Annotated in this window: 93 protein-coding genes and 2 pseudogenes (2 of these 95 only partly in view); 41 read left to right on the forward strand and 54 right to left on the reverse strand. The window is 67.1% G+C overall.

Annotation, left to right across the window (positions count from 1 at the left end):
• From ACUVWL_RS16875 to glnA, 7 genes are all read right to left on the reverse strand, one after another.
• Positions 1-275 carry the start of an N-acetylmuramoyl-L-alanine amidase gene (locus ACUVWL_RS16875; RefSeq protein WP_032959392.1) on the reverse strand. 472 nt of this gene lie to the left of the window's left edge, so the window shows 275 of its 747 coding nt (coding positions 1-275); it begins with the start codon at positions 273-275; its stop codon lies off the left edge, out of view.
• A gap of 463 nt (positions 276-738) precedes the next feature.
• Positions 739-1,206 (reverse strand): hypothetical protein, encoded by a 468-nt coding sequence (locus tag ACUVWL_RS16880; protein WP_445978585.1) that lies wholly within the window; start codon positions 1,204-1,206, stop codon positions 739-741.
• Positions 1,203-1,580: a VENN motif pre-toxin domain-containing protein gene (locus ACUVWL_RS16885; protein WP_032959340.1), complete on the reverse strand. Its 378-nt coding sequence runs from the start codon at positions 1,578-1,580 to the stop codon at positions 1,203-1,205. The genes ACUVWL_RS16880 and ACUVWL_RS16885 overlap by 4 nt, the downstream gene beginning before the upstream one ends.
• A gap of 563 nt (positions 1,581-2,143) precedes the next feature.
• The gene (locus ACUVWL_RS16890) at positions 2,144-2,722 is read right to left on the reverse strand and encodes a hypothetical protein (RefSeq protein ID WP_227864437.1); all 579 of its coding nucleotides are present in this window, start codon (positions 2,720-2,722) and stop codon (positions 2,144-2,146) included.
• A gap of 200 nt (positions 2,723-2,922) precedes the next feature.
• Positions 2,923-4,353, reverse strand: a complete 1,431-nt coding sequence (gene amt, locus ACUVWL_RS16895) for an ammonium transporter (RefSeq protein ID WP_014645492.1) — start codon at positions 4,351-4,353, stop codon at positions 2,923-2,925.
• Positions 4,354-4,375: 22 nt separating this feature from the next.
• Positions 4,376-4,714 (reverse strand): P-II family nitrogen regulator, encoded by a 339-nt coding sequence (locus tag ACUVWL_RS16900; protein WP_004134334.1) that lies wholly within the window; start codon positions 4,712-4,714, stop codon positions 4,376-4,378.
• Positions 4,715-5,035: 321 nt separating this feature from the next.
• Positions 5,036-6,445 carry a type I glutamate--ammonia ligase gene (gene glnA / locus ACUVWL_RS16905; protein ID WP_014645491.1) on the reverse strand — a complete coding sequence of 470 codons (1,410 nt, stop codon included), beginning with the start codon at positions 6,443-6,445 and terminating at the stop codon, positions 5,036-5,038.
• A gap of 222 nt (positions 6,446-6,667) precedes the next feature.
• On the opposite strand from glnA, the gene ACUVWL_RS16910 reads away from it, so the two are divergent.
• The 3 genes from ACUVWL_RS16910 to ACUVWL_RS16920 all read left to right on the forward strand — a co-directional run bounded on the left by ACUVWL_RS16910 (position 6,668) and on the right by ACUVWL_RS16920 (position 8,976).
• Positions 6,668-7,462, forward strand: coding sequence for an undecaprenyl-diphosphate phosphatase (locus ACUVWL_RS16910; RefSeq protein ID WP_014645490.1), 795 nt, complete (start codon positions 6,668-6,670; stop codon positions 7,460-7,462).
• 73 nt (positions 7,463-7,535) lie between these two features.
• Positions 7,536-8,363 (forward strand): META and DUF4377 domain-containing protein, encoded by an 828-nt coding sequence (locus ACUVWL_RS16915; protein ID WP_049420290.1) that lies wholly within the window; start codon positions 7,536-7,538, stop codon positions 8,361-8,363.
• 79 nt (positions 8,364-8,442) lie between these two features.
• Complete coding sequence (locus ACUVWL_RS16920; RefSeq protein ID WP_046427768.1) at positions 8,443-8,976, forward strand: NADPH-dependent FMN reductase; 534 nt, start codon at positions 8,443-8,445, stop codon at positions 8,974-8,976.
• A gap of 101 nt (positions 8,977-9,077) precedes the next feature.
• On the opposite strand, the gene ACUVWL_RS16925 is transcribed toward ACUVWL_RS16920, so the two are convergent.
• From ACUVWL_RS16925 to ACUVWL_RS16965, 9 genes are all read right to left on the reverse strand, one after another.
• Positions 9,078-9,689: a YbhB/YbcL family Raf kinase inhibitor-like protein gene (locus ACUVWL_RS16925; protein WP_032961630.1), complete on the reverse strand. Its 612-nt coding sequence runs from the start codon at positions 9,687-9,689 to the stop codon at positions 9,078-9,080.
• Between the two features lie 10 nt (positions 9,690-9,699).
• The gene (locus ACUVWL_RS16930) at positions 9,700-11,769 is read right to left on the reverse strand and encodes a tetratricopeptide repeat protein (RefSeq protein WP_445978586.1); all 2,070 of its coding nucleotides are present in this window, start codon (positions 11,767-11,769) and stop codon (positions 9,700-9,702) included.
• 56 nt (positions 11,770-11,825) lie between these two features.
• On the reverse strand, positions 11,826-12,815 hold the full coding sequence (locus ACUVWL_RS16935; protein ID WP_445979173.1) for a YheT family hydrolase: 990 nt from the start codon (positions 12,813-12,815) through the stop codon (positions 11,826-11,828).
• 52 nt (positions 12,816-12,867) lie between these two features.
• Positions 12,868-13,659, reverse strand: a complete 792-nt coding sequence (locus ACUVWL_RS16940) for a lysophospholipid acyltransferase family protein (RefSeq protein WP_049441701.1) — start codon at positions 13,657-13,659, stop codon at positions 12,868-12,870.
• Positions 13,660-13,777: 118 nt separating this feature from the next.
• The gene (locus ACUVWL_RS16945; protein ID WP_014035502.1) at positions 13,778-14,212 is read right to left on the reverse strand and encodes a hotdog fold thioesterase; all 435 of its coding nucleotides are present in this window, start codon (positions 14,210-14,212) and stop codon (positions 13,778-13,780) included.
• Between the two features lie 10 nt (positions 14,213-14,222).
• A complete protein-coding gene (locus tag ACUVWL_RS16950) occupies positions 14,223-16,280 on the reverse strand; it encodes a phospholipase D family protein (protein ID WP_049408351.1) in 2,058 nt (685 codons plus the stop codon).
• Positions 16,277-16,894, reverse strand: coding sequence for a YceI family protein (locus ACUVWL_RS16955; RefSeq protein WP_014645483.1), 618 nt, complete (start codon positions 16,892-16,894; stop codon positions 16,277-16,279). The genes ACUVWL_RS16950 and ACUVWL_RS16955 overlap by 4 nt, the downstream gene beginning before the upstream one ends.
• 4 nt (positions 16,895-16,898) lie before the next feature.
• Positions 16,899-17,375, reverse strand: coding sequence for a SixA phosphatase family protein (locus ACUVWL_RS16960; RefSeq protein ID WP_014035499.1), 477 nt, complete (start codon positions 17,373-17,375; stop codon positions 16,899-16,901).
• Between the two features lie 49 nt (positions 17,376-17,424).
• Positions 17,425-18,054: a ParA family protein gene (locus ACUVWL_RS16965; RefSeq protein ID WP_005420986.1), complete on the reverse strand. Its 630-nt coding sequence runs from the start codon at positions 18,052-18,054 to the stop codon at positions 17,425-17,427.
• A gap of 123 nt (positions 18,055-18,177) precedes the next feature.
• Between ACUVWL_RS16965 and ACUVWL_RS16970 the strand changes: the two genes are divergently transcribed.
• Complete coding sequence (locus tag ACUVWL_RS16970; RefSeq protein ID WP_014645482.1) at positions 18,178-19,662, forward strand: AAA family ATPase; 1,485 nt, start codon at positions 18,178-18,180, stop codon at positions 19,660-19,662.
• Between the two features lie 386 nt (positions 19,663-20,048).
• Here ACUVWL_RS16970 and ACUVWL_RS16975 read toward each other — a convergent pair whose 3' ends face one another.
• Complete coding sequence (locus tag ACUVWL_RS16975) at positions 20,049-20,684, reverse strand: tetratricopeptide repeat protein (RefSeq protein ID WP_046427754.1); 636 nt, start codon at positions 20,682-20,684, stop codon at positions 20,049-20,051.
• Between the two features lie 169 nt (positions 20,685-20,853).
• Here ACUVWL_RS16975 and ACUVWL_RS16980 point away from each other — a divergent pair, with 169 nt between their 5' ends.
• Positions 20,854-24,540: an indolepyruvate ferredoxin oxidoreductase family protein gene (locus tag ACUVWL_RS16980; protein WP_445978587.1), complete on the forward strand. Its 3,687-nt coding sequence runs from the start codon at positions 20,854-20,856 to the stop codon at positions 24,538-24,540.
• A 73-nt stretch (positions 24,541-24,613) separates the two neighbouring features.
• Here ACUVWL_RS16980 and ACUVWL_RS16985 read toward each other — a convergent pair whose 3' ends face one another.
• Positions 24,614-25,228, reverse strand: coding sequence for a DUF938 domain-containing protein (locus tag ACUVWL_RS16985; RefSeq protein WP_111205516.1), 615 nt, complete (start codon positions 25,226-25,228; stop codon positions 24,614-24,616).
• A gap of 766 nt (positions 25,229-25,994) precedes the next feature.
• Here ACUVWL_RS16985 and ACUVWL_RS16990 point away from each other — a divergent pair.
• From ACUVWL_RS16990 to ACUVWL_RS17030, 9 genes are read left to right on the forward strand one after another with little or no spacing between them, the layout of a single operon-like run.
• On the forward strand, positions 25,995-27,626 hold the full coding sequence (locus ACUVWL_RS16990; protein ID WP_032957606.1) for a TldD/PmbA family protein: 1,632 nt from the start codon (positions 25,995-25,997) through the stop codon (positions 27,624-27,626).
• A 30-nt stretch (positions 27,627-27,656) separates the two neighbouring features.
• Positions 27,657-29,291, forward strand: coding sequence for a TldD/PmbA family protein (locus ACUVWL_RS16995; protein WP_329768355.1), 1,635 nt, complete (start codon positions 27,657-27,659; stop codon positions 29,289-29,291).
• A gap of 21 nt (positions 29,292-29,312) precedes the next feature.
• Entirely contained in the window at positions 29,313-30,647 is a 1,335-nt protein-coding gene (locus ACUVWL_RS17000) for a TldD/PmbA family protein (protein WP_014645476.1), read from the forward strand.
• Positions 30,647-31,354 carry a DUF4159 domain-containing protein gene (locus tag ACUVWL_RS17005; RefSeq protein ID WP_032957605.1) on the forward strand — a complete coding sequence of 236 codons (708 nt, stop codon included), beginning with the start codon at positions 30,647-30,649 and terminating at the stop codon, positions 31,352-31,354. The genes ACUVWL_RS17000 and ACUVWL_RS17005 overlap by 1 nt, the downstream gene beginning before the upstream one ends.
• Before the next feature lie 16 nt (positions 31,355-31,370).
• Positions 31,371-32,354 carry an AAA family ATPase gene (locus tag ACUVWL_RS17010; protein ID WP_014645475.1) on the forward strand — a complete coding sequence of 328 codons (984 nt, stop codon included), beginning with the start codon at positions 31,371-31,373 and terminating at the stop codon, positions 32,352-32,354.
• Between the two features lie 7 nt (positions 32,355-32,361).
• Complete coding sequence (locus ACUVWL_RS17015; RefSeq protein WP_032957604.1) at positions 32,362-33,258, forward strand: DUF58 domain-containing protein; 897 nt, start codon at positions 32,362-32,364, stop codon at positions 33,256-33,258.
• On the forward strand, positions 33,255-34,376 hold the full coding sequence (locus ACUVWL_RS17020; RefSeq protein ID WP_445978588.1) for a BatA domain-containing protein: 1,122 nt from the start codon (positions 33,255-33,257) through the stop codon (positions 34,374-34,376). The genes ACUVWL_RS17015 and ACUVWL_RS17020 overlap by 4 nt, the downstream gene beginning before the upstream one ends.
• The gene (locus ACUVWL_RS17025; protein WP_445978589.1) at positions 34,373-36,541 is read left to right on the forward strand and encodes a hypothetical protein; all 2,169 of its coding nucleotides are present in this window, start codon (positions 34,373-34,375) and stop codon (positions 36,539-36,541) included. The genes ACUVWL_RS17020 and ACUVWL_RS17025 overlap by 4 nt, the downstream gene beginning before the upstream one ends.
• Positions 36,538-38,346: a hypothetical protein gene (locus tag ACUVWL_RS17030; RefSeq protein WP_111206347.1), complete on the forward strand. Its 1,809-nt coding sequence runs from the start codon at positions 36,538-36,540 to the stop codon at positions 38,344-38,346. The genes ACUVWL_RS17025 and ACUVWL_RS17030 overlap by 4 nt, the downstream gene beginning before the upstream one ends.
• 58 nt (positions 38,347-38,404) lie before the next feature.
• On the opposite strand, the gene ACUVWL_RS17035 is transcribed toward ACUVWL_RS17030, so the two are convergent.
• The gene (locus ACUVWL_RS17035) at positions 38,405-39,079 is read right to left on the reverse strand and encodes a hypothetical protein (protein WP_014645470.1); all 675 of its coding nucleotides are present in this window, start codon (positions 39,077-39,079) and stop codon (positions 38,405-38,407) included.
• Positions 39,080-39,119: 40 nt separating this feature from the next.
• Positions 39,120-39,638, reverse strand: coding sequence for a hypothetical protein (locus tag ACUVWL_RS17040; RefSeq protein ID WP_032957598.1), 519 nt, complete (start codon positions 39,636-39,638; stop codon positions 39,120-39,122).
• 212 nt (positions 39,639-39,850) lie between these two features.
• Between ACUVWL_RS17040 and ACUVWL_RS17045 the strand changes: the two genes are divergently transcribed.
• From ACUVWL_RS17045 to ACUVWL_RS17055, 3 genes are all read left to right on the forward strand, one after another.
• Positions 39,851-42,340: a DEAD/DEAH box helicase gene (locus ACUVWL_RS17045; protein ID WP_401727957.1), complete on the forward strand. Its 2,490-nt coding sequence runs from the start codon at positions 39,851-39,853 to the stop codon at positions 42,338-42,340.
• Positions 42,337-43,359 carry a ribonuclease H-like domain-containing protein gene (locus tag ACUVWL_RS17050; protein WP_445978590.1) on the forward strand — a complete coding sequence of 341 codons (1,023 nt, stop codon included), beginning with the start codon at positions 42,337-42,339 and terminating at the stop codon, positions 43,357-43,359. The genes ACUVWL_RS17045 and ACUVWL_RS17050 overlap by 4 nt, the downstream gene beginning before the upstream one ends.
• 78 nt (positions 43,360-43,437) lie before the next feature.
• Positions 43,438-43,752, forward strand: coding sequence for an I78 family peptidase inhibitor (locus ACUVWL_RS17055; RefSeq protein ID WP_014645466.1), 315 nt, complete (start codon positions 43,438-43,440; stop codon positions 43,750-43,752).
• A gap of 66 nt (positions 43,753-43,818) precedes the next feature.
• Here ACUVWL_RS17055 and ACUVWL_RS17060 read toward each other — a convergent pair whose 3' ends face one another.
• Together ACUVWL_RS17060 and ACUVWL_RS17065 are read right to left on the reverse strand one after the other, a co-directional pair.
• The gene (locus ACUVWL_RS17060; RefSeq protein WP_111206353.1) at positions 43,819-45,819 is read right to left on the reverse strand and encodes a M56 family metallopeptidase; all 2,001 of its coding nucleotides are present in this window, start codon (positions 45,817-45,819) and stop codon (positions 43,819-43,821) included.
• Between the two features lie 3 nt (positions 45,820-45,822).
• Entirely contained in the window at positions 45,823-46,209 is a 387-nt protein-coding gene (locus ACUVWL_RS17065; protein ID WP_014645465.1) for a BlaI/MecI/CopY family transcriptional regulator, read from the reverse strand.
• Positions 46,210-46,400: 191 nt separating this feature from the next.
• Here ACUVWL_RS17065 and ACUVWL_RS17070 point away from each other — a divergent pair, with 191 nt between their 5' ends.
• Positions 46,401-47,528, forward strand: a complete 1,128-nt coding sequence (locus ACUVWL_RS17070) for a serine hydrolase domain-containing protein (RefSeq protein ID WP_445979174.1) — start codon at positions 46,401-46,403, stop codon at positions 47,526-47,528.
• Here the strand turns inward: ACUVWL_RS17070 and ACUVWL_RS17075 are convergent.
• The 3 genes from ACUVWL_RS17075 to ACUVWL_RS17085 form a co-directional block, all read right to left on the reverse strand.
• Positions 47,463-48,275, reverse strand: a complete 813-nt coding sequence (locus ACUVWL_RS17075; protein ID WP_053495446.1) for a hypothetical protein — start codon at positions 48,273-48,275, stop codon at positions 47,463-47,465. The two genes, ACUVWL_RS17070 and ACUVWL_RS17075, sit on opposite strands and share 66 nt — an antisense overlap.
• Positions 48,276-48,278: 3 nt before the next feature.
• Positions 48,279-49,694 (reverse strand): XVIPCD domain-containing protein, encoded by a 1,416-nt coding sequence (locus ACUVWL_RS17080; protein WP_197605513.1) that lies wholly within the window; start codon positions 49,692-49,694, stop codon positions 48,279-48,281.
• A 118-nt stretch (positions 49,695-49,812) separates the two neighbouring features.
• Positions 49,813-50,919, reverse strand: a complete 1,107-nt coding sequence (locus ACUVWL_RS17085) for an SDR family oxidoreductase (protein WP_014645462.1) — start codon at positions 50,917-50,919, stop codon at positions 49,813-49,815.
• Between the two features lie 217 nt (positions 50,920-51,136).
• Between ACUVWL_RS17085 and ACUVWL_RS17090 the strand changes: the two genes are divergently transcribed.
• A complete protein-coding gene (locus ACUVWL_RS17090; RefSeq protein WP_111206355.1) occupies positions 51,137-51,445 on the forward strand; it encodes a hypothetical protein in 309 nt (102 codons plus the stop codon).
• Here ACUVWL_RS17090 and ACUVWL_RS17095 read toward each other — a convergent pair.
• Complete coding sequence (locus ACUVWL_RS17095) at positions 51,423-52,478, reverse strand: DNA topoisomerase IB (protein ID WP_111206357.1); 1,056 nt, start codon at positions 52,476-52,478, stop codon at positions 51,423-51,425. The genes ACUVWL_RS17090 and ACUVWL_RS17095 overlap by 23 nt on opposite strands.
• 111 nt (positions 52,479-52,589) lie before the next feature.
• Between ACUVWL_RS17095 and ACUVWL_RS17100 the strand changes: the two genes are divergently transcribed.
• The 3 genes from ACUVWL_RS17100 to ACUVWL_RS17110 all read left to right on the forward strand — a co-directional run bounded on the left by ACUVWL_RS17100 (position 52,590) and on the right by ACUVWL_RS17110 (position 59,115).
• On the forward strand, positions 52,590-52,979 hold the full coding sequence (locus tag ACUVWL_RS17100; protein WP_197574336.1) for an I78 family peptidase inhibitor: 390 nt from the start codon (positions 52,590-52,592) through the stop codon (positions 52,977-52,979).
• Between the two features lie 174 nt (positions 52,980-53,153).
• On the forward strand, positions 53,154-57,608 hold the full coding sequence (gene gltB, locus ACUVWL_RS17105; RefSeq protein WP_049442525.1) for a glutamate synthase large subunit: 4,455 nt from the start codon (positions 53,154-53,156) through the stop codon (positions 57,606-57,608).
• Between the two features lie 61 nt (positions 57,609-57,669).
• On the forward strand, positions 57,670-59,115 hold the full coding sequence (locus ACUVWL_RS17110) for an FAD-dependent oxidoreductase (RefSeq protein WP_445978591.1): 1,446 nt from the start codon (positions 57,670-57,672) through the stop codon (positions 59,113-59,115).
• Here the strand turns inward: ACUVWL_RS17110 and ACUVWL_RS17115 are convergent.
• Positions 59,101-61,509, reverse strand: a complete 2,409-nt coding sequence (locus tag ACUVWL_RS17115) for an ATP-binding protein (protein WP_445978592.1) — start codon at positions 61,507-61,509, stop codon at positions 59,101-59,103. The two genes, ACUVWL_RS17110 and ACUVWL_RS17115, sit on opposite strands and share 15 nt — an antisense overlap.
• A 166-nt stretch (positions 61,510-61,675) precedes the next feature.
• On the opposite strand from ACUVWL_RS17115, the gene ACUVWL_RS17120 reads away from it, so the two are divergent.
• A complete protein-coding gene (locus ACUVWL_RS17120; RefSeq protein WP_014035467.1) occupies positions 61,676-62,542 on the forward strand; it encodes a methylglyoxal synthase in 867 nt (288 codons plus the stop codon).
• A gap of 325 nt (positions 62,543-62,867) precedes the next feature.
• Here ACUVWL_RS17120 and ACUVWL_RS17125 read toward each other — a convergent pair whose 3' ends face one another.
• Genes ACUVWL_RS17125 through ttcA form a run of 3 tightly spaced genes read right to left on the reverse strand, consistent with a single transcriptional unit; the run spans position 62,868 to position 65,569 of the window.
• A complete protein-coding gene (locus tag ACUVWL_RS17125) occupies positions 62,868-63,647 on the reverse strand; it encodes a M48 family metallopeptidase (RefSeq protein ID WP_032962385.1) in 780 nt (259 codons plus the stop codon).
• Positions 63,648-63,706: 59 nt separating this feature from the next.
• Entirely contained in the window at positions 63,707-64,612 is a 906-nt protein-coding gene (locus ACUVWL_RS17130) for a recombination-associated protein RdgC (protein ID WP_005411825.1), read from the reverse strand.
• Positions 64,613-64,648: 36 nt separating this feature from the next.
• A complete protein-coding gene (gene ttcA, locus ACUVWL_RS17135; RefSeq protein WP_032962383.1) occupies positions 64,649-65,569 on the reverse strand; it encodes a tRNA 2-thiocytidine(32) synthetase TtcA in 921 nt (306 codons plus the stop codon).
• Positions 65,570-65,660: 91 nt separating this feature from the next.
• Here ttcA and ACUVWL_RS17140 point away from each other — a divergent pair, with 91 nt between their 5' ends.
• The gene (locus ACUVWL_RS17140; protein WP_032962381.1) at positions 65,661-65,864 is read left to right on the forward strand and encodes a YdcH family protein; all 204 of its coding nucleotides are present in this window, start codon (positions 65,661-65,663) and stop codon (positions 65,862-65,864) included.
• A gap of 100 nt (positions 65,865-65,964) precedes the next feature.
• On the opposite strand, the gene plsB is transcribed toward ACUVWL_RS17140, so the two are convergent.
• The 5 genes from plsB to ACUVWL_RS17165 form a co-directional block, all read right to left on the reverse strand.
• Positions 65,965-68,601: a glycerol-3-phosphate 1-O-acyltransferase PlsB gene (plsB, locus tag ACUVWL_RS17145; protein WP_032962379.1), complete on the reverse strand. Its 2,637-nt coding sequence runs from the start codon at positions 68,599-68,601 to the stop codon at positions 65,965-65,967.
• Positions 68,601-69,554, reverse strand: a complete 954-nt coding sequence (locus tag ACUVWL_RS17150) for a hypothetical protein (protein WP_014645453.1) — start codon at positions 69,552-69,554, stop codon at positions 68,601-68,603. Before ACUVWL_RS17150 ends, plsB begins: the two co-directional genes overlap by 1 nt.
• A 316-nt stretch (positions 69,555-69,870) precedes the next feature.
• The gene (locus tag ACUVWL_RS17155; protein ID WP_032962376.1) at positions 69,871-70,692 is read right to left on the reverse strand and encodes a S1 family peptidase; all 822 of its coding nucleotides are present in this window, start codon (positions 70,690-70,692) and stop codon (positions 69,871-69,873) included.
• A gap of 218 nt (positions 70,693-70,910) precedes the next feature.
• Positions 70,911-71,636: an orotidine-5'-phosphate decarboxylase gene (gene pyrF, locus ACUVWL_RS17160; protein WP_032962374.1), complete on the reverse strand. Its 726-nt coding sequence runs from the start codon at positions 71,634-71,636 to the stop codon at positions 70,911-70,913.
• Complete coding sequence (locus ACUVWL_RS17165; protein ID WP_014645450.1) at positions 71,633-72,556, reverse strand: 5'-nucleotidase, lipoprotein e(P4) family; 924 nt, start codon at positions 72,554-72,556, stop codon at positions 71,633-71,635. Before ACUVWL_RS17165 ends, pyrF begins: the two co-directional genes overlap by 4 nt.
• A gap of 101 nt (positions 72,557-72,657) precedes the next feature.
• Between ACUVWL_RS17165 and ACUVWL_RS17170 the strand changes: the two genes are divergently transcribed.
• The gene (locus tag ACUVWL_RS17170; protein ID WP_445978593.1) at positions 72,658-73,308 is read left to right on the forward strand and encodes a YceH family protein; all 651 of its coding nucleotides are present in this window, start codon (positions 72,658-72,660) and stop codon (positions 73,306-73,308) included.
• A 131-nt stretch (positions 73,309-73,439) separates the two neighbouring features.
• Here the strand turns inward: ACUVWL_RS17170 and ACUVWL_RS17175 are convergent, their stop codons facing one another.
• Positions 73,440-73,964, reverse strand: a complete 525-nt coding sequence (locus ACUVWL_RS17175) for a GNAT family N-acetyltransferase (RefSeq protein WP_014645448.1) — start codon at positions 73,962-73,964, stop codon at positions 73,440-73,442.
• A gap of 240 nt (positions 73,965-74,204) precedes the next feature.
• On the opposite strand from ACUVWL_RS17175, the pseudogene ACUVWL_RS17180 reads away from it, so the two are divergent.
• Positions 74,205-74,608: pseudogene (locus tag ACUVWL_RS17180) on the forward strand (transposase); the annotation flags it as partial.
• Positions 74,609-74,731: 123 nt separating this feature from the next.
• Here ACUVWL_RS17180 and ACUVWL_RS17185 read toward each other — a convergent pair.
• Genes ACUVWL_RS17185 through ACUVWL_RS17195 form a run of 3 tightly spaced genes read right to left on the reverse strand, consistent with a single transcriptional unit; the run spans position 74,732 to position 81,826 of the window.
• The gene (locus ACUVWL_RS17185; RefSeq protein WP_080052954.1) at positions 74,732-75,298 is read right to left on the reverse strand and encodes a DUF4304 domain-containing protein; all 567 of its coding nucleotides are present in this window, start codon (positions 75,296-75,298) and stop codon (positions 74,732-74,734) included.
• Positions 75,295-79,176: an RHS repeat domain-containing protein gene (locus ACUVWL_RS17190; RefSeq protein ID WP_312556888.1), complete on the reverse strand. Its 3,882-nt coding sequence runs from the start codon at positions 79,174-79,176 to the stop codon at positions 75,295-75,297. The genes ACUVWL_RS17185 and ACUVWL_RS17190 overlap by 4 nt, the downstream gene beginning before the upstream one ends.
• A gap of 13 nt (positions 79,177-79,189) precedes the next feature.
• Entirely contained in the window at positions 79,190-81,826 is a 2,637-nt protein-coding gene (locus tag ACUVWL_RS17195; protein WP_289213838.1) for an RHS repeat domain-containing protein, read from the reverse strand.
• Between the two features lie 504 nt (positions 81,827-82,330).
• On the opposite strand from ACUVWL_RS17195, the pseudogene ACUVWL_RS17200 reads away from it, so the two are divergent.
• Positions 82,331-82,714, forward strand: a pseudogene (locus ACUVWL_RS17200) (hypothetical protein); the annotation flags it as partial.
• A 504-nt stretch (positions 82,715-83,218) separates the two neighbouring features.
• Positions 83,219-83,575 carry a hypothetical protein gene (locus ACUVWL_RS17205; protein ID WP_014645445.1) on the forward strand — a complete coding sequence of 119 codons (357 nt, stop codon included), beginning with the start codon at positions 83,219-83,221 and terminating at the stop codon, positions 83,573-83,575.
• A 532-nt stretch (positions 83,576-84,107) separates the two neighbouring features.
• Here ACUVWL_RS17205 and ACUVWL_RS17210 read toward each other — a convergent pair.
• Positions 84,108-86,084 (reverse strand): UvrD-helicase domain-containing protein, encoded by a 1,977-nt coding sequence (locus tag ACUVWL_RS17210; protein ID WP_445978594.1) that lies wholly within the window; start codon positions 86,082-86,084, stop codon positions 84,108-84,110.
• A gap of 99 nt (positions 86,085-86,183) precedes the next feature.
• Here ACUVWL_RS17210 and ACUVWL_RS17215 point away from each other — a divergent pair, with 99 nt between their 5' ends.
• From ACUVWL_RS17215 to ACUVWL_RS17225, 3 genes are all read left to right on the forward strand, one after another.
• Positions 86,184-86,855 carry an SEL1-like repeat protein gene (locus ACUVWL_RS17215; protein ID WP_046427660.1) on the forward strand — a complete coding sequence of 224 codons (672 nt, stop codon included), beginning with the start codon at positions 86,184-86,186 and terminating at the stop codon, positions 86,853-86,855.
• A 199-nt stretch (positions 86,856-87,054) separates the two neighbouring features.
• The gene (locus ACUVWL_RS17220) at positions 87,055-87,624 is read left to right on the forward strand and encodes a hypothetical protein (RefSeq protein ID WP_235650296.1); all 570 of its coding nucleotides are present in this window, start codon (positions 87,055-87,057) and stop codon (positions 87,622-87,624) included.
• A gap of 9 nt (positions 87,625-87,633) precedes the next feature.
• Positions 87,634-88,254: a thymidine kinase gene (locus ACUVWL_RS17225; RefSeq protein WP_005421101.1), complete on the forward strand. Its 621-nt coding sequence runs from the start codon at positions 87,634-87,636 to the stop codon at positions 88,252-88,254.
• Between the two features lie 408 nt (positions 88,255-88,662).
• Here ACUVWL_RS17225 and ACUVWL_RS17230 read toward each other — a convergent pair whose 3' ends face one another.
• The 5 genes from ACUVWL_RS17230 to ACUVWL_RS17250 form a co-directional block, all read right to left on the reverse strand.
• Positions 88,663-90,267 carry a glucan biosynthesis protein gene (locus tag ACUVWL_RS17230; protein ID WP_014645440.1) on the reverse strand — a complete coding sequence of 535 codons (1,605 nt, stop codon included), beginning with the start codon at positions 90,265-90,267 and terminating at the stop codon, positions 88,663-88,665.
• A 105-nt stretch (positions 90,268-90,372) separates the two neighbouring features.
• Positions 90,373-91,185 (reverse strand): bifunctional DNA-formamidopyrimidine glycosylase/DNA-(apurinic or apyrimidinic site) lyase, encoded by an 813-nt coding sequence (gene mutM, locus ACUVWL_RS17235; RefSeq protein WP_445978595.1) that lies wholly within the window; start codon positions 91,183-91,185, stop codon positions 90,373-90,375.
• A 76-nt stretch (positions 91,186-91,261) separates the two neighbouring features.
• A complete protein-coding gene (locus ACUVWL_RS17240) occupies positions 91,262-92,080 on the reverse strand; it encodes a hypothetical protein (RefSeq protein WP_197605488.1) in 819 nt (272 codons plus the stop codon).
• Between the two features lie 198 nt (positions 92,081-92,278).
• Complete coding sequence (locus ACUVWL_RS17245; RefSeq protein ID WP_014645437.1) at positions 92,279-92,611, reverse strand: EF-hand domain-containing protein; 333 nt, start codon at positions 92,609-92,611, stop codon at positions 92,279-92,281.
• The gene (locus tag ACUVWL_RS17250; protein WP_014645436.1) at positions 92,608-93,810 is read right to left on the reverse strand and encodes a DesA family fatty acid desaturase; all 1,203 of its coding nucleotides are present in this window, start codon (positions 93,808-93,810) and stop codon (positions 92,608-92,610) included. Before ACUVWL_RS17250 ends, ACUVWL_RS17245 begins: the two co-directional genes overlap by 4 nt.
• A 151-nt stretch (positions 93,811-93,961) precedes the next feature.
• Here ACUVWL_RS17250 and ACUVWL_RS17255 point away from each other — a divergent pair, with 151 nt between their 5' ends.
• Positions 93,962-94,783: an ABC transporter ATP-binding protein gene (locus ACUVWL_RS17255; protein WP_032962356.1), complete on the forward strand. Its 822-nt coding sequence runs from the start codon at positions 93,962-93,964 to the stop codon at positions 94,781-94,783.
• 130 nt (positions 94,784-94,913) lie between these two features.
• Here the strand turns inward: ACUVWL_RS17255 and ACUVWL_RS17260 are convergent, their stop codons facing one another.
• Positions 94,914-96,116, reverse strand: coding sequence for a DUF4785 domain-containing protein (locus ACUVWL_RS17260; protein WP_445978596.1), 1,203 nt, complete (start codon positions 96,114-96,116; stop codon positions 94,914-94,916).
• Positions 96,117-96,127: 11 nt separating this feature from the next.
• On the reverse strand, positions 96,128-97,006 hold the full coding sequence (locus ACUVWL_RS17265) for a hypothetical protein (RefSeq protein ID WP_241887639.1): 879 nt from the start codon (positions 97,004-97,006) through the stop codon (positions 96,128-96,130).
• 258 nt (positions 97,007-97,264) lie between these two features.
• Between ACUVWL_RS17265 and ACUVWL_RS17270 the strand changes: the two genes are divergently transcribed.
• Positions 97,265-98,104: an acid phosphatase gene (locus ACUVWL_RS17270; RefSeq protein WP_445978597.1), complete on the forward strand. Its 840-nt coding sequence runs from the start codon at positions 97,265-97,267 to the stop codon at positions 98,102-98,104.
• 171 nt (positions 98,105-98,275) lie between these two features.
• Here the strand turns inward: ACUVWL_RS17270 and ACUVWL_RS17275 are convergent, their stop codons facing one another.
• Positions 98,276-100,546, reverse strand: coding sequence for a TonB-dependent receptor (locus tag ACUVWL_RS17275; protein ID WP_075075932.1), 2,271 nt, complete (start codon positions 100,544-100,546; stop codon positions 98,276-98,278).
• Between the two features lie 157 nt (positions 100,547-100,703).
• Here ACUVWL_RS17275 and ACUVWL_RS17280 point away from each other — a divergent pair, with 157 nt between their 5' ends.
• Both ACUVWL_RS17280 and ACUVWL_RS17285 read left to right on the forward strand, forming a co-directional pair.
• On the forward strand, positions 100,704-101,723 hold the full coding sequence (locus tag ACUVWL_RS17280; RefSeq protein ID WP_142235497.1) for a TIGR00266 family protein: 1,020 nt from the start codon (positions 100,704-100,706) through the stop codon (positions 101,721-101,723).
• 204 nt (positions 101,724-101,927) lie between these two features.
• Positions 101,928-102,920: a patatin-like phospholipase family protein gene (locus tag ACUVWL_RS17285; protein ID WP_445978598.1), complete on the forward strand. Its 993-nt coding sequence runs from the start codon at positions 101,928-101,930 to the stop codon at positions 102,918-102,920.
• Between the two features lie 39 nt (positions 102,921-102,959).
• Here the strand turns inward: ACUVWL_RS17285 and ACUVWL_RS17290 are convergent, their stop codons facing one another.
• Positions 102,960-103,445 carry an Lrp/AsnC family transcriptional regulator gene (locus tag ACUVWL_RS17290; RefSeq protein ID WP_014645428.1) on the reverse strand — a complete coding sequence of 162 codons (486 nt, stop codon included), beginning with the start codon at positions 103,443-103,445 and terminating at the stop codon, positions 102,960-102,962.
• A gap of 125 nt (positions 103,446-103,570) precedes the next feature.
• Between ACUVWL_RS17290 and phhA the strand changes: the two genes are divergently transcribed.
• A complete protein-coding gene (gene phhA / locus ACUVWL_RS17295; protein ID WP_445978599.1) occupies positions 103,571-104,464 on the forward strand; it encodes a phenylalanine 4-monooxygenase in 894 nt (297 codons plus the stop codon).
• A gap of 106 nt (positions 104,465-104,570) precedes the next feature.
• On the opposite strand, the gene ACUVWL_RS17300 is transcribed toward phhA, so the two are convergent.
• Positions 104,571-105,626: a LacI family DNA-binding transcriptional regulator gene (locus tag ACUVWL_RS17300; protein ID WP_041862907.1), complete on the reverse strand. Its 1,056-nt coding sequence runs from the start codon at positions 105,624-105,626 to the stop codon at positions 104,571-104,573.
• Positions 105,627-105,866: 240 nt separating this feature from the next.
• Here ACUVWL_RS17300 and ACUVWL_RS17305 point away from each other — a divergent pair, with 240 nt between their 5' ends.
• The 4 genes from ACUVWL_RS17305 to ACUVWL_RS17320 all read left to right on the forward strand — a co-directional run bounded on the left by ACUVWL_RS17305 (position 105,867) and on the right by ACUVWL_RS17320 (position 108,898).
• Positions 105,867-106,457, forward strand: coding sequence for a cysteine dioxygenase family protein (locus ACUVWL_RS17305; protein ID WP_014645425.1), 591 nt, complete (start codon positions 105,867-105,869; stop codon positions 106,455-106,457).
• Positions 106,458-106,577: 120 nt separating this feature from the next.
• Positions 106,578-107,216: a bifunctional 4-hydroxy-2-oxoglutarate aldolase/2-dehydro-3-deoxy-phosphogluconate aldolase gene (eda, locus tag ACUVWL_RS17310; protein ID WP_014645424.1), complete on the forward strand. Its 639-nt coding sequence runs from the start codon at positions 106,578-106,580 to the stop codon at positions 107,214-107,216.
• A gap of 96 nt (positions 107,217-107,312) precedes the next feature.
• Positions 107,313-108,341, forward strand: coding sequence for an alcohol dehydrogenase AdhP (adhP, locus tag ACUVWL_RS17315; protein ID WP_014645423.1), 1,029 nt, complete (start codon positions 107,313-107,315; stop codon positions 108,339-108,341).
• Positions 108,342-108,505: 164 nt separating this feature from the next.
• Positions 108,506-108,898: a hypothetical protein gene (locus ACUVWL_RS17320; protein ID WP_014645422.1), complete on the forward strand. Its 393-nt coding sequence runs from the start codon at positions 108,506-108,508 to the stop codon at positions 108,896-108,898.
• Positions 108,899-108,973: 75 nt separating this feature from the next.
• On the opposite strand, the gene ligD is transcribed toward ACUVWL_RS17320, so the two are convergent.
• From ligD to ACUVWL_RS17335, 3 genes are all read right to left on the reverse strand, one after another.
• Complete coding sequence (ligD, locus tag ACUVWL_RS17325) at positions 108,974-111,466, reverse strand: DNA ligase D (RefSeq protein WP_014645421.1); 2,493 nt, start codon at positions 111,464-111,466, stop codon at positions 108,974-108,976.
• A 3-nt stretch (positions 111,467-111,469) separates the two neighbouring features.
• Positions 111,470-112,390, reverse strand: coding sequence for a non-homologous end joining protein Ku (gene ku, locus ACUVWL_RS17330; protein WP_032958403.1), 921 nt, complete (start codon positions 112,388-112,390; stop codon positions 111,470-111,472).
• A 164-nt stretch (positions 112,391-112,554) separates the two neighbouring features.
• A complete protein-coding gene (locus ACUVWL_RS17335; RefSeq protein WP_014035432.1) occupies positions 112,555-112,953 on the reverse strand; it encodes a hypothetical protein in 399 nt (132 codons plus the stop codon).
• A gap of 145 nt (positions 112,954-113,098) precedes the next feature.
• On the opposite strand from ACUVWL_RS17335, the gene ACUVWL_RS17340 reads away from it, so the two are divergent.
• Positions 113,099-113,443 carry a hypothetical protein gene (locus ACUVWL_RS17340; RefSeq protein WP_014645419.1) on the forward strand — a complete coding sequence of 115 codons (345 nt, stop codon included), beginning with the start codon at positions 113,099-113,101 and terminating at the stop codon, positions 113,441-113,443.
• Positions 113,444-113,522: 79 nt separating this feature from the next.
• On the opposite strand, the gene ACUVWL_RS17345 is transcribed toward ACUVWL_RS17340, so the two are convergent.
• Positions 113,523-115,343 carry the 3' portion of a TonB-dependent receptor family protein gene (locus ACUVWL_RS17345; RefSeq protein ID WP_445978600.1) on the reverse strand. The gene runs 273 nt beyond the window's last position, so the window shows 1,821 of its 2,094 coding nt (coding positions 274-2,094); its start codon lies beyond the right edge, outside the window; it ends in the stop codon at positions 113,523-113,525.

The raw sequence follows: 115,343 nt of genomic DNA on the forward strand, positions 1-115,343 counted from the left end.
TCATCAGCCACCAGCTGGTAACGATGGCCATCGGCGCCGATCAGGTAGTGCGCACTGACCGGCCCACCGCTGTTGGCCGTGCGCAACGTATGCAGGCTCTGCTGCACCGATTTCTGCTCGGTGTGGTGGATGACGATGATGACCGGGGTGCGCGCGTTCTGGTTGGGTGATGGGACCCAGGTGGCGAGCGGGTTGTGCTGCACAGGCGCGGTGGCGGTGCAGGCCGAAAGGGCCAGGGCCAGCAGTGTGGAAGCCAGAAGGCGGGGGCTGATCATGGACGAATTGTAACCATGACTGCAGCCGTGGTTCTTCGCTTCGTCCGGATCGCTGGAGAACTGGGGAGCTGTCATGCAAAAAACTCAATAACGCCCCCACCTCATGCCCAAATCTCAAACTCCAATTCGAATAGCCAAACGCCCAAGTTCCTCATCACCTACCTTCAATCCTCGAAACGGACCCAGCCATGCCGCCGAATCGATGCCAACACCGTGGACACGTGAACCCAGGGAACAACCGTCATAACAACTTGAACAAAATGATTCATCAACGGCCCCTCAGATCCCGCCAGTGGCCGATCTGGTCAATCCCTCCGCGCCCGCATTGCGAAGAAATCTACCTTGGCGCGTCACCACTGCTTCGACCGGTGACATACAGACTGGCAACACCGTCAAGCCGAGCAACTTCATCGAGGCGGCCGTTTAACCCCAACTTCCATTGAACAAGCAACCGCCCAGAACCCTATGCCCTCACCTTCCTAACCGACTCCACCCACTCAGCCCAGACAGAGGAATCATCAAGACAACCGGAATCACCTGGAGGCGACATAAGGCGAACAACAACTTCGAACAGCGGAAGATCCTCACCAGATCGATCAAAAATCGACTCAAGGAATACCATCATTACCGAGAACGCATCCAGCAACGCCAAGTACTCGCCCGACGAATTAATTTGTGCGCTACAAAATTCAGAATTAAGAGCACTCCCCACGGTGACAACCTCTGCAAATGCATCACACCAGTCATCCCACATTGCCGGATCGTTGGGCAAGCCATTCGCCCATAGAAATGACCCTCCCGAAGATAACAGATCAACAAGAGTGTCCTGCCCCTCCCCCCTCTCCATATACTTCTGAAGGAACACGCACATCAATACATATGCAGCCTGAACGGAAATTCTTCCAGCATCTTTCACATCACTAGCACTCATTTCGTGACCTTCTTTTGCTCCGACAGCCCGCCCGCCAGTGCGCCAACTGCCTGCGACAACGCCAGCACCATCTCTTTCTGCTCCGGGCTCAGCTTGGAGGGGTCTCCGCCGGTCAATGTATTAGTCAGTACCTTCGCGGCCAACTCGCCGCCGGCCGCGGACACGGCTCCGGTTCCCGCACTGCCACCATCGGCTTCCGCCAGCAGCGCACCCAACACCGCATGCGACAGCAGTTGCAGAGTCGCATTGGGGTCGCTGCCGTGGTTCGGGTCAAGCGTGCTGCCGATGAAGTGAGCGGCATAGGGCGCCAGTGCATTGGACGCGGCCTGGCCAGCGCCCTGTCCCGCCACACCGCCCACCAGCGCCGTCGTCACTGCGTTCAGTGCACGGTTGTACTCATCGATGCCCCCTACTTCCCCGCGCCGCTGTATGCCTGGCTATTTGCCGCCGCCACCTTGCTGCGCACAGGCACCCGATTCCATCGCCCTCAGTCACAAGGCCGTGTTGACCTTCATCATTCGTCCAATCCGCGGCCAGATCAACATGTAGAAGGCACCCACGGCCAACCCGATGAAAAGCATGATGCCAGCGCGCCTGGGAGCCCACCCAAACCAAAAGGAAGGACTGGTCCAGACCTTTATCCAAGCGCCAGGAGAGAAGGCACCCTCGAACGCGAGCCACGCCAACAAGGCACAGATTGGTGCAGCTACAACATAACGAGCTTTGAACCGCGGAAGAAACTTGTCCACAAGCATAACCCCGGGCACACCGAAGATGAGGCCCAACACAGCGGCTATGGCGCAAACCAGCGATGTGAAAATTGCAGCCTGCGAAAAGCTGCCTATCCGAGAACTCAGCGGAATGCCTATGAACAGAGCCGCTCCAAGCACGGAGCTGGCAATCACAGACACAATCTTTGCCCCCAACTCACGCTCACTCACTGGCAGATCTCCACCATCTTTCCATCAGAGCCCCGGTAGCTCATGCATTTCTGCCTTGAGGGAAAAGTACTCCAAGGCCACCGCAACTTGCCAACTTCGCCACCAGTATCGCGCGTATTGGAGCTCCACACTTGGCCCACCAATTCGAGTTGAACATTGGACGCGAACCCGTACCCCAGCCTCTGGTTGAGACTGAGAATCCACCGAATCCATCCGGAAGCACCTGTCGGATCACAAAGCCCGGATCCAATGCATGTGCTCCAGGCACCATGATGTTGATCAGACTGCTGGTGCTCGGATCGACGATCGATGCTGGAAAGCCCCAGCTCCGGAGGCAGGCCGTAGGAGAGTCGCCACAGACCGGAGGAAAGGCAGCGATAGGTGAGCTCCACAGCGAAGCTCCAGTGTTCTCGATCTCCTGCGCCGGCCACACTACGCACCAGCGCATGCGGACTGTAGTCGTCCAGGGTCAGCAGGTAGACATACCATTCGATGTCTTCCATCACTGCTGCGGAAGTCGCCTGAATCACGCCTACTCCGTTCTGTAGTCCATCGAGGTCGTTGGAGGCGAACACGCGCGCCTACAGACAGCCATTGAAGCAGGAACGTTAGAGCCACGCCATGCGTGGATGGGCTACCCGCTGTGCCGACCAACGGTCGGCACCCACCAGAGCAGACCCAGACCCCGTGCCAAGCAAGCTTGGCACCTACCAGAACAAGGACAGTGGAAGTGCCGACCAACGGTCGGCACCCACCACGTCAGTGCGCCGCCACGTCAGGCCTCGTAGGCGGACTCGCCGTGCGAAGTCACATCCAGGCCGGTGCGTTCGGCCTCTTCGGTCACCCGCAGGCCGACCACGACCTTGACCACCAGCAGGATGACCGCGGTCATCACCGCCGACCACACCACGGTCAGGCCGACGCTGACCACCTGCACCCAGACCTGATGGGCGATATCCAGATCGGCCTTTGTGCCGCCCAGCGACTGCGCACTGAACACGCCGGTGAGGATCGCGCCGACGATGCCGCCGACACCATGCACACCGAACACGTCGGCGGTGTCGTCCACCTTCAGCAGGCGCTTCAGGCCGGTCACGCCCCACACGCAGACCACGCCGGCGACAAAACCGATCACGATCGCGCCAAGCGGCCCGACGGTGCCACAGGCCGGGGTGATGCCGACCAGACCGGCCACCGCACCCGACGCAGCGCCCAGCGCCGACGGCTTGCCCTTGCCGATCGCCTCCACCAGGGTCCAGCCAAGCACGGCAGCGGCGGTGGCCAGCACGGTGTTGAGGAAGGCCAGCGAGGCCACGGTGTCGGCCGCTGCTGCCGAGCCGGCGTTGAAGCCGAACCAGCCCACCCACAGCAGCATCGCGCCGATGTAGGTAAACGGCACATTGTGCGGCTTCAGCGCGGTCTGGCCATAGCCCAGGCGCTTGCCGACGAACCACGCGCCGACCAGGCCGGCGACGCCCGCGTTGATGTGCACCACGGTACCGCCGGCGAAGTCGATGGCACCCAGCTCACCCAGGTAGCCGCCACCCCAGACGATATGTGCCATCGGGATGTAGCTGAGGGTGAACCACAGCGCCGAGAACAGCAGCACCGCGCGGAACTTGATGCGCTCGGCGAAGGCACCGACGATCAGCGCGGTGGTGATGCCGGCAAAGGTCGACTGGAACGCGACGAACAGATAGTCCGGCAGGCCCTTGATCGGCGTGTTGCCCACCGACTCCGGGGTGAAGCCCTTGAGGAAGGCGAATTCGGTGAACGAGCCGAAGAACGGATTGCCGGCGCTGAACACCGCGCTGTAGCCATAGGCCACCCACAGCAGCAGCACCAGCGAGAACACCACCAGGATCTGGCTGAGCACCGACAGCACATTCTTCGAACGCACCAGGCCGCCGTAGAACAGGGCCAGGCCCGGTACCACCATCAACAGCACCAGCAGGGTCGAGGTGAGCATCCAGGCGACGTCGCCACGATCATAGGCGGCGGCCGCTTCGGCCACGGCCGGCGCCGCGGCGGTGGCGGCCGCATCGTGCAGCGGCTCGACCGCCACGCTTTCGCTCGGCAACGGCGATACCTGGGCCTGGGCATGGGCGCTGCCCGGCCAGGCACCGGCGGCCAGTGCGCTGAGCAGCATCAACAGGCACACCAGATGGAACCGGGCTTGCCACCCGGTGAGAAGGCGCATCTTCATGGGGGGAATCTCCGGAAGGGGGTTACAGCGCGTCGGCACCGATTTCGCCGGTGCGGATGCGGATGACCTGTTCGACGGCGGTGACGAAAATCTTGCCGTCACCGATCTTGCCGGTGCCTGCCGACGACTGGATCGCTTCGATCACCGCGTCGGCACGCTCGTCGGTGACCACCGTTTCGATCTTGATCTTGGGCAGGAAATCGACGACGTACTCGGCGCCGCGATACAGCTCGGTGTGGCCCTTCTGGCGACCGAAACCTTTCACTTCGGTCACGGTGATGCCCGACACGCCTGCATCGGACAGGGCCTCGCGGACCTCGTCGAGCTTGAACGGTCGGATGATGGCGGAGATCAGTTTCATGCGCATGTCCCGAGGGTGGATGGGGCCAGCGCGCCAGCGCGCGTTGGCATCAGGCAACCACGGGTCATCAGGATGATGACCGTGGCTGTTGCACCGGACACGTACAAGGCCGGGACGGCCGTGCCTCTCTCCTTGCACGACCGACGCGGGAGGGAGGGCGGCCCTGGTCGCGTATCCGGTCTCTCTCTTGCCCCTGGATAGGGATCAGCGCCCATTCGTAAACGAATGGGATCCGACCCCGATCTGACCGCGGCTCCCCAGCCGCGAAAACGGAAGCGATGGCGGCGGGTGGGAGGGGGAACCCACCGCCATCGCATCCGGTCAGCTGGCGTAGTACAGCTGGTATTCCAGCGGGTGGGTGGCCGCGCGGAACTTGGTCACTTCCTGCATCTTCAGCGCGATGTAGCCGTCGATGAAGTCATCGCTCATCACGCCGCCGGCCTTCAGGAACTCGCGGTCCTTGTCCAGCGCTTCCAGCGCCTGGTCCAGCGAGGAGCAGACCTGCGGGATCAGCTTCTCTTCCTCCGGCGGCAGGTCGTACAGGTCCTTGTCGCTCGGTGCACCCGGGTCGATCTGGTTCTTGATGCCGTCCAGGCCGGCCATCATCAGTGCGGTGAAGGTCAGGTAGCCGGACTGGATCGGGTCCGGGAAGCGCATTTCGATGCGGCGCGCCTTCGGGTTGGACACCCACGGAATGCGGCACGACGCCGAACGGTTGCGGGCCGAGTAGGCCAGCATCACCGGCGCCTCGAAGCCCGGCACCAGGCGCTTGTAGCTGTTGGTGCCCGAGTTGGCGAAGGCATTGATGGCCTTGGCGTGCTTGAAGATGCCGCCGATGTACCACAGCGCCAGCTGGCTCAGGCCACCGTAGCCGTCACCGGAGAACAGGTTGGTGCCGCCCTTGGACAGCGACTGGTGCACGTGCATGCCGCTGCCGTTGTCGCCCACGATCGGCTTGGGCATGAAGGTAACGGTCTTGCCGTTGCGGTGCGCGACGTTCTTGATCACGTACTTCATGCGCAGCAGTTCATCGGCCTTCTGCACCAGGGTGCTGAACTTGGTGCCGATCTCGCACTGGCCGGCGGTGGCCACTTCGTGGTGCTGCACTTCCACTTCGATGCCGACCTGTTCCAGGGTCTTGCACATCTCGGCGCGCAGGTCGTGCAGGGTGTCGGTCGGCGGCACGGGGAAGTAGCCGCCCTTCACGCCCGGACGGTAGCCGCTGTTGGCGCCGTCGTACTTGGCGCCGCTGTTCCAGGCGGCTTCTTCGGAATCGACCTTGAAGAAGGTGTTGCCCATTTCATTGGCGAAACGGACCGAGTCGAAGATGAAGAACTCCGGCTCCGGGCCGAAGAACGCGGTTTCGGCGATGCCGGAGGACTTCAGGTAGGCCTCGGCGCGCTTGGCGATGCCGCGCGGGCAGCGGCCGTACGGCTGCATGGTGGCCGGATCGAGGATGTCGCAGCTGATCACGATGGTCGGATCTGCGTAGAACGGGTCGACGTAGGCGCTGGTGGTGTCGGGCAGCAGGACCATGTCCGATTCGTTGATGCCCTTCCAGCCGGCGATCGAGCTGCCGTCGAACATCTTGCCTTCTTCGAACAGCGACGGTTCGACAATGCTGACCGGGAAGGTGACGTGCTGCTCGACGCCACGCATATCCACGAAACGCAGATCGACGAACTCGATCTGGTTGTCCTTGATCAGCTTCTCAACGTTTTCCACGGACATCGGTACGACCTCGGATGGGGATGAATGCCTGCTGAGGTAGAGCAACGACCGTGCCAACTTTTCGCTGGCCGCAAGTCATTGATTTCAAAAAGGGCGCTCCGTGGCGGTGCAGAACGGTGCGCACCAAACGGGTGCACCCGCCACCAGACGCACCCGTTTGGTGCGGCAGGGATCGTCTATCCTCTCGACCTTCTTCCTTCCGCCGCGCGTCACGCACCGTCCATGTCCGACCTGCTCTCCGCCCTGCTGCTGGGCATCCTCGAAGGCTTGACCGAATTCCTGCCGATCTCCAGCACCGGCCACCTGCTCATCGCCCAGCACTGGCTGGGTGCCCGCTCGGACTTCTTCAACATCGTCATCCAGGCCGGCGCGATCGTGGCCGTGGTGCTGGTGTTCCGCCAGCGCCTGCTGCAGCTGGCCACCGGCTTCAACCAGCGCGAGAACCGTGAGTACGTGTTCAAGCTGGGCGCCGCCTTCCTGGTCACCGCCGTGGTCGGCCTGGTGGTGCGCAAGGCCGGCTGGTCGCTGCCGGAGACGGTCAGCCCGGTGGCCTGGGCATTGATCATCGGTGGTGTCTGGATGCTGCTGGTGGAGGCCTACACCGCGCGCCTGCCCGACCGCGACCAGGTGACCTGGACGGTGGCGATCGGCGTGGGCCTGGCACAGGTCGTGGCCGGCGTGTTCCCCGGCACCTCGCGCTCGGCCTCGGCGATCTTCCTGGCCATGCTGCTGGGCCTGAGCCGCCGCGCCGCCGCCGCCGAGTTCGTGTTCCTGGTCGGCATTCCCACCATGTTCGCCGCCAGCGCCTACACCTTCCTGGAAATGGCCAAGGCCGGGCAGCTGGGCAGCGAGGACTGGGCCGACGTGGGCGTGGCCTTCCTTGCCGCGGCCATCACCGGCTTCGTCGTAGTGAAGTGGCTGATGGGCTACATCAAGTCGCACAGGTTCACCGCCTTCGCGATCTACCGCATCGCACTGGGCGCGGCGCTGCTGCTGTGGTTGCCCTCCGGCAGCTGAACAGCGCCGGGGTACGGTAACCCCGTTGCCGGCCCCACCCCGTTTCCCCCACGGTTCCCCAAGGAGAATCACCATGAACCGCAAGCTCACCCTGCTCCTCCCGCTGGCCCTGATGGCCGCCTGCAGCCAGACGCCGGCACCGGCCGGCACCGGCGGCGACGACGTGGCCCCGGCCGCGGCCAAGGCAGCAGACCAGCAGACGCTGGCGCACCTGGATGCGCAGCGCCTGCAGAGCCAGCACTGGCTGCTGCAGCAGGCCACCGGCGCCGACGGCAAGCGCATCGACGCGCTGTTCGCCCGCGAAGACAAGCCGGTCACCCTGGACTTCGCAGATGGCCGCCTGTCGGTCAGCAACACCTGCAACCGCATGGGCGGCGGCTACACCCTGGCCGACGGCAAGCTGACGGTCAGCGCGATGGCCTCGACCATGATGGCCTGCACCGACAAGGCGCTGATGGCGCTGGACGAAGCCGTGTCGAGCCGCCTGCAGGGCGAGCTGAAGGCCGAGCAGGATGCCGATGGCAAGCTGACGCTGACCAACGCCAAGGGCGACGTGCTGGTGTTCAACCCGGAGCCGACCGCTGAAACCCGCTACGGCGGCGCCGGCGAAACCGTGTTCCTGGAAGTGGCCGCCAAGACGCAGAAGTGCTCGCACCCGCTGATCCCGGACTACCAGTGCCTGCAGGTGCGCGAAGTGAAGTTCGACGACAAGGGCCTGAAGCAGGGTGAGCCGGGCAAGTTCGAGAACTTCTACGGCACCATCGAGGGCTACACCCACGAAGACGGCGTGCGCAACGTGGTGCGCGTGAAGCGCTACGAAGTGAAGAACCCGCCGGCCGATGCGCCGTCGCAGGCGTACGTGCTGGACATGGTGGTCGAGTCGGCCATCGAAAAGAAGTAAATAAACAGAAGGGCGGCCACGAGGTCGCCCTTCTACGTTCTGTAGCGTCGACGCAGCCCCACGTGCCAGCCTTGCCACGATGAAGATTCTCGCCATATCCGGCAGCGCGCGCCGGCAGTCGACCAACACCGCTCTGCTGGTGGCCCTGAAAACCATCGCGCCGCCCGGCATGGAGATCGAGGTCTACGCCGGGGTCGGCGAACTTCCGGTGTTCTCCCCCGATCTGGAAGGCACCGATGAACCCTGCAGCGTGACGCGCTTCAAGGCGGCCATCGCCCGCAGCGACGGTGTGCTGGTGTGCAGCCCTGAATACGTGCGTGGCATTCCCGGCGGATTGAAGAATGCGATCGACTGGCTCGTATCCGGCGACCAGATCGTCGGTCGGCCCATTGCGTTAGTGCATGCGTCCCATCGTGGCGAGGACATGCTGCAGGCACTTCGCGCGGTGCTGTCCACGGTCAGTGCCGCGTTCAGTACAACACTGTTCCTGCGTGTACCGGTGCTGGGCCTGGAACCGGAGGAGATCTTCGAGGTGCTTCAGTCGGAAGTGCATCGCGCCGAAGCGGATGCGTTCCTGGCAGGGTTTGCTGTTTACTGCAGGTCCATTGCGTAGCAGAAGCAGCCGAGCATGGGCTCGGCCCTACAAGGCAAAGTCGAGCATGGCTCGACTCTGCAGAAAGCAAAGCCGGGCATGCCCCGGCCCTACAAGGGCTCTCAGCCCAGCGCCGGGTTCAACGTGTAGGTGCCGTGCAGTGCCGCTTCGGCGAGCACGTGGCCGTGCATGGCGCGGTAGGCGTCGGCGGCGGTGAAGCGTGCCGGCAGCTGCAGCGATGCCACGTCCAGCGCGAACACGCGGAAGAAGTAGTGGTGCAGGCGTTCGTCGTTGAACGGCGGGTACGGGCCGTCATAGCCCAGGTAGTCACCGGCCATGTCCGGATTGCCTGCGAACCAGCCGGTGAAGTCGTTCAGGCCCTGGCGGCTGCCGGCCGGGCCGGCCGGTTTGGACTTGCCCTTCACCACGAAGCCGTCGCTGCAGCTGCCTGCGGCGATCTCGCGCACCGAGGCCGGAATGTCGGCCATTACCCAATGCACGAAATCACAGCGCGGCTGGTCGCGCGGCACGCTCATGTCGGTGCGGCCGACCGTCTCCGGCACGGTCGGCACGTCCGGATCGACACACACCAGCAGGAACGAACGGGTGCCCTCCGGCACATCGCTCCAGGCCAGGTGCGGATTGCGGTCCGGTGCGAAGCCCGCGGCATCGCCGGCGGCGAATTCGCGGTCGATCGGTGCACCGTTGGTCAGGCTGTGGCTGCTCAGTTGCATCGGCGTGTCCTCACTCTTCCGGATAACCCAGGCGCACCGCGATCGGGGTGAGCTTGGCGAAGGCGGCGCTCATCACGTCGCGGTAGTTGCGCCAGTGGCCCGGCGGGAAGCGCGGCGCACCCAGTTGCGCGGCTGGCGGCATCGGCCGCTCGAACAGGCGGCCCAGCAGTTCGGCCATCGCCTGCGGATCGTTGCCGATCTGGTCGATGCGCAGCAGCACCTGCGGGTACAGATCGTCCTCGTGCAGGGCGGCGACCTGGGCCAGCGCGCGCGCCAGCCATTCGCTGGCTTCGGCCAGCGAGGTCATTGCCAGCGGTAGGGCGGCACCGTAGGCCACCCAGTCCAGCAGCATGTCGCGCGGATCGCGCAGCACCACCAGCAGGCGGCCCTGCGGCAGCTGCGGGCGCAGCGCCCACAGCAGCGCGTTGTCCCACCACAGCAGCCAGTCGATGATCGCGTCGTCCTGCACGCCGCGCGACGGCAGCTGTTCGCGCCAGCGCTGCACCAGCCGCTCCGGGGTCAGCACGCCGGAGGCGAGGTCCTGCAGCGTGTGGTAGTTCTGGAACGCGTCGTCGGGTGCGTTGGAGGTATAGCGGTCGCTGCGCAGCACCGGGCTGGCGGCGGCCAGGCCGGTCGCCACGCGCTCCACGCCCGAACCCGGCGCGCCCCACAGGAAGATCGGCGCGGAAGTGGCATCACCGTCGATCTCGCCCTTGTCCGGCCAGCTCGGCGGCGCCTTGGCCTGCGGCGGCAGCGGCAGGCGCTGCGGTGCCTGGTCGGCCTGCAGTGCCAGCCAGGTCTGCAGCGCGTCTTCGTGCTGCCCGGCGCGATCCTGGATCTCACCCAGCCAGGTGCGCAGGTCGGCGCGGTGGCCTTCCGGTGCCATGTCGATCAGCGCCTGCACGCGGGCGACCGCGGCGGCCGGATCGCGCTGCAGCAGGCCTTCGACCAGGCGGGTTTCGCCGCTGACGCGGCCCGGTTCGAGGTTGACGATGCGCTCGGCGATCGCTTCGGCCTGGGCGTGTTCGCCCACCATGTCGTGCAGGCGCAGGCGCGCTTCCAGCGCCGGCAGGTGGCCCGGCATCGCGTCCATCCAGCGCTCGACCGTGGCGGCGGCGGTGGCACTGCCGACCTCTTCCACCGCCAGGCGTGCCAGCCACAGGTCGTGCAGCTGCGGGTGCTGCTCCAGGGCGACATCCAGGCGTGCGCGGGCCTCGTCTTCGCGGCCCAGGCGCTGCCAGGACATCAGCAGCAACTGCAGTACGTCGCGGTCGTCAGGCAGCGATTCCAGCAACGGCAGCAGGTGCTCCAGCGCCTGCAGCGGCTGGCCGCTGCGCAGTGCCAGTTCGCCGGCCAGGCGGCGCATCGATGGCGTATCCAGGCCCTGCTGCTGCAGCGCGATCTGCATCGCTTCGGCGGCAGCGTCCAGGTTGCCCTGGCGCATGGCCAGCTGCACCACCAGGCCATGCAGCGAGGCGATGGTCGGGTTCAGTTCCAGCACGCGGCGGAACGCCTGCTCGGCGAAGGCCAGCATGTTCTTGCCCAGGTAGGCGAAGCCCAGTGCGTAGAGCACGCGAATGTCGTTGGGCTGGGCCTGGTTGGCGGCCGACAGCAGCGTCAGCGCGCGATCGGCATCATCGCGGCGCAGCGCGATCATGCCGTCGATGGTCAGCAGTTCCGGGTGGTCCGGTTCGACACGCGAGGCCAGGGTGGACAGGCGCTGCGCTTCATCGAAATCGTTGCGGCCGATCGCCAGGTGGGCCTGCATCAGGTAGGCAGCGAAGGCGTTCGGGTCCAGCCCGGTGGTGCGCGTCAGTGCTTCGCCAGCGCCGTCGAACTGGCGCAGCGCCAGCAGCAGGCCGGCGTGCTGCAGGTGCAGCTGGGCATTGTCCGGGGCCAGCTGCAGCGCCTGCTGCAGGGCCTCCATCGCGTCCTCGGCCTTGCCCTGCTGCTGCAGCGCAAGCGCCAGCCAGCGGTGGGCCTCGGCCTGGCCGGGTTCATCACGGGTCCACGCCTGGGCCAGCTGCACGGCCTGGTCGGCCTCGTTCTGGCGCAACGCTTGGATGATCTGGTCTTGCATGGCGGTCCGGTTCAAGGGCAAACCCGCATTGTAGCGGCCTGCGCGCCCGTGCCGGTTCAGCCTTGCAGCACGCGCTGCAGGCGCTGCGCCACCCAGCGCTCGGAGAAGCCGTCACCGCGCCAGTTTTCCAGGAAGCCACAGTGGCCGCCCCAGCAGGCGGTTTCCAGGTGCGCGTTGCGCGGCAGCTGCCAGTCGCTGAAGGTCGCGTACGGGATCACCGGGTCGTCCTGTGCCATCAGGATGTCGGCCGGCACCTGCAGCGAGGACAGGCGATCGCCGGCAATCGAGTAGCCGTCGAAATAGGCCTGCAACGAGCCGAAACTGGTGTGGCGCTCGACCAGCCAGGCGGTCAACGCGCGGATGTCCAGCTTCAGCACGCGGTCGTCGCAGTCGCTCAGTTCGGGGAACAGGTCGCGCTTGCGCCGCAACGAACCGGCCCACTTGCGCCGGAAGTACCAGTCGTACATTGCCGGGCCGTTCTCGATGCTCTCCATGGTCAGCGCCGGGTCCAGCACCGGGCATACCGAGGCGACGCGCAGCAGCGGCACGCCGGCCGCCGGCGCACGCAGGGCCAGGCGCAGCACGAAGTTGCCGCCCAGCGAGTAGCCGGCGGCCACCAGCGGCAGCTGCGGCCAGCGCTGGGCGATATCGCCTGCGGCATGCACCACTTCGTCGATCTGGTTGGAGTGGAAGATGCCGGGGTTGAGGTGATGGGTATTGCCGTGGTCGCGGAAATTCAGCCGCACCACGTCGAAGCCCTGTTCGAGCATGCGCGCGGCCGCCATGCGCATGTAGCTGGATTCGGCACTGCCTTCCCAGCCGTGCAGCAGCAGGGCCATGCCCTTGGGTTCGCGGCCTTCGACATGGCTGTGCCAGCCCTGCAGGCGCACGCCGTCGCCGCCGTCGAGGATCAGTTCTTCGCTGATCGCGCCGGTCGCGGCCAGCAGCAGCAGGCCGCGCTGCAGGCGCATGCGGCTGGAGCTGAGCATCGACTGCAGGTGCGGATTGCGCAGCCAGCGCGGTGGCTGGTAGTCAGCCGCGTGCAGCGTCGGCGTGCCGGCGTCCAGGACGGGTGGCGGGATCAGGGCCACCGCACCCTCACTGCGTGCTCATGGCCGCCACGATGCGCGCGCGCGACGTCTCCGCGATGCGCCGACGGCCTTCCAGGTCCTGCGCACCGATCGGTGCCAGGAAATGCACTTCCGCACGCCGCGCCGGCTCACCGAGCAGGCGCAGGAAATTGGCGAAGAAACTCTCGCCGGGGCCGAACGCGACAATGGTCTGCGCGTCGCCCTTGAGCCCATACACCAGAGCCACCGGCTGCACCGGCACGCCGGTCTCAACCGCCGCCTGGAAGATGCGGGCATGGAACGGGCCCACTTCGTGGCCACCGCGGGTACGCCCTTCCGGGAACACGCCCACTGCCTTGCCTTCGCGCAGGCGATCGGCCATCACCTGCATCACGCCACCGAGCGATTCGGTGTTGCCGCGCTGGTGGAAGATGGTCTGCCCGCGCGCGGCCAGCCACCCGACCAGCGGCCAGCTGGCGATCTCGCGCTTGGCGACGAAGCCCATCATGCGCTGGCTGTGCAGGATGCAGATGTCGACCCAGCTGACGTGGTTGGCGACGAACAGCACGGCGCCGGGCAGCGGCCTGCCGATCTGCACCAGGCGGAAGCCGAAGATCCACATCAGCCCCCCCTGCCACCAGTTGACCACTTTGGCCCCCAGGGTCGCCTCGCCCACGCGCAGTTCGCCCCACGGCCGAAGCATGCCGATCAGGATGAGCGGCAGGAACACGACGATGTGGACCAACAGCAGCGGTACGCGGTACAGGTAACGGCACACACGCGCCACGCCGCCGCGGGGGGCCGGAGTGGGGGAAGTCATCCGCGCACGATACCGGAGGGCCGTCATCGCTGCCAGCCGATTTAGGCCATAACACCCATCGACCGGGGCAATCGGCAGGGAACGCTGGGTTCCGCTGCCGTCACCGCCCGTCCGGGGCTCAGCCGTGGCCGGCCGCCACCACCGCCAGGGTCAGCCGCGAGATGCACACCAGCCGGCCCTGCTCGTCCTCGATGCGGATCTCCCACAGCTGGGTGCTGCGGCCCACGTGCAGCGCGCGGGCGGTGCCGGTGACCGTGCCCGAACGCACCGCACGCACGTGGTTGGCGTTGATTTCCAGGCCCACGCAGATCTGCTTGGCCGTATCCACGCACAGGTTGCCGGCGCTGCTGCCCAGGGTCTCGGCCAGCACCACCGACGCGCCGCCATGCAGGATGCCGTAGGGCTGGCGGGTGCGCTCGTCCACCGGCATGGTGGCCTGCAGCCAGTCGTCACCGGCCGCGCTGAAGACGATGCCCAGCGACGCGATCGCGGTGTTGCGGCTGAGCGTATTGAGCTGCTCGAGGGAAACGGCTTCGCGGAACACCTGGGTCATGCGGGCACCTTCAGAGGATGGGAACGAGGCCGGCGCCGAATGCGGTCAGCATGCGTACCAGCAGCCACTTCGGGCCGACATTGACCTCGGGGAAATCACCCACGGCGACATAGCAGCGGTGGAAGCCCGGGTCCTGCCGGGGCAACGGCTGCGGGCAGTCCGGGCCGGGCTTGAACTCGTAGTCGGTGGCATAGCGCCACGGCCAGAAGTCGAGGATCGGCAGTGCTTCGGAGGCCTTGCCGACGCTGTAGTTGAGCCCGGACAGCACCGGCGGCTTGGCCCGCGGCGCCACCGTCCACGAGTTCTGCGGGTGGGTGTCGCGCAGGATGCTCTCGGCCAGCTGCTCGGCGAAGGCCGGGTCATCGATGATCACCGCGCCTTCGGTGTTGTAGTTCTCGCTGCGCGGGTCGAAGTTGTGGGTACCGACCACGCCGATGCGGCGATCGACCACCAGCGACTTGGCATGCAGGCCCATGCGCGCGCCCTTGCGGGTGACCGGCAACGGCTTGTTGACCGCCTTGCTGCCCAGGAACGAGGGCCGGGTCTCGGTGCGCAGCAGGCGGGTCTCGACCTCGCTGCCGGCCGCACGGCGGCGCTCGCGCGCGTTCTGGTAGGCACTGCCGGTGCGCGGATGGTTCACCGGCCCCTGCTTGCCGGTGGGTGCCGGATGCTCGTCGCGATCGCGACGGTCGCCGGCATTGCTGCCGGCAGCACTGCCGCCGATCAGCGGGTTGCGCCCGCCGTCGTCGTCGCCTTCCGGCGCGGCGATCGGGTCGGGCAGCAGGTTGCGGTAATCGACCGGTGCATCCAGCGGGAACGGCTTGTATTCGAAGATGTTGAAGCCCAGTTCGCGCATGTTGCGCCGCTTGTACTTGTACGACAGCGCATAGACGATCGGGTTGTCGGTCGCCGCCAGGCTGTTGCTGGACACCACCACGCGCGGCGGCTGCGGTCGCTTGCGCAGCTCGCGGAACAGCTTCTGCGCCGGTTTGGACAGCACCAGGTACGGCGTCTGCAGGATCACTTCCTTCTGCGCGCCGGCGATCAGCGCATCCAGCTGCGGCTCGGTCACGTGCTGTCCGGCCAGCGGCGCATCGGCCTTCTCGCGCCGGTGCTTGCGCGGCAGGTCGGCGACATAGCGCACCGAGGCCACCGGCAACGCGGTATCGACGAAGGAACGGCTGACGAAGTCCATGTCATTGGCTTCGGCACTGACCCGCTCCACCCGCTCGGGGCGGCGGAAGCTGGCCGGCGGCAGGGTCGGCACGCCCTCGCGCAGCAGGGTGCGGCCGACATCGTTCAGGCGCTCGGCCGGCACGCTGCGCCTGGCGCGCCAGAAGGCATCGAAGTTGGCCGCCATCGCCCGCGCCTCCGGGCCGGCGATCAGCACGTCGCGGTCGCGGAAGTTGTACTCGCGGTCCCAGTCGTAATAGTCGTCCTGATAGTTGCGGCCGCCAACCACGCCGATCGCATCGTCGATCACCAGCAGCTTGTTGTGCATGCGCTGGTTGAAGCGGCGGAAGCAGCACAGCACGCTGCCGGCATAGTCGAAGTAGTTCAGCCGGGCCTTGCCGAAGGTCGGGTTGTAGACCCGCAGCTGGAAGTTCTGGTGCGCGCCGGACAGGGCGCCGAGGATCTGCAGGTCGGAGATCGCCGAGAGCTGGTCGATCAGCACCCGCACCTTCACCCCGCGCCGCGACGCGGCCAGCAGCTCGTCGATGACCAGCCGGGCACTGTCGTCCTTGTCGAAGATGTAGGTCTGCAGGTCGATGCTGCGGGTGGCGCTGCGCAGCAGGTTCAGGCGCGCGACCAGGGCGCCCTCGCCCTCGTCGAGCAGGGTGGCGTAGTGGCGTGGCTGTTCCGGGGTGGATTCGGTGAACGCCCGGCCCGCCAGCGCACGCAACGGCGAGTCCTGCGCGCAGCGGTCGGCGCGCTGGCAGTCGACGTCGGTCGAGCGCGCCTGCACGGCAATCGCTTCGGCACGGTCACGCTCGGCATGCGAGAGCGATGCACAACCGCTGCCCAGCAACACGGTTGCCAGCGCCAGGACGCGCAGCAGGAGGTTCACGGTTTCGGCGCCTCGCTCAGGCGCGCACGCAATACGAAGGTCACTCGGTCACTCAAGGCTAGCTGCCAGCTGTCCATTCCGTACCGGCCTCGCTGCACGGTACCGCGGCTGACGACGTCGCAATCATAGCCGGGTCGGGCGCACTCCGCCTTCTCGACCTGCAATGACTCGGGGTGGCTGATGCCGCGCAGGGTCAGCCGGCCGTTGATGGCGCCGCCCTGCTCCACGGTCTCCGGCCAGTAGGGCAGCGAGTCGAACTCGACCACCGGATGGCGCCCGGCATCGAAGAACTCCTCGCCGCGCATCCAGCCGGTATAGCGCGCCTTGCCGGGGATCTCCACCGAGCGGGTGAACATCTTCAGGTGCACCTGGTGACGGCCGTCGGACAGGATCTCGATACGCCCCTCGAAGTGCGGGAACACGCCTTCGATGCGCTGGCCGAATCGGGTGCGCACCTCGAAGCCGATCCGCGAGCGCTGGGTATCCAGGCGCAATACCCGTGGCGCCTCGGCGGACACGGGCGGCAACGGGGTCGGTGGGGGCGCCGCGGCCCAGGCCGGGCCGAGCGCCAGCAACGCGGGCAGCAGGAAGCGGCTGCGCCGCGCCAGGCTCATCGGATCACGGCCACCAGAACGCGTTCAGGCTGGCCACGCCGGGTTCGATCGAGGCCTCGCGCGGGAAGCCAAGCACGGCCACGCCGCCCGGCGGCATGCCGCGATAGTCACTGCTGGTGCCGTCGGTCATCAGGGCCACCAGCTGCTCCAGGCCCGGGTTGTGGCCGACGATCAGCACCCGGTCCAGGTCACGACGCTCGTCCACCAGCGCCGCCAGGGTGCCCGGGGTGGCTTCGTAGATCCGGTCTTCCAGGCGCTTTTCGACATAGCCGATGGCCGTCATCACCGCTTCCAGGGTCTCGCGGGTACGTCGCGACGGCGAGCACAGCACGCAGTCGGGCAGCAGGTTGTTTTCCTTCAACCACTTGCCGGCGGCTTCGGCCTCGGCGAGCCCCACCGGCGACAGCGGCCGGTCGAGGTCGGCCTGGCCGGAAACGGCGGGTTCGGCATGGGCATGGCGCAGCAGGATCAGTTCACGCATCGCGGGTTTCCATGGAGAAGAGGATGCAGCAGGAGAAGTGAGGCAGGCATCAAAGCTTGAGCCAGGACAGCAGCGGCTCCCAGTCGGCCTGGTGTTCGCGCACCTGGGCGGAGCGATAGTCGAACAGGCTGCGGCCCAGGCCGGTCATGACCACGTAGCTCTGGCTGTCACGCAGCTGCGCGACCACCGGGTATGGCCATTCGGCCAGCATCTGCAGCGCCTGCTGCGAAGTCTGGGTCCAGGGTTTGGTGCGGTTGAGGACCAGCCCCACCGGCAGCTTGCGGCTGTGCACGCGCGGGTTCTGGGCCAGGCTGTTGAGGAAGCCGACGATGGCTTCGATATCCAGCGCCGAGGGCAGCACCGGCACCACCACGGCGTCGGCCGCGTCCAGGAAATGGGGGATATCGTCGGCCAGCGCACCGGCCGGTGCATCGATGATGACGGTATCGGTACCGTCAGGCAGCTTCTGCGCCCACTGCTTCTTCCGATACACATCGATGGGGAGCACCGCGCTTTCCAGCCCTGCACGCCGTTGTGCCCAGCGGGTGCTGGAGCCCTGCGGGTCGGCATCGGCGATCACCGTGGCCTTGCCCTGCAATGCCGCGTACGCGGCCAGGTGGGTGGCGACGGTGGTCTTGCCCACCCCGCCCTTGGAACCGGCCACCAGGATCGTCTTCATGCCAGCCTCGCTTCCGGGTACGTGCCCCGAGCGTACACCGGCGGTGGTGACGGGAGGTAGCACCGTGCTGAACCAGTGGCCATCGCCTTTGCTATCGTGGCGCCCCCGAAGGATCGAACCGGCATGAGCGAACTGCAGGACCTGAGCGCACTGATCCGCGCCAATACCCCCCTGATCGTGATCGAGACCCAGGATGAGGCCCGCATCGTCGAGCTGTTCCGGCAGACGCTGATGCACGTGTGGCGGGCCCTGCACCGCTGGTCCATCACCGAGGGCCTGCGTCGCATCGACCTGGACCGCGAGGACCCGCCGGTCGGCCCGCCCGATGCCAGCGCCGCCCTGCAGATGATCCGCCAGGCCGATCAGCGGGGTGTCTACCTGCTGCTCGATTTCCACCCCTACCTGGGGTATGCCAGCCATCAGCGCGCGCTGCGCGACCTGATCCAGCGCCGCCATAGCGAGCCGCATGTGCTGGTGCTGATCGGCGCCAAGGTCGAGCTGCCGGCCGAGCTGGAGGCCCTGGCGGTGCGCTTCAACCCGCGCCTGCCCGATGCCAACGCCCTGCTGAAGATGCTGCGCGAGGAGGCCGACGCCTATGCGCGCGAACACGGCGGCCGCCGTGTCGAGGTCGACAGCGAGGCGGTGAAGAAGATCCTGAAGAACCTGCAGGGCCTGAGCCTGGTCGATGCCCGCCGCATCGCCCGCCAGCTGATCTACGCCGATGGCGCGCTGCGCGACGACGACCTGCCGCAGCTGGCACGGCTGAAGTTCGAGCTGCTCAACCGCAGCGGCCACCTGTTCTTCGAGCATGACAGCGCGCGCTTCGGCGACGTGGCCGGTGCCAACCGGCTCAAGCGCTGGATCAGCCAGCGCCGGGTGGCCTTCATCGCCGGCTCGGCACCGGCCGGCCTGGATCCGCCGCGCGGCATGTTGCTGCTGGGCGTGCAGGGCTGCGGCAAATCGATGCTGGCCAAGGCCACCGCCGCCGGCTTCGGCGTACCGCTGCTGCGCCTGGACGTGGGCGCGCTGTACAACAAGTACCACGGCGAGACCGAGGCCAACCTGCGCCAGGCGCTGGCCTCGGCCGAGCAGCTGGCGCCCTGCGTGTTGTGGATGGACGAGATCGAGAAGGGCCTGGCCAGCGGTGGCGAGGACGGTGGCGTATCGCGCCGCGTGCTCGGCTACCTGCTGACCTGGATGGCCGAACGCAAGGCGCCGGTCTTCATCGTCGCCACCGCCAACCAGGTACACGAGTTGCCGGCCGAACTGCTGCGCAAGGGCCGCTTTGACGAGATCTTCTTCGTCGACCTGCCCACGCCTGAGGTGCGTGTGGAGCTGCTGCGGCTGCACCTGGGGCGACGCCAGCTCAACGGCGACGACTTCGCGCTGCCGGCGCTGGCGGCCGCGGCCAATGGCTTCTCCGGCGCCGAGATCGAGCAGGCGATCGTGGCCGGGCTGTATGCGGCGCACGCCGAAGGCCGGCCGTTGGATACCGAGCTGCTGATGAACGAGATCCGTGCGACGCGGCCGCTGTCGGTGCTGATGGCCGAGCAGGTAGAGGCATTGCGGGCATGGGCGTCGGGTCGGACGGTTTCCGCGGACGATTGAAGTGGAAGCGCAAAAGCAAAAGCGCTTGGCTGGCTGCTCTTGAGGGCATGGGGGTCAGATCCGTTTTCCTCTGGAAAACGGATCTGACCCCAGTTCGATTTCTATCCCTGGCAGATCTCATCCACGCATGGCGTGGATCGACCGTGTCGACCAAGGTCGACACCTACCAACAGCCGCCGGAACCTGTCGAAGGCGGGGCACTGTGGGTTTGCGGGGTGTGAGCCGCATGGATGCGGCGACCAAGCCCCCATGGATGGGTTTACGGCGGCCCCGCAAACCCACAGTGCCCCGCCATCCCGCAGGAAGCCCCCTGTTGCTTCGGCTGCTGCAGTTGCTCCAGCCGTTGCCTCTGCGGGTGCCGGGTGCAACCCGCCCCCCCCCCTCCCTCAGGGCCAGGCCGGCGGCGCGGCCGCCCAGGCCTGCTGCACTTCCGCCAGCGAGGCGCGCTCGTCGTCACGCCACAACGGCAACAACTGCGCAAAGCGGCTGCTGTCGCTCCATTGCGTCGGCTCGGTACGCACCGCTGCGGCATACCACTGCACCGCCTCCTGCTTCTGCCCGGCCCGCCACAGCGCCAGCGCATAGGTGGGTGGCAGCCAGCCCGGCTTGCTCAGCGAACCACCGGCAGCGGCCTGCCATTGCTCCAGGGCGGCTTCGGGCTGGCCCTGACGCAGCAGGTCCCAGCCGTAATTCCAGCGCACGCTACGGCCCAGGCTGCCCTGCACCGGCGCATCCTTCAGTGCTTCGCGATACAGCTGTTCACCCAGCTCGGTGCGGCCCTGCGCAATGGCCACCGACGCCAGCTGCACGGTGGCCTCCACGGTACGCCGGCCGCGCTCGCGCTGTTTGAGCAGCTGCGCCACCAGCGCATCCCCGTCGGACTGGACCACGATCATGGGCACGGCGGCCGCATCGCTGTCGAAGTAGAACTCCTGTGGTGCCGGCACCGCCGGCGCGGCCCACACGGGGGCCGTTCCCGAGACCAGCAACATGCTGCCCAGGATCTTTGCTGCAACTGACATCCCTTCTCCCCAGGCCGCAACCGCAGCCTCCCTCTCTCTCCCCGATCCTAACCCCAGCATGGCCGCCGGCGCGAGTGCCGGGGCGGTCGGGCCTCGCTGCTACAATTCGCGCCTTTCCCGCCGCGTGCCTGCACGCGGCCGGTGCCAGCCGATCCTGACCGGGCCAGCCATGACCAGTACCGCGCAACTCACTTCGCCCTCTTCCGCCGACCTGATCGACCGTGACTACACGCTCGACCACAAGTACACCCGCAACGAGGGGCGGATCTACCTGAGTGGCGTGCAGGCGCTGGTGAAACTGCCGTTGATGCAGCGGCTGCGCGACGCGCACGAAGGCATCGACAGCGCCGGTTTCGTCAGTGGCTACCGTGGCAGCCCGCTGGGCGGCTTTGACCTGGAGCTGTGGCGCGCGCGCAAGCACCTGGACGCGGCCAAGGTGAAGTTCACCCCCGGCCTGAACGAGGACCTGGGCGCCACCATGGTGTGGGGCACCCAGCAGACCAACCTGTTCCCCGGCGCCAACGTGCAGGGCGTGTTCGGCATGTGGTACGGCAAGGGCCCAGGCGTGGACCGCTGCGGCGACGTGTTCAAGCACGCCAATGCCGCCGGCACCTCGCGCCATGGCGGCGTGCTGGCGCTGGCCGCCGATGATCACGCCTGCCGCAGTTCAACCCTGCCGCATGGCAGCGAGGACGAGTTCGTCAGCGCGATGATGCCGGTGCTGAATCCGGCCGGCGTGCAGGACATCCTGGACATGGGCCTGCTGGGCTGGGCGATGAGCCGCTATACCGGCCGCTGGGTCGGCTTCAAGACGATCGCCGAGACGGTGGAATCGTCGGCCTCGGTCGAGGTCGACCCGATGGCGCGCCGCATCGTGCTGCCGGAAGACTTCGAAATGCCTACGGGCGGCCTCAACATCCGCTGGCCGGACCCGCCGCTGGACCAGGAAATGCGCCTGCACCGCTATGCGGTGAAGGCCGCACAGGCGTTCGCCCGCGCCAACGGCATCGACAAGGTGGTGATGGACGCGCCGCGCGCGCGGCTGGGCATCGTCACCACCGGCAAGAGCTATTTGGATGTGCTGCAGGCGCTGGAATACCTGGGCCTGGACGAAGCCGCCTGCGCCGACATCGGCATCCGCGTGTACAAGGTCGGCATGACCTGGCCGCTGGAGCCGCAGGGCATCGCGCGCTTCGCGCAGGGCCTGGAAGACATCATCGTAGTGGAAGAGAAGCGTGCCTTCATCGAGCGCCAGATGAAGGAACAGTTCTTCAACTGGCCGGCCAGCTGGGGCCAGCGCCCGTCCATCGTCGGCAAGTACGACGAGAGCGGTGAGTGGATCCTGCCGTCCACCGGTGAACTGACCCCGGCCACCATCGCCGGCGTGATCGGTCGCCGCATCCAGAAGTTCTTCAACAACGCATCGATCGAGCAGCGCCTGCAGTGGATGCAGGAGAAGGAAGCCGAACTTGCGTTGCCGCGCGCCAGTTTTCCGCGCGTACCGCACTACTGCTCCGGCTGTCCGCACAACACGTCCACCAACGTCCCGGAAGGCTCGCGTGCGCTGGCCGGCATCGGTTGCCATTACATGGTGACCTGGATGGACCGCAGCACCGATACCTTCACCCACATGGGCGGCGAAGGCGTGACCTGGGCCGGGCAGGCGCCATTCACCGATACCCCGCACGTGTTCCAGAACCTCGGCGACGGCACCTACTTCCACAGCGGTTCGCTGGCGATCCGCCAGGCGGTCGCCGCCGGCGTCAACATCACCTACAAGATTCTCTACAACGATGCGGTGGCGATGACCGGCGGCCAGCCGGTGGACGGCCCGCTGAGCGTGCCGGACATTGCAAAACAGATGCGTGCCGAGGGCATCCACACCATCGTGGTGCTGTCGGACAACATCGGCAAGTGGACCGGCCAGCGCGAGCACTTCCCCAGCGACGTCGAGTTCCATGACCGCAGCGAGCTGGACGAAGTGCAGAAGCGCCTGCGCGAAGTGAAGGGTGTTTCGATCCTGATCTACGAACAGACCTGCGCCACCGAGAAGCGCCGCCGCCGCAAGCGCGGCAAGCTGGAAGACCCGCAGAAGCGGGTGCTGATCAATTCGCTGGTCTGCGAAGGCTGCGGCGACTGCGGCAAGAAGAGCTTCTGCGTGTCGGTGCTGCCGAAGGAAACCGAGTTCGGGCGCAAGCGCGAGATCGACCAGTCCAACTGCAACAAGGACTATTCCTGCGTGAACGGCTTCTGCCCGAGCTTCGTCACCGTGCACGGTGGCCAGCCGCGCAAGGGCAGCAAGCGCGATGCGTCCATGCTGCTGGACAACCTGCCGGCACCGACCCTTCGCGACAGCCTGGAACAGCCCTGGAACATCCTGATCACCGGCGTCGGCGGTACCGGCGTGGTGACCATTGGCGCGCTGCTGGGCATGGCCGGCCACCTGGAAGGCAAGGGCGCGACCGTGCTCGACCAGACCGGCCTGGCGCAGAAGGGCGGCGCGGTGACCACGCATATCCGCATTGCCCGTCGCCCTGAAGACATCCACGCCGTGCGTATCGCCGCCGGTGAAGCCGACCTGGTGCTGGGCTGCGACATGGTGGTGGTCAACGATTACTGGGCGCTGTCGAAGGTGCGCGCCGGCCGTTCGCAGGTGGTACTGAACACCTACGAAGCGATGCCGGGCACGTTCACCACCCGCCCGGACATGCAGTTCCCCGCCGCCGACATCATCGCCGGCGTGCGCGTGGCACTGGGCGGCCAGGAACCACTGCTGCTCGATGCCACCCAGCTGGCCACCGCGCTGCTGGGCGATGCCATCGCCGCCAACCTGTTCATCCTCGGCTACGCCTGGCAGCAGGGCCTGGTGCCGCTGTCGTTCGACTCACTGATGCGCGCCATCGAGCTCAATGGCGCCGCCGTGGCGATGAACCAGCAGGCCTTTGCGTGGGGCCGCCTGGCCGTGGTCGATCCGCAGGCCGTGCAGCAGGCCGCCGGCCTGGTGCGCAACCGCCACACCGATGCCGAATCCACCCCGGGCCCGCTGCATCCGCTGCCGCCAGGCGAGTGGGAGGGCAATGAATGGGGTGCCACTGCGGCACCGCGCAACACCGGCGACGAACGCGAACTGCGCGGCCTGCCCTCGCACGGTGGCGACGTGGCGTTCCTGCCGCTGGATGACGCCCGCCTGTCGCGCTCGCTGGATGAAATGATCGAGCGCCGCGCCGCGTTCCTGGTCGAGTACCAGGACACTGCCTACGCCAACCGCTACCGCCGCCTGGTCGAGCGCGTGCGCACCGCCGAAGCCGAGCGCATCGGCGGCTCCACGGCGCTGACCGAGACCGTGGCCCGCTACCTGTTCAAGCTGATGGCCTACAAGGACGAGTACGAAGTGGCCCGCCTGTACACCAGCGGCGACTTCCAGCGCCGCCTGCAGCAGCAGTTCGAGGGCGATTACCAGCTGCGCTTCCACCTGGCGCCGCCGCTGTTCGCCAGGAAGGATGAGCAGGGCCGGTTGCTGAAGAAGGAATACGGCCCGTGGATGTTCAAGGCCTTCGGCCTGCTGGCCAGGCTGAAGTTCCTGCGTGGCGGCCGCTTCGACGTATTCGGGCGCACCGCGGAACGCCGCATGGAGCGCAAGCTGATCGGCGATTACGAGGCCACCGTGCAGGTACTGCTGGACGGCCTGGATGACGACCGCCTGGCCCTGGCGGTGGAGATTGCCAGCATCCCCGAGCACATCCGCGGCTTCGGCCACGTCAAGGAAGCGCATTTCGAGCAGGCCAAGGCGCGCGAAGCGGCCCTGCTGGCGCAGTGGCGCAATCCGAAGGCGCTGCATATCGTGCAGGTGGCTTGAAGGGAGTGCCGGCCGCTGGCCAGCATTCATCCCGGCAATCGGTTGCCGGCCAGCGGCCGGCACTACCGATGGTTTACCCCAACCGCCACAGCAGCAGGCGGTTGTTGGCCGGCATCGCTACATCCCCCAGGCGGGTGAATCCGTGGTCGGCGGCCAGCGCCTGCACCGCTTCGCTATCGCGGATGCCGCTGCGCGGGTCGCGCGCCTTCAGCCAGGCATCGAACTGCGCGTTGCTGTCGCTGCTGTAGCGGCCGCCGTAGTTGAACGGGCCGTACGCCGCCAGCAGCGCGCCGCGACGCAGCACCGATGGCAGCGCGGCGAACAACGCCTGCACGTGCGCCCAACTCATGATGTGCAGCGTGTTGGCGCTGAACGCGGCGTCGAACGTGCTGCTCTGTGGCAGGCTGAGCCCAGGCGCCGGTGGCAGTTCCACCTGCAGCGCCACCGCCGGCAGCAGGTTCAGCAGCGCCGCTTCCGCGCGCCAGGCCTCGATGCCGGGCAGATGGTCCGGATGGTCGCTGGGCTGCCAGCGCAGCCAGGGCCAACGCTCGGCGAAGAAGGCCGCGTGCTGGCCGGTGCCGCTGCCGATTTCCAGCACCCGATGGCGGTCGCCCATCCACGGGTCGAGTGCGGCGGCGATCGGTTCGCGGTTGCGCTCGCAGGCTTCTGAATGCGGCTTGCTCGACATCAGGACGGTGTCCGGGCGGGGTCGGCCCCATTGTGCACGAGGGGGGTGTTCCGAGCAGGGCTGCGCCCTGCACCTGCTTCAAGCCACAGCAACGGCAACAGCCAAAGCAACAGCAACAGCGGGCTTCCTGAGGGATGGCGGGGTGGATCCGGTGGCAGGGGACGCCGTAAATCCGTCCATGGAGGCTCGGTCGCGCCATCCATGGCGCTCACGCCCCTGCCACCGGACCCACCCCGCCTTCGACAGTTGGCCGCGATCTGTCGGAAACATCTTGGGGTCAGATCCGTTTTCCGCAGGAAAACGGATCTGACCCCGAATTTCATTCGATATCTGACAGATGTGTCGACCAAGGTCGACACCTACCAGCAGCGCACGGAATCTGTCAGAGGCGGGGCGGTGTGGGTGGGCAGGACCGTTGGCGCCATGGATGGCGCCATCGAGCCCCCATGGGTGAGGGCGCTTTGCTTGCGAAGCACTGCTTCGCAAGCGCCCGAACGCACAGCCGCCAGCGGCTGGGCCGGACCCCGGAGGGGGGTTTACGGCGTGTCCTGCCCACCCACACCGCGCCGCCATCCCTCAGCAAGCCCGCTGTTGCTGTGGCTGTTGCTCCGGCTCTGAGCAGGTGCAGGGCTGCAAGCCCTGCCGAAACACCCCCAACCATGACTGCAGTCACTTGCCCGGATGCCCCGCGCTGGCGAAAGTCGAGTGGTTGACGTGATCGGCTCGGCCCGTTGCCGGCCGCACGCAAGCGAGAGAGAGAAACGCTGTGCAACGACGTGAGTTCCTGGCTTTTTCCGGTCTGGGCCTGGCGGGCCTGCTGCTGCCGCATTCCCGTGCCATCGCCGCCGAGCAACTGCTCGCCCCGGTCGACACCCTCCAGCGCAGGCGCCTGGCGGACGTGGCGCTGGCCACCGCACGCACGGCCAAGGCCAGCTACTGCGATGTGCGCATCGGCCGCTACCTCAACCAGTCGGTCATCACCCGCGAGCATCAGGTCGGCAACGTGACCAACCGCGAATCGTCCGGCGTGGGCGTGCGGGTGATCGTCAACGGGGCCTGGGGCTTCGCTGCCACCCACCAGCAGACCGAGGCCGCCGTACGCGCTGCGGTCGAGCAGGCGGCCGCGATCGCCCGCGCCAACGCCAGCATCCAGACCCGGCCGGTGCAGCTGGCGCCGACACCGCCGGTCGGGGAGGTGCGCTGGCAGACCCCCGTCCGCAGGAACGCGATGGCGGTGCCGATCCAGGACAAGGTCGAACTGCTGCTGGCCCTCAATGCCGCCGCGCTGGATGCGGGCGCCGACTACATCAATTCCACCCTGTTCCTGGTCAACGAACAGAAGTACTTCGCCTCCAGCGATGGCTCGTTCATCGACCAGGACATCCATCGCATCTGGCTGCCGTTCACCGCCACCGCCATCGACAAGGCCAGCGGCAGGTTCCGCACCCGCGCCGGCCTGTCCTCGCCGATGGGCATGGGCTATGAGTTCCTCGATGGCGATGCGCGCGGCAAGGTGCACCTGCCCGGTGGCATCACCGCTTACCGCGATTCCTACGACCCGGTCGAGGACGCCATTGCGGCCGCCCGCCACGCGCGCGAGAAACTGAAGGCGCCGTCGGTGAAGCCCGGCAAGTACGACCTGGTGCTGGACCCGTCCAACCTGTTCCTGACCATCCACGAAAACGTCGGCCACCCGCTGGAGCTGGACCGCGTGCTCGGCTACGAAGCCAACTACGCCGGCACCAGCTTCGCCACGCTGGACAAGCGCGATGCGGGTTTCCGCTGGGGCAGCGACATCGTCACCTTCTTCGCCGACAAGACCCAGCCGGGCAGCCTCGGTGCGGTCGGCTACGACGACGAGGGCGTCAAGACCCAGCGCTGGGACCTGGTGCGCGACGGCATCCTGGTCGATTACCAGGCCACCCGCGATGAAGCCCATATCCTCGGCCGCGATGCATCGCATGGCTGCAGCTACGCCGATTCCTGGTCCAGCGTGCAGTTCCAGCGTATGGCCAATGTCTCGCTGGCGCCGGGCAAGCAGCCGCTCAGCGTCGAGGACATGATCAAGGACGTGGAGAACGGTATCTACATCCACGGCCGGGGGTCGTACTCGATCGACCAGCAGCGCTACAACGCGCAGTTCGGTGGCCAGCTGTACTACCAGATCAAGGACGGAAAGATCGCCGGCATGGTCGAGGATGCGGCCTACCAGATCCGCACGCCGGAATTCTGGAATGCCTGCACGGCCATCTGCGATGAACGCGATTTCCGCCTGGGCGGTTCGTTCTTCGACGGCAAGGGCCAGCCCGGCCAGGTCTCGGCGGTCTCGCACGGTTCGTCCACCACCCGCTTCAACGGCATCAACATCATCAACACCGCGCGCAGTCTCGGCGCTTGAGCCACCCATCCTTCGACATGGAGAGCAGCCTTGCAAAGACGTGACTTCCTGGCCCTGACCGGGCTTACCGCGGGCGGGCTGATCGTGCCCTCCTTCTTCGGCAAGGTGATCGCCGCCGAGCAGCTGCAGTCCAGCCTCGACCCGGCATTGAAGAAGCGCCTGGCCGACGCGGCGCTGCAGGCGGCGCGCAGCGCCGGTGCCACCTACTGCGACGTGCGCATCGGCCGCTACCTGCGGCAGTTCGTGATCACCCGCGAGGACAAGGTGCAGAACGTGGTGAACACCGAGTCCACCGGCGTGGGCATCCGCGTGATCGTCAACGGCGCCTGGGGCTTCGCCGCCACCAACGCACTGGGTACCGCCGACGTGGCCAGGGCCGCGCAGCAGGCGGCGGCCATCGCCAAGGCCAATGCCGGCGTGCAGACCGCACCGGTGCAGCTGGCCAAGGCGCCGGGCGTGGGTGAAGTGAGCTGGCGCACGCCGATCCGCAAGAATGCGATGGAGGTGCCGATCAAGGACAAGGTCGGCCTGCTGCTGGACGTCAACGCTGCCGCAATGGGCGCTGGTGCCAGCTTCGTCAACTCGATGCTGTTCCTGGTCAACGAGCAGAAGTACTTTGCTTCCACCGATGGTTCCTATATCGACCAGGACGTGCACCGCATCTGGGCGCCGATGACGGTCACCGCCATCGACAAGAGCAGCGGCAAGTTCCGCACCCGTTCGGGCCTGTCCTCGCCGATGGGCCTGGGCTACGAGTACCTGGACGGCGCCGCCGCCGGCAAGGTGGTCAGCCCGAATGGCGTGGTCAACTACAGTTCTTCCTACGACATGAAGGAAGACGCCATCGCCGCCGCCCGGCAGGCGCAGGAAAAGCTGAAGGCCCCGTCGGTGAAGCCGGGCAAGTACGATCTGGTGCTCGATCCGTCGCATACCTGGCTGACCATCCACGAGTCGATCGGCCACCCGCTGGAACTGGACCGCGTGCTCGGCTACGAAGCCAACTACGCCGGCACCAGCTTCGCCACCCTGGACAAGCGCGAACAGCATTTCCAGTACGGCAGCGAGCTGGTCAACATCTTCGCCGACAAGACCCAGCCCGGCAGCCTCGGCGCGGTGGCATACGACGATGAAGGCGTGAAGTGCAAGCGCTGGGACCTGATCAGCAACGGCAAGCTGGTGGACTACCAGACCATCCGCGACCAGGCCCACATCCTCGGCAAGACCGAGTCCGACGGCTGCTGCTATGCCGACTCGTGGTCCAGCGTGCAGTTCCAGCGCATGGCCAACGTGTCGATGGCACCGGGCAAGACGCCGCTGAGCGTGCCGGACCTGATCAGGGACGTGGAGAACGGCATCTACATCATCGGTGATGGTTCGTTCTCGATCGACCAGCAGCGCTACAACGCGCAGTTCGGCGGCCAGCTGTTCTACGAGATCAAGAACGGCCAGATCACCCGCATGCTGGAAGACGTGGCCTACCAGATCCGCACGCCGGAGTTCTGGAACGCCTGCACCGCCGTGGCCGACGAACGCGACTACCGCCTGGGCGGTTCGTTCTTCGACGGCAAGGGCCAGCCGGGACAGGTCTCGGCGGTCTCGCACGGCTCGTCCACCGCGCGCTTCAACGGCATCAACGTCATCAACACCGCACGCAGCCTCGGCTGACCGGTCAGGAGCCCTTACACCATGAGTATCTTCACCGAAGCCCAGGCCAAGGCCATCCTCGACAAGGTCATCGCCCTGTCCAAGGCCGACGAGTGCACCGCCGTGCTGGCCGGCGCGATCAGCGGCAACATCCGCTTCGCGCTGAACAATGTCTCCACCAGTGGCATTGTCGACAACACCGAACTGGCAGTCACCGTCGCCTTCGGCAAGCGCGTCGGCACCGCCTCGATCAACGAGTTCGACGATGCCGCGCTGGAACGCGTGGTGCGCCGTGCCGAAGACCTGGCCCGCCTGGCCCCGGAGAACCCGGAGTTCATGCCGGCCATCGGCAAGCAGAGCTACCGCGCCAGCCCCACCTTCAGCGAATCCACTGCTGCCATCGATCCGGCGTTCCGTGCCAAGGTCGCCGCCGATTCGATCGCCCCGTGCCGTGGTCACGGCCTGATCGCCGCCGGCTTCCTCGAGGACGGCCAGGGCTTCCAGGCCACCGCCAACAGCAACGGCAACTTCGCCTACCAGCGCACCACCAACTTCGATTACACCTGCACCGTGCGCACTGAAGATGGCCGCGGCTCGGGCTGGGTCGGCCGCAACCTGAAGGATGCGGCCGACTTCAAGGCCGACCAGGACATCCGCATCGCCATGCGCAAGGCCACCGAGTCGGCCGAAGCCAAGGCGCTGGAACCGGGCAAGTACACGGTGATCCTGGAGCCGGCCGCAGCGGCAGGCCTGATCAGCTTCATGATGAACTTCTTCAGTGCGCGCTCGGCCGATGAAGGCCGCAGCTTCCTGTCGAAGAAGGGTGGTGGCAACAAGCTGGGCGAGCAGGTCTACGACCCGCGCGTGACCATGATCGCCGATCCGTGGCATCCGGACGCACCGGTGCTGCCGTGGGACAACGAAGGCCTGCCGCGCGAGCGCATGGCCATCATCGAGAACGGCAAGATCGCCAACCTGGACTACTCGCGCTTCTGGGCGCAGAAGCAGGGCAAGACCGCCAAGGCCTCGCCGGGCAACCTGCTGATGAGCGGTGGCGACAAAAGCACCGCCGAGCTGGTGCGTGGCACCCAGAAGGGCATCCTGGTCACGCGTACCTGGTACATCCGCATGGTCGATCCGCAGACGGTGCTGCTGACCGGCCTCACCCGCGACGGCACCTTCTACATCGAGAACGGCCAGATCAAGCACCCGGTGAAGAACTTCCGCTTCAACGAGTCGCCGGTGATCATGCTCAACAACATCGAAGAGCTGGGCAAGCCGGTGCGTGTGGCCGGTGATGAGTCCAGCTACGTGATGATGATCCCGCCGATGAAGCTGCGCGATTTCACCTTCACCTCGCTGTCCGACGCCGTCTGATGGATCGCCGGGCCTGCCTGCGCTGGTTGGCCGCTGCCGCTTCGGCGGCGGCGCTGCCGGCCTGGGCACAGGCAGGCCCGCGCAGTTCGCGCTACGACTTCTGGTTCACCCGCCTGCAGTACGACTCCGGTGACTGGGACGTGGACGCGCGCATGCCGTCCAACCTGATCACCTCGCTGATCGACTACACCTCGCTGCGCGTGGACCCGCAGGAGCACGTGGTGGCACTGGCCGACCCGCGCATGCTGGAAGCGCCGTTCTGCTACCTGGCCGGCCACACGCTGGTGGAGTTCAATGCCGCCGAGCGGCAGAACTTCGTGCGCTATGTGCGCAATGGTGGCTTCGTCTTCGTCGACGACTGCAACCACGATATCGATGGGCTGTTCGCCACCTCGTTCGAGGCACAGATGGGCCGCCTGTTTGGTCCCAGGGCACTGCAGAAGCTGCCCAACAGCCACCCGCTGTACCGCAGCTTCTTCCGTTTCCCCGATGGCCCGCCGGCCACCAGCTTCGAACTCAACGGCTGGGGCGACGACCTGGTGCACGACTACCTGAAGGGCATCGAGATCGATGGCCGCCTGGGGCTGCTCTACAGCAACAAGGACTACGGCTGCGAGTGGGACTACGACTGGCGCAACAAGCGTTTCCTGGCCGAAGACAACACCCGCTTCGGCGTCAACATCGTGATGTACGCGTTGAACAATTGATAGGACCGGCACGCCCATGACTTCCCCCGACCTCGATTCCCTGTTGCCACGCCTGGATGCGCTGCGCGCCGCGCTTGCACGCGCCGTGGTGGGCCAGCACACCGTGGTCGAGCAGCTGCTGATCGGCCTGCTGGCCGGCGGCCACTGCCTGCTGGAAGGCGCGCCCGGGCTCGGCAAGACCTTGCTGGTGCGCTCGCTCGGGCAGGCGCTGGAACTGCAGTTCCGGCGCGTGCAGTTCACCCCCGACCTGATGCCCAGCGACATCCTCGGCACCGAACTGCTGGAGGAAGACCACGGCACCGGCCATCGCCATTTCCGTTTCCAGCAGGGCCCGATCTTCACCCACCTGCTGTTGGCAGACGAACTCAACCGCACCCCGCCCAAGACCCAGGCCGCACTGCTGGAAGCGATGCAGGAACGCACGGTCAGCTACGCCGGCACCACCTACGCACTGCCGGCGCCGTTCTTCGTGCTGGCCACGCAGAACCCGATCGAGCAGGCGGGTACTTACCCGCTGCCGGAAGCGCAGCTGGACCGCTTCCTGCTGCACGTGCTGGTGGATTACCCCAGCGAGGACGAGGAGCGGCAGATCCTGGAACAGACCACCGGCGGCGCCACCGACGCGGTGCCGAAGGTGATGGATGCAGAGGCGGTGATCGCGCTGCAGGCCGCCGTACGCCAGGTGCATGTCAGCCCGGATGTGCTGGCCTGGATCACCCGCCTGGTGCGCGCCAGCCGCCCAGGCGAAGGCGCACCCGCCGCGATCAACCAGTGGGTGAAGTGGGGCGCGGGCCCGCGCGCCGGGCAGTCGCTGGTGCTGGCGGCAAAAGCGCGCGCATTGCTGCAGGGCCGCTTTGCCGCCACCCGCGAGGATGTGCAGGCGCTGGCCGCGCCGGTGATGCGCCATCGCCTGCTGCTGTCGTTCGCCGCCGAGGCCGAGCAGAAGCGTGCCGACGACGTGGTCGCCGCCCTGCTGCAGGCCGTGCCGTTCCCGGGTTGAGCCACGCGTGAACGCCGGTACCCCGCTGACCTTGCCACCGGAACTGCGTGCGCGCCTGCGCACGCTCCGCGTGCGGCCACGCCTGGCCAGCGGCGCCAGTGGCATCGGCCAGCACGCCAGCCGCAGCCGCGGTGCCGGCCTCGAATTCGCCCAGTACCGTGCCTACGAACCAGGCGATGAGCTGCGCCAGATCGACTGGAAGCTGTATGCACGCTCGGACCGCTTCTTCGTGCGCGAATCCGAACGCGAAAGCCCGATCACGGTCTGGCTGCTGCTTGATGCCACCGCCTCGGCCGGCCAGGCCGATCGCGCGGCACCGCAGCGCACCCGCCTGGACCACATGCGCGGTGTGGCCGCCTGCGTGGTGGAACTGGCCCTGCAGCAGGGCGACCGTTTCGGCCTGCTGGCGATCAATGGCGATGGACTGCAGTTGGTGCCCGCAGCGAACGGCGCACGCCAGCGTGATCGCGTGCACCTGCAACTGCATGCGCTGCAGGCGCGTGGCGGCTGGCCTGTGGCCGATCGCCTGCGCCCGCTGTGGGAGCGCGTGCGCCCGGGCGACCTGCTGCTGGCGATCGGCGACGGTTTTGACGAGGCCGGCATTGTGCTGCTGGAACAACTGGCCAGCGCACGCCGCGAAGTGGCACTGCTGCAGATCCTCACCGCCGACGAGCGTGACTTTCCCTTCGACGCAGGCCATCGCTTCCGCGATCCGGAGACCGGCGAGGAACTGCTGGGCGATGGCGCGGCGATCCGCACCGACTACCTGCAACGCTTCGCTGACGCACGCAACGCATTGCAGTCGCGCCTGCAGGCCAGCGGCATCGCCAGTGCCACTGGCTGGCTCGACCAGCCGCTGGACCAACCACTGCAGGCACTGTTTGGCCGCAGGGGCGGCGCATGACCCTGCTGTTCCCGTTGGGCCTGGCCGCGCTCGCTGCAGGGTTGCTGCCGCTGCTGATCCACCTCGCCCGCCGCCATCCGTACACACCGCTGGATTTCGCCGCGCTGCGCTGGCTGCGTGCACAGATCCGGCCGCGCCAGCGCATCCGCTTCGATGACTGGCCGTTGCTGCTGGTGCGCCTGCTGTTGCTGGCCGCGTTGGCCTTGCTGCTGGCACGACCTGCATTGACCGGGCCTGCGCCAGCCCCCACTGCGTGGACGGTCGTAGCCCCAGGGCTGGACGCGACCGCACTACGCGGCACCGCCGAAGCGGGCAACTGGCATTGGCTGGCGCCCGGCTTCCCGGCCATTGATCAAGTGCCACCCGCGTCCACGGCTTCCCTGCCCAGCCTGCTGCGCGAACTGGACGCACAGCTGCCTGCGGGCACCGCATTGACCGTGCACGTTCCCGATCCCCTGCCCGGCCTGGACGGCGCACGCCTGCAGCTGTCGCGCGAGGTGCAGTGGCGTCCGCAGCCGATACCGGTGAGTGAGCAACCGAGTGCCGCAACGTTGCCGCGCCTGCGCGTGCACAGCGATGCTTCGGCCGTCGTCCAGCACTGGTTGAATGCACTGCAGCGCGCGTGGGGCAGGCAGGCGCCGCTCGCGCCTCTGGTGGCGGATGCGCTGCCCGAACGCGGCGAGATCGGCGTGTGGAGCCGCACTGGCGCACTGCCGGCAAACTGGCAGGCGTGGCTGCAGGACGGCGGACGTGTAGTGACTGCCGGCAAGCCTGCCGCCGAGGCCAGCATCCTGCTGCGCAACACCGAGGGCACCCCGCTGCTGTGGCAGCAACGCATCGGCCACGGTGTCCTGCTGTCTCTGCCCGGCGACTGGGATGCCTCAGGCAACGCTGCGCTGCGCGATCCGCAGTTGCCACGCGTGCTGCTGCTGGCTCTGCAGCCGCCTCCACTGCCACGCCTCGGCGATGCCCAGGACCAGGCCCCCCGCCAGGCAGCACTGCCTGCGGCAACGCCGCCGCTGCGCAAGCTCACCCCGTGGTTGCTGCTGGCCATCGTGCTGCTGTTTGCGCTGGAACGCTGGATGGCCAGCAGTCATCGACGCAGGGGGCCCGCATGATCACCCTGCAGCTCGCCTGGCAGCACGCGCGCCGCCGCCGTGCGCTCGTCACCCTGCTGCTGGGCCTGCCGTGGGCGCTGGCCGCAACGGTGCTGGCGCTGCGCCTGGCGGGCTTCGATATCGCCTGCGTGATCGGCACCATCGGCCTGCTTGCCTGCGCAGCGCTCGCCACGGCACGCTCCCGCCAGCTGGACCCGCAGTGGTTGCAGCGCCAGCTCGATGGCAGCGGCGCCAGTGAGGACAGTGCCGACCTGCTGTTTGCCGATGCGCTTACCCTCAATCCGCTGCAGCAGCGCCAGCGCGCGCATGTGCTGGCCACGCTGGAACGCGCGATGCCGGAACTGCGTCCGCGCTGGCCGCGTGGAGCATTGGCGCTGTGCTGGATCGCAGGCCTGGCCATCGTTGCGCTGGCATTCGGCTGGCCACGTTCCAGCCCCGGCTCCGCGCCGGCCCGTGCGTCGGCGCCTGGCAGCACGGCTGCCGCGGGCCCACTGCACCTGCAGTCCACCCGCATGCGCATCGACGCGCCGGCCTATACCGGCCAGGCCACGCTCACCCAGAACGCACTGGATGCCAAGGTCGCCGCCGACAGCCGGCTGTCGTGGTCGTTGCGCTTCGATCGCGCACCGGACAAGGCATGGCTGCAGTTCCACGATGGTCGCCGGTTGCCGCTGAACGAACACGATGGCCAGTGGCAGGCACAGGATGTGGCGCGCACGCCGGTGCTGTACCGCGTGGTGAGCGAGCCGGCGTTGGCCGGAACCGACCTGCATCGTCTGGACGTGGTCGCCGACCGCGCGCCCGGCGTACGCGTGCTGGAGCCGGCCGCCAGCCTGGTGCTGGGCACGCCCGGGCAACGCCAGTGGTCGTTGCGCTTCGAGGCCACCGACGACTATGGCGTAGCCGCGCAGGCAACGCTGTCGATCACCACCACCCAGGGCAGCGGTGAGAACATCACCTTCGTGAAACGCAGCGTGACGCTTGCCGGCAGCGGCGAAGCCACCGCGCGGCGTTTCGCCCACACGCTTGATCTGGCTGCGCTGGGCGCGCAACCGGGCAACGATGTCATCGCCCAGCTGGAAGTGCGCGACAACCACGCGCCAACACCGCAGACCGGGCGCAGCAGCAGCGTGATCCTGCGCCTGCCCAGCGCCGAGGTTGCACTCGGTGCCGAACTGGAAGGCCGCATCAAGAAGACCCTGCCGGCCTATTTCCGCAGCCAGCGGCAGATCATCATCGATGCCGAAGCGCTGATCCGGCAGCGACGCAGCCTCGCCGCCGAGGACTTCGTGAAACGCAGCGATGCGATCGGTGTCGACCAGCGCATCCTGCGCCTGCGCTATGGCCAGTTCCTGGGCGAAGAAAGCGAAGGTGCACCGAAGCCACCGCCGACCAGCGACCTGCCCACCAGCGATGCGCCGACCGCAGACAGCCACGACGACGAACACGATCACGACGATGGCGCCGAGGCCGGTGCGCACGACGCGCATGGCCACGACCACGGCGGCAAGGCGTCCAATGCCGATGCGCCACCGGTGTTCGGCAGCGCCACCGATGTGCTGTCGGAGTACGGCCACACCCACGACCATGCCGAGGCCGCGACCCTGCTCGACCCACAGACCCGCGCCACGCTGAAGGCCGCGCTGGACCAGATGTGGTCGGCCGAAGGCGAGCTGCGCCAGGGCCGTCCGGAGCAGGCACTGCCGTTCGCCTACAAGGCACTGGGGTTCATCAAGCAGGTGCAGCAGGCCGAGCGCATCTACCTGGCACGGGTGGGGCCGGAGCTGCCGCCGATCGATGAAGGCCGCCGGCTGGGTGGCGATCGCGCTGGGCTGGCCAGCCGTGAACTGCCGTTGGCCGCCCGCACCCCGCCCGACCCGGCCATCGTCGAAGCGTGGCAGCGCCTCGGCGATGACACCAGCGTGCCCGACCTCGACGCACTCGCCAGCTGGCAGCAGCGCAATGCCGCCTACCTGCCCGACGCACTCGATCTGGCTGCCGCCATCGAGCAGCTGCGCATCGAACCCGGTTGCCGCGACTGCCGCCAGCGCCTGCGCGCGCAGCTGTGGCGGGCGCTGCAGCGTCCATTGCCGCAGGCGATGCGGCGCAGTGCCGCCGATGCGATGGGGCAGCGGTACCTTGATGCGCTGGAGGCACAGCCATGAACGCCTCCGCTGTGAACCTGTGGATTGCGCTGGCACTCGCCCTGATCGTGGTCATCGCCAGCGTGCGCCAGCTGCGTGGCAATGCCGCGCGTCGTGGCCGCCAGTGGATCGTGATTGCGCTGCAGCTGATCGCTGCCACGCTGCTGTACTTCTGCCTGGTCCCGCCCACCGGCCAGCAACCCGCGGTCGGCCTGGTCGTGCTGGGAATCGATGCCGACAAGGCCGGCGCGCTGCCGGCCAGCGCAGGCCCGCGGCTGCTGTTGCCGGAGGCTGCCGATGTGCCCGGTGGCCAGCGCGTGCCGGACCTGGCCACGGCGCTGCGCCAGCATCCGGCTTCCACGTTGACGCTGGTCGGTGCCGGCCTGGTCGCGCGTGACCGCGACGCGGTACTGCCACGCGACGTGCGCTGGCAGCCGGTAGCTCCGACGCGCGGGTGGATCGCGCTGCAGCCACCCGCCGACACCGCGCCCGGCGCACGCTTCGACGTGCATGCACAGGCGCGCGGCGTCGCCAAGGCCAAGGCGGAACTGCTTGACCCCGCCGACAGCGTGGTCGATCGCGTGGACGTTGCCGAGGACGGTCACGTGCAGCTCAGCGGCATCGCCCGCGCCGAGGGCCGCAGCGTGTTCCAGCTGCGCCTGCTCGATGCCGGCGGTCATGTGGTGGACAGCGCGCCGGTACCGCAGCAGACCCTGCCGGCGGCACCGCTGCGCATGCTGGTGCGTGCCAGTGCGCCGGGCCCGGAGCTGAAGTACCTGCGCCGCTGGGCCGCCGATACCGGCATCCGCGTGCAGGTACAGGCCGATACCGGGGCAGGTGTCAGCGTGGGGGATGGCGCGGTCGCGCTGGATGCAGCGTCACTCGCGCGCAGCGATCTGTTGCTGCTGGACGAGCGCAGCCTGACCGCATTGAGTGCCGGCCAGCTGGCTGCCGTGCGGCAGGCGTTGCGTGACGGCCTTGGCGTTCTGTTGCGCAGTGCAGGCGCACCTGCAGCCGGCGCGCGCCAGCGCCTCCGCGATCTGGGCCTGCCAGTGCAGGGCGATGGCAGCAGCCACGCCCTCGAACTTCCCGGCGATGGCGACAGCGCGGTCCTCGCCGCACGACGCGGCCCGCTCGCCGCCGGAACGCTGCCGACCGGCTACGGCGAGGAGGCTGACCGCAGCTCGCACAGTGCGCCCCTGCCCGCGCTGGAAGCACTGGCGCTGCAGGCGCCAGGCAGCAACGCCCTGCTGCGGGATGGGTCGGGCAAGGCCGTCGGCGGCTGGCGCGCTGCCGGCAAGGGTCGCATCGGCCTGCTGCCGATCACCGACAGCTGGCGCTGGGTGCTGGCCGGACGCGATGATCGCCACGGTGAACTCTGGAGCAGCGTCGTCGCCACGCTGGCGCGCGCGCAGGGCAGCGGTGATGCGCTGTGGTCGCCGCAGACGCTCGGCTGGGCGGGCGAACGGCAGGCGCTGTGCGGCGTGCAGGCGCCACTGCAGGTCTTCAACGCGCGCGGAGACAGCGTGCCCCTGATCGTTGACGGCGCAACGTCGACCCTGCGCTGCGCCGGCTGGTGGCCGCGCGAGGCGGGTTGGCAGCGCCTGCAGCACGGCGACACCACGGTCTGGCGCTATGTGTTCGACCCGAAGGCCGCACCTGCACTGCACCAGCAGGCGATGATCGATGCAACCACGCGGGCGTTGGCCGTCAGCGGGCCGACGAACACGGCGATGATGCAGCCCGTGCCGGGCTCGCGCTGGCCCTGGTGGCTGGCGTTCACGGTGTGCGCTTCGCTGCTGTGGTGGCTGGAGCGGCGGCGCTGACCCTGGGTCGGATCCCTTTCGCCCACGACAGGGCTCTGACCCCTCCGTCATGCGGCCTTCAGCGTTTCCCCGCGCGCCGGTACACGCCGTTGAAGCGCACGTTCATGCCACCGCATTCGCTGTTGTCGGCCACGATCAGCACCTCGCCCAGCGAGTGCACGCGCACCCGGCACGTGTCCTCGACGAACTCGACATCAGCACCACGCGGCGTCGCGCGCGCTTCCACCTGGCCCATGTTCGGGCCATACGGGCGCTGTTCCGGCGTGGGGTTGGCAGAGGGCCAGTAGGCGTCGCCATCCACATGCAGTTGTCCACCCTGCACGGTGATGCGCAGGCCGTTGTCGCCGTCTTTCCAGTGGCCCACCCAGTCCTGCAGCGTTGGCACGGCCACCGGCAACGGCTGCAGCTTGCTGCGGTCCACCCAGCCGGCGCTGCCGCCCACCTTGTTCGGGAAGAACGCACAGCGGTAGCGGCCAAGGTCGCGACCGGTCACCACCGTATCGCCGTTGACCACATAGCTGCGCTGGCGGCAGGCCGGTTCGCCCTTGGCGGGGCACCCGTCCATGTCGCCGAGCAGATACAGGCGCGGTGCGTCGACCACCCGCGCCAGCGCGAACCGGCTCTGTTCGGAGGGGAACGCGCCATTGCGGCACGCGCCATCACCGGCGATGCCGGCAGCAAAGGCGGACGCGGGCAGCAATGCAGCCAGCAGGCAGAACGAACGCAGGAACATGGCAGCGCTATCGGTTGAGGAACCGGCAGGATATACCGGCCTACTTCACCGGCGGTGCATCACCGGCATCCTGCTGCTGGGAGAACCGCAGCGCACGCTGCCGCTGTTCGGCACTGAGCTCAGGCGGTGGCCGGGCGATGGCGGACTGGATCTGGTCGGGGCCACCGGTGAGCTTGTTCAGGCCCCGGCCCGCCGCCAGCACGCCCTTGACCACGCCCATCATGATGTAGCCGCCGCCCATGCTGACCTGCTCCGGTGACGGTGGCTCGCTCCAGTCGCGGCTGAAGCGGTTGTCGCCGAACTTCACCGGGTTCTTGAAGCGGTACAGGTCCAGCGGCTCGTCGTCGGGCTTGAGTGCACGCACCTCGCCGAGGGTGGTGACGTTGTCCTGCGGCAGGGCGGTGGAGATCGGCGCGGTGGCTGCTGCCGGGGCATCAGCAGGGGGAACGGGTGCAGGATCGGGCACCGACACCGGCGCGGCCTGCTGCGCCTGCGCGATGCCGGCCAGCAGCATGCCGGCCAGGAGTGCTCCCTGCGTTCCACGTCGTGCCACAGCCATCCGCCCTGTTGGTTGCGTCCAGCGCCCAAGGATACGGATGCCGGCTTCAGATTTCGTTGCTGCACTGGCAGCTGTTCAGCCAGGGGAGATGCGGCGGCGCCACGGGACGCGAGCACTGAACGGTTCACGCCCTCCGTGTGCGATGTCTCACATCCTGAGACGTGGATGTGGTGCCATGTGACCCCTCGCAATCCGTCCCGGCTCCACTTTCCATGGCTTACGAACTCGCCAAGCGCACCGCCGATGCCGAGCAGAAGCTCGCCACCCGCGATGGCCTGCCCGCCCGTGACGGCGCCCTGCTCAGCGCGCGCCTGCAGCGCCGCTACCAGGACCGCATCACCGGCAGCTTTGCCATTCCCGGCCGCGAGGGCCGCTATGCCCCCATTCCCGATGCGGTACCGTCGGCCCTGGCCGCGGCCCTGAAGGCACGCGGCATCGAGCAGCTCTACAGCCACCAGGCCGAGGCCTGGGAGGCCAGCCAGCGTGGTGAGCACGTGGCCATCGTCACCCCCACCGCCAGCGGCAAGTCGCTGTGCTACACCCTGCCCGTGGTCAGCGCGGCGATGCAGGACAAGGCCAAGGCGCTGTACCTGTTCCCGACCAAGGCGCTGGCACAGGACCAGGTGGCCGAGCTGCTGGAACTCAACCGTGCCGGCGATCTGGGCGTCAAGGCCTTCACCTTCGATGGCGATACCCCGGGTGATGCGCGCCAGGCGATCCGCCTGCATGGCGACATCGTGGTGTCCAACCCGGACATGCTGCACCAGGCGATCCTGCCGCATCACACCAAGTGGGCGCAGTTCTTCGAGAACCTGCGCTACATCGTCATCGACGAAGTACACACCTACCGCGGCGTGTTCGGCAGCCACGTCACCAACGTGCTGCGCCGGCTCAAGCGCATCTGCGCGTTCTACGGCGTGCAACCGCAGTTCATCCTGTGCTCGGCCACCATCGGCAATCCGCAGGCGCATGCCGAGGCGTTGATCGAGGCACCGGTCACCGCGATCACCGAATCCGGTGCGCCCAGCGGACCGAAACAGGTACTGCTGTGGAACCCGCCGGTGATCAATCCGGACCTGGGCCTGCGCGCCTCGGCACGCTCGCAGAGCAACCGCATCGCGCGCATCGCGATCAAGTCCGGGCTGAAGACCCTGGTGTTCGCGCAGACCCGGTTGATGGTCGAAGTGCTGACCAAGTACCTGAAGGACATCTTCGACCACGACCCGCGCAAGCCGCCGCGCATCCGCGCCTACCGTGGCGGCTACCTGCCCACCGAGCGCCGCGAGACCGAGCGTGCGATGCGCGCCGGCAACATCGACGGCATCGTCAGCACGTCGGCGCTGGAACTGGGCGTGGATATCGGCAGCCTGGACGTGGTCATTCTCAATGGCTATCCCGGCAGCGTGGCCGCCACCTGGCAGCGCTTCGGCCGCGCCGGTCGCCGCCAGCAGCCGGCGCTGGGGGTGATGGTGGCCAGCTCGCAGCCGCTGGACCAGTACGTGGTGCGGCATCCGGACTTCTTCGCCGAGGCCTCGCCCGAACATGCACGCATTGCACCTGACCAGCCGCTGATCCTGTTCGACCACATCCGCTGCGCAGCCTTCGAACTGCCGTTCCGGGTTGGCGATGGCTTCGGCCCGATCGATCCGGAAGTGTTCCTGGAAGCGCTGGCCGAAACCGAAGTCATCCACCGCGAAGGCGAGCGCTGGGAATGGATCGCCGACAGCTATCCGGCCAACGCGGTGAGCCTGCGCGCGGTGGCCGACGGCAACTTCGTGGTGGTCGACCGCAGCGACGGCCGCCAGCAGATCATCGCCGAGGTCGATTATTCCGCCGCCGCACTCACCCTGTACGAAGGCGCCATCCACATGGTGCAGTCCACGCCCTACCAGGTGGAGACGCTGGACTGGGACGGCCGCAAGGCCTATGTCACCCGCACGCATGTGGATTACTACACCGACAGCATCGACTTCACCAAGCTCAAGGTGCTGGACCGTTTCGACGGTGGCGTGGCCGGCCGTGGCGATTCGCACCATGGCGAAGTGCACGTGGTGCGTCGCGTGGCCGGCTACAAGAAGATCCGCTATTACACCCACGAGAACATCGGCTATGGGCCGGTGAACCTGCCCGACCAGGAACTGCACACCACTGCGGTGTGGTGGCAGCTGCCGCAGGCGCTGCTGCTGCGCGCGTTCGCCAGCAAGCAGGATGCGCTGGATGGCTTCCTTGGCGCCGCGTATGCCCTGCACATCGTCGCCACCGTGGCGGTGATGGCCGATGCGCGCGATCTGCAGAAGTCAGTCGGCAACGGCGATGGTGCCTGGTTCGCGATCGCCGACCAGAGCGGCCGTGGCCAGCTGCGCGGCAGCGAAGGCGACCCTGGCGCGGTGGAGCTGCTGCAGGAGTTCGTGCCGACCGTTTATCTGTACGACAACTTTCCTGGCGGCGTTGGCCTGAGCGAGCCGCTGTGGCAGCGCCAGGCCGAGCTGGTGCAGCGCGCGCGCGAACTGGTGCAGCGTTGCGACTGCAAGGCCGGTTGCCCGGCCTGTGTCGGCCCGGTGCTGGCTGCACAGGAGGAAGATGAAACCTCGCCGCGCGCGCTGGCGCTGCGCGTGCTCGACCTGTTCGACGCAGAAGCCTGCCAGCACGTGCGCGACCTGGTGGTGACCACGCGCGAGCCGATGGAGCTGCTGGCACCGTGAGCCTGAGCCTGGACAAGCTGCGCCTGCTGCGGAAGCAGGCCGGCGACCCGAAAGCAGTCACGCCGGTGGCACCCGAGCCGCCCCCCCCGGCGCCGGCCCCGGTAGCCGCCAACGATGCACAGCAGCCACCGGCAGAGCGCTCGGTGTTCGCCTGGGTCGAACAGGAAATCCGCCACAAGCCGACCGGCGCTGCCGCGCCTGTGACGGCCGCCGCACCGTTGCGTCGACCGGAAGTGGGCAGCCTGCACCGCCTGCTCGGCCTGCGCTCGCGTGGTGGAGCCGCACCGGCACGCGCCAGTGCCCAGGATCGCCAGCTCCCCGGCGAGGAAATCGCGCCGGGACTGTTCCTGATCGAGTCGCTGCAGCCGCAACCGATTCCCGCAGAACCGCTTTCCCTGGCTTTCGCCAGGCGCGAGCACGAGCACATCGCCGCGCGCGACCTGCTGTTCTTCGATACCGAGACCACCGGCTTGGCCGGCGGCACTGGCACCCGCGCCTTCATGATCGGCGCCGCCGACTGGCACGTGTGCCCGCAGCGTGGCGAAGGCCTGCGCATCCGCCAGTTGCTGATGTCGACGATGGCCGCCGAGGACGCGATGCTGGCCACCTTCGCCCGCTGGCTGCAGCCGTCCACCGTGTTCTGCAGCTACAACGGGCGCAGCTACGATGCGCCGCTGCTGAAGACGCGCTACCGGCTGGCCCGCCAGCGTTGCCCGATCAGCGCGCTGGATCACGTCGACCTGCTCTACCCGACCCGCCGCCGCTATCGCGGCACGTGGGAGAACTGCAAGCTGTCCACCATTGAGCGCCAGCTGCTGCGCGTGGTGCGCGAGGATGACCTGCCTGGCTCCGAAGCCCCGGGCGCATGGCTGCGTTTCCTGCGCGGCGGCGATGCGGTGAACCTGCGTCGGGTGGCCGACCACAACCATCAGGACGTGGTCACCCTGGCCCTGCTGCTGCAGCAACTGGTGCGCGAGGAGCAGCGCGAGCGCGAAACACTGGCGCTGGTCGGGCAGTAATGGCCAAGGGCCGCCTTGACATGCCCTGACGGTGGCAGCGGTGACACTGCCGCCACCATCCACGCCTGGAGCCCGACGATGCGCCTCAATCCGCTTGCCCTGCTCGCCATCCTGCCGCTGGCCGCCTGCAGCCACGCCGGCAGCAGCACCACCCACGATGCCGCACCGGCACCGGTGGCCGATGCCGCCCACGAATGCAGGCCGGAAGCGCTGGAAGCCTTCACCGGCAAGACCGCCGACGAGGCCACCATCAAGAAACTGGTCGCCGATAGCGGTGCCCGCAACGCGCGCGTGGTCAAGCCGGGCATGGCGGTAACCATGGACTTCCGCCAGGACCGCGTGACGGTGCAGGTGGACGGTCAGAACCGGATCGAGCGCGCCAGCTGCGGTTGATCAACCCAGTGGGTGCCGGCCACTGGCCGGCACCCCACATTGCCGGCCAGCGGCCGGCACTACCAGTCAGAGTCGCTCGGCCTTGCCGCTGGCCAGTGCGCGCGCGATCACCTGCTGCGCCTGCCGCGACGCCTGCTCATGCACGCGTGCCTGACGCTCACCCAACGCAGCCTGCCGGCTGCCCAGCGCCGCCTGGCGGCTGGCCAGTTCAGACTGCTGGCTGGCCAGGCGCTGCATGCCGCGGGTGTGGGTGGCCCGCGCGGTTTCGTTGTCCACTTCCTGCATCGCACGACGTGCCTCTGCAGCAGCCTCACGTGCAGCCTCACGTGCAATGGCCGCATCGTTGGTCGCGCCCCGCGCCGCCTTCGCCGCTTCTGCCGCCGCTTCGCGGTTGATGTCATGCGCGGCCACCGCGCTGCGCGCAGCCTCGGCAGCGGCCAGTGCCATGCGGCGCGCCTCCTCGCCCTGCAGGCGGCCCATCTCGCCCATCTGCCTGCCGAGTTCGCCCTGCTGGCGACCCAGCGCACTCTGTTGGCGGCCCAGTTCGCTCTGCTGGCGGCCCAGATCCGCCGCGCCGCTGTAGGCACGCTGCAGGCTCTGGATCATCATCGGGTCTCGCACCACGTAGCGCTTGTCGCCCTTGCGGAACCACAGCGCCGGGCCCTTGCCGAGCTGTCTGCGGGCCACCGTCACGTCGTCCATGCCGCCGTTGGCGAAGGTCGAATCGCCATCTACCAGCACGAAGGCCTCCGGCGGCGATTTGCCCAGGTCCAGGCGGCCGTAGGTGGTGATGGAAGTGGTGCGGGAGGTCGTGTGTTCACTGTGCATGCCGGTATCGACATCGACATCCGCATCCACGTCGACCGCCACATCCGCATCGTCCGGACCTGGCAACGCCTCGACATCAGCCGGCTCGGCGGGCGGCGCGGGCGCCACCGGCACGGCCGGAACGCGCGCGGACGAAGGCGGTGCGGGCGGCGCTTTCGGAGCCTTCGGCGGCGGCGGCGGCACGACCTTCGGCGCCGCAGGAGGCGCGGGCGGTGCCGGCGGCACCGGCGCTGCGACCAGCCGCATCGGCGCCACGCCCACCACCAGCACCACCGCAGTCAACGCCATCGCCAGGATGCGCGGGCAGGACCGGCGCGACTGCAGCGAGAGCAGGCGGCGCTTGAGGCTGGTGGTATCCGGTGCGGCACTGGCCACGCCCAGATGCGGCTGCGGTGCCACGCCCAGCTGCAGCAGCAGACGGCCATAGGCCTGGCGGCTGGCACCGTGCTGGCCAACCACCGCTGCATCCACCGCTTCCTCGCGCGCCTGTGCATATTCACGCACCGACAGGCGCAGCAGCGGGTGGAAGAAGAACAGGTGCTGGGCCAGTGCAGGCAGCAGGCCCCATTGCAGGTCACGCCGCTGCAGGTGCTGCAGTTCGTGGGTCAGGGCCAGGTCCAGCGCGTCGCCCTGCAGGGCGTTGTCGCCCGCCGGCAGCAGCAGCACCGGGCGGAACGGCCCGACCAGCTGCGGTGCGTCCACCTGCGTGCTCATCCACAACCGCGGCGCAGGACGCACGCCGTGCGCATCGGAGGCCAGCTGCAGGGCCTGCACCAGCGCCTCGTCCTCGCAGGGATAGGCCGCTGCCAGCAGCGCGCGGCAGCGACGCCACTCACCGAAGGTACGCAGGGCCATCAGCAGCACGCCGGACATCCACAGCGTGGCCAGTGCGACGGCCCACCATGCCACCGCCGGCACATCCGCGGCGGGCATCGGCATTGCGGCCAACAGCTGTGCCGAGGCCTCCGGGGCCAGCGGGTAGACCATGTCGGCGGCCACATCGGTCGCGCTCATCGCCACCGCCTGCGGCGCCGGCAACCAGGCCAGCTGCAACGGCTGGCTCCAGAACAGGCCGAGCACAGCCTGCAGCGAGACCAGCCACCACAGGCGGCAGCGGGTTGCCGCCGACAGCGACGGCAGCGCGCGGCATACGCCATACACCAGGGCCACCAGCAGCACGGTCTGCAGGCTGGTCCAGCCCAGCCGTTCCAACATCGGGATCAGCATCGTGGTGTCCATGGCTCAGCCCTCGTGGCGGCGCGATTGGAGTTGGGCAACCAGCGCTTCCAGTTCGGCCAGCTCGTTGTCGCTGACCTGCTGGCGCTGCGACAGGTAGGCCACGAACGGCGACACCGAGCCCTGCAGGGTGTTGTCGACGAACTGCGCCACCGCGCCCTGCAGCACGCTCTGCGGGCCACGCGTGGCCTGGTAGCGGTAGACACCGTCCTGCTGCTGGCGCTGAAGATACCCCTTCGCCCGCAGTCGCTCCATCATCGTCAGCACGGTGGAGCGGGCCAGCCCACGGGCCTCCCCGTAGCCACTGGCGACCTCGCCGACGGTGGCCGGCGCATGTTCATCGATGTACTGCAGCAGGGCCAGCTCCTGGTCCCCGATCGTCTTGCCACGCATGACACCACTCCCTTGACTACACGTGTCGCCACTGTCTGCGTGACGACAACTGTAGTCAACCCCCCGGAAGTCATGGGCCGACGAACGGTAGGCACCACCGAGCGCCTAAACCTTTGACCCGCCCGCTGCATCCGATCCGCAACGCCCCGCTGGAATTCCACATGTCCCGCCCAATGCTCCGTGCCCTGCTCATGCTCATCAGTGCATTGCCCTTCGCCGCCGTTGCTGCCAGCCAGGACCAGGACCAGGCCAACGACCAGACCCGCCGCCTGATCCGCCAGATCATGCTGGAGCAGCGCATCCCCGGATTGCAGGTCGCGGTGGTCAAGGACGGGCAGATCGTGCTGTCCGAGGCCTACGGTCTGGCCAATGTCGAGAACGGTGTGCGTGCCTCGCGCGACACCCGCTTCCCGCTCAACTCGGCCACCAAGGCATTCACCGGCGTGGCGGCTGCGCAGCTGGCGCAGGAGGGACGACTGGATCTGGACGCGCCGGCCTCGCGTTACCTGGATGATCTTCCGCCAGCGTGGAGAGACGTGCGCGTACACCAGTTGCTGGCGCATGCCTCAGGCCTTCCGGACATCCTTGATGCGAACGGACTGCTGGGCGGTGGCTCCGAAGCACAGGCGTGGACGGCGGTGACAGCGCGGCCGCTGGAAGCGGCGCCCGGGCAGCGCTTCGCCTACAACCAGACCAACTATGTCCTGCTGGCACGGATCATCGCGCAGCAATCCGGTATGTCCTACGAACGTTTCCTGGCCACACGCCAGTTCAGCAGCGCGCGCATGGCCCGCACCACCTTCGGCGACAGCTATGACCTGATTCCGGATGTGGCGACGATGTACAGCCTGGCCCCGCGTGCCACCGATGCTGTGGATGCACCGTCCCGCCTGTCGCACTGGTTCTACGACATACCGCCTTCGCTCTGGGCCGGTGGCGGCATCCTCACCACCGCCGACGACACCGCGCGCTGGCTCGTCGCACTGACCGAAGGCCGTTTGCTGCCGGAGACGGCACTGCGGCGGATGTGGAGCGCAGAGCGCCTCGCTGATGGCCGCGCCGGCCCGTGGGCGGGTGGCTGGGCGGTACTGCGCGCATCGCCCGACCTTCAGGTGGCCGGTATCGGCGGTGCGCGCTCGGCCTTCGTGGTCTATCCCGAGCGCGGCGTGGCGGTCGTGGTGCTGACCAATCTTGTCGGTGCCAATCCGCAGCAGTTCATTCCGCGCATTGCCGACTTCTATGTGCGCGATGCCTCAACGCCCCGTCACGAACGGGTCGGCCTTGCACGGCAGCAACGGGCTGTCATCGCAGGGCCATAGCGCGGCGGGAACGGACCTGGCCACTTCGAAGTGATCCTGGTTCCAGTGCAGGAAACCGCCGTGGATGGCATTGCCATGGTCGAAGCTGCGTGCATCGGCGGCCAGTGGCTGTTCGGGGTCGGCTTCGGCCACCCAGCGCAGTACTGGCACTTTGTCCAGCACGCCGATGAAGGCGAACAGATCGCCCGCGCCCTTTTCCTGGTAGGCCGTCATGGTCGCCGCATCGGGCAATCCGGCCTGCGCCAGGATGGATGCGGTGACATCCTGCAGCGGTGCGGCTCCCTGTGCGATGTAGGCGCGCATGCCCGTGGTGGTTGCCGGGCAGCCCTGCAGCTGCACCAGATAGCCGGTGGTACCACCACTGCCGGAGAACGACCGCATCCAATAGCGGAAACGCGGCCCGCTGCGATCAGTAACCATCAAATCCTGCTGGCCATCCTGCGCGGGAATGGAGAGCACCTGCACCTTGCTGGCGCTCTCCACGTTGCACTTCAACTGCGCCAGCACCTGCCTGGCAGGTTCGGGCAGCGTAGCGTAGCGGCCGCCGGGATGGCCGCTGCCGGAAGCCTTCGGCAATGCGGGCAGTCCGCGATCCGTGGGAAGGGTCTGCGCAGGCAGGGCCTCCGGTTTCGCGGCCGAGCTGGCAGTGGGCGCCACCGGCGCGACGCGCTCTCCAGCGGGCGCGCAGGCACTGCAGGCCAGCAGCAGCATCAATGGAACGCTCGGCGTCAGCTGCGATCGGATCATCGATCAACGCCCTCCCATCGCCGGCGCGTCCTGCTGCTGTGCCGGCGCGGGCGCAGGTGCAGCCTGTTCGCGCGATTGCTGCTGCAGCTGGCGCAGGCTGGATTCCACCGCGGTCTCGCGCACCTCGGCCGCATTGACCCCTGCGCGCAGCGCCGCAGGATCGCCCGGGCTGCCCTGCACCAGGAACAGTGTCTCGCCAGCCGCACGGCCGGCGCTGGGATTGCTGGCCACGATCTGGTCGACCCGGGTGATGCCCGCGGCCTTCGCTTCGCGCAGCATCACCAGGCTGTAGTCCTCGGCATGCTCGGCGTAGCGTCCGCCCAGGGCCTGCAGGCGCGTACTGATCTGCTGCTGCAGGGCATGATCGCGATGCTGCGGCTGACGGGGGTCCTCGTTGGCCGCGAGCGGCACGTCCTGCCCCAATTCGCGCGTCTGGCCGGGTGCAACCGAGGTCAGCACGTACTGCCAGCGGTTCTGCCCAGGCGTGCCGCGCACCGTCGACACGAAGTCGTCATACTCGCCGCCACCGATGGTCTGGCAACCGGCCGAATCGGTGTTGGAACGGCTGCCACGATGGATCTTGAAGGTGTCGTTGAGGTCCTGCACGCCCTGGGTATCACGCGCATCGAACCAGCCATCGCCATTGCTGTCGCGCTCCACCCGTCCGGCGCCCGCAGTGATCGCGTCCTGCGAAGGACGCAGCGCGAACTCATCGGGATGCCCATTGCGCGGATGGGTGGTCACGCGCATCTCGATGGTGCCCTCGCCCAGGCGCCCCAGATCCTTGACCCGGTCGCCGTTGACGTCCTCGCCCTCGGTCTTGGTACGCGGCGCCACATTGCCAAAGCCCGGGCTGCGCGGCGCGGTCTTGGCATGGCCGTCGTACTGGGCGGTCGGCTCGGTCGTGGCCTGGTTGAACTCGCGCACGTGGCCGCGGCCCTGCGCATCCTTCCACAGCACCACGATGCGGTCATCGTAGACGCCACGTCCGCGCGCCTCGGTCGTGCGGTTCTCATCGCGCAACCCCAGCACCACGCGGTCCTGGGTCGCCATTGCATCGTTCGCTGCGATGTTGCCGCGCTGGGCCACGATGCTGCCATAAACGTCGTACTGCTGGGCCTGGCTCAATCCCGCTGTCTCGGCAGCATCGGGCATCCGCGGCGGGCGCGTCGCCTCGCCCAAGCGATCCAGCATCGGATTCACCGTAGCTGCATCCGCTGCGGCCACGCCCCCGTTCCGGCGCAAGCCCTCAAGCTCGGCGGCCGCACGCGCCGAGATATAGCGATCCAGCGATTCCTGCACCACTGCGCTCTGGCCGTCGTGCAGGGCCTGGAGGCGGGTGGCGGCAGCACGCGCATCGTTCCGCCGCAGCAGGGCGACGACCTCGTTGGCTGCGGCATTGATATCCATTTCGGGCATGGTCGGTCCTTGAACATGGTCGGTACAGGATCAGCCTACCCCAATCGCACGGTGTGGGGCCTTTGACAGGCCGCACACCTTCGCTGCCGCCGGATCTCCAGGCGGGAACCGTCACGACTCAGCCGCGCGGCCCACCCATCACCGGCAGGATCGCCCCGCTGATGTAGCTTGCACAGACCGGCGACGCCAGGAACACATACGCCGGTGACAGCTCTTCAGGCTGTGCAGGCCGGCCCATGTCGCTGTCCTTTCCGAACTCGGCGACATCCCCGGCCTGCTTGTCGGCCGGGTTCAGCGGCGTCCATACCGGCCCCGGCGCCACGCAGTTGACCCGGATGCCGCGCGGCAGCAGCTGGCTGGCCAGGGCCTTGGTGAACGCATGGATCGCGCCCTTGGTGGCCGAGTAGTCGATCAGCGCCTTGCTGCCGAAGAGTCCGGTTTCCGAGCCGGTGTTGATGATGCTGGCGCCCTCGCCCAGATGCGGCAGTACCGCACGCGCCATCTGGATGTAGCCGCCGATGTTGGTCTGCAGCGTCTCCTGCAGGTGCGCGTCTTCCAGATCCTCCAGCCGCTCGCAGTGCAGCTGGAACGCGGCGTTGTTGACCAGGATGTCGATGCCACCAAAGGCCTTGGCCACCTGCTTGACCGCCTTGTTGCAGAAGCGCGGGTCGCGCACGTCACCGGCGATCACCACACAGCGGCCACCTTCGCGCTCCACGTGCTGGCGGGTGATGTCGGCATCTTCGGCCTCGTCCAGGTGCAGGACCGCCACATCGGCGCCTTCGCGTGCGAACAGCACGGCCACAGCACGGCCGATGCCGGAATCACCGCCAGTGACGATCGCGCGCATGCCCTGCAGCTTGCCGCTGCCGGTGTAGTCCGGCGCGAGGAAGCGCGGCGCCAGCTCCAGTTCGTGTTCGTGCCCCGGCTTTGCCAGCTGCTGGGCCGGCATGGCCTCCGGCTGGCGGCGTGCGCCGGCCTGGGTCGCGGTCTTTTTCGTGGCCTTCTTGGCCGCGCGGGCGTCCTTGGCCTTTTCCTGATCCTGCAGGCGCCGCTGCCGGGCGGCAACGCGGGCGGCGCGGGGATCACCAGCCGCCGCCTTGCGGGTTGCGGTCTTCACCACCCGCGGGCGAGCGGGGTCGGCAGCGGTCTGGGTCGCGGTGCTGCCTTTGCGCACCTTGGGTGAGGCTTTGCGGCGGGCGGGGGTCTTTCGGGTGGTGGCCATGCAGGTCTCCTCGGGGGGGAATGGGATCGGCGGCCAGCGGCCGGCACTACCGGGCGCATGCGCCGCAGTACCGGGGGCGGCATCCGCCGCGACTGCAGTGTCTCCACCCAGGCTGTTGGCGGGGGTGAGCGCACCGTGTCCACGATGTGCACGGTGTTCATTCCGCCACCACGTGCGCCGTCGCACGCTGCACGCAACCACACCAAGGAACCCTTCCATGAAGCATGCCATCGCCACCGCCGCCGTCTGTCTCGCCCTCGCCGCCTGCAGCAGCACGCCGGTGGCCCAGGTGCAGCCGATCGACGGCATGATTTCCGGCCAGTGCCACAGCGACAGGGTGCGTGGTGCGCTCGGCCTGGCCGCCTCCGCCGCAACCGTCGAGCGCGCGCGCGTGGACAGCGACAGCCTGCACGTGCAGGTGCTGCGCCATGACGGCCCGCGCGTGCCGCCGGCACACGAAGGCGGTGACCGCCTGACCATCGAGAAGGGCCGCACCAACAACATCACCGCGATCTATTGCGGCTGAGCCGGCGCGCCCTGCGCAGCACGCGCAGGGTGGCCTGTTCCCACTGGCGCGGCCCACGCAGGCCGGCCAGTTCCGCCAGTTCGCCGCGCTCCCAGCCGGCGAACACGCAGGGGTCGATGTAGGCCTTGCGGCACACCGCAGGGGTATTGCCCAACTGGGTCGCCACCTTGCACACCACCTCACGCTGTACCTTGGCCAGCGCACGCTGGCTGGCCGGTTCGGGCAACTCGGTGGCCGCGAACGCTTGCACCGCGGCCAGGGTGCCGCCCCAGGTGCGGAAATCCTTGGCGGTGAATTCCTCGCCCATCACCTCGCGCAGGTAATCGTTGACCGCACCGGAGTCGACCGGCTGGATGGCACCGTCGTCGTCGCGATACTGGAACAACGCCTGGCCCGGCAACTGCTGCACGCCGCGCACCAGCGTGCCCAGCCGGCGGTCACCTACCGTCACTTCGTGCAGCTGCCCGGATTTGCCGCGGAAGCGCATCCGTACGCGCCCGCCGCGCAGCAGGTCGAGGTGCCGGTTGCGCAGCGTGGTCAGGCCAAAGGATCTGTTTTCCTTGGCATAGGACTCATTGCCTACCCGCACCAGGGTGTCGGCCAGCAGCGCGACCACGACCGCCAGCACCTTTTCGCGGGGGAAGCCGCTGTGCTTGAGATCGCGGCTGAGCCGGCGCCGCAGCGCGGGCAGTGCTTCACCAAAGGCGATCACCCGGTCGAACTTGCCGGCGTCGCGCACTGCGGCCCAATCGGCGTGGTAGCGGTACTGCTTGCGCCCGCGGGCATCGCGGCCGGTGGCCTGCAGATGGCCATTGGCGTGGGCGCAGATCCATACGGCGGTATAGGCCGGTGGGATCGCCAGCGCGCGGATGCGCTGCAGGGTGGCGGCATCGCGCACCGCATGGCCATCGGCATCGCGGTAGCTGAAGCCCTTGCCGGCGCGGCGCCGGCTGATGCCCGGCTGGGTGTCATCGACATAGCGCAGGCCCGCAGCGCGCGCGGCCTGTCGTTCGGGGGTAGAGGGGGTCGGCATGCGTGCAGTGTCGCTGCCGCGCTGCCGCGATCCTGTCGATAACACAAGACAAACACGTGAGGATCGGTTCGCCGCTATGCTCGGGCTTTCACAATCCCTTCCGGAGTCATGATGTCGTTCCCGATTCGCGCCCGTTCGCTCTCCGCCCTGCTGCTGCCGGCCGCGCTGGCCCTGACCGCCTGCCAGGCACCGGCGCTGGATGAACAGGATTCGGCCACGGCCCATGCCCAGCAGGCTGCCGAAGCCGCCAAGGCACCGGCCGACGAAGCCGGCAAGGCCACCGAGGCACCGCCGGTCGGCACCTGCGATGCCAGCCAGGTGCAGAGCCTGGTCGGCCAGGCCTACGCCGACGCGCTGGGCAAGCAGGCGCAGGAAGATGCCGGTGCCCACCAGCTGCGCGTCATGAAGCCCAACGACGTGGCCACGATGGAATTCCTCGGCGACCGCCTGAACATCGAAGTGGACGACAAGGGCCTGGTCAGCGGCGTGCGCTGCGGCTGAGGGCGACCCCGCGCCGGCACGGGGTTGCCGGCGCGTTCTGTTGCACCTGCAACCGTGTATTGCGGCGCTGCAGCAACCTGTGATCTAGTCGAGGCATCCGGTGGCCTCACGATGCGCTCCAGGGAATGAGCGGGGACGAGTGTCGCCGCCAACCCTATACGCATCGAGGTAGAGATGGCCCCCCGCAACCGCCAAGGGCTTTACGACCCGCGCTCCGAGCGCGATGCCTGTGGATTTGGCATGGTCGCCCAGCTCGACGATCAACCTTCGCGCCTGTTGGTTGATACCGCCATCGCCGCGCTTTCGCGCATGACCCACCGTGGCGGCGTCGCCGCCGATGGCCTGACCGGCGATGGCTGTGGCCTGCTGCTGCGCCGCCCCGATGCATTCCTGAAACTGCTGGCCAGCGAAGCCGGCATCACCACCGCCGCGCGCTTCGCTGCCGGCCTGGTGTTCCTGCCGCACGACACCGAGGCCGCCGACGCCTGCCGTACCCAGCTGCAGGCGCAGGTGGAAGCGGTCGGCTGCAAGGTCGCCGGCTGGCGCGAGGTACCCACCGATGACAGCGTCTGCGGCCAGCTGGCGCGCGATACCCTGCCGCGCATCGAACAGGTGTTCGTCGATGCCGGTGTCGGCCAGGACGATGCCGGCTTCGCGCTGGCGCTGTTCCTGGCCCGTCGCCGCAGCGAGCAGCAGCTGCGCGATCACGCTGATTTCTACGTCACCACCCTCACCCCCGATGCGATCAGCTACAAGGGCATGGTGCTGCCGGACAAGCTCAGCCGCTTCTATCCCGACCTGCAGCGGCGCGAACTGGCCTCCAGCGCGATCGTGTTCCACCAGCGCTTCTCGACCAACACGCTGCCGCGCTGGCCGCTTGCCCACCCGTTCCGGATGCTCGCCCACAATGGCGAGATCAACACCATCGAAGGCAACCGCCGCTGGGCCCAGGCGCGCAGCAAGGTGTGGAAGACGCCGCGCTTCGACATCGCCGAATTCGACCCGGTGATCTCCATGCACGGCTCGGACTCGCAGAGCCTGGACAACATGCTGGAACTGATGGTCGCCGGTGGCATGGAGCTGATCCAGGCGCTGCGCATCCTGGTGCCGCCGGCCACCCAGTCGCTGGAGTTCAAGGACCCGGACCTGGCCGCGTTCTACGAGTTCCACGGCCTGAACAGCGAGCCGTGGGATGGCCCGGCCGGCATCGTTGCCTGCGACAGCCGCTACGCCGTCTGCACCCTCGACCGCAACGGCCTGCGCCCGGCACGCTGGATGCTGACCGCCGACCGCCACTTCCTGGTTGCCTCTGAAGCGGGCGTGTGGGAAGTGCCCACCGAGCGGGTGGTACGCAAGGGCAAGCTCGGCCCCGGCGAAATGATCGCGATCGACCTCAAGCGCGGCGACCTGCTCGACTCCGATGCGGTCGACCGCATCAACCGCGGCCGCGCGCCCTACAAGCAGTGGCTGCAGCAGGGCGTGACCTACCTGCAGACCGAACTGATCGACCCGTCGCTGGTGGAAGAGCCGTTCGACGAAGCCACCCTGCGCAGCTACCACAAGCTGTACCAGCTCAGCAGCGAGGAAGTGGAGCAGGTGCTGCGGCCGCTGGCCGAGACCGAGCAGGAAGCCACCGGCTCGATGGGCGACGACACGCCGATGGCGGTGCTGAGCCAGCGCAGCCGCCCGCTGTACGACTATTTCCGCCAGGCCTTCGCGCAGGTCACCAACCCGCCGATCGATCCGCTGCGCGAAGACTGCGCGATGTCCCTGTCCACCCAGCTCGGCAAGGAGACCAACATCTTCCATGCCGGTCCGGAGACGGTGAACCACGTCATCCTCAATTCGCCGGTGCTCAGCCAGCGCAAGCTGCGCCAGCTGCTGAAGATGGACCAGTACGCGCAGGCCAACCGTCTGCTCGACCTGTCCTACAGCGAAGACGAGGGCCTGCGTGCCGGCATCGAGCGCATCTGCGCCGAGGCCGAACAGGCCGCGCGCGAAGGCATGGTGATGCTGCTGCTGTCCGACCGCTACCCGGTGGCCGGGCGGCCGATGGTGCATGCGCTGCTGGCCACCAGCGCCATCCACCACCACCTCTCGCGGCTGGGCCTGCGCTGCGACGTGAATCTCATCGTCGAGACCGGCACCGCGCGCGACCCGCATCACATGGCCTGCCTGCTCGGCTTCGGCGCCACGGCGGTGTATCCGTACCTGGCCTACCAGACCCTGTTCGACCTGGGCCGCCGCGGCATCCTCAAGCTCAGCAAGGGCGGTGAGCAGTCGCAGATCGGCCGCCGCTACCGCAAGGGCGTCTACAAGGGGCTGTCGAAGATCATCTCGAAGATGGGCATCTGTACCGTGGCCAGCTACCGCGGCGCGCAGCTGTTCGAGATCATCGGCCTGGAACCGGAGGTCGTCGATCTGTGCTTCCCGGATACCGCTTCGCGCATCGGTGGCGCGGGTTTCGCGCGCTTGGATGCCGACGCGCGCGAGCTGTGCGCGCAGGCGTGGGACGCGCAGCAGGACGTGGATGTCGGCGGCCTGCTGAAGTACGTGCACGGCGGCGAGTACCACATGTACAACCCGGACGTGGTCACCACCCTGCAGCGCGCGGCGCGCAGCGGCGATCCGCGTGCCTGGCAGCAGTACTGCGATGCGGTGCATGCGCGCCCGCCCTCGGCACTGCGTGACCTGCTGGAACTGGTCCCTGCCGCCACGCCCGCACCGCTCGATGAAGTGGCCCCGGCCAGCGAACTGTTCCCGCGCTTCGATACCGCGGCGATCAGCCTGGGGGCACTGTCGCCTGAGGCGCACGAGGCGCTGGCGATTGCGATGAATCGCCTGGGGGGCCGCAGCAATTCCGGCGAAGGCGGTGAAGACCCCGCACGCTATGGCACCGCCAGGCGCAGCAAGATCAAGCAGGTGGCCTCCGGGCGCTTCGGCGTGACCGCCGAGTACCTGGTCAATGCCGAGGTGCTGCAGATCAAGGTCGCGCAGGGTGCCAAGCCCGGCGAGGGTGGCCAGCTGCCCGGGCACAAGGTCAACGAACTGATCGCGCGGCTGCGCTATGCGCGCCCGGGCATCGGTCTGATTTCGCCGCCGCCGCATCACGACATCTATTCGATCGAGGACCTGGCGCAGCTGATCTACGACCTCAAGCAGGTCAACCCGACCGCGCTGGTGTCGGTGAAGCTGGTCAGCCATGCCGGCGTCGGAACGATTGCGGCGGGCGTGGTCAAGGCCGGTGCGGACCTGATCACCATCTCCGGCCATGATGGCGGCACCGGTGCCTCGCCGGTCAGCTCGATCCGCTATGCCGGCGTGCCGTGGGAGCTGGGCGTGGCCGAGGCGCACCAGGCGCTGCTCGCCAACGACCTGCGCGGCCGTACCCTGCTGCAGACCGATGGCGGCCTGAAGACCGGGCTGGACGTGGTCAAGGCCGCATTGCTGGGCGCCGACAGCTTCGGCTTCGGCACCGCGCCGATGATCGTGCTGGGCTGCAAGTACCTGCGCATCTGCCACCTCAACAACTGTGCCACCGGCGTGGCCACCCAGGACGAGCGCCTGCGCGAGAACCACTTCACCGGGCAGCCCGAGCGCGTGGAGAACTTCTTCCGGCTGCTGGCCGAAGAAGTGCGTGGCTGGCTGTCCTACCTGGGCGCGCGTTCGCTGGAAGAGATCGTCGGCCGTACCGACCTGCTGCGCCAGATCGAATCCGCGCCGCGCGACGGCGTGCGCGTGGACCTGTCGCGCCTGCTGGCCGACAGCCGCTACGAGGGCAGCCACTGCGCCGCGCAGCGCCTGTACGAATCGCCGGACAGCCTGGCCACGCAGATGGATGGCCTGCTGGCCCCGGCCATCGAGCACAAGCGCGGCGGCGAGCATCGCTTCCTGATCCACAACACCGACCGCAGCATCGGTACCCGCCTGGCGGGTGCGGTGGCACGCGCGCACGGCAACCAGGGCATGGCCGAGGCACCGCTGGAACTGCGCTTCCGTGGCAGCGCCGGGCAGAGCTTCGGCGCCTTCAATGTCGGTGGCCTGCACCTGGAAGTGGAAGGCGAAGCCAACGATTACGTCGGCAAGGGCATGGCTGGCGGCCGGCTGGTGGTGCGGCCGCCGCGTGGCGCGCGCTTCGAGGCACGCAGCACCGCCATCATCGGCAACACCTGCCTGTACGGTGCCACCGGCGGTGAGCTGTTCGCTGCCGGCCGCGCCGGCGAGCGCTTCGCGGTGCGCAATTCCGGCGCGCTGGCCGTGGTCGAAGGTGCCGGTGACCACTGCTGCGAGTACATGACCGATGGCGTGGTGCTGGTGCTGGGCAAGGTCGGGCTGAACTTCGGCGCCGGCTTCACCGGCGGCCTGGCCTACGTACTGGACGTGGACCGTGATTTCGTCGACCGCTACAACCACGAGCTGATCGACATCCATCGCGTGTCCGCCGAAGGCTTCGAGAACTACCGCCAGCACCTGCACCGCCTGATCGGCCGCCATCGCGAGCTGACCGGCAGCATCTGGGCACAACAGATCCTGGACGAGTTCCGCGATTACATCGGCAAGTTCTGGCTGGTCAAACCCAAGGCCGCCAGCATCGAGTCGCTGACCGAAACCCTGCGACGCGCCGCGTGATGTTTTCCGGTAGTGCCGGCCGCTGGCCGGCAACGTTCCCCCCCGCATTCCAGAGCCCGCCATGAGCCGCAAGCACGCCTTCCAGTTCCTCGACCTGCCCCGCACCATGCCGCAGCGCATCCCGGTGGAACTGCGCACGTCCGGCGACTGGGGCGAGCTGTACGGAAAGTTCGGCAAGGAGGACGCCCAGTACCAGGCGGGCCGCTGCCTGGACTGCGGCAACCCGTACTGCAGCTGGAAGTGCCCGGTGCACAACGCCATTCCGCAGTGGCTGCAGCTGGTGCAGGAGAACCGCGTCCACGAAGCCGCCACGCTGTGCCACAGCACCAACCCGCTGCCGGAGGTGTGCGGCCGGGTCTGCCCGCAGGATCGCCTGTGCGAGGGCAGCTGCACGCTGGAAGAGTTCGGTGCGGTCACCATCGGTGCGGTGGAGAAATACATCGTCGATACCGCGCTGGCCAGCGGCTGGCGCCCTGACCTGGGCGCGGTGCAGCCGACCGGCCGCAGCGTTGCGGTGATCGGGGCCGGTCCCGCGGGCCTGGCCTGCGCCGACCGCCTGGCCCGCGCCGGCATTGCCGCGGTGGTCTATGACCGCTACGAGCAGATCGGCGGCCTGCTGCAGTTCGGCATTCCCAGCTTCAAGCTGGACAAGGACGTGATCCACCGGCGCCGCGGCGTGCTGGAGGGCATGGGCGTGCAGTTCCGCCTCGGCGTGGAGATCGGCCGCGACCTCAGCGTGCAGCAGCTGCTGGACACCCACGATGCGGTGTTCATCGGTACCGGCGCCTACCGCTACACCGATGGTGGCCTCGACGGCCAGGACCTGAAGGGCGTGCTGCCGGCGCTGCCGTTCCTGGTGCAGAACAGCCGCATCGTCGGCGGCGATGACCCGAAGGGCCGGCCGATTGCCGGCTGGGAAGACACCATCGCCCTGCCCGACCTCAACGGCAAGCGGGTGGTGGTGCTCGGTGGTGGCGATACCGGCATGGACTGCGTGCGCAGCGCGGTGCGCCTCGGCGCGGCCAAGGTCACCTGCGCCTACCGGCGCGACGAAGCCAACATGCCCGGCAGCGCTCGCGAAGTGGCCAATGCGCGCGAAGAGGGCGTGCGCTTCCTGTTCAACCGCCAACCGCTGTCGATCGAAGCCGGCGCCGACGATGAAGTGATCGGCGTGACCGTGGTCGAAACCCGGCTGGGCGAACCCGATGCCAATGGCCGCCAGAACGCCGTGCCGATCGAAGGCAGTGAATCCCTGCTGGAAGCGGACGTGGTGATCATCGCCTTCGGCTTCTCGCCGAGCGTGCCGGCGTGGCTGGCGGAGCTGGGGGTGGAAGGCCAGCCCAACGGCCGCATCGTCGCCGGGGGCAAGGACCGCCTGCCGTTCCAGACCGCGCATCCACGCCTGTTCGCCGGTGGCGACGCGGTACGCGGTGCAGACCTGGTGGTGACCGCCGTGGCCGAAGGCCGCGATGCCGCTGCCAGCATCGTCCGCCTACTGGCGCACTGAGTCCGGCAACAGCAGCTCCTCCAGCAGCGCGCGCAGTTCGCACGGCGCCACCGGCTTGGCCAGGAAATGGTCGATGCCCGCATCACGGCAGGCCTCGCGTGTGCGTTCCAGCACACTGGCAGTCAGCGCGACGATCGGCACCTGCGCACGGATGGCACAGGTATCGCCACGGATCGCCCGTGCCAGCGCGAAGCCGTCCATGTGCGGCATATGGCAGTCGGTGATGACCAGATCAAAGGGCTGCGCCTGCCAGGCCTCCCATGCCTGCTGGCCGTCGTCGCAGGCGTGTACCTGCAGCCCCAGCTCGCGCAGGCGCTGTACCAGCAACTGCAGGTTGGTCGGATGGTCTTCAACAACCAGTGCCCGCGCCGGCGGCAGCGGCCGTTGCACGGCCGTCGTGAGCACCGGTACCACCGTCGGTGCCGCACAGGCCGCCAGCACCAGTTCCAGCCATACGGTGGTTCCCTTGCCCGGCGCGCTGCGCAGGTGCAGCTGGCCCCCCATCGATGCCGCCAGCTCGCGGCAGATCGACAGGCCCAGCCCACTGCCACCAAAGCGGCGCGTGGTCGAGGTCTCGGCCTGCTCGTAGGCAGCGAATACCGCCTGTTGCCGCTCCATGCTGATGCCCACGCCCGTATCGGTCACCTGCAGGCGCAACCGCTGCCCGCCATCGCGCTGCTGCAGCACATGGACCTGCAGCACCACGCTTCCCTGCAGAGTGAACTTGAGTGCATTACCGGCCAGGTTGAACAGGACCTGGCGCAGGCGCAGCCCATCGGCCAGCGACCACTGCTGCAGCATGGGGTCGATCTCGCTGTGCAGGTGCAGGCCGCGGCTGGCCGCGACGGGCATCAACAGCTGCTGCACCGCGCGCACCAGCGCCGCAAGATCGGTCGGCCGCAGCTGCAGTGGCGCTGGCTGCAGGCGCTGGCTGTGCAGCACATCGTCCAGGATCTGCCGCAGCATCTGCGCGGCATCACCCACGGTGGTCAGCACCTGCCGCTGGCCCGCATCCAGGTCACTGGCAGCCAATCGCTCCAGCATGCCCAGCAGGGTACTCATCGGCGTGCGGATCTGGTGGCTCATGGTCGCCAGGAAATGGCTCTTGGCCAGCGCCGCCTGCTCGGCCGCGCGGCGCGCCTCGGCCAGCGCTACTGCACGCGCCTGTGCTTCACTGACATCCAACCAGTAGCCGCTCCACTCCACGCTGCTGTCATCGCACTGCAGCGGTCGTCCCTGCGAGCGGACCCAGCGCCAGCCCTGCGCCGACCGGGTGCGGAACGTAACGTCGATGGGACCGCGCACCAGCGCGGCCGCTTCGATGCACGCCATCACCCGGCTGCGGTCGTCGGCATGCACCGCGGCCAGCAGTTGCAGATGGTCGATCCGCGCAGTCTCCACGCTTACCCCGAACAGCGCCTGCACGTCACCGGCGATCTGCGCCAGGCTGTAGTGGCCGGTTGCCGAACGGCGGGCCTGGTAGACCACCGCCGGCAGGTTCGCGGTGACGTCGTGCAACCGCTGCTCCAGCACGCGGCGACGCACGCTCTCGCGATGCACGCGCCAGTAGCCGAAGGCATGCAGCAGCACGAGCGCGAGCAGGATCAGCGACGCCGGCACCAGCCAGCGCAGCGCCGAACCGGTGAGCCGCGCGCGTGGCCGGTCCGGCAGCCAGGCGCTGCGGCTCGACGCGCGATGTGCATCGCTCTCCTGCAGGAGCCGCTGGTCGAAAGCAGCGACCACCTCGGCACAGGCCGGCACGGCCGCGAGTACCAGTGCATCGCCGAAGCCCGCGGGTGCCGCGATCACCACAGCATCGCCTGGCTCCGCGCGGAGCGCGGCCTCCAGTTCAGCGAGATTGGCGACCACGGCGTCGACCAGCCCGGCACGCAGCAGTGACAGCGCGTGGTCCAGCGGCGCAGGGGCCAGCAGCTGCGCCCCCGGGGCCTGCTCGGCCAGCAATGGCTCCAGCGGCAGCCGGTCCGGGCTGGCCACGCTGCGGCCACGCAGGCCCTCCAGCCCCAGCACCGCAGCGGCGCCCTCGCGCCGCACGATCACCTGCGGCACCTCCAGGTAGGCCCTGCTGGCCACCCAGCCTGTCGGCAGCTGTGCGCGCGGCCAGCCGAGCAGCACCTGGGTGCCGGCCGGCAGTGCTCCCTCGGTAAGTACCGTCGCAGGCAACGGCTTCGCATGCTGCGCCGCCTGCATGCCCAGCAGTGGCAGGTAATCCGCGGCCAGTCCGGCAACCTCGCCCTGCTGGCTGTATGACAGGGGCGGCCGGTCGGAGCGCCATGCCACCTGCAGGGGGCCCGTGCAACCGGATGCAGCGGCGATGCCGGGCAGCAACAGCGATGCCATGACGGCGGCGACGGCGCGGCGGCCGGCGACATTCACGGTAGACGTCCTCATTTCGCGGGCAGGAACCACGGCCGCGCAGCGGTACCGCTGCCAGCCACGCTAGCGAGGCAGGCTTCCGCGACAATGAGAAAAATTGGAAAAGCATCCGCATCGGCGAATGCCGACATACACTGCCGCTTCTACCCGTCCTACGGAGCGCTCGATGCGTATCGGCCTGGCTGCCAACCGTCTCCATCACCACGATGCGCGCGCGGCGCTGTTCCGCTGGCTGCGTGCCAGCGAGGCAGGCCTGCGCGAACTGGGGGTGTCACTGCATGCGGTCGGGCGCACCCACGATGCGATCGAACGGCAGGGATTCCTGGCCGGCTACGGCGGCCTGCACCGGTATCCCTACGGGCGCGAGGGAGGCCTGATGAAGCTGGTGGCCGAAGTGGTCGGCATGGGGCCGGAGCGGACACTGGACGGTGCGATCTACCTGATCGACCCGGTCGATCCGTCCTCGGTGTTTCCGGAAGCAACCGCGCTCAAGCGGCAGTGCGTGATCCACGGCAAGCCGTTCATTTCAACCGTGGCCACTGCACGCGACTGGATCGAGGTGGAGCGCATCCACGCCGGGCTGGCTGCCGACACCGGTGCCGACGACCTGCATGCCTTCCAGGGGCAGACGCTGGCGCTGATCGCGCATGATGCGATGAAGCCGGCGATGCTGGCCTTCGCTGACGAGCACTTCGATGTGCTGGCCCGGTTTGGCCAACGCGTTGCGACGGGCACCACCGGGCAGCGCTTGAACGAGCTGGCCTGGAGCCGGGGTTGGCCCAGCGATACGCCGTGGGTGACGCGTTACCAGAGTGGCCCGATGGGCGGCGATGCACAGATTGCCGACCGGGTGCTGGAGGGGCGCTGCCAGCGCGCGATCTTCTTCGAGGACCCGCATGTGGCACGCCAGCACGAGGCCGATATCCAACTGCTGGAGCGCGCGGTGACGACGGTGACCGACCAGGCGGTGTGCATCACGGCGCCGCGGGTGGCGGCACGCTGGGCGGCCGCGGCGGCGTTGCGGGCGGGGTGAGGGTTTCGGCCAACGGCTGAGCCCCTCGTGGTGGGTCGTTCAAATCAGAAGCCGTGCTCTGCCGGGCGGGGTGGATTGCGCAGGGGTCGCTGCAAGTACGTCCTTGCAAGCTCGGTCGCCGCATCCATGCGGCTCACGCCCCTGCGCAACCCACCCCGCCCGGCCACGGACAGTTTCCTGTGTGCCCATCACGGAAGAAAGAAGGAAGAGCAGGAGCGGGTCGCGCGCTGCGCGCGCTTTTGTAGAGCCGAGCCATGCTCGGCTGCTGTCGATCGCGAGGGCTGGATATCCGCGCCACGCGCGTCAGCCGAGCATCGGCTCAGCTCTACAGCAGCTGGCGAAGCATCGCCTTCAGCCTGCGCCCTTCCAGCTGGAAGTAGTCGCGCTGCTCGCGCCACGCGGGGAAACGTTGTTCCACTTCGTGCCAGAACGCGGGCGAATGATTCGGCTGGATCAGGTGGCAGAGTTCGTGCACCAGCACATACTCGAATGCTTCAGGGCGCCCCAGCACCAGTGCCAGGTCCAGTGCCATGCTGCCGTCCGGCGCCAGCGAGCCCCACTGCGAAGACATCACCTTCAGCCGCAGGCGGCTGGGTGCACGTGGCAGGGTGGGCAGGTACTTCGGCAGCCAGCGGCCGACATCGGCGCGGGTCTGTGCTTCGTAGAACTCGCGCAGCAGGCGGCGCAGGGTGGCATCGCCGGCACGGGTCGGCCACTGCACGCAGGCGCCGTGTTCGTCGATCTCCAGCCGCGCATAGCGGCCTTCCTGCCAGCGCAGCGGCAACAGGTCGCCGCGCAGTGGCAGCACGCCGTCCTCGCCCGGCTGCAACGGGGCGGGCAGGCCCTGGCTCTGGTACTGGCGCAGCTGCAGCGCCAACCAGTCGCGGTGCTGTTCCAGGAATCGCTCGCCCATCACCAGGCTGGCCCGCGGCGGCAGCGTCAACCGTGCGCCGCGCTCGTCCACGCTCAGCTTGATCCGGCGCGCGCGCGGATCGCGCACGCGCAGCACCTCGATCTCGGCATCCTCCAGGCGCAGGCGAACGGTGTCGCGCTGCACGGTAGCGGGCGGGGTCGGGCTGATCAGGCGGCGCAGCAGACGGCTCATGCGCCCAGCATAGCGCTGCTTCGGGCCGCCGGATGACCGGCGGCCCACAGGGTGCCTGTTCAGTCAGCCTTGCTGAGCTTGAACGCTTCTTCCAGCAACAGGAACAGGCGGCGGATCTCGGCGCTCTGCAGGGCGAAGCGGGCGTCGAACTCGGCGCGGCGGCCGTCTTCGTCGGCATGCTCCAGCTGGTCCAGTGCGCCGTCGAGGAACTTCAGCTTGCGCACGATCAGGTCGTCGCCGATCACGAAGGACAGGTTGTCCTCGAAGATCAGCGCCAGCTTGGTCACCTGCTTGCCGGCGTCCAGGTGCTTGTCGATCTCGTCGCAGCGCAGTTCCTGGTGCTGGCACTTGACCACGGCGCCGCCTTCCACCGGATCCTTCATCTCGCACTCTTCGCCCAGGCTCAGCCCGGTCGGCAGCGGCTCGCCGGCGATCCAGCCGGTCAGGATCGAACGCGGTGCGACTTCGGCGTTCAGCGGCATCGCCGGGAAGCTGCCGAGCAGGCCGCGGATGTCGGACATGAAGTACTCGCCGGTCTTGCGGCTGGAGGTATCCACCGCCACGTAGCCGTGCTGCAGGTCGATGAAGGCATCATTGCGCGAGGACTTCACGAAGGCGCGCGGCAGCAGTTCATGCAGCAGGTCGTCCTTCATCCGCTTGCGCTCGCGGCCACCCGGGCGGCGGCCTTCCTTCTCCTCGATCTCCTCCAGCTTGCGCTCGAGCAGGTCGTTGACCACCGCCGCCGGCAGGATCTTGTCCTCGCCGCCCACGGTCAGCCACAGGTGTTCGGCGATGCGGTGGGAGAGCAGTTCCTTCTCCTCGCGGCCGAACGGCGAGATGAAGCCGCGCGAATTCATTTCCAGCGCGCCGACCGGCTTCAGCAGGGCGTGCGGCAGCAGGGTGTCGACTTCGGAAAAATCGGTGGTGGTCGGGAAACGGAAGAACGTCAGGTTGCGAAAGAACATGGAATTCCGGATGGCGAAGAGGAAGGGCGCCCGACCTTAAACGGTGGGCGTCTCGGGATCTGCGTCGGCGTCGGCCGGGGAGCCGGCCAGCCAGGCATGGGCGTCGGGCAGCGGCGCGTCATCGCGACGGCCCAGCGCCATGAAGTCGAACAGGGTGGTGTCGGCCAGCTGCGAGGGCCGGACTTCACCCATGGCGCGCGCGATCTGCTCGATGCGGCCCGGGTGGTCCTTTTCCCATTGCTTCAGCATCAGGCCGACCTGGCGGCGCTGCAGGTTCTCCTGGCTGCCGCACAGGTTGCAGGGAATGATCGGGAACCGGCGTGCCTGCGCGTACTCGACGATGTCACTCTCGCGCACGTAGGCCAGCGGCCGGATCACCACGTGCCTGCCGTCGTCGCTGCGCAGCTTCGGCGGCATGCCCGACAGCTTGGCGTGGTGGAACAGGTTCATGAAGAACGTGGCCACCATGTCGTCGCGGTGGTGGCCCAGCGCGATCTTGGTGAAGCCATGCGTCTCGGCGTAGTTGTACAGCGCGCCACGACGCAGGCGCGAGCACAGCGAACACATGGTCTTGCCTTCCGGGATGACCCGGCTGACCACCGAATAGGTGTCCTGCTCGATGATGTGGTACGGCACGCCCAGGCCTGCCAGGTATTCCGGCAGCACGTGCTCGGGGAAGTCCGGCTGCTTCTGGTCCAGGTTCACCGCCACCAGCTCGAACGGCACCGGCGCCTTCTTCTGCAGCTGCAGCAGCACGTCCAGCAGGGTGTAGCTGTCCTTGCCGCCGGACAGGCACACCATGACCTTGTCGCCGGCCTCGATCATGCCGAAGTCGGCAATCGCCTCGCCGACCTGGCGGCGCAGGCGCTTGGCCAGCTTGTGCTGCTCGCGCTCGGCCACGCGCGGATCGCGGGCGGCGCGCGGTGGGGGATCGGGAAGGGAAATCACGGCACTCATGGGTTCCATTCTAACGGCTCGGAGCCGCCCCGGCCGGGGATCGGGATTCCCCTCTCCCGGCGGTCATCATCGCTGTGTATGCTCGGAGGCTGTGGACACCTACAGCCCCGCCGAGATCGTCGAGCGCCTCGTCGCCCTGCGCGCCGAGCACCGCCTGCTGGATGAACAGATCACCCGCATGGCCGCCAACGGCGAGGACGAGCTGGAGTCCAAGCGCCTGAAGCGGCGCAAGCTGCAGCTGAAGGACTGCATCGCCAGGCTGGAAAGCCTGCAGATTCCCGACGAGCCGGCCTGAGCGGTGGCCCATCCACGCATGGCGTAGACCTACTGCTTCGCCCCGGTAGATGCCAACCTTGGTTGGCATGTCGTTCGCCGGGCAGGACCCGGCGCTGCCTTCAATCCTGCGGCGCAGGCTCGTCCGGGCGGGCCGCTTCCGGGCTGACCCGTTCGATGGTGTGGCGCAGCTCACGGCCCAGGATGAACTTGGCATCCTTGGCCCAGGCATCCAGGCGCTCGTCGAACAGCAGCTTGCTGTTCTCGTCCGGCCACACCAGGCGCAGTTCGCGCAGCTTCTGGATGAAGCCACGGAACAGGGACTTGTCGAAGAACTCCGGCGCGGCCGGCGCATAGAGCAGGCTCAGCCGCTGCGCGGCCTGCTGGCACAGGCTTTCCAGCTCGGCAGCGCCGAGCACGCCGGGGCCGTTCTTCACCAGCACCGAGATGGCAATGTAATAGCGCTCGAACGCCTGCTGCAGCGAATGGCCGATCGCGCGCAGGCGGAACACCTCGTCGGTCTGCCCGGTATTGCGCGCCAGGATGCCGCCGTCGTCATCGTTGACGTTCTGCAGCAGGCCCTCGCGCACGAACACATCGATGGTCCGGTCGATTCGCTGGGCGAACTCGTCCTCGCTCCACGGCAGGAACAGCTCGGCCTGGAGGAACGGGTACACCGTACGGCCCAGCTGGACCAGGCCGGTGCGGCTCATGCGGCGGTTGTTCTGGAAGCAGCAGGCCACCCACGACGAGGCGGTGAACAGGTGCACCACGTTGTTGCGGAAGTAGCTCAGCAGCACTGCGGTGTCGCCACTGACGCTGAGCACATCGCCCAGCGGGTGCTTGATGCGGGTGAGGACGTTGATTTCCTCGGCGTGGGCGATGATCCGCTCCGGCGAGTGCGGCGTCACCGTCACCCGGTCCGAGTACGGCATCTCCACCAGCAGGGTCTTGCACAGTTCGATCTGCGCGATCAGGTCGGCCTCGCCCATCGCGTGCTTCGGCGTGGACAGCAGGGCCAGCGCCAGCAGGTTGATCGGGTTGACGTCGGCGGCGCCATTGATGCGCACCTGGATGCGTTCGGCCAGCGTGTCCACCGTGGTCGACAGCCAGGCCGGCTTTTCGTCCTCGGACACCGCCTCGCCCTTCCACTCCGGCGCCTTCTCGGCCAGCACGTCGTTCAGCGCGATCGGCTCGCCGAAGTTCACCACCACCTGGCCATAGTTCTGCTTGAGCACCTTGGGGATGCCCCATAGCAGCGACCAGATCGATTCCTTTTCCTTCGGCCGGCCGGACAGTTCGTCCAGGTAGCTGCCGCCTTCCATCAGCTTCTCGTAGCCGATGTAGATGGGCTGGAACAGCACCGGCTTGCGCGGCTGGCGCAGGAACGCGCGCAGCGTCATCGAGATCATGCCGCCCTTGGGCTGCAGCAGGCGCCCGGTACGCGAGCGGCCGCCTTCGACGAAGTACTCCAGCGAGTAGCCACCGGCCACCAGTTGCGCGACGTATTCGCTGAGCACCGCCGAGTACAACGCGTTGCCACGGATCGAGCGGCGGATGAAGAATGCACCGCCCTTGCGCAGCAGGGTGCCGACCACCGGCAGGTTCAGGTTGATGCCGGCCACGATGTGCGGCGGCACGATGCCACGGTCGTACAGCAGGTAGGACAGCAGCAGGTAGTCCATGTGGCTGCGGTGGCTGGGCACGTAGACCACTTCGTGCCCCGGCGCGGCGGCCTTGAACTTGTCCAGGTGGTGCACCAGCACGCCCGCATAGATGCGGTTCCACACGTGGCTGAGCATGAAGCTGGCCGAGCGCACTACCGGGCTGGAATAGTCCGCAGCGATTTCCCAGGCGTAGGCGTGTGCCTTCTTCCAGGCATCGGCCGGCTTTGAGTTGTCGCGCTTGGCCTGTGCGGCGATCGCTTCGCGTACCGGCTCGGCGGCCAGCACCTGGTCCACCAGCAGGCGCCGGGTCGACAGGTCGGGGCCGATCACCGATTCACGGATGCGTCGGAAGTGCGTACGCAGCACGCGCTGCAGCTTGCGCACCGTGCGCTCCGGCTCCAGGCCTTCATCCACGGTGTTGCGCAGGGAGATCGGCGGGGCGAAGCGGACGATGGTGCTGCGGCCGTTGAGCAGCACCGCCAGCAGGCGACGGAAGCGGCCGACCAGTGCCCAGTTTTCCGAGAACAGCACCGCGAACCAACCGCTCTGCTTGTCCGGGGCGCGGCCGACGAAGATCGACACCGGCACCAGGTGCACGTCCAGGTCATCGCGCACGCGGTGCGCCTGCAGGACCTTGGCCAGCGAGTCGGAGTGGGTCTTGGCGCCGCGCTGCTCGGGAATCAGCGAGTTGCTGGAGCTGCGCCGCGACAGCGCCAGGTAGGCGCGCTTGCGGCCGGTCGGGTCACCGGCCAGCGGCACCAGCGGCGACGGCAGGCCGGCCTGGCGGCAGGCCTTGTCCAGGATCAGCGCGTTGGACAGGCCGTAGTCTTCCAGCACGTACATGACCGGGCGGCCATCGTTGTACTGGCCCGGGTCTTCCGGTTCGATCTTCAGCGACAGCCACGGCTCGACCAGGCGGCCGAGCAGGCGAGCCCACAGCGGGCGACGGCCGGCCGGACGCGCGTGCGCGGGCGGCGGTACCGGGTTCGGGCCGGTACCGGTCGAGGGGGACGCCGGCACCGTATCGGCGGGCGTCGACTGGGATTCTTCGCCGGGGAACGGCAGCGGGTTCTGTTTCGACATCGGCGCCATTATGGCTTAGGCGGCGGCGTTGCCGCTTCCCCACCTTCGGCGGGGGCTTCAGCGGCTGCCGGCGACGCGGCCGCGCGGGCCGCGTCGGCCTTTCGCAGCAGCGCGTCGGTGTCGGCCAGGGTACGGGTCAGGTACCAGTGGCCCTCGCGCCGGCTCAGTGGCAGCTGCAGGCTCATCTCGCGGCCGGCCAGGTCGTAGTGCAGGCGTACCAGCGCATTGTCGCCTTCCACCGAGAGCAGCTCGCCCCGCACGCTGCGAAGCGCGTCATCCACGCCCAGCCCGTAGCTGCCAAGCACCGCCTTGAGGGTGTGGATGAACGGCGCCAGCTGCTGCAGGCTGCCCTCCATGCCAGCCGCCTGCAGGCCAGCCTCGTCATCGAAGCCGACCTTGCCGGCCGCGCCGACCAGCGCGGCGATGGTGCTGCGTGCACGGGCGCGGTCACTGATCGGCGCGCCCTGCGCCCAGACAGCAAGGGTTTCGACCAGGGCGATGTAATGGGCCTGCTGGCCGGGCGTGTAGCCCTTCTGATGGCGCAGGTACTGCACCCCGAAATTGCCCATCGACTGCGCGGCCTGGCGCACGGCGCTGGCCTGGCCGGCCAGCTGGCGGTCGAAGCTGCGCTGCAGTTCGGTGCTGGCATCGGGCTTGCGCAGCGCGGCCAGCATCGGCAGCAGCTGGTCCCCCAGCGGCAGCTCGGTCAGCGGCCACTGGCTGTGTCCCTCCGCCCAGGCCTGCTGCAGCCGCTGATACTGGCCTGGCGGTACCGACAGCTTTGCGTAGCCGACCAGATCATCTTCGGCCAGGCGCAACGCCATCGCCTGCACCGCAGCCACCGGTTCGGCCGCCGGCCTGGCCGGATCGTTCACAGACTCGCGGCATGCCGCAACGGCCAGCAGCAGCATGGCCGCCAGCCCCCATCCACGCGCAGACCTTCCTCGCACCGCCACGCTCATGCACTCGGACTCCCCGGACCGGCCCGCATCTTGCGGCCTGCGACGTGACAGCGGCAAGCCGTGCGGTCACGTTTCCAACCAAGGGGGTCAGATCCCTTCTGCCGGCAGGCAGAAGGGATCTGACCCCAGAACCACCAGCGGGATAAAAAAAGAGCCCGGATCACGGGGATCACAGGCTCTTCAAACCGGCACGGGGCCGGAGGACAGTGTTGTGGCACATGTCCGGTCCGAGGACCGGATGGCGGCGATCCTACGCTGCCCTTCAAGTTAAGGCAACACTTCACGTAATGCCATATATGTATTTGATTTTATTGAATCAATCGTGCTGCCAGACGGATTCAATGAAATCTACGGCGTGTTTTTCGGCGATTCGGGCATAAATCCCCGGATAGCCGGCCAGCGCGCAGCCCTCGCCCCAGCTGACGATGCCGAACTGGGTCCAGCCCTCACGCAGGCGCAGCAGCAGCGGCCCGCCGGAGTCCCCCTGGCAGCTGTCGATGCCCTCGCGGCCGGCGCAGATCACCTTGCCGCGCGACAGTTCCCCGCCGTAGGCCTGCTGGCATTCATCGAATGCCACGAACGGCACCTGCACGGTCTGCAGCTGGGTCGGGTAGACCCGGCCATCGCCGATGTCGGTGTCGCCCCAGCCGATCACGGTGAATTCGCGGCCCGGCTTGAGATAACTGGCGTCGGGCCGCAGCCGCAGCGCCACCGGCTGTGCACCGTCCAGGGGGGCGTTGAGCTGGATCAGGGCCACGTCGTGCTCCAGCGAGTTGCCGCTGTTGAATGCCGGATGGACGTGGATCGCCTTGACGTTGGAGGCGCGGGGCGAGGCTTCGGTGGACAGGGCCGCGGCGTTGCCGACGACTGCGATGCCGCCCGGCGCTTCCCCCTGCATGCAGTGCGCGGCGGTCAGCACCCACGAAGGCGAGATGAGGGTGCCCCCGCAGAAGTGGCGGTCATGATCCGAATCGCCGTCGAAGATGCCCTGGATGCTGACCATGAACGGGTACTCGCCAGCCGGCGCTGCTTCACCGCCGATGATGCGCGGTGCTTCGCGCACCTGTGGCGCAGCGAAGGCGGGTACGGCGGACGCGGCCAACAACAGGCCGATGAACAAAGAGGTGCTGCGATACATATCCCTGTACTCCTCTATCAATGGTTGGAACCGGCGCGGCCGCGGTCCGTGCCGGTGCATCGATTGGGAAGCAGGGATGAAGCCTGCAGCGCGAACGCGCGCACAGTTTCGGTGCAATGCGCTGCCTGCGACAGTCGCAGGCCAACAATTGCGAACGCCATCCCGCATGGATCGGAATGGCGTTCGTGGTGCCGGCGTGACCGGCGTCAGCGGTGGGCTCAGCGTGCAGCCAGAGCCGACGCGATTTCCTGCTGGATTGCCCGCGCAGCGGCCTGCGGATCAGCCGCCAGGCGGATCGGGCGTCCGACCACGATGGCGTCGGCGCCATCGGCGAAGGCCTGGGCCACGCCAACGGTGCGCTTCTGGTCATCGCCGACCGGACCACCGGGACGGATGCCCGGACAGACGATCGAGAACCCGCTACCGGTCGCGGCACGGATCGGTGCAGCCTCCTGGCCCGAGGCGATCACGCCATCGACGCCCGCTGCCTGGGCGGCCAACGCGCGTTCGACCACCACGTCCACTGGCTCGCGGTCGACGCCCATCTGCGCCAGATCGGCGCGCCCCATCGAGGTCAGCACGGTCACCGCCAGCAGGCGCATGTCGCTGCTGTTGGCGGCCGCGCAGGCCTCCATCATCGCCGGGTGCCAGCCATGGATGGTGGCGTAGCTGACCGGCCACTGCGACAGGCGCTTGATCACCGCCGCAGCGGTCGCCGGGATGTCGAAGAACTTCAGGTCGACGAACACGCGCTTGTCGCGGCGGGCCAGCTCATCCAGCACCTGGAAGTACTCGCCGGAGGCGAGCAGTTCCATGCCGATCTTGTAGAACGCCACGCTGTCACCAAGGCGATCGACCCAGTCCAGTGCCTGCACGCGATCAGGCACGTCCAGCGCGAAGATCAGGCGCTCATCGGCGCGCAACGGCAGCGGTGCGCGGCTCACGGGGCGTAGTCCAGGGCGGCGCGCTTGGCGTCGTGGCGGGCCTGGCGCGACTGGCTGTAGTCGTTGTTGAACTGCGCCGGCTCGAAGCCGCCGTAGGTCGGGTTCGGCAGCATCCACCAGCGCTCGCCGAACCAGTCGTGGTACTGCTGCAGCAGCGCGTCACGGCCGTCGTTGGTGTTGGCGGTCACTTCGACGAAGTCACCCAGCTGGTCGCCGAACTGCATCAGCACGCGGTACTTCTGCCCTGCCAGGCGGCGGCGGCAGTTCTTCTCGCTGCCGGCCTGCTCGCAGCCCGGCACCACCGTGCCCAGGCCAAGGAACACGCTGTCGTCGGCCACCGGCAGGCCCTGCTCGCGCAGGTTGGCCAGGGTCGCGTCCTTCAGGTGCACGGCGCGGTTGGAGATGTAGAGCAGGGTCACGCCCTTGGCATTGGCGGCCTTGGCGAAGTCGACCACGCCCGGGATCGCCTTGGCCTTCTTTTCGGCTACCCACTGGTCCCAGGTCAGTTCGTCGTATTCCTTGCCATCGCGCACCAGGCGCGCCTGGTAGGGCGAGTTGTCCAGCACGGTCTCGTCCACGTCCAGCACCACGGCCGGCTTCAGGCCCTTGGCGTCGTTGCCGCGCTCTTCCGGCACCAGCGCATCCCAGTGGGCTTCCTTCAACGCCGCATCCAGGTGGTCGGCGGCGGCGCGGTAGGTCTGCTCGGTGATCGCCCTGTACTCCTGCGCGCGCTGCATCCACAGCACTGCGTTGAGGTTGTCGTTGGCGGTGGCATCGAGCGCGCCGTCGGCCTTGGCGGCGGCAGCGGGCGCCTGCGGGGCCGTGGCTTCGGCGGCGGGCGCCTCCACGCGCTTGCAGGCGGACAGGCCCAGCGCCGCAGTGGCGAGCAGGGTCAGGGACAGGGAAACGGGACGACGCATGGATTCACCGGCAATCAGATATACCGGCGCATTTTACCGGCAAAGCCGGCCCCGGGACGGCTATGCTTGGCGGTTGACCCGTTGCCCTTCCGGAGGCCGCCATGACCGATTCCGCCCAGACCCCTGACGTCCCCCTGCTCGACGCCGTGCAGGCCCGCCTGCTGGGCTGCCTGGTGGAGAAGGAGGCGACCACCCCGGACACCTACCCGCTGACGGTCAACGCGGCCCAATCGGCGGCCAACCAGAAGACCGCGCGCGAGCCGGTGATGAACGTGGACGCTGGCAGCGTGCAGCACGCGCTGCGCCAGCTGGAGGCGTTGGGCCTGGCCCGCCAGCACTTCTCCTCGCGCGCCGATCGCTACGAACACCGCCTGCAGGCCGCGCTGGACCTGACCCGGCAGCAGACCGTGCTGCTGGCGCTGCTGCTGCTGCGCGGTCCACAGACGCTGGGCGAGCTGGTCACGCGCAGCGAGCGCTTGCACCGCTTCGCCGACACCGACGAAGCCCGCCATGCCATCGAGCGCCTGCAGCAGCGTGCCCTGCTGGTGGTGCTGCCGCGTGCCAGTGGCCAGCGCGAAGACCGCTACATGCACCTGCTGTGCGGTGAAGTGGATGGCGCGGCGCTGGCGGCGAAGTACGCCAGCAGCAGCGGCAGCAGCGATGCGGCCGAACCGGGCCTGGCCGAGCGCGTGGCCCAGCTGGAAGCGGCCGTGGCCGAGCTGCAGGCACAGCTGGCCGAACTGCGCGGTTGAGGCAATCTACTGGGGTCGGATCCCGCAAGGCGGGCTCTGACCCCAGTGCTATCCCGGGTTGCCGGCCAGCGGCCGGCACTACCGGATGTCCTGCCGATGCAGTGCAGACCAACTGTCGGCACCCACTATGATCAAACCTCGGCCGCGCCCGGCGTGGCATACAGCCGGCTCGGGCTGTCCACGCCCGGCAGCTGGATCACCCCGCGTTCCTGCATGCCCAGGCCCAGCAGGATCTTTCCGGACACCACGTTGTCCAGGTCGGTGATGCCATACAGATCGTGCAGGCCCAGCGCTCCGCGTGCATGCGCGAACACTGCCCGCGCCGCCTCGCCGGCATAGCCCTGCCCGGCAAATTCCGAAAGCACCGCATAGCCGATATCCGGCCCCGGCAGGCCATCCCGCCGCACCAGCCCGGCATTGCCCAGCCAGGCACCGTCGGACAAGCGCTCGATGGCATACATGCCGAACCCGTTCAACGCATAGCTGTGCAGCACCCGCAGCGCGATGTACTCCCGCGCCTGCGCCTCACTGCGCACATCACGGTCGCCGATGAAGCGCACGAAGCCCGGATCGTTCAACAACGCCAGCATCTGCACGGCATCACGCTCCGGATCGATCCGGCGCAGCCGCAGACGTTCGCTTTCAATCGGATGCACGCCCAGACCCTCCAACAGAAAGCCCGATTGTGCCCCAGCCCCCGGCTGTTGCTTTTGATTTTCTCTGCGTTGCCGCGGTAGGACGCGCCCGGAATCCTTCAGAGGCCGGGTGGGGCGGGTTCGCGGGGGTACCGGCGCCATGGATGGCGCGAAAGAGGATGCTCTGAACAACTACCCGGGTAGTGCCGGCCGCTGGCCGGCAACCCGAGAGACAATGCGGCTCATGTTGAGGAGCCATCCATGGCATTGCATGAGATCGCCTCGATGCGGTTGTTCGCCCGGCCCGGCGGTCCTGATGCGATTCCGGATGAAACCAAGATCCTCAATGTCCGTCGTCTGCTGGAGCTACACGGCCTGGCGGCGAAGATGCTTGAAGCGGTGAACGCGCACCTGCCCGAAAGGGCCAGAGCCTGCGCGCAGGCACGATCGTGGATCGCCTCCATCATCCACGGGGCAGCTCAACCAAGAACGCCGCAAGGGCGGGAGATTCTGAGATGCACGAGACCCGCAAGGGCAACCCGTGGTACTTCGACATGAAGGTCCATATCGGTGTAGATGAGTTTTCAGGCCTGGTGCATCACGTGAAGTGTACTGCGGCCGATGTCGGTGACATGACGGTCACCCATGAGCTGCTGCATGGCAAATAAGACTGGGTGTTCGGCGACAGTGGCTATACCGCCGCAGACAGGCGTGCTGAGCAGCACGTATGGAATGTCGGGATTGTCCAGGCGGCTCTTATGTATTTCCTGCTCGACTTTACAGAACCTTCAACCGATATCACACCCAATCCTTCGTGCAACTTCCATGGATCTATCACTCCAGTCCCCACGCGCTTTCTCATGCACCTTACGAAGAATAGCGCATGCACTTTGAATGTCCCCGCCTTGGCATTTGAGGATCGCCAGATAGATCTTCGGCAGGGGGTAATTTCCATGTACGGCTTCCAAGAATGCCTCCATTGCCTCTTGAGTTCGCGACCTTTCCAAGAAAGGGAGAACATGTGTTCCCAGTGTCATGGCGACGTTCTTTGGAGTTTGGTCATCATTCAGAGGCCACCAGAGATCGTGATTGTTGACTATCTCTCCAACGCGAGCACGCACGATGCAAAAGGGCTCTTCCACAAATCCTTGAGGCTTGTAGCCCCATGCTTTCTCGAAGGCGTCGACTTGCAACACACCGGCATTAATCGTCGCAGTATCGCCAGACTTACCTACCTGAATATCAATAACCTCAACAATTGAATCAATCGTGCGATTCCAAAGTGCGCCCTTTCGGTTGAATCCAAGGGGTGCAAGGACCTCATCTGTGCGCGCAATGAGTTTCTTTATTGTCATGGCTTTTTAAATTTATCCGGGTCGTAATAGATGACTCGTGCACGCATGCCGAGCTGCTTTTCGTAATTTGCAGTTTGCCGAGCGCCCGCTGCCATACCAGAAGGTGTATTCGGCTTCAACTCGAGGATTCGACCATTCGGTGTGACTGCATCAGGTTTGTAGACCTTACCGTCAGCTCCAATCATTCGCGGCTCAGACTGCCAGCCAGGTTTCGCTGCAATCCTTTGGGCTAGAGCGGCGTGAGCTGCGCGTCCAGTTGCAGCGGCAGCATTCTCTCCGCCGCGCGTAGCCCGAACAGCAAGTGTACCCCCAGTGGCAGTGCCCGTCACACCAGCTGCGTCAGCCGCAACGTTCGCTGCAGTGGCGACTGTTCCTGGGTTAGCGAGGGCTATCATGCCAAGCTCCCACACGACGGGAGCTGCCATTGCAGCTGTTACGACGAATGCGGGTATGATAAAGCCAGGGTGATCGAAAGCCTTAGAATCCTTAGCAAATGTATCGCTAAATCTATCACACGATGGGCACCGGCCATCTGGGTCCCTGAATCTGTACGGATTGTTGTAGGCATAGACATAGCGGTTGAAATGCCGCATGTCTCCGTGATCCAGTGCTGTAACAGGATCAACCGACAGAAATCTACCAATGACGGGTTCGTAATAGCGCCGCCCCATGTAGATTAGGCCTGTATCTGAATCCGCAAGATGCCCTGAATAGCCCGGGATCTTTGCGCTAGGTGCAGCATCTACTTCACCATACGGCGACCAGAAGTGGCGCGTCAGCACAATACCGTTGGCGCCGCTGGTCGCCGTTAGGGTATTGAGTGCATCGTGATGAAGATAGGTGAGCGTGTTGCCCGTGGCGGAGCTGGTGCGAATGGCCAGCAACCGCTTGCCGAGGTAGATGTAGTCGGAGGTTTCCTCGCCCTCGGTGGATTCGATCAGCTCCCCGCCCACCAAGTACTGCCAAGTGTGGTCTAGATTTCCGACCGAAAGATCCGGCAGACCTACATCGCCTCCAGGGATGGACACCTCCCAGTCGTGGGCAACATTTATCAACTCCTTGCCTGAGATGGGCGGGGCAGTGGGTACTGAAGAATGTGCACGCCGTCCTGCTCCATCGTAGAAGTACTTCTGCACATCTCCCACTGAACGGAGCTGGCCGCCTATATCGTAGGTGAGCGCCTGACCGTTACGCGTCACCAGATTGCCCGCAGAATCGTAAGAGAAGCCAGAGACGCCATTGCCACCGGGGTCCCGCAGCAACTCCAGGCGATTGCGGGCGTCGTAGTGGAACGTACGCTCCCGCTTTCCCGGCAACCGCATCGAGACGATGTTGTCCAGCGTGTCATAGCCGAACGTGTATTGCCCACTGCCACCATAGGCTGGAGCACTGGCTTGAATCAGCCGGTCGAGGCGGTCGTAGCCCAGGCTGATCGTCCCGGAGTCGCCGCGCACGCCATCGCGGATCTGGGTGATGTTTCCTGCTGCGTCATAGCTATACTTCAGATCGATCACACCACCGTCGACGATACGGTCGGTCAACTGTCGCGCGTTCTCGATTACGCCACGTACGATGCCGTTGCCGTAGGTCAGCGCGGTGGTTTCGCCACTGGGGGCGTAGGCGACGTTGCTGGCGAGCACGGCGCCGGTGCCATCTTGCAGCTGTACGGGCTGGCCCAAGGCGTTCAAGGACTGCCGGACGGAGTAGCCATCGGGATAGTCCGTACGGATGTGTTGCCCCATAGGGTCGTAGCCAAATGCCAGGGACCGGGCGCTAGCGCTACCCACCACACGGCTCTGACTTGTCACCGCCCCGAGTGAGTTGTAGGTACGAGTGGTGACAACCGCAATCCGATCCTGATTAAAGACCTTTTCGATCTTCAATTGGCCAGTCGGGGTGTACTCAAGCTGTTGATCCCCAAGACCATCGGGATATACAACAGCCTGCAGACGATTGCTGGCGTCGTAGTCACGCGAAACACGGCGAGAAGCAATCTGGGGCGCGTCGCGATTGCATTCCGTCACGCTGGGCAAATCCAGCCCGGTTGCGCTCCAGGAGAGATTCCCCGCCGCGTCGTAGCCAAATACGCTCGACCCAGTCTCAGGTTCGATGACCTTGCACAGCCGGAGGTTGTCGTCGTAGACGTATCTCCGGGCAACCGTCGGGGCCGGATTGTCTGGATTGACGGGCACGACAGGAGCGGCCTTGGCGGTGGCAACTGCCGTGGCAACCGCGTCGCCGGTGACCGAGAGCGTAAAGCGGCTCGTTCCGGCACCGATTGGCACAACAACGGAGCCGCTGGCTCCACTGCCTACCACCGAGCCGCCATCACGCTTTAGCTCCGCGCGCGAATCCGTGGCCGACCAGACCAAGGTGATGTTGCAGGTCTGGGCATCCGATGCAATCTGGCACGTGGCCGGAGTTGCGGAAAGCGTGCCACTGGGCGCCTCAGGCACTACAACTGATCCGGAGCCGTCAAGGGTGTTGTTGGGTTGTCCAACGGGGGAAATTCCATGGACATAGATCGGTTGCCCAGCCTGCAGGCGGCGCTGCTCGTTGCTCATCTGAAGCGAGAAGCGATGATTGCCTCCAGCCTTGCAGGACGTAGCCACGGCCGGCTCACTCGCCAAGTCGGCCTTGCCGGTCAGGAAGATCGTCCCACCACTGCCGGCGGCTCCACCGGTGTAGGCATGAATGTCAATCGACGAATCAATGCCCGTCGAGCACGCCCAGCCTCGAATCTGACCGTCGCTGGTGACACCATCGATGTTGCCGATTACCTTGGACGGCGGCCCGTTGACCGTGACCTGAACATTGTCGCTTTCCCGACCAAACCATTCTTTGCCCTCTTCCAGCAACCGCCATTGGAAGCTGTAGACACCTGGCAATGAAGGAGCTACCACGTCGAATTCAAAGAACGCAGGCAGCTGTGGACTGACGTCATTCGGCATTGGAACCCGCGCCCTGCCCCAGCGGACATTGTCATTGGGATTCCAGGACCCCAATGCATAGCCCGCCGACGCCGACCACGTCGTGTTACCCGTGTTGGTGAACTTCAGCTTGACTCGATAGGTCCGCCCGGTCTCCATGCTGGTCGGGACCTCTTGCTCATACATGACGCCGCGATTGAGCCTTCCGGTCGTCTCAAAGATCTGCTCGCTGCTGGTGCTACCGAAGCGAGCACCATTCCGGTTCATTTGCCATTGGAGCGTTGTCGGTCCGTTTTCACTGGCCGCTACTCCGCTGAACGCAAACGTTGCTGTGCCACCAGGAGCCACGTCGTGGGGTACGGCAACCTCGGCAATTCCGAGTTTCGTGGCGCCGGAAACGTAGCGCTCGGCCTGACCCAGTCGATAGCCTTCCCCTGCTCGCCACGTTGTGTTGCCCGTGTTCCGGAAGGTGACAGTACCGCTGAACGGGGTTCCTCTATCGGCCGAATTAGGCCAGCTTGCGGAAACGTACTCCGCGCCGTCAAATGGGGTTGGCGGTGCCGCCACCGTGATCGTGATCGTGGGTGAGATCAGCTGTCTGTAAGACTCATTGCCGTTGAAGTTGCGCACGCCAAATGCCTTGTAGACATACTGATACGTACCCGCCGACAGGCCGTTCTCGGTATAGGTCCCGTTCGGAAGTCGGGAGATCACTTGGCCATTGCGCGTGAGCTGTATGTCTTCCAGATACTCAGCTTTGGGGCCAGTGCTTGTGACGCCACTTTTGAGCTGCAACTGATAGGTTGCTGGTGCCGTGTAGGAGATTTGGGCTGGCCCAGTGAGTTCAATCCAAGCGTCAGCGTGTGCCACCTGGCACAGGAAGATGATCATCAGCCCCAGCAGAACCGCCGCGGCCATGCGCAGTTTTTCAGTGTTCACGAATGCCATCCTTGACGTGGTTTCAGTTTGCGGACTGGGCCACTTCGGTAGTGAGGCCAAATGCATTCCGTTTTATGCTGACTTTGCTTCCGTCGGCACGAATGATCTGCGCAGGCCGTTCATAGTCCGGTCCTTCAAAGGCATCAAACCGGGTAATCGTCTGATGGCCGAGCGGATCAACGACGGTAGTCGTAGCATTGCTGCTGTAGGCAATGGTCGTGATCAGCAGGCCTTGCTCGCTGTCCTGGGCCGAGGAAGTTTTCCTCCCAAGTGCGTCGTACTCAGTCCAGGTGCCGGTCGCCACATTGCTATCCTTTGAAGGGTAGGAAGTGAAGATCGGGCGACCCTCGCTGTCGTAGCTGTTCCTGACCCACCGTTGGGTCCCCGCGATGTCGTTTGCATCGTATTCGCGCACCAGGAGCGGCTGCCAAAGCGCATCGAGATAGGTTTCCTGACGCCGCGCCCCTTGAGCGTTATCGACTCGCCAGTGTCCCGGCGAAAGGCCGTACTCATCGGCCGCGACCTGCTGGAACGAGATGGTTGTCTTGGTCCACTGGTTCTCATCGACTGGTGGCTGGACCTCCTTCACGCGACCCATCGAATCGTGCTGATAGGACGTGGTCCTCTGCAGCGCATCCGTGGTTGAGGTGATCCACCCGTTTCCGTCGGCCGACATGCTGTTGGTGGTGCCATCAGGATTGGTGACCAGTCGCGGTACACCCCGATACCAGTCCTGGATTTGGGTCGTATTTCCCTTTCCGTCACGCACCGTACTGATCGTGCCATCCGCGGCATAAGTCACACTCTGCAGTAGCGCTCCAGCGCGATAGACGGCATTCGGCTTGGCCATGGCGTCATAGCTATATCGCGTGGTGACCTTCCCGGACGCAACCTCCTTGACGCTCAACACCTGATCCAAGACCCAAGGGTTGGGCGTATCAAGATGCTCTCGTATCTCGGCCTTGGATCCGGAGGGGCCAGTGTAAGTCACGCGTGCCGGACGGGCATTGCGATTGAAGTCGCTGTAGACCACGCGATAGGTATCGCCATCCTGACTGAATTGGCTCTCGCTCAGCGCACTCAGCGTGCCCGCCAAGAACTGGCCTGACTGAAGTCCAATTGACCGTCCTACCCGGACGGCAAACGGACCTGTCTCGGAACCAAAGGTGTAGGTGCTTAGCTCATCACGTTGCACCTGGCCGGCCGCATCCAGAATCTGCTTTTGGAGGAGCTTTCGTTCGTTCAAGCCCGGATCTGCGCCATAGCGTTCGCGAATCTGCGTGCCATCCGGCTTGGTCAGGCTGGACCAGCGCCCACCTCCCGGCAACTGCAGGTTGTAGCCTCGCGTACTCACCATCGAAGGCAGTCCGGGCCCCATGATGCTGCGCTTCTTCAAGGACCATGCATCGTAATGCGACGGAAGGAGTCCGTTGCAAGGATCAGAGCGGATAAACAGCTCCATTTCAAAGTCGAAGATGCCTTGAGCACCTGACGGAGAGGTTACCGTCATCTGCGTGGGTGGAGGGGCATTGCCCGCGCGGATCTCGCACCCGCCCCCATCGTCACCGCCACGCAAAGGAAGGCTTGATTGAAGCCGCCCGCGATGACTGTAGGTCCAAGCAGAGCCATCCGGGAGTGTCACTTGGGACAAGCCGCCGTCATTTCCCTCCGTATCGCCCACATAGGCATACCGCCAAACTCGCCCATTGGCCGTGACTGTGGTCACCCGGCCGTCGCCATCGTAGCTCAGGTCAATCCGGCGTCCATCGCTGGACTCAATCCTGGTGAGCCGGTACCCGTCGTAACTATAAGACACCCAGTTCCCATAACGATCCTCAACACGCGATGCCAGAAGGTAGACGCGCTTACGCGCCATCATGCGACTCCCGGCCTTGGCTGTGGCGTAGGGCTTTTCCGCTCCCCAGTCAAAGAAGTACTTCTTGCCATCGGGCGTATGCCCCACGAACGCCTCGCCTGGGTATCCGTTGCGCGTTGCAGACAGACAAGTGAATCGCGCTCTGGACGCTGTCATCCACTTGGGTACCTCAAGGCCTGGCGCAGAGGCATAGGACGGGTCATCGGCAATCAGAAGTTCCTCGCCGGTTCCGCCATTCCACTTCACATCGATGCCAAAGCCGATGTCGGTGTAGCCCCAGGTCTCCAGCAGCAAGGGCGCGGTGTTGACCGAACAACGCTGCGTGGTCTGAGCCCCTTGGTCACCCGTGATCCATCCAGCGCCTTTGGTCCACACGCCCGACATATAAGGCACGACGATTTCCCAATCATCGAACAGTGTCAGACCCTTGGTCTCGCTATCGCGAAATCCTCGGTTAGTCGCCTCCACCGAAAAGCGTCGAGCGACGCTCACAGGAAGGTCAAAATTGCCGGGAATGGACACGTCCTCAATGAAGAACTCCGTACTACCGTCGAAGCCTGCGGTCCGATCGCCAAACACCTCATCGGTAGAGATAGCGGCGAGCGACTGCGCGCTCTTTATCCGCTTCTCATATTCTTGGTAATTGAAGAGCCCATCTTGCGCCGAAGCGTGGAACCCAGCCCCCAACGTAAGCGCTGCGCCCGTGATGATCGAGCAAAGTCGCGAATTAAGATAATTACTACGGGGGGATTTTCCCTCCCGCCTGTCCTTGGCAGAAATCATCTTCGCTACATCCTTGGATAAGGAGTGAAAGGAAAATCAGCTGCTGTTTGAGCAAAGAACTACGCCTATAGCTTCGCGTTGTCAAACCCCTATTGAGCGGAGCTGTAATGACCCACTAATTTTCCGATCAGGAGCTACGGCAATCTCCTACGGATTGGCCGCAGCCAGAAGTGAAACATCCTCTCAACCTATTCCGAGGCGATCTCGTGAGGAATTCACGATTCATCAAATTTCCTGCTGCACTTCCGCAAACCGATGCGCCAAAAACGCCACCAGGCGTCTTTTGCCTGCTCATCCGGGTGATGCGGCAAGATCGGGAGGTTGAGGCTCTTCTACAATCGCCAGCCATATCGGAGTGAAACCCTTTTCATCAACACCACCCCATCAGATAGCTCTCCATAGGATTTGAGCTCATTAACTGACGCGTCATGCCAGGTCGCCCCCGATGGCACCCGACCCCACACCCACTATTGTGCCAACCCCCACACGGACGAGGCGGCACACATGCCCTATATCGGAATCGGACTCCACGTACTGGCAGCCATCTACTTCGCGGTGCGCGCCATTCGCTCGGGCCAGAGCCTCTACTGACTCATCCTGCTCTTCTCGTTTCCGCTGCTCGGCAGTGTCGTCTACTTCCTCGCGATCTACTTCCCGGAAGCCCGCAACTCGCGCGGCGCCCGCCAGGCCATTCGCTCTGCCAAGCAGTTGATTGAGCCGGGTCAGGACCTTCGCAACGCTCGCGCCGAACTTGCGCGCACGCCCACCGTGCAGAACCGCGTTCGCTTGGGCATGACGCTGCTGGATGCCGGCCAGGCAGACGAAGCCAGGACCCTGCTCGAGCAGGCGGTCAGCTCGCCATTGGGCGACGATCCCTACATCCTGACATGCCGTATGGCTGGAGCTGATCAAAGCCGCGCTGAAGAGGTGCTGAGACCAAACAGTCTCAGGCGCCCCTGTCGCATCCGCCTCGTTTATGACCCCGCCGGGCGGATGTCGACAGTCCGCTGGCATCCACAACCAACATCGCCGATAGCCTTGCAGCGCTGGGCTCCGGCCCCGTTACACCATATGCAACGATTCTGAAAATGTTGAAAGTGATGACGGCATCGGCCCTACTGCATTGGCATCACGCATAGGTCCGCGTATTCCTTGCCGTGCCACCGAGCACTGGTGGTCGGGATTCGAAACCCCGGTTGTGTGGATGTTGTTTGCACGTTGCCAGCCGGCACCGCCTCGTGCGGTGCCGGCTGGCAATCCGTCGGCCGGCTATGGCGGGCGATGCGTGGAGGCCTAGAGCCTGCCCGGTCATCCACACACGGGGTTTCGAACCATGCATCGTCCGCCACCTTTATCGGTGGCGGCTTCTGCCTGCACGCAAGGAGCCCAGCCATGACCCAGCCCCACTCCCCTGCCCCGCACCCAATCCACGACGTGCCCGCGAACGGGCCGGCGCTGGATCCGAGCACCCTCATTGCCCTGCTGCACAGCATCGGCTCCGGCGCTGCTTCCGATGGCCAACCCTGGCCGGAACGGCATCAGATGCCCGGCCGACGATTGGCCCTGGCCGACACCGACTGTTCGTTGGCGGGCCTGCGCGTGGTGCTGGAGATCCTGCTGGCCGCTCAGCGCGCCCGCGAGAACGGCGAACTGGAGCAGTACGTCGGCCCGCGGGTCATGGAAGGTCTGATCATGGCCGGGCTGGGACTCACCGCGCACGCCAGCACGCGCCTGCAGCCGGAGGGCTGAGTGGTGCGGCACCCTTGGGTGGCGATGGCGCTGTGCCTCGCCCCAGTGATTGCGGTACCGCGCCAGTGGTCGGTACCGTCCATACCCTCACCTCTCGCGTTCCAGAGCCTCTCTGGCGTGCGCTATTCGCAGCTGCGTCGCCAAGCGGTCCAGTTCGTGAAGGCACAGCCGAGGCAGGGATTCCAGCTCGTCGAACGACATGCAGACGGCGCTTTCCGGATTCACTGCAGAGACGTTCCAGTGCTGTGGTTGGATAGGCGCTCGCAGCATTTGCTGCTGCGGGTTTCACTGGATGCGAAACAGCGAGCGCCCGACGTTCTGCAGTTACGGGCGCTGCTGCAACGACAGATGCATCCATTGGACTACCTGGAACAGGTGCTTGCTGGCGTGCCGGAGCCTGTTTTGATGGATCGGGTGCGGTGGATACTTGCCGGTGGGTGCCCGATGGGGCGCGATGTGGCACGCAATAGTCGAGCGTGGCTCGACTCTAAAGAGGGAATGCTGCGCTCAACGAGGAGTGTTCAGACCCCACTTAGTCGAACAACGCCTCGATCGCCGCCAACCCGGCACTTGCCCGCTCCTTCTTCCGCGCCGCATCCGCCACCGGGTCCGCGCCATCGCGCTGGATCTCCTCGGCCGGAATCTCCTCGAAGAACCGGCTTGGCTTCAACCGCACGTGCTCGCCGAACTTGCGCGTCAGCTTGCTGTAGCTCATCCACAGCTGGATCTTGGCGCGGGTAATGCCCACGTACAGCAGGCGCCGTTCTTCCTGCAGGTTGCCCTCGTCCAGGCTGACCTGGTGCGGCAGCACGCCGTCCTCGCAGCCGACGATGAACACGTACGGGAACTCCAGGCCCTTGGAGGCATGCATGGTCATCATGCGCACCTGGTTGCCGCCCTCGTCCTTGTCGCTGCGCGACAGCAGCGCCAGCTGGCCGGCAAGGTCGGCCGCGGTTGCACCGCGCGGGCCGCCCTCGAACCACTGCGCCAGTTCCTCGATGTTGTTGGCACGGCGCTGGTAACTGGCTTCTTCCTTGGCCTGCTGGCGAAGTTCGCTGAGCAGGCCGGACTCCTTGGCCACCTTGCGGATCATGTCGCCGGAACTGACCTGGCGCATCTGCGCACGCAGGTCGCGCAGGATGTCGGTGAAACGCGCCAGGCTGTTGGCCGCACGCGGCGGCAACTGCTGCAGGGCGCCGATCGCCTCGGCGGCCTGCGCCATCGGCATGTCTTTCTCCTGCGCCAGTTCGGCCAGCCTGGCCAGCGTGCCGGCACCGACATCGCGCTTGGGTGACTGCACCGCACGCATGAACGCGGTGTCGTCGTCCGGGTTCACCAGCAGGCGCAGCCAGGCCAGCGTGTCCTTCACTTCCTGGCGCTCCAGGAACATGGTGCCGCCGGTCAGGTGATAGGGAATGCGCAGTAGCTGCATCGCCTTTTCCAGCGGGCGCGACTGGAAGTTGCCGCGGAACAGGATGCAGAAGTCACTCCACGGCACGTTGCGCGATTGCGCCACGAAGGCGATCTCGGCGGCGACCTTCTCTGCTTCGTGTTCGCTGTTGCGGCATTCCCACACGCGGATGCGTTCGCCGTCAGCCTGGTCGCTCCACAGCTTCTTCAGGTGCTCGTGCGGGTTGTTGGCGATCAGCGCATTGGCCGCACGCAGCACGCGGTTGGAGCAGCGGTAGTTCTGCTCCAGCTTGATGATTTCCAGCGCGGGGTAATCACGCCCCATCTGCTGCAGGTTTTCCGGGTTGGCGCCGCGCCAGGCGTAGATCGACTGGTCATCGTCGCCGACGCAGGTGAAGTTGCCCTTCTCACCGGCCAGCTGCTTGAGCAGGCGGTACTGCGCGTCGTTGGTGTCCTGGCATTCGTCCACCAGCAGGTAGCCGATGCGCTCGCGCCAGGCCAGCGCGATCTCCGGGTTCTCTTCCAGGATCTGCACCGGCAGGCGGATCAGGTCGTCGAAGTCGACCGCATTGAACGCGGTCAGCCGCAGCTGGTAGCGCTCGTAGACGCTGGCCGCTTCCTTCTCGCGGTTGCTGCGCGCGGCGGCCATCGCCTGTTCGGGCGACAGGCCAGCGTTCTTCGCGCGCGACACCAGGTTCTTCATGTCCTCGATGTCATCGGGCTTGGCGCCGTACATCAGGTCCTTGATCTGCGCGGCGGCATCATCGGCATCGAAGATCGAGAAACCGCGCTTCAGGCCCACGGCGGCATGTTCGATCTGCAGGAACTTCAGGCCCAGCGCATGGAAGGTACAGATGGTCACCTCGTCGGCGTCCTGCTCGCGCAGGCGCTTGGCCACGCGCTCGCGCATTTCCTTGGCCGACTTGTTGGTGAAGGTGATCGCAGCGATGCGGCGGGCCGGGTAGCGGCCACAGCCGATCAGGTGGGCAATCTTCTCCACGATCACGCGCGTCTTGCCGCTGCCGGCGCCGGCGAGCACCAGCAACGGGCCTTCGACGTGCAGGACCGCGGCAGCTTGGGGAGGATTCAGACCGTGCATGGGGACAGGATTGTAGCGGGGTGCCGGCAGGCCCACCTGACTTGCATGGCGCCCGCCCGTAAGGTATTGAATCGGCACCGGAACACAGGAGCGTGGTCCATGTCCCCGACTGTCATCGCCCGTCCGCTTGCGGCCGCCCTGCTCGGCCTGCTGGCCCTGCCTGCGGCCGGGTCCGGCCCGCCGCCGCGCACGGATGCCTATGAAGCGATCGTGCTGCAGTCGCACGAGTTCCTCGTCTACCATCCGGACCTGCGCTTCCGTGGGCTCGGCATGCAGGCCCGCGAACGGGGCCGCCACGAAGAAGCCCGCATCGACTTCCGCAATGCCGCGCGCTACGGCGACAAGCTGTCACAGGCAGCGCTGGCCGACATGCTCTGGAACGGGCAAGGCGGTCCGGTCGACCGCGCCCTGGGCTATGCATGGATGGACCTGGCGGCCGAGCGCGGCACCGAGTGGCTGGTGGTACAGCGCGAGCGCTTCTGGGAGGCGCTGTCCGCCGACGAGCGCGAGCGCGCGGTGCGCGAGGGCCGCGCGCTGTATGCCGAGTTCGGCGACCCGGCGGCGACGCCGCGGCTGGAACGTGAACTGCGCGCCGGCAGCATGCAGCAGACCGGCAGCCGCGCCGGCTGGAACGGCGCCATGCGCAGCCAGGGCCGTGGCGATGCCGGGCCGCGCGTGCTGCAACCGGAGAAGCACCAGCTGGCCCGTTACTGGGATCCGGTGGCCTACCGGCAATGGCAGGACGAGGCGTTGGCGAAGTCGGGGCGATGACGTTGGTTTTTTTTCCATGGCCATGGCCAGGAGGGCGATCATGAAGGCGAAACACGCTCCACTCTGCCTGTTGCTGCTTCTGTCGACGGCCGCTGCCGTCGCCGCAAAGGAATGTCCGGTTGAGGCCCCGCGACGGATTCCGCCCACCGTCCTGACCGGAGGGTTTTTCGATTCGCACCCGGACCTCTTCTGGCGAAGCATGGCCCAACGGGCCGAACAGGATAAACAGCCCGCCAGGGCCCTGGTCTACTACAAACGCTCGGCACGCTACGCCGACAAGTTCTCCCAGGCAATGGTGGCAAGGCTGTACCAGGCGGGTATCGGCACTGCGCCGGACCCGGTGATGGCCTACATCTGGATGGACCTGGCCGCCGAGCGCATGTACCACGACTTCCTGGTCCTGCGGGAACACTACTGGGCACGCCTTGATCCGCTGCAGCAGGCACAGGCGATCGAGCGCGGCCAACAGGTATACGCCGACTATGGCGACCGCGTAGCCAAGCCCCGCATGGAACGGGCGCTCAGCGACGGGCGCCGGCAGATCACCGGCAGCCGCGTCGGCTACGTGAGCTCGGCCCTGGTCGTCGTGCAGCGCCGCGGCGACGAGCAGGGCATCGCAACACCAGGCAACATCGTCTACGACAACGACTACTGGAAGGCCGCCGACTACTGGTGCCTGCAGGACAACTACTGGCGGCCAGCGCTTGCGCCCAGCATCGAGATCGGTGCACCGCAGCAGATCCGCGACGGCGGGCCGGGTGGCGACTAGAATTGGCCGATGGCCAAGCTCTACTTCTACTACTCGGCGATGAACGCCGGCAAGACCACTACCCTGCTGCAGAGCGCACACAACTACCGCGAGCGCGGCATGCGGGTGGCGATCCTGACCCCACGCCTGGACGACCGTGCCGGCGCCGGCGTGGTCGCCTCGCGGATCGGCCTGCGCGCCGATGGCATGGCCTTCGACCGCGATACCGACCTGCAGCGCTGGGTGGAGCAGGATCTGGCGGCCAACGGCCCGATGGGCTGCGTGCTGGTGGACGAGGCGCAGTTCCTGACCCGCGCCCAGGTCTGGCAGCTCAGCGAGGTAGTCGACCAGCTGCGAATTCCGGTGCTGTGCTACGGCCTGCGTACCGACTTCCGCGGCGAGCTGTTCGAAGGCAGCCAGTACCTGCTGGCCTGGGCCGACGAGATGCAGGAGATCAAGACCATCTGCCACAGCGGCAAGAAGGCGACCATGACCGTGCGCGTGGACGAGCATGGCCACGCCGTGCAGGACGGGCCGCAGGTGGAGATCGGTGGCAACGAGCGCTACGTGTCGGTCAGCCGTGCGGAGTTCAAGAAGATCACCCGCGGCGAAGGACGGATCGATCCGGCGCAGGCACCCCTGCCGCTGTAAGGGGTGTTCTTTTGCAGGGCTTGCAGCCCTGCACCTGCTCAACGCAACGGCAACGGCCAAAGCCAAAGCGGCATTCTGCGGGATGGCGGGGCGGTGTGGGTGGGTGTCGACCTTGGTCGACACATCTGTCAGATATCGAGTGAGATTCCGGGGTCAGATCCGTTTTCCTTCGTAAAACGGATCTGACCCCATGAGCAATTCCGACAGATCGCGGCGATCTGTCGAAGGCGGGGTGGGTCCGGTGGCGGGAGTGTTCGCGGCATGGATGCCGCGACCAAGCCCCCAGGGAAGGGTTTACGGCGTCTCCCGCCGCCGGACCCACCCCGCCGTCCCACGGAATGCCCGCTTTTGACGTTGACGTTGATGTCTGCAGGTGCAGGGCTGCAAGCCCTGCAAACCCAACCCCTCTTAGTACAGCGTGCGCTCCGGCGCACCCGCCGGCGGCGGGGTGTACTGGTACAGCCAGGTTTCCGTAAGCGTCTTGCCGCCACTGCGCAGGAACAGGCGGATGTCGATCTGCTCGGTACTGCCTTCCGGCGGCACCAGGTCGAACATCGCGCGATAGCCGTTGATCTCGCGCAGCGGGCGCGCCGACACGATCTCGACCCGGCCACGGCTGGCTTCCACCACCGCCTCGACCTCACCCTTGTCGATCAGGCTGGCCAGCTCGCCCCCTTCGAAGTCCACCGCGAAGCGCCAGCTGAAGTACTCGCGCTTCTTGCCGACCACACCGCCCAGGCCGGTGCGGCTGGCCACGCAGTGCGCCAGCGGCGGGCGCGCCGGCGGTTCGGCGCCCCAGTACAGGCGGTAGCCGACCAGCAGCTCCTGGCCCGGCTGCGGCTTTTCCTTCGGGTTCCAGAACGCCACGATGTTGTCGAACGTCTCGTCCACGGTGGGAATCTCCACCAGCTGCACCGAGCCCTCGCCCCATTCGCCCTTCGGCTCCACCCACAGGCACGGGCGCTTCTCGTAGAACACGCCGTCGTCCTGGTAATGGTCGAAATTGCGGTCGCGCTGCAGCAGGCCGAAGCCGCGCGGGTTGCGGTCCACGAACATGTTGAAGCGCAGGTTGCGCGGGTTCAGCAGCGGCCGCCAGATCCATTCGCCAGCGCCGGTCCACAGCGACAGGCCATCGGTATCGTGGATCTCCGGGCGCCAGTCCCATGCCATGCGGCGGTCGTTCTCGCCCACCTGGTACATGCTGGTGCACGGTGCGATGCCGAGCCGCTCGATCGGCTTGCGCGGGTACAGCGCGCTGTCGATGTCCATCAGCAGCACGTCGCCATTGGTGATCGCGAAGCGATAGGCGCCAGCCACGCTGGGTGAATCCAGCAGGCCGTAGACCACGATCGTGTCCGAATCAGCCGATGGCTGTTCCAGGTAGTAGGCGATGAAATCCGGGAATTCCTCCGGCTTGCCCATCCCGGTGTCGATCGCCAGGCCGCGCGCGGACTGGCCGTACTGGCCTTCCTTGCCGACCGCGCGGAAGTAGCTGGCGCCGAGGAAGGCGGCGAAGTCGCGGTCAGTGTCCTTGCGGGTGTTCAGGCGGAAGCCGGCGAAGCCGAGGTCGGCCGGCAGCTCGCCATCCTTGATGCCGCTCTTGCCGTAGTTGAACGCCGCGCCGTCATAGGCCAGCTCCTGCGCCTTGCCGTCGACCACGTCGAACATGCGCACCGGCGAATGGAAGTACAGGCCCAGGTGGAAGAACTTGGCCTGGAACTTGCCGGGCTGGTCGGCCCACAGCGCATGGTCCTGGCGGTAGCCGATCGACTGGTACTGGTCCCAGTCCAGTCCTTCCAGACGGCCCGGCAGCACCCGCTTGTGGCTCTTGTAGGGCGCCTGCGCCAGCGCGCGCGCCTGGCCCTTCAGGGTGGCGAAGTCGAACGGTTGCGGCTGGCCGAGGCGGCGCAGGCCCATCTGGCCGCTCCTGCTGGCCGCGCACGCGGGCAGGGACGGCAGGCCGAATGCAGCCAGGGCGAGGGAGGCATTGCGGATGAAGTCGCGTCGTTGCATGCAGGCGCGTCAGGCACAGGGAGGAAGGTCGGCCATCATAGGCAGACAAACGTTAACGGGCAGCGGAGACGCGCCCTGCCCGTTCAGCTGCCGCTGGCTGCCGGCTCAGCGCTGGCAGTGGCTGCACCAGACGCTGGCGCGCTGGCCGATGGTGGCGTGCTTCAGCGCGCGGCCACAGTTCGGGCAGGGCAGCCCGTCACGGCCGTACACCAGCAGTTCCTGTTCGAAGTAGCCCGGCGCGCCATCGGGGCTGATGAAATCGCGCAGGGTGGTGCCGCCACGGGTGATGGCATAGCCCAGGATCTCCTTCACCGCGTCGGCCAGCCGCTGGTAGCGTTCGCGCGAGATCTTCCCAGCCTCGCGCAGCGGACTGATGCCGGCCTTGAACAGGCTCTCGGCGGCGTAGATGTTGCCCACGCCCACCACCACCGCCTGGTCCATCAGGAAGGTCTTCACCGGCGCACTGCGGCCACGGCTGCGCGCAAACAGGTGGTCGCCGTCGAATCCCTCGTCCAGTGGCTCCGGGCCCAGCCCCTGCAGCAGCGGGTGGATCTCACCGGCGGGCTGCCAGAGCAGGCTGCCGAATCGGCGCGGGTCGTTGAAGCGCAGCAGGCGGCCGTTGTCCAGACTGATATCCACATGGTCGTGGGCGCGCAGCGGTGTGTCACCGGGCAGCACGCGCAGGCTGCCGGACATGCCCAGGTGCAGCACCGCGCTGCCGATGGCGGTATCCAGCAGCAGGTACTTGGCGCGCCGGCGGATGTCCTCGATGCGCTGCCCCGGCAGCAGCTCGGCCACTTCCGGTGGAATCGGCCAGCGCAGGTCGGCGCGGCGCAGGATCACGCCATGCACGCGGCGGCCCTGCAGGTGCGGCGCCAGGCCGCGGCGGGTGGTTTCGACTTCGGGCAGTTCAGGCATGCAGGGATTCTATCCCCGCTCTGCGGCCGGCACCTGGCCGTCGATGCCGGGGAATGATCCCCGGCATCGACCGGTGTCAGGCGCCCTGGCCGGCGCGCACAGGCTCCGCCGGAACCGGTGCCGCAGCGGCGGAGCGGTCCGGGAACAGCGACGGCAGCGTTTCCACGAACCGGGCCAGGCACTGGTCGCTGTAGCGCTCGGCCGTCTGCTTGACCAACGCATAGTCGTCGGCCTGCCAGGCTTCCAGGGGTGCGGCCACCGGTGCGTCGACCTGGCACTGCACGCCTTCGCCACCGACCAGGCGCAACAGCTTGCGGGTATACGGGAAGCCGACGTGCTGGGTCTGGCGCAGCTCGTACTGGGTATCGGCATCGCCCAGTTCCTTGTAGATCAGGGTGAAGCCATCGGCGGTGATCTGCACCGGCCGTACCTCTGCCGGCACAGCGCCCGGATGCGCGGTGAAGTACTCGGCCAGGCGCATGCGCACCTGGTCCTGCAGGTAACCGAAGGCCGGGTTCGGAACGGTCTCCACCCGGGTTCCCTTCAGCTGGTCCTTCTTGAACGAGCTGCCGCCGAGCGTGCCGGAAAACAATGACACGGCAACCTGCGCGGCCACCAGCTTGCCGGTGGTGGAACGCTGCACCAGGCGCAGCGTCTTGTCGCCGACTGGCTGGCCATCCGCGCCCATCTGCAGCTTTACGCTCACCGGCACCCGGCTTTCCCAGGCAGGCAGCTCCGCCACGGCGGCGACAACGCCGGCATCAGCGGCGGGAACGTCTGCAGCCGTCGCCGTGTCGGACGGGGCGGTCGGGGGTGGCTCATGGGCCAGCACAGGCGAGGCGATGACGAGGCTGCCGAGCAGCGCGGCCGCCAGCAGGGGTGGGTTCGATTTCATGGGGGATCCTTGGGTCGTGTCGGGCCAGTGCAGGCGATTCCGTTCGGCATCGATCATCGCAATGGCACCGCACTCCCTTCCATGTCCTTCCCCCTACCGCGATCCATCGCGGTCGACATGCCAGATCGCCTTACCCGTGCGGATCGACCGGTACCCGGGATCGCGTCGAACCCACCATCGGCAGCACGCCGGGAATCTTTAGCGCGGAGGCGCCGCCAGTTCGCGCGCATCCAGGAAACCATCACCGTTGGCATCCTGCTTGTGGAAGCGCTGCACGATCACCTGCCGCTGCTGCTCGCGGCTGATCGCCCTGCCCTTGCCACCGGGCAGCTCCTCGGCCGTCAGCACACCATCACCGTTGCGGTCCATGCGGTCGAAGGCATACAGCATCCACTGCACGTACTCGGCCTCGCTGACCCTGCCGTCGCCATCGCTGTCCATCCGCTGCAGATAGCTGGCGGTGTCGGTGACCTGGGCCAGCGCCGCGCCCGGCAGCAGTGCCGCCAGCAGAAGCCCGTACCCTGCCCTCACGCGCCCACCAGGCTGTAGCCCTTCAAGCGTGCGGCGTAGGCCTGCAACGCCGCGATACCGCTTTCCTCGGCCTCGCGGCACCACGCCTGCAACTGGTGCAGGCGCTCGGCGGCGTCGTGGCCTCGGGCTTCCAGCAACGCCGCCAGCCGCGCGCGGTACTCGACCAGGGTGCGGATGCGCGGGCGCTGTGCCACCCATGCGCTGAGCTGGGCACGGCTGTCCGGCTTCAGCCAGCGACCATCGTTGACCAGTCCACGGCGCAGCCGGCGCGGCAGCAGGCGGCGCAGCTTGGCTCCGGCCTGGGCGGCTTCCTCGCGCAGGGCCGGCATGAACACATTGCGCTGGTAGTCGGTCATCGCCTGGAAGCGATGCGACAGCAGCGCCTTAAGGGTCTCGGCATCGGGCACGGCGATGTTCGGACGCACGTCCATGGCCGGTGCCACCCGCAGCACCTTGGCCAGGCGCAGCGCCTGCAGCAGGCGGATCGCACTCCAGCCGATGTCGAATTCCCAGCGCCGCATCGCGAAGCGCGCCGAGCTGGGGAAGGCATGGTGGTTGTTGTGCAGCTCCTCGCCGCCGATCCAGAACCCCCACGGCGTGAGATTGGTGGAGGTATCGGCAGACTCGTAGTTGCGGTAGCCCCACCAGTGGCCCAGGCCGTTGACCACGCCGGCCGCCCAGAACGGGATCCATGCCATCTGGATCGCCCACAGGGCCACGCCGGGCAGGCCGAACAGCACGCTGTTGATCACCAGCAGCAGCACTGGGCCCAGCGTGGCGTGCGGGGTATACAGGTGGCGCTCGATCGCATCGTCCGGGGTGCCGCGCCCGTACTGTTCGATGTCCGCGCGCATGCCGCGTGCCTCCCGGTACAGCTCCACGCCGTGCCAGAACACCCTGCCGATGCCGCGGGTGACCGGGCTGTGCGGGTCGTCCTCGGTCTCCACCTTGGCGTGGTGCTTGCGATGGATGGCCACCCACTCGCGGGTGATCATCGAGGTGGTCAGCCACAGCCAGAAACGGAACACGTGGGCCAGCGCCGGGTGGAAATCGACCCCGCGATGGGCCTGGCTGCGGTGCAGGTACAGGGTCACCGAGAAGATGGTGATCTGGGTGAAGACCAGGAGCACTGCCAGCATGGCCCACCACCCCAGGCCGAGCACACCACCGGTCAACAGGGACATCAGGGCATCAGGCATGACGGCTCTCCGGATCGACGCGGGGATGGCAGACATGATGGCCGCTTGCGTTGCAAACTGCATCCCTGCGGCGATGTATCGCATCGCCATCCGTGGCACCGTTCACAGTTGGGGACCTGAGTTGTCGAGCCTTGATCCACGCGCCAGCGCCATGACCGCCGCCCCGCCCGTCGCGGAGCTGCCCCCCTTGATCGAACTGGACCGCGCCACCGTGGTGCGCGGCCAGGTGAAGGTGCTGCACGGGCTCAGCCTGCGCATCGCGCAGGGCCAGCACACCGCCCTGCTCGGCCCCAACGGCTGCGGCAAATCCACCTTCATCAAGCTGATCACCCGCGAACTGTATCCACTGGCGCAGGGCGACGGCACGGTGGCGGTGAAGGTGCTGGGCCAGAACCGCTGGCAGGTGGACCGGCTGCGCTCGCAGCTGGGCATCGTCACCGGCGACCTCAGCAGCAACCTGGCCGACATGCCCGGCCTGACCGTGGAACAGGCGGTGCTGTCCGGCTTCTTCGCCAGCTACGTGGTGCCGGCCTTCCGCGAGGTGACCGCCGACATGCGTGCACGCGTCGGTGAAACGCTGGCGATGACCGGCGCTCTGACGCTGCGCGAGCGCGCCTATGCCGAGCTGTCGGCCGGCGAGACCCGCCGCGTGCTGATCGCCCGCGCGCTGGTCAATCGACCGCAGGCACTGCTGCTGGACGAACCCTCCACCGGGCTGGACCTGGTCGCCCGCGAGCAGCTGGTGGCGACCATGCGGGTGCTGGCGCAGCAGGGCATCACCCTGGTGCTGGTGACCCACCACATCGAAGAGATCATTCCGGAGATCGAGCGCGTGGTGCTGCTGCGCGATGGTCGCGTACTGGCCGACGGCACCCGCGCCGAGCTGCTGCGCAACGAACCGCTGTCGGCGGTGTTCGGCGGCGCGATCACCGTATGCGAGCAGGAAGGCCGGCTGACCGCGTACGCGGGGTGATCGACATGCCACTGTAGAGCCGAGCCGATGCTCGGCTGCTCCTGATCACGGCAAACAGCAGCCGGGCATCGGCTCGGCTCTACAGGATGCAATGCAGCGGGCCGGATATCCCGGCCCGCCACCGCCGTGCTCAGAACCGCAACGCCAGCGCGCGCGACTCGATCGGTGCCATCCGGCTCTGGTCCTGCAGCTGCAGGTCGCGCAGTTCGTACGGCGCACCGAAACCGGCGGGCAATGCGGCCTGGTCGAACGGCAGCACCAGCTGGCCTGCACCGGGGCCATCAAACCACGCCGCCGCATGTGCCTGCGCGACCGGCTTCAACTGGCCATCGCGGGCCGTGGCGTACAGCGTGCCGCGTGCTTCGTAGCGGCCAGCGGCGGCCACCTGCAGCGGCAGTGCCACCTGGCGGCTGGACGGGTCCGGTGCCGCCTGGCCACTGAAGCGCGCGGTCGGCCGTGCCACCGCGAAAGCCACCTTGCCGTCGCGCAGCACGCCATCGGCCTGGGCGAACACCTGCAGTTCCCACAGCCCCTGCACGCTGCCGAGATCGGCGGGGATGCGCACCTGCGCGCGCAGGCTGCCGTCGGTGGTGCGCAGCAGGCGCTGCGGCCAGCTGCGGCCATCCGGTGCGACCAGCAGGGCTTCACCGCCCAGGCCGCCACGGCGCGATGCCAGCTGCGCGGTGGTGGCGCCGTCTTCCAGCAGGCGTGCCTGCAGCTGCACGTTGCCACCAGCCAGCACCTGCGCCTGGTTGGCCTGCACTTCCAGCCGCAGCGGGCTGTTCGGCTCAAGCACCTGCACCACATAGCGGCCCCGCGCCTGCGTGCTCTGCAGCGTGTACGCACCGGCCGAACTGGTCGCGCCGGTGCGCAGCATGCTGCTGCCATCACTCACCGGCATGCCGGCATCCTGCAGCGCGCGCGCATCGACACTGCGGGCCACGCTGCTGCGGCCGGCCGGGTCGCGCACCTGCAGGGTGTTGGCAGGCAGCGCGCGGGCACCTGCGGCCGGGCTCAGCTGGATCACCGCATCGGGCGCCGTCAGCGGCAGGTCCAGGCCGCGTTGCAGCTGCGTGCCATCGACCTGCTGCCAGTAGCTGCGGCTGACCGAGGCATACGGCGTGGCCGCCTGCAGCGGTTGTGCCGGGTCCAGCGCCCAGGCAAAGGACAGCGGCGCGTGCTCGCTTTCATCGGCGGGCAGCGGCGCGGCCACCAGTGCGGCAGGCACCTGATCGCCCGCGCGGGCGGCCTGCAGCGGCTGCGCGGCCTGCGCTGCGGAAAGGGACAGCACGGCCAGCAAAGCACTGGCCAGCAGGGTGGAATGGTTCGTCATGGTCATCTCCCTCACTGGTTCAGGTCGTTGCGCAGCAGGGTGCCGAGGCCGAAGCACTCGCGCCGGCTCTGGTTGTGGCTGAGTGGTTCGGCGCCCTGGGTGCGTGCCTTGTCGGTGAACCAGGTGGTGCCGGCAGCCTTCTGGCTGCTGCACTCCAGGAAGCCATCGGAGCAGGACGACAGCCAGTTCTGGGTGAACTCCAGGCCGACATTGGCGGCGTAGCCACCGCAGTAACTGTTGCTGTCCCACACCGCCGATTCCACATCGCTGCCGACCACCGCACGGAACGGTTTGGGCAGCGCCGGGCGACCGGCCGTGCCGTACAGGTTCTGCGCGTTGTAGGTGGCCATGCTCGCCACCTGCTGCTGGCGTACCGCGTCGTTCTTGTAGCCCAGCAGCCAGCCCAGCGACGTTTCGAAGGTATTGCCGTTGAGCACCGCATCGGCCAGCGGCGTGCCCGCCGAGGACGGAGCCAGTGCATTGACCTTGCGCACCGTACGGATGATCTTCGGATAGCGGCTGTCGTAGGTCGGGTTGGACAGGATCCAGCGCATCACGTTGCCGCCGTTGGAGTGGGTGATCACCACCAGCTGGGTGATGCCACGGCTGTCGATGAAGCCGGTCAGCTGGTTGGCCAGGCAACCGGCCGCTTCCGGTTTCCACATGTACTGGGTGAAGTCACAGTTGATGACGACGTAGTTGCTGCTGTTCGGCAGGCCCTGGCGCACGGTGTCGATGATTGCCGGCTGCCAGTAGTCCTGGGTGGCATTGGTCTGCGCGCCGGTGCCATGCACGAAGGCCACGCCGAGCACGTCGGCGGCCTGCGCCGGGGCGGTTGCCAGCCCGAGGAGCAGGGCCAGGACGGTACTTCCTGTTGCGGTGCTGCGCATCGCTTCTCTCCCTCTGTCAGTGGATCCCCCCGACCCGGCTGGAACTGGACGGCCTCTCGACCCCGTTGTGTCGATGCTCGCGGCGCAGGCGCGTGAAAGTCCGTGCGCTGCGCCCGGATTCAGGAGACTGACGACACTCGATGACGTTTTTCATACTGCCCCGATGACCATGCCGGGTCTGGCCGTATGACCGATGGCCACTGCGGTGTCGCATACGGGCTGCGATCATGACGCGATGTTTTTCCTCTGGAGCCGTCCATGTCGCTGATTTCCCACACCGCCCGCCCACTGCTCGGTCTCACCGTTGTCGCGGTCCTGGCTGGCTGCGCAGCCACCGCCAGCAAGCCGACCGCCGTCGAAGCCAACATCACCACCAAGGCGGTGGGCTATCTGGACACGAGCGCGGTTCCGGCCAGCCTGGACCTGGTGCCGGCACCACCGGCGGCCGGTTCGGCCGCCCTCGCCCTGGACGAACAGGTCAGCCGTGAAGCCCGCGCGCTGCGTGGCAGCCCGCGCTTCGCCCAGGCCGGCGTCGATGCGGAACTCGGCTTCCCCGAAGGCGCCAACCACTTCTCCTGCGCCGCCGACATCGACGTCGATGCAGTGAAGACCCCGGCGCTGTACCGACTGCTGGAGCGCAGCCGGATCGACGCCAGCGCCGCCACCAAGGCGGCCAAGAACCACTACCAGCGCCCGCGCCCGTTCATGGTCAACGGTGAGCCGACCTGCTCGCCGAAGGACGAGGACGGCCTGCGCAAGAACGGTTCCTATCCGTCCGGCCACACCTCGATCGGCTGGGCCTGGGCCCTGATCCTGTCGGAGATCGCGCCGGACCGCGCCGATGCCATCCAGGCCCGCGGCCGCAACTACGGCGAGAGCCGCCTGGTGTGCAACGTGCACTGGCAGAGCGACATCCTCGAGGGCCGCTTCATGGGCGCGGCCGCCGTGGCCCGCCTGCATGACAACGCTGCCTTCAACAAGGACCTGCTGGCCGCACGCAAGGAGATCGAGGCGGCGCGCAAGGCCGGTCGGCACTCCAGCCGCGACTGCGCCACCGAGAATGCGGTGCGGAAGATCCGCCCGCAGAGCGCGCTGTAAGTGATGGTCCGGGGTCAGAGCCCTTCCCTGCGGAAAGGGATCTGACCCCGGCGCGGAATGCCGACCCCATCGGGGTCGGATCCCTTTCCGCAGGGAAGGGCTCTGACCCCGCACAGCAGAAGGGCCGGCATTGCGCCGGCCCTTCTGCATTGCATCAACGCAGCCACCGCATCAGAACTTCGCGGTGAACTCCACGCCCCAGGTACGCGGCTCGTTGAGGAAGCCGGTCAGGTTGTTGAAGTCGATCGCGCCGACCACGCGGGTCTGGTTGGTCAGGTTGCGACCGAACACCGCCACGTCGTACTGGCCGTAATCCCAGTTGTAGCCCAGGCGCAGGCCGCCTTCCAGCGAACTGCGGCCGCGGAATTCCGGCGACTCGTAGATGAAGAAGTTCACCGCACTGCGGTAGGCCCAGTCGGTGTAGGCGTACAGCTCGCTGCCATCGCTGAGCGGGAAGCCCACGCGCAGGGTCGCGTTGTGGATCCACTTCGGCGCCTGCGGCAGCGGGTTGCCGTTCACCAGCGCATAGGTCTGGCCGTTGATCACCGTGGTCGGGTCGGTGATGGTGCAGCCACCGCCGCAGATCGCCACCGCCAGGTTCTTGTCCTTGATCTCGGTGTCGTTGTAGCTGCTGCCGAAGGTCAGCAGGACGTTGTCGGCCAGGTAGGCCTCCAGGTCCAGCTCGACGCCCTGGCCGATGGTCTTGTCGGCGTTGAGCAGGGTGGCGGTGTTGTTGCTGCCGCCCACCGCGATCAGCTGCTGGCCATCGACGTTGTAGCGGAACACGCTCAGGCCCAGGCGCGCGCGGCGCTCGAACAGGTCGGCCTTGATGCCGGCCTCGTACGAGATCACCTTCTCCGAATCGGCCTGCGACAGGCCTGGCGCGAAGGCCAGGCGGCCCTGGATCGACGGCGCGCGGAAGCCCTTGGCCACGCGGGCATAGGCGTTGATGTCGTCGGTCAGCTTGTAGACGCCGCTGAGGTCCCAGCTGACGTCGTTGACGTCGGTGTTGGCCAGGTACGGGCCACTGACCGGGGTGCCGAACGGAACGGCCTGCAGCACGCTGGCGCTGAAGTCCTTCTTGTCCTGGGTGTAGCGCACGCCGGCACGCAGCTTGAAGCGGTCGGTGACATCGAAGTCACCCGAGGCGAACACCGCCCAGGCCTTGTTGCGCTGGTTCTGCACCACGTGGCCGGTCTGCGGATTGCCCGGGGCCAGCGAGTCGTAGTTGAAGTTGTTGATGGTCACGTCTTCATCGAAGTAGAAGACGCCGGCCTGCCAGTCGAAGCGGCCCCACTCGTTGGACTCGATGCGGACTTCCTGCGTCCACTGGCGGTGATGCGGCAGGCCGTCAGCCGACTCCGACGAGAACGGAATCAGGCCGGGGCCGTAGTTGCCGGCGCCAAGGAACGCCGCGCCGTAGCCACCGTCGATGTCACCGCGGTTGAGCGATTCGGCGGTTTCGTAGCCGGTGATCGAGTGCAGCGTCACCGAGCCGAGGTTCCACTGCAGGCGCGCGCTGCCACCCCAGGTCTTCAGGTCGGAGAAGTTGACGCCGTCGTTGGCCACCTTGTCGCGGTCGAAGTTCTCGACCAGCGAGTTGCCACCCTTCTCGATGATGTTGGCGCGGAACAGGCGGGCGGTGCCATTGAGCTTGCGCTTGTGCAGGTTGAACAGCGCTTCGAAGTCATCGCCTTCGTACAGGAACTGCACGCGGCCGGCGGCTTCGTCATAGCCTTCGAAGCCACTGTTGGGAGCGCCGACGCGGGTGTTGTCGACCCAGTCATCGCGGCGCTGGTAGATCGCCGAGACGCGTGCCGACCAGCGATCGGTCAGCGGGCCGCCGTAGGCGCCCTGCACGTTCCAGCTGTTGTAGCTGCCGTAGCCCACGCGCACGTAGCCGTCAGCATCCTGCGACGGTCGCGCCGAATCGAACTTGACCACGCCGGCCGGGGTGTTGCGGCCGAACAGCGTGCCCTGCGGACCACGCAGCACTTCCACGTTGGCCAGGTCGAACAGCGGGAAGCCCTTCAGCAGCGGGCTTTCCTGCACCACGTCGTCGTACACCAGCGAAACCGGCTGCGACGCATTGAGGTCGAAGTCGGTGTTGCCCAGGCCGCGGATGTAGAAGCGCGGGAAGGCACGGCCGTAGGACGACTCGATGTTGAGGCTGGGCACGCGTGCGGCCAGGAAACGGATGTCATCGCCGGCCGAACCGAGCACATCCAGCTTCTCGCCCTGGATCGCGGAGAGCGCGACCGGCACGTCCTTGGCGTTCTCGACACGGCGCTGCGCGGTCACCTGCAGGGCGTCGAGGGCAACCGGATCCTTGGCAGCGGGGGTTTCCTGGGCGGCTGCTACCAGCGGCAGCAGGGCGGAAAGAGCGGCAACGAGGGGGCGCGCGACCGGAAATCGGCCACGGGAAGTGCGGGTCGGGGACATGGCGGTAGGCTGTGTTTGGAGGGGTGGTAAAACGGCGCTACCAGATAATTGTTGCAATACAGCACCTACGCCGCAAATGCCCGCCGTTCATGGCCCCGTCGCCGGCACCCCCGGGCGCTCGCTAGACTCGGGGTTTCCACGCGACGGACCCGCCGCCATGACCCAGTGGTACTTCCATGCCTCCGCCCAGGCCGAGCGAATCGGCCCGCTTGATGACGGGGCCGCACGCCGCTACGCGCAGGCCAATCCACGCGCCCTGGCATGGTGCCAGGGCATGAGCGGGTGGACGCCGATCGCCGAGGTGGCCGAGCTGCAGGCTCCGGCCCCGGGCATGCCCAACACACCGCCGCCGGTCCCGGTCGCCGCCGGCGCCAGCGGCCGCGCCGACGACATCGAGTTCCGCATCGTCGGCCATGAAATGCAGTTCGTGGAGATCGAGCTCGACCCCGGCGAGAGCGCCATTGCCGAGGCCGGCGCCTTGATGTTCAAGGACGCCACGGTACAGATGGACACGGTGTTTGGCGCTGCCAACGGTGACCAGGGCGGCTTCATGGGCAAGGTGATGGCCGCCGGCCGCCGTGTGCTGACCGGCGAGAGCCTGTTCGCCACCGTCTACACCCAGAGCGGGCATGGCAAGGGCAAGGTCGCCTTCGCCGCGCCCTACCCCGGCACGGTGCTGGCGATGAAACTGGACCAGCACGGCGGCCGCCTGATCTGCCAGAAGGACAGCTTCCTGGCCGGCGCGCGCGGCGTGCAGATCGGCGTGCAGTTCCAGCGCAGGATCATGACCGGCCTGTTCGGCGGCGAGGGCTTCATCATGCAGAAGCTGGAAGGCGACGGCTGGGTGTTCATCCATGCCGGTGGCTGCGTGATCGAGCGCGAGCTGGCCGCCGGCGAGCGCCTGGACGTGGATACCGGCTGCGTGGTGGCCTACCACTCCAGCGTGGACATGGACGTGCGCCGGGTGGCCGGCATCAAGAGCATGCTGTTCGGCGGCGAAGGCGTGTTCCTGGCCACGCTGACCGGCCCCGGCAAGGTCTGGCTGCAGTCGCTGCCGTTCTCGCGCCTGGCCGGCCGCATGTGGATGGCCGCACCGCAGGGCGGCGGCCAGAGCCGCGGCGAAGGCTCGGTGCTGGGCGGCCTGGGCCGGATGCTGGATGGTGACAACCGGTTCTGACCCACTCATTTGGTAGGTGCCAACCTTGGTTGGCACATTCCTTCAGCGCGCGACCAGGCATTTGTGCGGACCAAGGTCCGCACCCACCAGAAGCGATTCACGTTTTTTTTGCTGAATAGGGAGTTCCCCCCACCCTGCCCGCCCCGCCACGGCTTCGGTATGCTGGCGCCCTTTCCTGAATCCAGCGCCGCGAGCGCACTGCCGATGAGCCTGTTCCGCCCCCGCATGCTGCTGTCCGTCGCCCTGATCGGCCTGCTGGCCGGCTGCGGTGGCGACCCGGTCCGCCCCACGCCGCCGCCGGCGCCGACCGTGGTGCCGCAGGCCAAGCCGATCAGGATCGGCATCGCCCTCGGTGGCGGCGCGGCCAAGGGCTTCGCGCACATCGGCGTGATCAAGATGCTGGAAGCCAACGGCTTCGAGCCGGCCGTGGTCTCCGGCACCAGCGCCGGCAGCGTGGTCGGTGCGCTGTATGCCAGCGGCATGGACGCCTCCCAGATGCAGAGCAAGGCAGTCGCGCTGGACGAAGCCAGCATCCGCGACGTACGCCTGTTCTCCGGTGGCCTGGTGCAGGGCCAGAAGCTGCAGGACTACGTCAACGAGCAGGTCGCCAACCGTCCCGCCGAGCGCCTGAAGAAACCGTTCGCCGCCGTTGCCACCCAGCTGGAAACGGGCGAGCGCGCGATCTTCGTGCGCGGCAACGTCGGCCAGGCGGTGCGCGCGTCGAGCAGCATCCCCGGTGTGTTCGAGCCGGTGAAGATCGGCGGCCGCAATTACATCGACGGCGGCGTGGTCAGCCCGGTGCCGGTGGATGCCGCGCGCCAGCTCGGCGCCGACTTCGTGATCGCCGTGGACATCTCCAGCAAGGCCAGCGGCAAGGCACCGACGGACATGCTGGGCATCGTCAACCAGTCCATCTCGATCATGGGCCAGCGCCTGGGCGAGCAGGAGCTGGCGCGCGCCGACATCGTCATCCGTCCGAAGGTACTGGACATCGGCGCCGCCGATTTCAGCCAGCGCGGCACCGCGATCCTGGAAGGCGAGAAGGCCGCAATGGCGGCCATGCCGCAGATCCGCGCGAAGATCCAGCAGTTGCAGCGCGCGCGCGCCGCCGCAGCGGCACCCGCGCCGGTGGCCGCACCAAAGTGCGAGGAAGCCTCGCGCCTGGGCAAGCTGATGGGCCGCAAGGACAAGTGCTGATCCATTGATGCCAGGCCACCGGGCACGCCTGGTGGCTGCTCAGGGCTCCAGCTGCGACAACGGCAACGCCTGGAAACCCTTCACCGTTCGCAGCACGAAGCTGGAATTGGCATCGGCCACGCCGCCGGCGTTGAGCAGCCGGTCCAGCAGGAAGTGCGAGAAGTGCTCCAGGTCGCGCACGTAGACGTGCAGCAGGTAGTCCATGTCGCCGGTCAGCGCATGGCAGGCCACCACCTCGTCCCACGCTTGCACGCTGTCCACGAAGTGGCCGATGGCGGCCTGGTCATGCTTTTCCAGCTGCACGCGCACGAAGGCCTGCAGGCCCAGGCGCAGCTGGCGCGGTTCCAGCCGCGCGCCATAGCCGACGATCACGCCCTCGCTTTCCAGCCGCTGCAGGCGGCGCAGGCAGGCCGAGGGCGAGAGGTTCACCCGTGTCGCCAGCTCGGCGTTGGTGGCGCGCCCATCCCGCTGGATTTCAGCCAGTAGACGTATATCCGTGCGATCGAACTGGACTTCTCCGGCCATTGTTGCCCCGCAACATGGTGAGTACGCAAGGATATTGCGCCAACAAGGCCAATCGACGCAACTTTTGCAACCCTGTTGCGTGCGCCCTGCCCTAGCATCATGGGTATCCCGTCAAGGAGTGCCCCATGGACCTCGCCCAGCCCCGCCGCGTCGAACACCAGCAGACCGACAAGGGCTACGTGCCGGTGTATACCACCGCGCTCGTCGAGCAGCCGTGGGACACCTACAGCGCCGACGACCACGCCACCTGGAGCACGCTGTACCAGCGCCAGCGCGAACTGCTGGTCGGCCGCGCCTGCCAGGAGTTCCTGGACGCGCAGGACGAGATGGGCATGAGCGCACACATGATTCCGCGCTTCGACCAGCTCAACGAAGTACTGGGCGCCGCCACCGGCTGGACCCTGGTCGGCGTTGAAGGCCTGCTGCCGGAACTGGATTTCTTCGACCACCTGGCCAACCGCCGTTTCCCGGTGACCTGGTGGATCCGTCGCCCGGACCAGATCGACTACATCGCCGAACCGGACCTGTTCCACGATCTGTTTGGCCACGTGCCGCTGCTGATGAACCCGGTGTTCGCCGACTACATGGAGGCGTACGGCCGTGGCGGCGTCAAGGCCCACGCGATCGGCCCGGGTGCACTGCAGAACCTGACCCGCCTGTACTGGTACACGGTGGAGTTTGGCCTGATCGATACGCCCGACGGCCTGCGCATCTACGGCGCCGGCATCGTGTCGTCGAAGGGCGAGTCGCTGTACTCGCTGGAATCGCCCGCGCCCAACCGCATCGGTTTCGACCTGCAGCGGATCATGCGCACCAAGTACCGCATCGACACCTTCCAGAAGACCTACTTCGTCATCGACAGCTTCGAACAGCTGATGCAGGCGACGTCGCCGGACTTCACCCCGATCTACGCGGCACTGGCCGACCAGGCGCATCTGCCGGCCGGTGATGTGCAGGACGACGACCGCGTGTTCCAGAAGGGCACGGGTGAAGGCTGGGCCGACGGCGGCGACGTGTAAGCGCGTAACGCACACCGCTCCGCAGTGGAAACGGCGCACCCTGGTGCGCCGTTTTCGTTGTTGCCTGCACCGTTCTGTCGCGACGGCGCAGGCGAGGGCAGGGCACTCAGCCGTCCACGGCCCGGCAGGAACCGCGCACCATCAGTTGCGGATGCACGCTGGCCGCAGCCGGCGCCTCCGGTACGTCGGTCTGCACCAGCATCGCGGCAGCCATGCGGCCGATGTCGGAGACGTGGCGGCGTACCGACGTCAGCGGCGGCCACAGCCGCGACGCCAGCGGGCTGTCGTCGTAGCTGACGATCGACAACTGCTGCGGCACCGCGATGCCCGCACGCAATGCCACCTGGTAGACGCCCGCGGCGATTTCGTCGTTGCCGGTGAAGATCGCACTGGGGCGTTGTCCGCCCATCAGCAGGCGTTCGGCGGCATGCACGCCGGACTCGAAGGTGTCGCCCGCTTCCAGCACGCGCTCGCCCGGCAGGGTCACGCCGACCTGGGCCAGCCGATCAAGGAAGCCGTGGGTCCGCTCGCGGGCAGCGCGCCGGTCACCGGGACCGGCAATCACCGCGATGTCGCGGTGGCCGAGCGAGAGCAGGTAGCCCGCAGCCGCCGCCGCACCATCGCGATCGTGGGTGACCACCGCCTGCACGTCTTCTTCCGACGCATGCGCGTTGATGCGGATGTGGCGGCAGTCGATCGCGTCGAGCATCTGCGCCAGCGCCATCGATTCGGAGGCGCGCGGGCCGAGGATCACGCCATGCAGTTTCTGCTGCTGCACGAAACGGCGCACGCCGTCCGCACAGTCCGGATCCTGGCTGTTGCACGGGTGCACCACCAGCTCGTAGCCGGTGCCGCGCAGCGCTTCCAGCGCGCCGTGCTGCAGGTCGACAATGCATTGGGCGCCGGGGTCGTCATACACCAGGCCGATCAGGAAGGAGCGGCGGAACGCGAGTCCGCGCGCCAGCGGGTCGGGCACGTAACCGACCTCCCGCATCAACGCCTCGACCTTGTCGCGGGTGTCTTTGCGCACCAGCGGCGAGTTGTTGATGATTCTTGAAACCGTTTTCTTGGAAACTCCCGACAGTCGTGCGATGTCGTTGATCGTGGCAGCCTTGCCTTTCGATGCCGGCAACGCGGCATCGCTCATATTTCGCACTGACATGTATAGAACCAGGTAAGTCGGAGAATTCTAGCCTTGCACCCGTCGGATGCGAAGTTGCGGAACGTCGCAGCGGATCTGAATCGCGTCGTGTTCGACACGTTTTGCTGCGCGAGGTTCCCTTGTGATTGCTCTAGTGCCTCTGCATCTGAACCGTTCTTCTGCGCGTGTTCACCCTGAATGCGGACGCGACGCGCGCGAACGCCAACATTCCCTTAACCATGCTCCGCTACAGTCAGGTGCATGGACCTGCAGACCTCTCCGTTTCCGCCGTTCCGTGGCCGCGACCGGTTGATCGCTGCGGTCGATGCGGCGGTGACCGCCGGTGATGCCGGGCGCATCACCGCCGACCTGCAGCTGGCGCTGCAGGAAGCCATAACCGACAGCCGCATCGAATTGCCCGAATGCGTGCATCGGCCGGTCAGTGATCATTACGCGCGACGTCCGCTGTACCACAGCCGCGAACACGGCTACAGCGTGATCGCCATGAGCTGGGGCCCAGGGCAGGGCACGCCGCTGCACGACCACGATGCCATGTGGTGTGTGGAGGGAGTGTGGTTGGGCGAACTGGAGATCACCCGTTACGAGCTGCTGGAGCGCGCCGGCGAGCGCTGGCGTTTCCACCGCCACGCCACGCTGCGCGGAGGCTGCGGCAGTGCCGGCAGCCTGATCCCGCCGCACGAGTACCACACCCTGCGCAACGCCAGCGACGACGCATTGGCGATTTCTGTGCACGTGTACGAGTCGCAGATGGAGCGCTCGGCGGTGTTCGACCCGCTCGGTGGCGACTGGTACCAGCGCCGCATCCAGGCGCTGCAGGCCGACCCGGCCTGACCGGGGCAGGGCGGCGGGGCGACGCTGCCAGCACCTTCGTGAGCCACGTGGCATCATGCGCCGCTGCGCTGCCGTACCCGGCGGCGATCCGCGATGCCCCGTCGGGCAAGGAGCAAGACCATGTCCAGCGCTGATCCGCGCCTGCGCGCGCTGTTGAAGCTGGCACCGGTGATCCCGGTGTACACCCCCGAAGATGTGAATGAAGCGGTCGACGTCGCCCAGGCACTGTTCCGCGGCGGCCTGCCGGTAATCGAGGTGACGCTGCGCACGCCGCAGGCGCTGGATGCGATCAAGGCGATGGTCGAGGCCGTGCCGGACGCGGTGATCGGTGCCGGCACCGTACTCGACGCCGCGCAGATGCAGGCAGCAAAGCAGGCCGGCGCGCGATTCGCGGTGTCCCCCGGTGCCACGCCGGCGTTGTATGCGGCCGCGCGTGATGCCGACCTGCCGTACCTGCCCGGTGCCGCCACCGCCTCGGACCTGATCCTGGGCCTGGAGCATGGCCAGGACACCTTCAAGTTCTTCCCGGCGGTACAGGCCGGCGGCGCCGCGCTACTGGCCGCCTGGCACGGTCCGTTCGCCGATGTGCGCTTCTGCCCGACCGGCGGCATCAGTGCGCAGACCGCACCGCAGTTCCTGCATCTGCCCAACGTGCTGTGCGTGGGCGGTTCGTGGCTGACCACCCCGGCACTGCTGCAGACCCGCGACTGGGAGGCGATCGAACGCCTGGCCCGCGAGGCGTCCGTGCTGGCCAGCTGAACCTGCTCCGCGAATCTTCAAAGGTTTGATCGTGATCAAAGCGCCGGCCTCGTGCCGGCGTCATTCTGTGGGCAAGCGCACTACGGAGATCCGAACATGAATTCGACCATGAAGGCCGCTGTCGTGCGTGAGTTCGGCAAGCCACTGGTGATCGAGGAAGTCTCGGTACCACGCCCGGGGGCGGGCGAGGTACTGGTCAGGATCGAGGCCTGTGGCGTCTGCCACACCGACCTGCACGCCGCCGAGGGCGACTGGCCGGTGAAACCGAACCCGCCGTTCATCCCCGGCCACGAGGGCGTGGGGCACGTCGTGGCCGTGGGAGGCGGGGTAGGGCACGTCAAGGAAGGCGACAGGGTCGGCATCCCCTGGTTGTACTCGGCGTGTGGCCATTGCGAACACTGCCTGGGTGGCTGGGAAACGCTGTGCGAGACACAGCGCAATACCGGTTACTCGGTCAACGGCGGCTTCGCCGAGTACGCACTGGCCGATGCCAACTATGTCGGCCTGCTTCCGAAGGACGTGGGCTTCGTCGAGATCGCACCGGTGCTGTGCGCCGGCGTGACCGTCTACAAGGGCCTGAAGGTCACCGACACCAAGCCCGGCGACTGGGTGGCGATTTCCGGCATCGGTGGCCTGGGCCACATGGCGGTGCAGTACGCCCGTGCGATGGGCCTGAACGTGGCTGCGGTGGACGTGGACGACAACAAGCTGGCATTGGCCCGGCAGCTCGGCGCGCAGATCACCGTGAACGCGCGTACCACCGATCCGGCCGCCTTCCTCAGGAAGGAGATCGGCGGCGCGCACGGCGCCCTGGTCACGGCGGTCTCACCGAAGGCGTTCGAGCAGGCGCTGGGCATGGTCCGCCGTGGCGGCACCGTCTCGCTCAACGGCCTGCCGCCCGGCAATTTCCCGCTGGATATCTTCGGCATGGTGCTCAACGGCATCACCGTGCGCGGCTCGATCGTCGGCACCCGGCTGGACCTGCAGGAGTCGCTGCAGTTCGCCGCCGAAGGCAAGGTCGCGGCCACCGTCAGCACCGACCGCCTGGAGAACATCAACGACGTGTTCGCGCGCATGCACGCGGGCACCATTGAGGGCCGCGTGGTACTCGACTTCGCTGCCTGACCGCCTGTGCATGGCCGCCGTCGCTCCGTCCCCCTCTCCCACGGACGCGGCGGCCATGCCGATTCATCGGTAGTGCCGGCCGCTGGCCGGCAAACCCCAGGCGGTTCGGTAGTGCCGGCCGCTGGCCGGCAACGCGGGCACTCTGGCCGCCGTACAATGCGCGCATGCCCGGCCTGCTCAAGACCCTGTTCCTGTCCATCGTCGCCCTGATCGGCGGCGTCCTGTCGCTTGCGCTGGTCAGCAGCGTCGCCAGCTGGCTGCCCCCGTTGCTGGGCCTGTCGCCGGACAACAACAGCGTGCAGCTGGGCTGGGACCTCACCTTCAGCGTTCTTGGTGGCATCGCGGGCGTTTCCTTTGCCACCTATTACGCCCCCTGCTGGCCGCGTTCGCATGGCTTCTCGATCTGGTCGCTGATCGCGCTGGGCTGTGGCTACGCGATGTGGACGGCCGGTGCGGATTTCCCGTTCTGGTTCGTCATTTCGCTGCTGGCATCGCTGCCGCTGCAACTGCTGGCCGGTTGGTGGTTCGGCCGTCGCGCCTCGCGCGACGCAGGGTAACGGCGCCTTTGTAGAGCCGAGCCCATGCTCGGCTTTCATGCACATCCACACAGGCAGCCGAGCATGGGCTCGGCTCTACAGGTCCATGCGCGGCAGCGTCTGCTTCAACTGCGCGATGCCCTGCCATGGGTCACTCTTCAGGCGTTGCGCCCTCGCCAGCGCCTTGCCCATGGGAAAGGCGTCGGCAGCACTGATACGCGCCAGTTCCTCCCAGCGCAGCGGCACTGCCACACCGGCGGAATCGCGCGCGCGCAGCGACCACGAGCACACGCTGGTGGCCCCTCGGGTGTTGCGCAACCAGTCGATGAAGATGACGCCACTGCGCTTGGCCTTGCTCATCGTCGCCACATAGCGATCAGGTTGCTCCTTTGCCATTGCCTGCGCAAAGGCCTCGCAGAACGCCTTCGCCTCGTCCCAGCCAGCCTTGGGCTGCAGCGGTACCACCACATGCAGCCCCTTGCCGCCAGACAGCCGCACGAAGCTCTCCAGGCCCACCTGCTGCAGACGATCACGCACATCACGTGCACCCGATTTCACCTGTGCCCAGCTGACGCCGTTGCCAGGATCGAGATCGAATACCAGTCGATCCGGATGCTCGGTGTCTGCTACGGTCGCACCCCACGGATGCAGCTCCAGCGTGTTCATCTGCACCAGCTGCAGCAGGCCCCGTGCGTCGTCGATATAGACATAGTCCTCGCGGCCGCTCTTCTGCTGCAGGGGCACCGCGTGCACCGCGTCGCCCAGGCCGGGGCCATGATGCTTCTGGAAGAAACAGGCCTTGCCCACCCCATCGGGGCAGCGCAGCAATGACAGCGGCCGTCCGGCAATTTCGGGCAGGATCCAGCGCGCCATGCGCCGGTAATAGTCGGCCACGTCGCCTTTGCCCAGTCCCTGACTGGGAAACACCACCCGCTCCGGATGCGTGATCTGGACCTCACCCCCGGCTTCAGCAACTGCTGTTGCGTTGCTCATTCCCAGGTCCTCCTTCTGCTTGTCGCTGCGCAGCCGCTTGAAACTGGCCTGGCGCAGCAGGCCTTCCTTGCCCCAGCCACGGAACGCCACTTCCGCCACCGTCACCGGCTTCACCCAGCGCACGCTGGCGGCGCGGAACGGCACATGCGCCGGAAGCTGCAGCACCGGCGTCTTTACTGCCAGTGGCTGCAATGCCTTGAGCAGCGCGCGCAGGTTCTCGTCGTCGAAGCCGGTACCGACGCGGCCCACATAGCGCAGACCCTCCTTGTCCGGCGTTGCCAGCAACAATGATCCGAAACCCACCCGCGAGCCCCTGGGGGCCGTGTAGCCGACAATCACGAACTCGTCGGTGTCTTCGTGCTTCACCTTCACCCAGCTGCGCGCGCGGGTATTCACGTACGGGGCATCCACCTGCTTGCTGACGATGCCTTCGAATCCGGCCTGGCCACTGGCATCGAACACCTGCGGGCCCTGGTCGATCACATGTTCGCTGAAGGCCAGGATGCCGGGCACGGGTCCGATGAGATCCTTCAGCAGCGCTTTGCGTTCCAGCAATGGCGCACGACTGATGTCCGCGTTGGCCACACCCGGAAGATCGAACACGATGTAGCGCAGCGGATGCTTCGAGCTTCCATCGATCACGCGCTGCAACGCTGCGAAATCGCTGCGCCCTTCCTTGTCCAGCACCACCAGCTCACCGTCCAGGCGCGCATCGCGCACCGGCAGCGCCTGCACGGCCTGCACGACCTCGGGGAAGTCATCGGTCCAATCCAGGCCATTGCGGGAGCGGAGCTTCACCTCGCCGTCGTGCAGATCGGCCAGCAGGCGATAGCCGTCCCACTTGATCTCGTGCAGCCAACGCGCGCCGTCCGGCGCGCTGTCGCGATGATCGGTCAATTGCGGTTTGAACCCATGCGGGTAGGGCGTGTCACGTGCGCCGTCCAGTTTCAGCGCGCGCGCATGCCAGCGTGCATCGGCCTTGCGGGTAGCCGTGCGTGCGGCGGGCACAGCACGCCCTGCCTTCCCCCCAGTGCGCTTCATCACGGTGGATGCGCGCTTGGGCACGTGCGCGTCCAGCAGATCGTCTGCTTCGGCATCGCGCGCCTGCTCGTCGTCGCGCTTGATCAGCAGCCACTGCACCTGGCGTCCCTTCATTGCCGTGCGCACCAGCTTCCAGCCACCGGCCAGGCGTTGTCCATGCAGTACGAAGTCGATCTTTCCAGCTGCCAGCGCCTGCAGTGGATCGCCTTCGCAGGCCCAGGTGCCCTGATCGAACACCTCCACGTGCCCCGCGCCGTAGTGGCCTTCGGGAATGTCGCCTTCGAAGCCAGCGTAGGACAACGGGTGATCTTCCACTTCCACGGCCAGCCGCTTCTCGCCGACGCGAAGCGAAGGACCTTTCGGCACCGCCCAGCTCTTCAGCACGCCGTCCATCTCAAGGCGGAAGTCATAGTGGCGCGAACTGGCATGATGCAGCTGGATGACGAAGGTTGGCCGCCGCTGCGGATCACCGCGTGCGGGTGTGTCGTCAGGCTCCGGCGTCTGCCCTGTGCCTCCGCCAAGCCGGCGCTTGCGCCGGTACTGGTGCAGCGACATGGTTCAACCTGCCTTGCGCCGTGGTGCGGCCTTCTTCGCAGCCTTCTTCGTTGTCTTCTTTGCGGCCTTCTTCACCGTCGACTTTGCAGCTGCCTTGCGCGTTGCGGCCTTCTTCGCCGGCGTGCGCTTGTTCGCATCCAGGCTCTTCTGCAGCAACGCCATGAAGTCGACAACGTTCGTTGTCGCATCCTCGTGTGGTGCGGGCTCATCTTCCACCCGCGTGGTGCCGCCCTTGGACTTGATGCGCTTGTTCAGCACCTGCTGCAGGCGCTCGCGGAATTCATCGTGGTAGTGCGATGGGTCCCAATCGCCGGACATCGACTCGATCAACTGCTCGGCCATCGCCGTTTCCTTGCTGGTGATGCGGTAGTCGGACAGCTTGCCGGCAGGCAGCTTGTAGTCCTCGGGATCCACCAGTTCCTGCGGATAGCGCAGGATCATCAGCACCAGCGCGTCCGCATGCGGCATCACCGCACACAGGTACTCGCGCGTGCGCACCACCACCCGGGCAATGCCTACCTTGCCGGTACTGCGCAGCGTTTCGCGCAGGAGCACGTAGCCCTTTTCGGCCTTCTTGCCGGGCACCAGCAGGTACGGCTTCTCGTAGTAGCGCGGGTCGATCTGCGCTGCGTCCACGAAGGATTCCACCTCCACCGCTTCGTGGCTTTCCGGCGCCGCCGAGCGGATGTCGCCTTCCTCCAGCACGACATAACTGCCCTTGTCGTACTCATAGGCTTTGACGATGTCCTTCCAGGGCACTTCCTCGCCGGTGTCGGCGTTGACCCTTTCGAAACGGATCGGCTTGCGATCGCGCGAGTCGAGCATGCGGAACTGCAGGTCAACCTTGCGTTCGCCGGACATCAGCGACACCGGCACATTGAGCAGTCCGAAGGACAGCGTACCGGTCCAGATCGGGCGGGCCATGGACGCACCTTTGATGGGGCAGGGCACCCAGCTTCGGATGGGCGGTGTAAACCACCCGTGTCGATACCGTGCACGTGGGTTCCACGCAGGTGCGGTAGTGCCGGCCGCCGGCCGGCAGAGCTCGCGGCCTCAAGTGTCCTGGGGTTGCCGGCCAGCGGCCGGCACTACTGCAGCAACGGCCTCACCGCCGCCGCCGGAATATGGTCCAGCGCGCGCCAGGCGTCCTCCACCACCGGCCGCGCCTGCGACCAGCCCAGCCGCGACTGCCCGCGCATCTGTTCCCAGTGCTCGGCCAATTCCTCGCAGGTATCGGCAGCGTCGCCGCGCGGCCAGTCGGCAGCATGGGTTGTCAACGCGAAGGCATAGACCGGGCACAGGTCACGCCAGTTGCGATGACTTTGCCCGCGACGTTCCTCGTAGTCACTGAGCATGTACTGCAGATAGTCCTGGGCCACCGCCTGCGGATCCTCATGGCGGCGCGTGCGGCGCTGCGCGGTACGTTGGCCGAGCGGATCGAGCAGGGCGTTGAACACGGACGGTGCGGGTCGTTCAAGACGGGGCATGGCCGGCTCCTGCAGCGGGGCGGGTGGGCAGGAATACGCGCGGTGCCGTTACCAGCGGGTGAGCGAGATGTTCATGACGCCAGGTTCGCGGCGGCTTTACCTGCGTCGCGGTGTAGTGGGAACCCCGAGCGCAGGTAGCCAGACCATGAGCCGAGAGACCTCCCGCGACCCGCTGCGCGCAAACCACCCGCCCATTCCGGGCGAGCAGCGCGGCAAACGCGATGCCGACAACGCCGACTACCGTGGCACCGGCGCACCGTTCTTCGATGCCGAGCACGGGAGCGACCATCTGCCGGTGAAGCACGAGGCTGAACAGGCGGCGCAGGACCGCAAGGATGGCGGTGACCGCCATCGCGGTGGCCAGGAAAGCCCGCTCAAGCGCCGCGAACGCAAGCAGCGCGCCAGCGACAACCAGGACGAAGCGCTGGAGGAGACCTTCCCGGCCAGCGACCCGACATCGCCGTTCGTGCCAGCCAAGGCCCCCGACTGACGGGTAGTGCCGGCCGCTGGCCGGCAACCTCCTGACGTCCTGCACGGCGCGATGCCGGCCAGCGGCCGGCACTACCCCTTCAACGCCACGACCATTGCAGGCCGACGTTGGCCCGCCGTCCCGGTCCCGGTTCGTAGAAGCGCCCGTTGCCATCGTTGACGATCACCGAGCCTATGTAGGCCTGGTCCAGCACGTTCTCCATCCGGGCGAAGGCGCGCAGCTCGCCACCCGGCAGGGCCCAGCGACGGCCGCCTTCCAGATGCAGCAGGGCGAAGCCGGGCGCGCGTTCGGTCGCCACGTCGTTGACTACGGTATCACTGCTGGCGGAGGCCTCCAGCGCCCACTGCCACTGGCCGGGCGACCATTGCAGCCGGGCAAAGGCCTGCTGGCGCGGTACCCCGGGCAGGCGGCTGCCGGCGGCAACCAGGGTGTTGGAGGTGAGGTACGGCGAACGCGCCTGCGCCTGCAGCCAGGTCCACGCCAGCTGCAGCTCCAGCTGCTCGGCCAGCGGCTGGCGATACTGCAGTTCCACACCCTGGCGGCGGGTGCGGCCGATGTTGCGATAGGTGCTGCGACCGCCGATGTTGCTGGCAACTGCCAGCTCATCGTCGGTATCTGCACGGAACAGGCTGACATCGAGCTGGGTTCCATCCTGTGCGTGCCACTTGCTGCCTAGCTCCAGGCTGCGGCTGCGGGCGGCCGCCAGATCCAGCGCCAGACCCGCCTGACCATCGGCGCGATACCCCAGCTCGTTGAAGGTGGGGGTCTCGAATCCACGCCCCACGGCGGCATGCAGGCGCCACTGCGGGCTGGCCTCGAAGCTGACGCCTGCCACCGGCGTGGTCGCCTGGTAGCGCCGGTGGCCACTGTCATCCGGGTTGCGGGTGGTGATGTAGCGATCGTCCGAGTCGAAACGCACCGCGCTGTGGCGCACCCCGGCCAGCAGCGACCAGCGCGGACTCCATTGCCACCAGGCCTGGGCGAACTGGTCCACGTTCTGCACGGTATCGATCTGGTCACGACGCAGGCGCCCGCGCACCCCGAGGGCGCTGCCCACGAAGTTCTCGTAGCCGGTGCGGTGCTGGCGCTGGCGGTCGGCGCTGAGCCCGGCCACCAGGTCCAGCGGCCGGCCGGCGAGGTCGCCGTGCCAGCCCCAGCGCGCGTCCAGCCCGCCATACCCGCCCTGCAGATCGATCACGCCGCCGGCATGCAGCGGGCTGTTGGTCTGGGGTGCCGGCGGAATCGGCAGGTATTGGGTCACCGTGCGTTGGCCGGCATAGCCCATCAATTGCCAGCGCTGTGCCCCGGTCTCCCGGGTCCAGCGCAGGCCAGCCTGCTGCTGGCGCACCGATTTGCGGGTGTTGTACTGGTGCGCGACTGCCGTGGCCTGGCGCGGATCAGCCGCCACCTGGGCACGGCTCAGGCCCAGCGGATCCTGCGCATCGGGGGCATCCAGCGCATTGAGCAGCAACTCCAGCCGCCCACCGCCCAGATCACCACCAACGCGTGCGTTGAGCGATTCGCGGCGCGCACGGCTGTGGTCCCGCCAGCCATCGGTGCGGAAGTGGTTGGCCGCGATGTTGTAGTCCAGCGCTGGGCCGGCACCCTTGAGCTGTGCGCCGACACTGAGCGTGTTGTCGGCGCCGGCATTCACGCGCAACCGCCACGGGTCACCGGCCTGGCCCTGCGCGCTCCAGACCTGCAGCACGCCACCGGAGGAATTGCCGTACAGCGCCGAGAACGGCCCGCGCAGCACCTCGATGCGCTCGGCGCCCAACAGGCTGGCATGCGACAGCTGGCCCTGGCCGTCAGGCATGGTGGCCGGCACGCCGTCGATCAGCACCCGCACCCCGCGCACGCCGAAGGTCGAGCGTGCGCCGAAGCCACGAATCGACAGCTG

Source organism: Stenotrophomonas muris (assembly GCF_052751275.1).

Excerpts from the sequence above, each read along its gene's own strand:
- ACUVWL_RS17280 (WP_142235497.1), top strand. The coding sequence starts at position 100,704 with ATGACCCAGTGGTACTTCCATGCCTCCGCCCAGGCCGAGCGAATCGGC.
- ACUVWL_RS17230 (WP_014645440.1), bottom strand. The coding sequence starts at position 90,267 with ATGCAACGACGCGACTTCATCCGCAATGCCTCCCTCGCCCTGGCTGCA.
- ACUVWL_RS17320 (WP_014645422.1), top strand. The coding sequence starts at position 108,506 with ATGCCCGGCCTGCTCAAGACCCTGTTCCTGTCCATCGTCGCCCTGATC.
- ACUVWL_RS16880 (WP_445978585.1), bottom strand. The coding sequence starts at position 1,206 with ATGAGTGCTAGTGATGTGAAAGATGCTGGAAGAATTTCCGTTCAGGCT.
- ACUVWL_RS17130 (WP_005411825.1), bottom strand. The coding sequence starts at position 64,612 with ATGTTCTTTCGCAACCTGACGTTCTTCCGTTTCCCGACCACCACCGAT.
- ACUVWL_RS17090 (WP_111206355.1), top strand. The coding sequence starts at position 51,137 with ATGAAGCATGCCATCGCCACCGCCGCCGTCTGTCTCGCCCTCGCCGCC.
- ACUVWL_RS16965 (WP_005420986.1), bottom strand. The coding sequence starts at position 18,054 with ATGAAGACGATCCTGGTGGCCGGTTCCAAGGGCGGGGTGGGCAAGACC.
- ACUVWL_RS17150 (WP_014645453.1), bottom strand. The coding sequence starts at position 69,554 with ATGAGCGTGGCGGTGCGAGGAAGGTCTGCGCGTGGATGGGGGCTGGCG.
- gltB (WP_049442525.1), top strand. The coding sequence starts at position 53,154 with ATGGCCCCCCGCAACCGCCAAGGGCTTTACGACCCGCGCTCCGAGCGC.
- ACUVWL_RS16980 (WP_445978587.1), top strand. The coding sequence starts at position 20,854 with ATGACCAGTACCGCGCAACTCACTTCGCCCTCTTCCGCCGACCTGATC.
- phhA (WP_445978599.1), top strand. The coding sequence starts at position 103,571 with ATGGACCTCGCCCAGCCCCGCCGCGTCGAACACCAGCAGACCGACAAG.
- ACUVWL_RS17045 (WP_401727957.1), top strand. The coding sequence starts at position 39,851 with ATGGCTTACGAACTCGCCAAGCGCACCGCCGATGCCGAGCAGAAGCTC.
- ACUVWL_RS16915 (WP_049420290.1), top strand. The coding sequence starts at position 7,536 with ATGAACCGCAAGCTCACCCTGCTCCTCCCGCTGGCCCTGATGGCCGCC.
- ACUVWL_RS17055 (WP_014645466.1), top strand. The coding sequence starts at position 43,438 with ATGCGCCTCAATCCGCTTGCCCTGCTCGCCATCCTGCCGCTGGCCGCC.
- ACUVWL_RS17040 (WP_032957598.1), bottom strand. The coding sequence starts at position 39,638 with ATGGCTGTGGCACGACGTGGAACGCAGGGAGCACTCCTGGCCGGCATG.
- ACUVWL_RS17240 (WP_197605488.1), bottom strand. The coding sequence starts at position 92,080 with ATGAAATCGAACCCACCCCTGCTGGCGGCCGCGCTGCTCGGCAGCCTC.
- ACUVWL_RS17075 (WP_053495446.1), bottom strand. The coding sequence starts at position 48,275 with ATGATCCGATCGCAGCTGACGCCGAGCGTTCCATTGATGCTGCTGCTG.
- ACUVWL_RS16960 (WP_014035499.1), bottom strand. The coding sequence starts at position 17,375 with ATGCGTGAACTGATCCTGCTGCGCCATGCCCATGCCGAACCCGCCGTT.
- ACUVWL_RS17165 (WP_014645450.1), bottom strand. The coding sequence starts at position 72,556 with ATGCGTCGTCCCGTTTCCCTGTCCCTGACCCTGCTCGCCACTGCGGCG.
- ACUVWL_RS17125 (WP_032962385.1), bottom strand. The coding sequence starts at position 63,647 with ATGAGCCGTCTGCTGCGCCGCCTGATCAGCCCGACCCCGCCCGCTACC.
- ACUVWL_RS17190 (WP_312556888.1), bottom strand. The coding sequence starts at position 79,176 with ATGGCATTCGTGAACACTGAAAAACTGCGCATGGCCGCGGCGGTTCTG.
- ACUVWL_RS17095 (WP_111206357.1), bottom strand. The coding sequence starts at position 52,478 with ATGCCGACCCCCTCTACCCCCGAACGACAGGCCGCGCGCGCTGCGGGC.
- ACUVWL_RS17170 (WP_445978593.1), top strand. The coding sequence starts at position 72,658 with ATGACCGATTCCGCCCAGACCCCTGACGTCCCCCTGCTCGACGCCGTG.
- ACUVWL_RS17005 (WP_032957605.1), top strand. The coding sequence starts at position 30,647 with ATGGATCGCCGGGCCTGCCTGCGCTGGTTGGCCGCTGCCGCTTCGGCG.
- ACUVWL_RS16975 (WP_046427754.1), bottom strand. The coding sequence starts at position 20,684 with ATGTCAGTTGCAGCAAAGATCCTGGGCAGCATGTTGCTGGTCTCGGGA.
- ACUVWL_RS17275 (WP_075075932.1), bottom strand. The coding sequence starts at position 100,546 with ATGTCCCCGACCCGCACTTCCCGTGGCCGATTTCCGGTCGCGCGCCCC.
- ACUVWL_RS17335 (WP_014035432.1), bottom strand. The coding sequence starts at position 112,953 with ATGCCCCGTCTTGAACGACCCGCACCGTCCGTGTTCAACGCCCTGCTC.
- ACUVWL_RS17020 (WP_445978588.1), top strand. The coding sequence starts at position 33,255 with ATGACCCTGCTGTTCCCGTTGGGCCTGGCCGCGCTCGCTGCAGGGTTG.
- ACUVWL_RS17010 (WP_014645475.1), top strand. The coding sequence starts at position 31,371 with ATGACTTCCCCCGACCTCGATTCCCTGTTGCCACGCCTGGATGCGCTG.
- amt (WP_014645492.1), bottom strand. The coding sequence starts at position 4,353 with ATGAAGATGCGCCTTCTCACCGGGTGGCAAGCCCGGTTCCATCTGGTG.
- ACUVWL_RS17270 (WP_445978597.1), top strand. The coding sequence starts at position 97,265 with ATGTCGCTGATTTCCCACACCGCCCGCCCACTGCTCGGTCTCACCGTT.
- ACUVWL_RS17300 (WP_041862907.1), bottom strand. The coding sequence starts at position 105,626 with ATGTCAGTGCGAAATATGAGCGATGCCGCGTTGCCGGCATCGAAAGGC.
- adhP (WP_014645423.1), top strand. The coding sequence starts at position 107,313 with ATGAATTCGACCATGAAGGCCGCTGTCGTGCGTGAGTTCGGCAAGCCA.
- ACUVWL_RS17210 (WP_445978594.1), bottom strand. The coding sequence starts at position 86,084 with ATGCACGGTCTGAATCCTCCCCAAGCTGCCGCGGTCCTGCACGTCGAA.
- ACUVWL_RS16930 (WP_445978586.1), bottom strand. The coding sequence starts at position 11,769 with ATGCAAGACCAGATCATCCAAGCGTTGCGCCAGAACGAGGCCGACCAG.
- ACUVWL_RS17255 (WP_032962356.1), top strand. The coding sequence starts at position 93,962 with ATGACCGCCGCCCCGCCCGTCGCGGAGCTGCCCCCCTTGATCGAACTG.
- ACUVWL_RS17305 (WP_014645425.1), top strand. The coding sequence starts at position 105,867 with ATGGACCTGCAGACCTCTCCGTTTCCGCCGTTCCGTGGCCGCGACCGG.
- ACUVWL_RS17260 (WP_445978596.1), bottom strand. The coding sequence starts at position 96,116 with ATGACGAACCATTCCACCCTGCTGGCCAGTGCTTTGCTGGCCGTGCTG.
- ACUVWL_RS17185 (WP_080052954.1), bottom strand. The coding sequence starts at position 75,298 with ATGACAATAAAGAAACTCATTGCGCGCACAGATGAGGTCCTTGCACCC.
- ACUVWL_RS16925 (WP_032961630.1), bottom strand. The coding sequence starts at position 9,689 with ATGCAACTGAGCAGCCACAGCCTGACCAACGGTGCACCGATCGACCGC.
- ACUVWL_RS17205 (WP_014645445.1), top strand. The coding sequence starts at position 83,219 with ATGACCCAGCCCCACTCCCCTGCCCCGCACCCAATCCACGACGTGCCC.
- ku (WP_032958403.1), bottom strand. The coding sequence starts at position 112,390 with ATGGCCCGCCCGATCTGGACCGGTACGCTGTCCTTCGGACTGCTCAAT.
- ACUVWL_RS17085 (WP_014645462.1), bottom strand. The coding sequence starts at position 50,919 with ATGGCCACCACCCGAAAGACCCCCGCCCGCCGCAAAGCCTCACCCAAG.
- ACUVWL_RS17290 (WP_014645428.1), bottom strand. The coding sequence starts at position 103,445 with ATGGCCGGAGAAGTCCAGTTCGATCGCACGGATATACGTCTACTGGCT.
- ACUVWL_RS17155 (WP_032962376.1), bottom strand. The coding sequence starts at position 70,692 with ATGTATCGCAGCACCTCTTTGTTCATCGGCCTGTTGTTGGCCGCGTCC.
- ACUVWL_RS17070 (WP_445979174.1), top strand. The coding sequence starts at position 46,401 with ATGCTCATCAGTGCATTGCCCTTCGCCGCCGTTGCTGCCAGCCAGGAC.
- ACUVWL_RS17030 (WP_111206347.1), top strand. The coding sequence starts at position 36,538 with ATGAACGCCTCCGCTGTGAACCTGTGGATTGCGCTGGCACTCGCCCTG.
- ACUVWL_RS17285 (WP_445978598.1), top strand. The coding sequence starts at position 101,928 with ATGAGCCTGTTCCGCCCCCGCATGCTGCTGTCCGTCGCCCTGATCGGC.
- ACUVWL_RS16970 (WP_014645482.1), top strand. The coding sequence starts at position 18,178 with ATGAGCGAACTGCAGGACCTGAGCGCACTGATCCGCGCCAATACCCCC.
- ACUVWL_RS17265 (WP_241887639.1), bottom strand. The coding sequence starts at position 97,006 with ATGCGCAGCACCGCAACAGGAAGTACCGTCCTGGCCCTGCTCCTCGGG.
- ACUVWL_RS16940 (WP_049441701.1), bottom strand. The coding sequence starts at position 13,659 with ATGACTTCCCCCACTCCGGCCCCCCGCGGCGGCGTGGCGCGTGTGTGC.
- ACUVWL_RS17195 (WP_289213838.1), bottom strand. The coding sequence starts at position 81,826 with ATGATTTCTGCCAAGGACAGGCGGGAGGGAAAATCCCCCCGTAGTAAT.
- ACUVWL_RS17225 (WP_005421101.1), top strand. The coding sequence starts at position 87,634 with ATGGCCAAGCTCTACTTCTACTACTCGGCGATGAACGCCGGCAAGACC.
- ACUVWL_RS16900 (WP_004134334.1), bottom strand. The coding sequence starts at position 4,714 with ATGAAACTGATCTCCGCCATCATCCGACCGTTCAAGCTCGACGAGGTC.
- ACUVWL_RS17060 (WP_111206353.1), bottom strand. The coding sequence starts at position 45,819 with ATGGACACCACGATGCTGATCCCGATGTTGGAACGGCTGGGCTGGACC.
- mutM (WP_445978595.1), bottom strand. The coding sequence starts at position 91,185 with ATGCCTGAACTGCCCGAAGTCGAAACCACCCGCCGCGGCCTGGCGCCG.
- ACUVWL_RS17000 (WP_014645476.1), top strand. The coding sequence starts at position 29,313 with ATGAGTATCTTCACCGAAGCCCAGGCCAAGGCCATCCTCGACAAGGTC.
- ACUVWL_RS17080 (WP_197605513.1), bottom strand. The coding sequence starts at position 49,694 with ATGCCCGAAATGGATATCAATGCCGCAGCCAACGAGGTCGTCGCCCTG.
- ligD (WP_014645421.1), bottom strand. The coding sequence starts at position 111,466 with ATGTCGCTGCACCAGTACCGGCGCAAGCGCCGGCTTGGCGGAGGCACA.
- ACUVWL_RS16920 (WP_046427768.1), top strand. The coding sequence starts at position 8,443 with ATGAAGATTCTCGCCATATCCGGCAGCGCGCGCCGGCAGTCGACCAAC.
- ACUVWL_RS17215 (WP_046427660.1), top strand. The coding sequence starts at position 86,184 with ATGTCCCCGACTGTCATCGCCCGTCCGCTTGCGGCCGCCCTGCTCGGC.
- ACUVWL_RS17340 (WP_014645419.1), top strand. The coding sequence starts at position 113,099 with ATGAGCCGAGAGACCTCCCGCGACCCGCTGCGCGCAAACCACCCGCCC.
- ACUVWL_RS17110 (WP_445978591.1), top strand. The coding sequence starts at position 57,670 with ATGAGCCGCAAGCACGCCTTCCAGTTCCTCGACCTGCCCCGCACCATG.
- plsB (WP_032962379.1), bottom strand. The coding sequence starts at position 68,601 with ATGGCGCCGATGTCGAAACAGAACCCGCTGCCGTTCCCCGGCGAAGAA.
- ACUVWL_RS17250 (WP_014645436.1), bottom strand. The coding sequence starts at position 93,810 with ATGCCTGATGCCCTGATGTCCCTGTTGACCGGTGGTGTGCTCGGCCTG.
- ACUVWL_RS17035 (WP_014645470.1), bottom strand. The coding sequence starts at position 39,079 with ATGTTCCTGCGTTCGTTCTGCCTGCTGGCTGCATTGCTGCCCGCGTCC.
- ACUVWL_RS17065 (WP_014645465.1), bottom strand. The coding sequence starts at position 46,209 with ATGCGTGGCAAGACGATCGGGGACCAGGAGCTGGCCCTGCTGCAGTAC.
- ACUVWL_RS17220 (WP_235650296.1), top strand. The coding sequence starts at position 87,055 with ATGGCCCAACGGGCCGAACAGGATAAACAGCCCGCCAGGGCCCTGGTC.
- ACUVWL_RS16910 (WP_014645490.1), top strand. The coding sequence starts at position 6,668 with ATGTCCGACCTGCTCTCCGCCCTGCTGCTGGGCATCCTCGAAGGCTTG.
- ttcA (WP_032962383.1), bottom strand. The coding sequence starts at position 65,569 with ATGAGTGCCGTGATTTCCCTTCCCGATCCCCCACCGCGCGCCGCCCGC.
- ACUVWL_RS17025 (WP_445978589.1), top strand. The coding sequence starts at position 34,373 with ATGATCACCCTGCAGCTCGCCTGGCAGCACGCGCGCCGCCGCCGTGCG.
- ACUVWL_RS16985 (WP_111205516.1), bottom strand. The coding sequence starts at position 25,228 with ATGTCGAGCAAGCCGCATTCAGAAGCCTGCGAGCGCAACCGCGAACCG.
- ACUVWL_RS17100 (WP_197574336.1), top strand. The coding sequence starts at position 52,590 with ATGTCGTTCCCGATTCGCGCCCGTTCGCTCTCCGCCCTGCTGCTGCCG.
- ACUVWL_RS16955 (WP_014645483.1), bottom strand. The coding sequence starts at position 16,894 with ATGAGCCTGGCGCGGCGCAGCCGCTTCCTGCTGCCCGCGTTGCTGGCG.
- ACUVWL_RS17120 (WP_014035467.1), top strand. The coding sequence starts at position 61,676 with ATGCGTATCGGCCTGGCTGCCAACCGTCTCCATCACCACGATGCGCGC.
- ACUVWL_RS16945 (WP_014035502.1), bottom strand. The coding sequence starts at position 14,212 with ATGACCCAGGTGTTCCGCGAAGCCGTTTCCCTCGAGCAGCTCAATACG.
- glnA (WP_014645491.1), bottom strand. The coding sequence starts at position 6,445 with ATGTCCGTGGAAAACGTTGAGAAGCTGATCAAGGACAACCAGATCGAG.
- eda (WP_014645424.1), top strand. The coding sequence starts at position 106,578 with ATGTCCAGCGCTGATCCGCGCCTGCGCGCGCTGTTGAAGCTGGCACCG.